The organism is Pedobacter sp. NO84, assembly GCF_059703915.1.
In genome coordinates this window covers 1,038,085-1,153,427 of the sequence record NZ_AP046575.1, presented here as the reverse complement: position 1 = coordinate 1,153,427, position 115,343 = coordinate 1,038,085, and the positions used below count along the sequence as shown (strand labels likewise).

General features: G+C 38.1%; 102 protein-coding genes (2 of these 102 only partly in view). 52 read left to right on the top strand and 50 right to left on the bottom strand.

Annotation, left to right across the window (positions count from 1 at the left end):
* The 4 genes from glpK to bioD form a co-directional block, all read left to right on the top strand.
* On the top strand, nucleotides 1-1,373 hold the 3' portion of the coding sequence (glpK, locus tag AC6H0V_RS05130; RefSeq protein ID WP_497562639.1) for a glycerol kinase GlpK. Its footprint begins 118 nt before the window's first position; only the last 1,373 of its 1,491 coding nucleotides appear in the window; its start codon lies off the left edge, out of view; the stop codon is at nucleotides 1,371-1,373.
* A 98-nt stretch (nucleotides 1,374-1,471) separates the two neighbouring features.
* The gene (locus tag AC6H0V_RS05125) at nucleotides 1,472-2,212 is read left to right on the top strand and encodes an MIP/aquaporin family protein (RefSeq protein WP_497562638.1); all 741 of its coding nucleotides are present in this window, start codon (nucleotides 1,472-1,474) and stop codon (nucleotides 2,210-2,212) included.
* Nucleotides 2,213-2,527: 315 nt separating this feature from the next.
* Nucleotides 2,528-3,652 carry an aminotransferase class I/II-fold pyridoxal phosphate-dependent enzyme gene (locus tag AC6H0V_RS05120; protein WP_497562637.1) on the top strand — a complete coding sequence of 375 codons (1,125 nt, stop codon included), beginning with the start codon at nucleotides 2,528-2,530 and terminating at the stop codon, nucleotides 3,650-3,652.
* On the top strand, nucleotides 3,652-4,266 hold the full coding sequence (bioD, locus tag AC6H0V_RS05115; RefSeq protein WP_497562636.1) for a dethiobiotin synthase: 615 nt from the start codon (nucleotides 3,652-3,654) through the stop codon (nucleotides 4,264-4,266). Before AC6H0V_RS05120 ends, bioD begins: the two co-directional genes overlap by 1 nt.
* A 103-nt stretch (nucleotides 4,267-4,369) precedes the next feature.
* On the opposite strand, the gene rplT is transcribed toward bioD, so the two are convergent.
* The 8 genes from rplT to AC6H0V_RS05075 all read right to left on the bottom strand — a co-directional run bounded on the left by rplT (nucleotide 4,370) and on the right by AC6H0V_RS05075 (nucleotide 13,033).
* Nucleotides 4,370-4,714: a 50S ribosomal protein L20 gene (gene rplT / locus AC6H0V_RS05110; protein WP_055131818.1), complete on the bottom strand. Its 345-nt coding sequence runs from the start codon at nucleotides 4,712-4,714 to the stop codon at nucleotides 4,370-4,372.
* Nucleotides 4,715-4,783: 69 nt separating this feature from the next.
* Nucleotides 4,784-4,984: a 50S ribosomal protein L35 gene (rpmI, locus tag AC6H0V_RS05105; RefSeq protein WP_136839930.1), complete on the bottom strand. Its 201-nt coding sequence runs from the start codon at nucleotides 4,982-4,984 to the stop codon at nucleotides 4,784-4,786.
* Nucleotides 4,985-5,010: 26 nt separating this feature from the next.
* The gene (infC, locus tag AC6H0V_RS05100; protein WP_055131820.1) at nucleotides 5,011-5,580 is read right to left on the bottom strand and encodes a translation initiation factor IF-3; all 570 of its coding nucleotides are present in this window, start codon (nucleotides 5,578-5,580) and stop codon (nucleotides 5,011-5,013) included.
* Between the two features lie 13 nt (nucleotides 5,581-5,593).
* Complete coding sequence (gene thrS / locus AC6H0V_RS05095; RefSeq protein WP_497562635.1) at nucleotides 5,594-7,519, bottom strand: threonine--tRNA ligase; 1,926 nt, start codon at nucleotides 7,517-7,519, stop codon at nucleotides 5,594-5,596.
* Between the two features lie 172 nt (nucleotides 7,520-7,691).
* Nucleotides 7,692-8,624 (bottom strand): hypothetical protein, encoded by a 933-nt coding sequence (locus tag AC6H0V_RS05090; RefSeq protein ID WP_497562634.1) that lies wholly within the window; start codon nucleotides 8,622-8,624, stop codon nucleotides 7,692-7,694.
* Between the two features lie 165 nt (nucleotides 8,625-8,789).
* The gene (locus AC6H0V_RS05085; RefSeq protein ID WP_497562633.1) at nucleotides 8,790-9,518 is read right to left on the bottom strand and encodes a (Fe-S)-binding protein; all 729 of its coding nucleotides are present in this window, start codon (nucleotides 9,516-9,518) and stop codon (nucleotides 8,790-8,792) included.
* 58 nt (nucleotides 9,519-9,576) lie between these two features.
* Complete coding sequence (locus tag AC6H0V_RS05080) at nucleotides 9,577-10,905, bottom strand: MFS transporter (protein ID WP_497562632.1); 1,329 nt, start codon at nucleotides 10,903-10,905, stop codon at nucleotides 9,577-9,579.
* Nucleotides 10,906-11,137: 232 nt separating this feature from the next.
* Nucleotides 11,138-13,033, bottom strand: a complete 1,896-nt coding sequence (locus tag AC6H0V_RS05075) for a RecQ family ATP-dependent DNA helicase (RefSeq protein ID WP_497562631.1) — start codon at nucleotides 13,031-13,033, stop codon at nucleotides 11,138-11,140.
* Between the two features lie 75 nt (nucleotides 13,034-13,108).
* Here AC6H0V_RS05075 and AC6H0V_RS05070 point away from each other — a divergent pair, with 75 nt between their 5' ends.
* Together AC6H0V_RS05070 and AC6H0V_RS05065 are read left to right on the top strand one after the other, a co-directional pair.
* Nucleotides 13,109-16,360 carry an amidohydrolase family protein gene (locus AC6H0V_RS05070; protein ID WP_497562630.1) on the top strand — a complete coding sequence of 1,084 codons (3,252 nt, stop codon included), beginning with the start codon at nucleotides 13,109-13,111 and terminating at the stop codon, nucleotides 16,358-16,360.
* A 203-nt stretch (nucleotides 16,361-16,563) separates the two neighbouring features.
* Nucleotides 16,564-17,040, top strand: a complete 477-nt coding sequence (locus AC6H0V_RS05065) for an SRPBCC family protein (protein WP_497562629.1) — start codon at nucleotides 16,564-16,566, stop codon at nucleotides 17,038-17,040.
* Between the two features lie 350 nt (nucleotides 17,041-17,390).
* Here AC6H0V_RS05065 and AC6H0V_RS05060 read toward each other — a convergent pair whose 3' ends face one another.
* On the bottom strand, nucleotides 17,391-18,581 hold the full coding sequence (locus tag AC6H0V_RS05060) for a BaiN/RdsA family NAD(P)/FAD-dependent oxidoreductase (RefSeq protein ID WP_497562628.1): 1,191 nt from the start codon (nucleotides 18,579-18,581) through the stop codon (nucleotides 17,391-17,393).
* A gap of 56 nt (nucleotides 18,582-18,637) precedes the next feature.
* Here AC6H0V_RS05060 and AC6H0V_RS05055 point away from each other — a divergent pair, with 56 nt between their 5' ends.
* A complete protein-coding gene (locus AC6H0V_RS05055) occupies nucleotides 18,638-19,777 on the top strand; it encodes a 5-(carboxyamino)imidazole ribonucleotide synthase (RefSeq protein WP_497562627.1) in 1,140 nt (379 codons plus the stop codon).
* A 136-nt stretch (nucleotides 19,778-19,913) separates the two neighbouring features.
* Nucleotides 19,914-20,408, top strand: coding sequence for a 5-(carboxyamino)imidazole ribonucleotide mutase (gene purE, locus AC6H0V_RS05050; protein WP_497562626.1), 495 nt, complete (start codon nucleotides 19,914-19,916; stop codon nucleotides 20,406-20,408).
* 55 nt (nucleotides 20,409-20,463) lie between these two features.
* On the opposite strand, the gene AC6H0V_RS05045 is transcribed toward purE, so the two are convergent.
* A complete protein-coding gene (locus AC6H0V_RS05045) occupies nucleotides 20,464-21,027 on the bottom strand; it encodes a YqgE/AlgH family protein (RefSeq protein ID WP_497562625.1) in 564 nt (187 codons plus the stop codon).
* A 129-nt stretch (nucleotides 21,028-21,156) separates the two neighbouring features.
* Here AC6H0V_RS05045 and pdxH point away from each other — a divergent pair, with 129 nt between their 5' ends.
* The 4 genes from pdxH (at nucleotide 21,157) to AC6H0V_RS05025 (ending at nucleotide 25,266) form a co-directional block, all read left to right on the top strand.
* A complete protein-coding gene (gene pdxH, locus AC6H0V_RS05040) occupies nucleotides 21,157-21,807 on the top strand; it encodes a pyridoxamine 5'-phosphate oxidase (RefSeq protein ID WP_497562624.1) in 651 nt (216 codons plus the stop codon).
* A 58-nt stretch (nucleotides 21,808-21,865) separates the two neighbouring features.
* Nucleotides 21,866-22,756 (top strand): 3-hydroxyacyl-CoA dehydrogenase family protein, encoded by an 891-nt coding sequence (locus tag AC6H0V_RS05035; RefSeq protein ID WP_497562623.1) that lies wholly within the window; start codon nucleotides 21,866-21,868, stop codon nucleotides 22,754-22,756.
* Nucleotides 22,757-23,029: 273 nt separating this feature from the next.
* Nucleotides 23,030-24,052, top strand: a complete 1,023-nt coding sequence (gene ruvB, locus AC6H0V_RS05030) for a Holliday junction branch migration DNA helicase RuvB (protein ID WP_497562622.1) — start codon at nucleotides 23,030-23,032, stop codon at nucleotides 24,050-24,052.
* A 41-nt stretch (nucleotides 24,053-24,093) separates the two neighbouring features.
* Nucleotides 24,094-25,266 carry a redoxin domain-containing protein gene (locus AC6H0V_RS05025; RefSeq protein WP_497562621.1) on the top strand — a complete coding sequence of 391 codons (1,173 nt, stop codon included), beginning with the start codon at nucleotides 24,094-24,096 and terminating at the stop codon, nucleotides 25,264-25,266.
* On the opposite strand, the gene AC6H0V_RS05020 is transcribed toward AC6H0V_RS05025, so the two are convergent.
* Nucleotides 25,263-25,487 (bottom strand): hypothetical protein, encoded by a 225-nt coding sequence (locus AC6H0V_RS05020; RefSeq protein ID WP_497562620.1) that lies wholly within the window; start codon nucleotides 25,485-25,487, stop codon nucleotides 25,263-25,265. The two genes, AC6H0V_RS05025 and AC6H0V_RS05020, sit on opposite strands and share 4 nt — an antisense overlap.
* 81 nt (nucleotides 25,488-25,568) lie before the next feature.
* Between AC6H0V_RS05020 and queG the strand changes: the two genes are divergently transcribed.
* Both queG and AC6H0V_RS05010 read left to right on the top strand, forming a co-directional pair.
* Nucleotides 25,569-26,516: a tRNA epoxyqueuosine(34) reductase QueG gene (gene queG / locus AC6H0V_RS05015; protein ID WP_497562619.1), complete on the top strand. Its 948-nt coding sequence runs from the start codon at nucleotides 25,569-25,571 to the stop codon at nucleotides 26,514-26,516.
* A complete protein-coding gene (locus tag AC6H0V_RS05010) occupies nucleotides 26,513-27,439 on the top strand; it encodes a hypothetical protein (protein ID WP_497562618.1) in 927 nt (308 codons plus the stop codon). Before queG ends, AC6H0V_RS05010 begins: the two co-directional genes overlap by 4 nt.
* Before the next feature lie 25 nt (nucleotides 27,440-27,464).
* On the opposite strand, the gene AC6H0V_RS05005 is transcribed toward AC6H0V_RS05010, so the two are convergent.
* The 3 genes from AC6H0V_RS05005 to AC6H0V_RS04995 form a co-directional block, all read right to left on the bottom strand.
* Nucleotides 27,465-29,357 (bottom strand): M1 family metallopeptidase, encoded by a 1,893-nt coding sequence (locus tag AC6H0V_RS05005; RefSeq protein WP_497562617.1) that lies wholly within the window; start codon nucleotides 29,355-29,357, stop codon nucleotides 27,465-27,467.
* Nucleotides 29,358-29,566: 209 nt separating this feature from the next.
* Nucleotides 29,567-29,968 carry a GxxExxY protein gene (locus AC6H0V_RS05000; protein ID WP_497562616.1) on the bottom strand — a complete coding sequence of 134 codons (402 nt, stop codon included), beginning with the start codon at nucleotides 29,966-29,968 and terminating at the stop codon, nucleotides 29,567-29,569.
* Between the two features lie 35 nt (nucleotides 29,969-30,003).
* Entirely contained in the window at nucleotides 30,004-30,948 is a 945-nt protein-coding gene (locus AC6H0V_RS04995; RefSeq protein WP_497562615.1) for an exonuclease domain-containing protein, read from the bottom strand.
* 255 nt (nucleotides 30,949-31,203) lie between these two features.
* On the opposite strand from AC6H0V_RS04995, the gene AC6H0V_RS04990 reads away from it, so the two are divergent.
* A complete protein-coding gene (locus AC6H0V_RS04990; RefSeq protein ID WP_497562614.1) occupies nucleotides 31,204-33,180 on the top strand; it encodes a DUF3858 domain-containing protein in 1,977 nt (658 codons plus the stop codon).
* Nucleotides 33,181-33,182: 2 nt separating this feature from the next.
* Nucleotides 33,183-35,087, top strand: a complete 1,905-nt coding sequence (locus AC6H0V_RS04985; protein ID WP_497562613.1) for a DUF3857 domain-containing protein — start codon at nucleotides 33,183-33,185, stop codon at nucleotides 35,085-35,087.
* A gap of 192 nt (nucleotides 35,088-35,279) precedes the next feature.
* Here AC6H0V_RS04985 and AC6H0V_RS04980 read toward each other — a convergent pair whose 3' ends face one another.
* The 5 genes from AC6H0V_RS04980 to mutS all read right to left on the bottom strand — a co-directional run bounded on the left by AC6H0V_RS04980 (nucleotide 35,280) and on the right by mutS (nucleotide 40,314).
* Nucleotides 35,280-35,891: a thioredoxin family protein gene (locus AC6H0V_RS04980; protein WP_497562612.1), complete on the bottom strand. Its 612-nt coding sequence runs from the start codon at nucleotides 35,889-35,891 to the stop codon at nucleotides 35,280-35,282.
* A gap of 2 nt (nucleotides 35,892-35,893) precedes the next feature.
* Entirely contained in the window at nucleotides 35,894-36,370 is a 477-nt protein-coding gene (locus tag AC6H0V_RS04975) for a TlpA family protein disulfide reductase (protein ID WP_497562611.1), read from the bottom strand.
* A 127-nt stretch (nucleotides 36,371-36,497) separates the two neighbouring features.
* Nucleotides 36,498-37,052, bottom strand: a complete 555-nt coding sequence (locus AC6H0V_RS04970; RefSeq protein WP_497562610.1) for a redoxin domain-containing protein — start codon at nucleotides 37,050-37,052, stop codon at nucleotides 36,498-36,500.
* Between the two features lies 1 nt (nucleotide 37,053).
* Nucleotides 37,054-37,545, bottom strand: coding sequence for a C40 family peptidase (locus AC6H0V_RS04965; protein WP_497562609.1), 492 nt, complete (start codon nucleotides 37,543-37,545; stop codon nucleotides 37,054-37,056).
* Nucleotides 37,546-37,704: 159 nt separating this feature from the next.
* Nucleotides 37,705-40,314: a DNA mismatch repair protein MutS gene (gene mutS, locus AC6H0V_RS04960; RefSeq protein WP_497562608.1), complete on the bottom strand. Its 2,610-nt coding sequence runs from the start codon at nucleotides 40,312-40,314 to the stop codon at nucleotides 37,705-37,707.
* Nucleotides 40,315-40,536: 222 nt separating this feature from the next.
* Here mutS and AC6H0V_RS04955 point away from each other — a divergent pair, with 222 nt between their 5' ends.
* Nucleotides 40,537-42,171, top strand: coding sequence for an arylsulfatase (locus AC6H0V_RS04955; protein ID WP_497562607.1), 1,635 nt, complete (start codon nucleotides 40,537-40,539; stop codon nucleotides 42,169-42,171).
* A 388-nt stretch (nucleotides 42,172-42,559) separates the two neighbouring features.
* Here AC6H0V_RS04955 and AC6H0V_RS04950 read toward each other — a convergent pair whose 3' ends face one another.
* The 4 genes from AC6H0V_RS04950 to AC6H0V_RS04935 all read right to left on the bottom strand — a co-directional run bounded on the left by AC6H0V_RS04950 (nucleotide 42,560) and on the right by AC6H0V_RS04935 (nucleotide 45,868).
* Nucleotides 42,560-43,285: a menaquinone biosynthetic enzyme MqnA/MqnD family protein gene (locus AC6H0V_RS04950; RefSeq protein WP_497562606.1), complete on the bottom strand. Its 726-nt coding sequence runs from the start codon at nucleotides 43,283-43,285 to the stop codon at nucleotides 42,560-42,562.
* 74 nt (nucleotides 43,286-43,359) lie between these two features.
* Nucleotides 43,360-43,983, bottom strand: coding sequence for a histidine phosphatase family protein (locus AC6H0V_RS04945; protein WP_497563362.1), 624 nt, complete (start codon nucleotides 43,981-43,983; stop codon nucleotides 43,360-43,362).
* Nucleotides 43,984-44,053: 70 nt separating this feature from the next.
* A complete protein-coding gene (gene mqnE / locus AC6H0V_RS04940) occupies nucleotides 44,054-45,292 on the bottom strand; it encodes an aminofutalosine synthase MqnE (RefSeq protein ID WP_497562605.1) in 1,239 nt (412 codons plus the stop codon).
* A gap of 81 nt (nucleotides 45,293-45,373) precedes the next feature.
* Nucleotides 45,374-45,868 carry a hypothetical protein gene (locus AC6H0V_RS04935; RefSeq protein WP_497562604.1) on the bottom strand — a complete coding sequence of 165 codons (495 nt, stop codon included), beginning with the start codon at nucleotides 45,866-45,868 and terminating at the stop codon, nucleotides 45,374-45,376.
* Between the two features lie 107 nt (nucleotides 45,869-45,975).
* Between AC6H0V_RS04935 and AC6H0V_RS04930 the strand changes: the two genes are divergently transcribed.
* Nucleotides 45,976-47,091 carry a trans-sulfuration enzyme family protein gene (locus AC6H0V_RS04930; RefSeq protein ID WP_497562603.1) on the top strand — a complete coding sequence of 372 codons (1,116 nt, stop codon included), beginning with the start codon at nucleotides 45,976-45,978 and terminating at the stop codon, nucleotides 47,089-47,091.
* Nucleotides 47,092-47,104: 13 nt separating this feature from the next.
* Entirely contained in the window at nucleotides 47,105-48,526 is a 1,422-nt protein-coding gene (locus AC6H0V_RS04925) for an alpha-L-fucosidase (RefSeq protein WP_497562602.1), read from the top strand.
* Nucleotides 48,527-48,558: 32 nt separating this feature from the next.
* Here AC6H0V_RS04925 and AC6H0V_RS04920 read toward each other — a convergent pair whose 3' ends face one another.
* The gene (locus AC6H0V_RS04920) at nucleotides 48,559-49,026 is read right to left on the bottom strand and encodes a YMGG-like glycine zipper-containing protein (RefSeq protein WP_497562601.1); all 468 of its coding nucleotides are present in this window, start codon (nucleotides 49,024-49,026) and stop codon (nucleotides 48,559-48,561) included.
* A gap of 373 nt (nucleotides 49,027-49,399) precedes the next feature.
* Between AC6H0V_RS04920 and AC6H0V_RS04915 the strand changes: the two genes are divergently transcribed.
* Nucleotides 49,400-49,561: a hypothetical protein gene (locus tag AC6H0V_RS04915; RefSeq protein WP_497562600.1), complete on the top strand. Its 162-nt coding sequence runs from the start codon at nucleotides 49,400-49,402 to the stop codon at nucleotides 49,559-49,561.
* Nucleotides 49,562-49,905: 344 nt separating this feature from the next.
* Nucleotides 49,906-51,294, top strand: coding sequence for an MBL fold metallo-hydrolase (locus AC6H0V_RS04910; protein ID WP_497562599.1), 1,389 nt, complete (start codon nucleotides 49,906-49,908; stop codon nucleotides 51,292-51,294).
* Nucleotides 51,295-51,693: 399 nt separating this feature from the next.
* On the opposite strand, the gene AC6H0V_RS04905 is transcribed toward AC6H0V_RS04910, so the two are convergent.
* A complete protein-coding gene (locus AC6H0V_RS04905; protein WP_497562598.1) occupies nucleotides 51,694-52,029 on the bottom strand; it encodes a hypothetical protein in 336 nt (111 codons plus the stop codon).
* Between the two features lie 167 nt (nucleotides 52,030-52,196).
* Nucleotides 52,197-52,886 carry a DUF4397 domain-containing protein gene (locus AC6H0V_RS04900; RefSeq protein ID WP_497562597.1) on the bottom strand — a complete coding sequence of 230 codons (690 nt, stop codon included), beginning with the start codon at nucleotides 52,884-52,886 and terminating at the stop codon, nucleotides 52,197-52,199.
* 322 nt (nucleotides 52,887-53,208) lie between these two features.
* Between AC6H0V_RS04900 and AC6H0V_RS04895 the strand changes: the two genes are divergently transcribed.
* Genes AC6H0V_RS04895 through AC6H0V_RS04865 form a run of 7 tightly spaced genes read left to right on the top strand, consistent with a single transcriptional unit; the run spans nucleotide 53,209 to nucleotide 63,728 of the window.
* Nucleotides 53,209-54,012, top strand: coding sequence for a PorV/PorQ family protein (locus AC6H0V_RS04895; protein WP_497562596.1), 804 nt, complete (start codon nucleotides 53,209-53,211; stop codon nucleotides 54,010-54,012).
* On the top strand, nucleotides 54,002-56,038 hold the full coding sequence (locus AC6H0V_RS04890) for a ComEA family DNA-binding protein (protein ID WP_497562595.1): 2,037 nt from the start codon (nucleotides 54,002-54,004) through the stop codon (nucleotides 56,036-56,038). Before AC6H0V_RS04895 ends, AC6H0V_RS04890 begins: the two co-directional genes overlap by 11 nt.
* A 3-nt stretch (nucleotides 56,039-56,041) precedes the next feature.
* The gene (locus tag AC6H0V_RS04885; RefSeq protein ID WP_497562594.1) at nucleotides 56,042-58,129 is read left to right on the top strand and encodes a ComEC/Rec2 family competence protein; all 2,088 of its coding nucleotides are present in this window, start codon (nucleotides 56,042-56,044) and stop codon (nucleotides 58,127-58,129) included.
* Nucleotides 58,130-58,134: 5 nt separating this feature from the next.
* Nucleotides 58,135-58,914: an enoyl-CoA hydratase/isomerase family protein gene (locus AC6H0V_RS04880; protein WP_497562593.1), complete on the top strand. Its 780-nt coding sequence runs from the start codon at nucleotides 58,135-58,137 to the stop codon at nucleotides 58,912-58,914.
* A gap of 21 nt (nucleotides 58,915-58,935) precedes the next feature.
* Complete coding sequence (locus AC6H0V_RS04875) at nucleotides 58,936-59,616, top strand: hypothetical protein (protein ID WP_497562592.1); 681 nt, start codon at nucleotides 58,936-58,938, stop codon at nucleotides 59,614-59,616.
* A gap of 59 nt (nucleotides 59,617-59,675) precedes the next feature.
* Nucleotides 59,676-61,544 carry an LTA synthase family protein gene (locus tag AC6H0V_RS04870; protein ID WP_497562591.1) on the top strand — a complete coding sequence of 623 codons (1,869 nt, stop codon included), beginning with the start codon at nucleotides 59,676-59,678 and terminating at the stop codon, nucleotides 61,542-61,544.
* A 9-nt stretch (nucleotides 61,545-61,553) separates the two neighbouring features.
* On the top strand, nucleotides 61,554-63,728 hold the full coding sequence (locus AC6H0V_RS04865; RefSeq protein WP_497562590.1) for a S9 family peptidase: 2,175 nt from the start codon (nucleotides 61,554-61,556) through the stop codon (nucleotides 63,726-63,728).
* A 120-nt stretch (nucleotides 63,729-63,848) separates the two neighbouring features.
* Here the strand turns inward: AC6H0V_RS04865 and AC6H0V_RS04860 are convergent, their stop codons facing one another.
* Nucleotides 63,849-64,562 (bottom strand): DUF3307 domain-containing protein, encoded by a 714-nt coding sequence (locus AC6H0V_RS04860; RefSeq protein ID WP_497562589.1) that lies wholly within the window; start codon nucleotides 64,560-64,562, stop codon nucleotides 63,849-63,851.
* Nucleotides 64,543-65,172, bottom strand: coding sequence for a SatD family protein (locus tag AC6H0V_RS04855; protein ID WP_497562588.1), 630 nt, complete (start codon nucleotides 65,170-65,172; stop codon nucleotides 64,543-64,545). Before AC6H0V_RS04855 ends, AC6H0V_RS04860 begins: the two co-directional genes overlap by 20 nt.
* 125 nt (nucleotides 65,173-65,297) lie before the next feature.
* On the opposite strand from AC6H0V_RS04855, the gene AC6H0V_RS04850 reads away from it, so the two are divergent.
* From AC6H0V_RS04850 to pdeM, 4 genes are all read left to right on the top strand, one after another.
* Nucleotides 65,298-66,317, top strand: coding sequence for a ligase-associated DNA damage response exonuclease (locus AC6H0V_RS04850; RefSeq protein WP_497562587.1), 1,020 nt, complete (start codon nucleotides 65,298-65,300; stop codon nucleotides 66,315-66,317).
* Complete coding sequence (locus AC6H0V_RS04845; protein WP_497562586.1) at nucleotides 66,314-67,903, top strand: ATP-dependent DNA ligase; 1,590 nt, start codon at nucleotides 66,314-66,316, stop codon at nucleotides 67,901-67,903. Before AC6H0V_RS04850 ends, AC6H0V_RS04845 begins: the two co-directional genes overlap by 4 nt.
* Nucleotides 67,900-70,380 (top strand): ligase-associated DNA damage response DEXH box helicase, encoded by a 2,481-nt coding sequence (locus tag AC6H0V_RS04840; protein WP_497562585.1) that lies wholly within the window; start codon nucleotides 67,900-67,902, stop codon nucleotides 70,378-70,380. Before AC6H0V_RS04845 ends, AC6H0V_RS04840 begins: the two co-directional genes overlap by 4 nt.
* A 132-nt stretch (nucleotides 70,381-70,512) precedes the next feature.
* Nucleotides 70,513-71,151 carry a ligase-associated DNA damage response endonuclease PdeM gene (gene pdeM / locus AC6H0V_RS04835; protein ID WP_497562584.1) on the top strand — a complete coding sequence of 213 codons (639 nt, stop codon included), beginning with the start codon at nucleotides 70,513-70,515 and terminating at the stop codon, nucleotides 71,149-71,151.
* On the opposite strand, the gene trxA is transcribed toward pdeM, so the two are convergent.
* Genes trxA through AC6H0V_RS04805 form a run of 6 tightly spaced genes read right to left on the bottom strand, consistent with a single transcriptional unit; the run spans nucleotide 71,148 to nucleotide 75,722 of the window.
* On the bottom strand, nucleotides 71,148-71,444 hold the full coding sequence (gene trxA / locus AC6H0V_RS04830) for a thioredoxin (RefSeq protein ID WP_497562583.1): 297 nt from the start codon (nucleotides 71,442-71,444) through the stop codon (nucleotides 71,148-71,150). The two genes, pdeM and trxA, sit on opposite strands and share 4 nt — an antisense overlap.
* A 53-nt stretch (nucleotides 71,445-71,497) precedes the next feature.
* The gene (locus AC6H0V_RS04825) at nucleotides 71,498-72,124 is read right to left on the bottom strand and encodes a hypothetical protein (RefSeq protein ID WP_497562582.1); all 627 of its coding nucleotides are present in this window, start codon (nucleotides 72,122-72,124) and stop codon (nucleotides 71,498-71,500) included.
* A complete protein-coding gene (gene bioA, locus AC6H0V_RS04820; protein ID WP_497562581.1) occupies nucleotides 72,124-73,392 on the bottom strand; it encodes an adenosylmethionine--8-amino-7-oxononanoate transaminase in 1,269 nt (422 codons plus the stop codon). Before bioA ends, AC6H0V_RS04825 begins: the two co-directional genes overlap by 1 nt.
* Entirely contained in the window at nucleotides 73,389-74,270 is an 882-nt protein-coding gene (locus AC6H0V_RS04815; RefSeq protein WP_497562580.1) for a CPBP family intramembrane glutamic endopeptidase, read from the bottom strand. Before AC6H0V_RS04815 ends, bioA begins: the two co-directional genes overlap by 4 nt.
* A 4-nt stretch (nucleotides 74,271-74,274) precedes the next feature.
* Complete coding sequence (locus AC6H0V_RS04810; RefSeq protein WP_497562579.1) at nucleotides 74,275-74,709, bottom strand: NUDIX domain-containing protein; 435 nt, start codon at nucleotides 74,707-74,709, stop codon at nucleotides 74,275-74,277.
* A complete protein-coding gene (locus AC6H0V_RS04805) occupies nucleotides 74,706-75,722 on the bottom strand; it encodes a cation diffusion facilitator family transporter (protein WP_497562578.1) in 1,017 nt (338 codons plus the stop codon). Before AC6H0V_RS04805 ends, AC6H0V_RS04810 begins: the two co-directional genes overlap by 4 nt.
* 76 nt (nucleotides 75,723-75,798) lie before the next feature.
* Between AC6H0V_RS04805 and AC6H0V_RS04800 the strand changes: the two genes are divergently transcribed.
* Nucleotides 75,799-76,998 carry a pyridoxal phosphate-dependent aminotransferase gene (locus tag AC6H0V_RS04800; RefSeq protein ID WP_497562577.1) on the top strand — a complete coding sequence of 400 codons (1,200 nt, stop codon included), beginning with the start codon at nucleotides 75,799-75,801 and terminating at the stop codon, nucleotides 76,996-76,998.
* Between the two features lie 257 nt (nucleotides 76,999-77,255).
* Here the strand turns inward: AC6H0V_RS04800 and AC6H0V_RS04795 are convergent, their stop codons facing one another.
* Complete coding sequence (locus AC6H0V_RS04795; RefSeq protein WP_497563361.1) at nucleotides 77,256-78,500, bottom strand: ABC transporter permease; 1,245 nt, start codon at nucleotides 78,498-78,500, stop codon at nucleotides 77,256-77,258.
* Nucleotides 78,501-78,886: 386 nt separating this feature from the next.
* Here AC6H0V_RS04795 and queA point away from each other — a divergent pair, with 386 nt between their 5' ends.
* Nucleotides 78,887-79,936, top strand: a complete 1,050-nt coding sequence (gene queA / locus AC6H0V_RS04790; RefSeq protein ID WP_497562576.1) for a tRNA preQ1(34) S-adenosylmethionine ribosyltransferase-isomerase QueA — start codon at nucleotides 78,887-78,889, stop codon at nucleotides 79,934-79,936.
* Between the two features lie 61 nt (nucleotides 79,937-79,997).
* The gene (locus tag AC6H0V_RS04785) at nucleotides 79,998-80,660 is read left to right on the top strand and encodes a 2-C-methyl-D-erythritol 4-phosphate cytidylyltransferase (protein ID WP_497562575.1); all 663 of its coding nucleotides are present in this window, start codon (nucleotides 79,998-80,000) and stop codon (nucleotides 80,658-80,660) included.
* Between the two features lie 64 nt (nucleotides 80,661-80,724).
* Here AC6H0V_RS04785 and AC6H0V_RS04780 read toward each other — a convergent pair whose 3' ends face one another.
* The 6 genes from AC6H0V_RS04780 to AC6H0V_RS04755 form a co-directional block, all read right to left on the bottom strand.
* Entirely contained in the window at nucleotides 80,725-80,877 is a 153-nt protein-coding gene (locus AC6H0V_RS04780; protein ID WP_497562574.1) for a lmo0937 family membrane protein, read from the bottom strand.
* A 211-nt stretch (nucleotides 80,878-81,088) separates the two neighbouring features.
* Nucleotides 81,089-81,310 (bottom strand): DUF2795 domain-containing protein, encoded by a 222-nt coding sequence (locus AC6H0V_RS04775; protein ID WP_008240955.1) that lies wholly within the window; start codon nucleotides 81,308-81,310, stop codon nucleotides 81,089-81,091.
* An 84-nt stretch (nucleotides 81,311-81,394) separates the two neighbouring features.
* Complete coding sequence (locus tag AC6H0V_RS04770; RefSeq protein WP_497562573.1) at nucleotides 81,395-81,943, bottom strand: cob(I)yrinic acid a,c-diamide adenosyltransferase; 549 nt, start codon at nucleotides 81,941-81,943, stop codon at nucleotides 81,395-81,397.
* 70 nt (nucleotides 81,944-82,013) lie between these two features.
* Nucleotides 82,014-82,754 carry an ABC transporter ATP-binding protein gene (locus AC6H0V_RS04765; protein ID WP_497562572.1) on the bottom strand — a complete coding sequence of 247 codons (741 nt, stop codon included), beginning with the start codon at nucleotides 82,752-82,754 and terminating at the stop codon, nucleotides 82,014-82,016.
* A 77-nt stretch (nucleotides 82,755-82,831) separates the two neighbouring features.
* A complete protein-coding gene (gatC, locus tag AC6H0V_RS04760) occupies nucleotides 82,832-83,176 on the bottom strand; it encodes an Asp-tRNA(Asn)/Glu-tRNA(Gln) amidotransferase subunit GatC (protein WP_497562571.1) in 345 nt (114 codons plus the stop codon).
* A 58-nt stretch (nucleotides 83,177-83,234) separates the two neighbouring features.
* The gene (locus tag AC6H0V_RS04755) at nucleotides 83,235-83,837 is read right to left on the bottom strand and encodes a lysophospholipid acyltransferase family protein (protein WP_497562570.1); all 603 of its coding nucleotides are present in this window, start codon (nucleotides 83,835-83,837) and stop codon (nucleotides 83,235-83,237) included.
* Nucleotides 83,838-84,062: 225 nt separating this feature from the next.
* Here AC6H0V_RS04755 and trpS point away from each other — a divergent pair, with 225 nt between their 5' ends.
* From trpS to AC6H0V_RS04735, 4 genes are all read left to right on the top strand, one after another.
* The gene (trpS, locus tag AC6H0V_RS04750) at nucleotides 84,063-85,064 is read left to right on the top strand and encodes a tryptophan--tRNA ligase (RefSeq protein ID WP_497562569.1); all 1,002 of its coding nucleotides are present in this window, start codon (nucleotides 84,063-84,065) and stop codon (nucleotides 85,062-85,064) included.
* Nucleotides 85,065-85,142: 78 nt separating this feature from the next.
* Nucleotides 85,143-85,757 (top strand): deoxynucleoside kinase, encoded by a 615-nt coding sequence (locus tag AC6H0V_RS04745; protein WP_497562568.1) that lies wholly within the window; start codon nucleotides 85,143-85,145, stop codon nucleotides 85,755-85,757.
* A gap of 155 nt (nucleotides 85,758-85,912) precedes the next feature.
* Nucleotides 85,913-86,641, top strand: a complete 729-nt coding sequence (gene kdsB / locus AC6H0V_RS04740; RefSeq protein ID WP_497562567.1) for a 3-deoxy-manno-octulosonate cytidylyltransferase — start codon at nucleotides 85,913-85,915, stop codon at nucleotides 86,639-86,641.
* 35 nt (nucleotides 86,642-86,676) lie between these two features.
* Nucleotides 86,677-87,204, top strand: a complete 528-nt coding sequence (locus tag AC6H0V_RS04735; RefSeq protein WP_497562566.1) for a hypothetical protein — start codon at nucleotides 86,677-86,679, stop codon at nucleotides 87,202-87,204.
* Here the strand turns inward: AC6H0V_RS04735 and AC6H0V_RS04730 are convergent.
* Nucleotides 87,201-90,080: a helix-turn-helix and ligand-binding sensor domain-containing protein gene (locus tag AC6H0V_RS04730; protein WP_497562565.1), complete on the bottom strand. Its 2,880-nt coding sequence runs from the start codon at nucleotides 90,078-90,080 to the stop codon at nucleotides 87,201-87,203. The two genes, AC6H0V_RS04735 and AC6H0V_RS04730, sit on opposite strands and share 4 nt — an antisense overlap.
* A gap of 273 nt (nucleotides 90,081-90,353) precedes the next feature.
* Here AC6H0V_RS04730 and AC6H0V_RS04725 point away from each other — a divergent pair, with 273 nt between their 5' ends.
* The 10 genes from AC6H0V_RS04725 to AC6H0V_RS04680 all read left to right on the top strand — a co-directional run bounded on the left by AC6H0V_RS04725 (nucleotide 90,354) and on the right by AC6H0V_RS04680 (nucleotide 107,527).
* The gene (locus AC6H0V_RS04725; RefSeq protein ID WP_497562564.1) at nucleotides 90,354-93,458 is read left to right on the top strand and encodes a SusC/RagA family TonB-linked outer membrane protein; all 3,105 of its coding nucleotides are present in this window, start codon (nucleotides 90,354-90,356) and stop codon (nucleotides 93,456-93,458) included.
* Nucleotides 93,459-93,466: 8 nt separating this feature from the next.
* Nucleotides 93,467-94,978 (top strand): RagB/SusD family nutrient uptake outer membrane protein, encoded by a 1,512-nt coding sequence (locus tag AC6H0V_RS04720; RefSeq protein ID WP_497562563.1) that lies wholly within the window; start codon nucleotides 93,467-93,469, stop codon nucleotides 94,976-94,978.
* Nucleotides 94,979-94,989: 11 nt separating this feature from the next.
* On the top strand, nucleotides 94,990-96,411 hold the full coding sequence (locus AC6H0V_RS04715; protein WP_497562562.1) for a PKD domain-containing protein: 1,422 nt from the start codon (nucleotides 94,990-94,992) through the stop codon (nucleotides 96,409-96,411).
* A 50-nt stretch (nucleotides 96,412-96,461) separates the two neighbouring features.
* Nucleotides 96,462-97,340: a glycoside hydrolase family 16 protein gene (locus AC6H0V_RS04710; RefSeq protein WP_497562561.1), complete on the top strand. Its 879-nt coding sequence runs from the start codon at nucleotides 96,462-96,464 to the stop codon at nucleotides 97,338-97,340.
* A gap of 219 nt (nucleotides 97,341-97,559) precedes the next feature.
* Nucleotides 97,560-97,982 carry a four helix bundle protein gene (locus tag AC6H0V_RS04705; protein ID WP_497562560.1) on the top strand — a complete coding sequence of 141 codons (423 nt, stop codon included), beginning with the start codon at nucleotides 97,560-97,562 and terminating at the stop codon, nucleotides 97,980-97,982.
* A 260-nt stretch (nucleotides 97,983-98,242) separates the two neighbouring features.
* Nucleotides 98,243-99,862, top strand: coding sequence for a CTP synthase (gene pyrG, locus AC6H0V_RS04700; protein ID WP_497562559.1), 1,620 nt, complete (start codon nucleotides 98,243-98,245; stop codon nucleotides 99,860-99,862).
* A gap of 95 nt (nucleotides 99,863-99,957) precedes the next feature.
* The gene (gene yidC / locus AC6H0V_RS04695) at nucleotides 99,958-101,769 is read left to right on the top strand and encodes a membrane protein insertase YidC (protein WP_497562558.1); all 1,812 of its coding nucleotides are present in this window, start codon (nucleotides 99,958-99,960) and stop codon (nucleotides 101,767-101,769) included.
* Between the two features lie 272 nt (nucleotides 101,770-102,041).
* Nucleotides 102,042-104,918, top strand: a complete 2,877-nt coding sequence (locus AC6H0V_RS04690) for a S9 family peptidase (RefSeq protein WP_497562557.1) — start codon at nucleotides 102,042-102,044, stop codon at nucleotides 104,916-104,918.
* The gene (locus AC6H0V_RS04685) at nucleotides 104,905-106,092 is read left to right on the top strand and encodes a M14 family zinc carboxypeptidase (RefSeq protein ID WP_497562556.1); all 1,188 of its coding nucleotides are present in this window, start codon (nucleotides 104,905-104,907) and stop codon (nucleotides 106,090-106,092) included. The genes AC6H0V_RS04690 and AC6H0V_RS04685 overlap by 14 nt, the downstream gene beginning before the upstream one ends.
* A gap of 34 nt (nucleotides 106,093-106,126) precedes the next feature.
* Entirely contained in the window at nucleotides 106,127-107,527 is a 1,401-nt protein-coding gene (locus AC6H0V_RS04680; protein ID WP_497562555.1) for a nucleoside recognition domain-containing protein, read from the top strand.
* Between the two features lie 155 nt (nucleotides 107,528-107,682).
* Here AC6H0V_RS04680 and AC6H0V_RS04675 read toward each other — a convergent pair whose 3' ends face one another.
* The 3 genes from AC6H0V_RS04675 to AC6H0V_RS04665 form a co-directional block, all read right to left on the bottom strand.
* A complete protein-coding gene (locus AC6H0V_RS04675) occupies nucleotides 107,683-107,931 on the bottom strand; it encodes a hypothetical protein (protein WP_497562554.1) in 249 nt (82 codons plus the stop codon).
* A 223-nt stretch (nucleotides 107,932-108,154) separates the two neighbouring features.
* Complete coding sequence (locus tag AC6H0V_RS04670) at nucleotides 108,155-109,141, bottom strand: LLM class flavin-dependent oxidoreductase (RefSeq protein ID WP_497562553.1); 987 nt, start codon at nucleotides 109,139-109,141, stop codon at nucleotides 108,155-108,157.
* A 207-nt stretch (nucleotides 109,142-109,348) separates the two neighbouring features.
* The gene (locus tag AC6H0V_RS04665; protein ID WP_497562552.1) at nucleotides 109,349-109,555 is read right to left on the bottom strand and encodes a hypothetical protein; all 207 of its coding nucleotides are present in this window, start codon (nucleotides 109,553-109,555) and stop codon (nucleotides 109,349-109,351) included.
* Between the two features lie 104 nt (nucleotides 109,556-109,659).
* On the opposite strand from AC6H0V_RS04665, the gene AC6H0V_RS04660 reads away from it, so the two are divergent.
* Nucleotides 109,660-110,025 carry a hypothetical protein gene (locus AC6H0V_RS04660; RefSeq protein ID WP_497562551.1) on the top strand — a complete coding sequence of 122 codons (366 nt, stop codon included), beginning with the start codon at nucleotides 109,660-109,662 and terminating at the stop codon, nucleotides 110,023-110,025.
* Between the two features lie 43 nt (nucleotides 110,026-110,068).
* On the opposite strand, the gene AC6H0V_RS04655 is transcribed toward AC6H0V_RS04660, so the two are convergent.
* From AC6H0V_RS04655 to AC6H0V_RS04645, 3 genes are all read right to left on the bottom strand, one after another.
* Nucleotides 110,069-111,217: a serine hydrolase domain-containing protein gene (locus AC6H0V_RS04655; protein WP_497562550.1), complete on the bottom strand. Its 1,149-nt coding sequence runs from the start codon at nucleotides 111,215-111,217 to the stop codon at nucleotides 110,069-110,071.
* A gap of 266 nt (nucleotides 111,218-111,483) precedes the next feature.
* On the bottom strand, nucleotides 111,484-111,675 hold the full coding sequence (locus AC6H0V_RS04650; RefSeq protein WP_497562549.1) for a hypothetical protein: 192 nt from the start codon (nucleotides 111,673-111,675) through the stop codon (nucleotides 111,484-111,486).
* Between the two features lie 169 nt (nucleotides 111,676-111,844).
* Nucleotides 111,845-112,384, bottom strand: a complete 540-nt coding sequence (locus AC6H0V_RS04645; RefSeq protein ID WP_497562548.1) for a hypothetical protein — start codon at nucleotides 112,382-112,384, stop codon at nucleotides 111,845-111,847.
* 238 nt (nucleotides 112,385-112,622) lie between these two features.
* On the opposite strand from AC6H0V_RS04645, the gene AC6H0V_RS04640 reads away from it, so the two are divergent.
* The gene (locus AC6H0V_RS04640) at nucleotides 112,623-113,360 is read left to right on the top strand and encodes a DUF72 domain-containing protein (RefSeq protein WP_497562547.1); all 738 of its coding nucleotides are present in this window, start codon (nucleotides 112,623-112,625) and stop codon (nucleotides 113,358-113,360) included.
* 27 nt (nucleotides 113,361-113,387) lie between these two features.
* Here AC6H0V_RS04640 and AC6H0V_RS04635 read toward each other — a convergent pair whose 3' ends face one another.
* Nucleotides 113,388-113,663: a hypothetical protein gene (locus tag AC6H0V_RS04635; RefSeq protein ID WP_497562546.1), complete on the bottom strand. Its 276-nt coding sequence runs from the start codon at nucleotides 113,661-113,663 to the stop codon at nucleotides 113,388-113,390.
* Between the two features lie 144 nt (nucleotides 113,664-113,807).
* Here AC6H0V_RS04635 and AC6H0V_RS04630 point away from each other — a divergent pair, with 144 nt between their 5' ends.
* Nucleotides 113,808-114,395 (top strand): DUF4142 domain-containing protein, encoded by a 588-nt coding sequence (locus tag AC6H0V_RS04630; RefSeq protein ID WP_497562545.1) that lies wholly within the window; start codon nucleotides 113,808-113,810, stop codon nucleotides 114,393-114,395.
* 244 nt (nucleotides 114,396-114,639) lie between these two features.
* On the opposite strand, the gene AC6H0V_RS04625 is transcribed toward AC6H0V_RS04630, so the two are convergent.
* On the bottom strand, nucleotides 114,640-115,343 hold the 3' portion of the coding sequence (locus AC6H0V_RS04625; RefSeq protein WP_497562544.1) for an FAD/NAD(P)-binding protein. It continues 1,012 nt past the right edge of the window; the window shows 704 of its 1,716 coding nt (coding positions 1,013-1,716); its start codon lies off the right edge, out of view — the gene reads right to left on this strand; the stop codon is at nucleotides 114,640-114,642.

Here is a 115,343-nt window from a genome sequence, read left to right as displayed (position 1 = left end):
ATGCAGGCTGGGTTGAGCATGAACCTCTAGAAATTTGGTCTACACAACTTGCAGTTGCAACAGAAGCTATTGTAAAAGCTGGCCTCACAGCAATTGATATCAAGGCGATCGGCATCACCAATCAGCGAGAAACCACTGTAGTTTGGGATAGGGAAACCGGAAATCCAATCTATAATGCCATTGTTTGGCAAGATAGAAGAACATCCAGCTATTGCGATGAGATCAGGAACCAGGGATTATCAAAAAATATCCAAGACAAAACAGGTTTGATCATCGATGCCTATTTCTCGGCTACCAAAGCAAAATGGATTTTAGAAAACGTTGAAGGTGCTAAAGAAAAAGCAGCGGCGGGAAAATTGGCATTTGGAACAATAGATTCCTGGTTAATCTGGAAATTAACAAATGGTGCAACCCACGTTACCGATGTGAGCAATGCGTCAAGGACCATGATGTACAATATCCACACCTTATCTTGGGATGAAGAATTGTTAACTCTTTTTGGCATTCCTAAAAATATGTTGCCAGAAGTGAAATCATCTAGCGAAGTTTATGGAGAAACAGCAGGCAATATTTTAGCTGCTAAAATTCCAATTGCAGGGATTGCAGGAGATCAACAATCTGCTTTATTTGGTCAGATGTGTACCGAACCCGGTATGGTTAAAAATACTTACGGTACGGGCTGTTTCATGCTAATGAACATTGGTAAAATACCTAAAATATCTGCTAACAACTTGTTAACCACCATTGCATGGAAAATTAACGGGGAGGTTAACTATGCGCTAGAGGGAAGCATCTTTATCGGCGGAGCAGTGGTGCAATGGCTAAGAGACGAACTGGGTATGATTTCTAAATCGGCCGACGTAGAAACACTTGCAGCGAAAGTAAGCGATACACAAGGTGTATATATTGTTCCTGCATTTGCAGGATTGGGGGCCCCCCATTGGGATCAACACGCCCGTGGCACAATTACAGGCCTCACCAGAGGAACGAATAAATCACATATTGCAAGAGCAGCTTTAGAAAGCATTGCCTATCAAACCATGGATGTGCTAAAAGCTATGGAAGCAGATGCCGGAGTTGGCATAGCCGAATTAAGAGTAGATGGTGGGGCAACGGCCAACAATTTGCTGATGCAGTTTCAGGCAGATGTATTAAAGTGTAAAGTTATCAGACCTGAAGTAACCGAAGTTACGGCCATTGGGGCCGCCTATTTAGCCGGACTAGCCACTGGATTTTGGGATAGCATAGAACAGATCAGATCTCAATGGAAAGTGAATAAAACTTTTGTAGCAGCAGCAGACATAGACAATACCGAGCGCGTTAAAGGCTGGAATAGAGCAGTGAAAGCAGCTAGAGTGAACGCTGAGCAATAATCAGTTTTCAGTTGGCAGTTGGCAGTTTGGAATTTGGAGCATTTCAACAATTCAACATTTCAACAATTAAACAATTAACCAAATTAACCTCTTAACATATGAATGCTTATTTAGCAGAATTTATTGGCACAGCACTAATGATCTTACTAGGAAATGGTGTTGTTGCAAATGTAGTACTTAAAGGCACCAAAGGAAATAATAGCGGCTGGATAGTGATAACAACAGCATGGGCCTTGGCCGTATTTGTTGGCGTTGTGGTAGCCGGTCCGTATAGTGGTGCGCACCTAAACCCTATTGTTAGCATAGGACTAGCAATTGCTCATAAATTTGATTGGGCATTAATACCGGGTTATGCAGCCAGTCAGATTGCAGGTGCAATGACAGGTTCTTTTTTGGTTTGGCTGATCTATAAAGACCATTTTGATGCAACTGATGATCAAGGTCTAAAGGCAGCACCTTTTGCTACAGCTCCTGCAATTCGGAACAACTTGTCGAACTTGCTCTCAGAAATTATTGGCACTTTTGTTTTAATATTCGTTATTTTCCATTTTACTGATGCAAGTATGGGCACAAAAGAAGAACCCACCCCAATGGGATTGGGCTCGCTCGGAGCTATACCAGTTGCATTTCTGGTATGGGTTATTGGCTTGGCCTTAGGCGGAACTACGGGTTATGCCATCAATCCAGCGAGAGATTTTGGACCAAGGGTTGTCCACTTCCTAATCCCTATGAAAGGAAAAGGAAGCAGTAATTGGGATTATGCTTGGGTACCCATCGTTGGACCGCTAATTGGATCTTCTCTTGCAGCACTCTTATTTTTGGCACTGAGCGCAAAATAACTCATACTAAATTTCTCGTTCAGGTAAGCATTAATGGGCCCTCGGTTAGAATACGGACAATTTGGGAACCTATAAGGTTAAAATAACCTACCTGGTTTACACAAATGCTATTTAACCTCGTAGGTTCTGTAGAACCTACGAGGTTGTTACGAGGTTTGTTACTAATGATCTCCCCTTGCAGCACTTAAATTTGTGGCCTTTAGCACAAAATAAGTTTGATCACCCTAAGATAAACTTTGACAATCTTTAAAAGATTGTCAAAGTTAAGGTTGTCCAAGTTAGGATACTCGGGAGGCATTCTTTATTTTTGGGCAGATGAATAAGGCAGCGCATTTTCTTCAACACCAGCTATCCCTAAGAACCGAAAATGGATTAGTAAGAAAATTAACTTCTTCCGCTTTTCCTTTCGATTTTTGCTCAAATGATTATTTGGGTTATGCCAGATCCTCGGTCTTAAAAGAATTGCTTAACGAGCAATTAGCACAAGTCGCAGATTTCAAAACTGGTTCAACAGGTTCTAGACTTTTAACTGGGAACCACCCTTATACCTTAGCAACAGAACATTTTATCGCCAATTTCCATGAAGCACAGGCTGGATTGATATTTAATTCGGGTTACGACGCGAATATTGGATTGCTATCTTCCATCCCTCAGCGTGGCGATACCATAATTACAGACGAACTTATTCATGCCAGTTTAATTGATGGTGCGCGGTTAAGTTATGCAGAGCGATACAAGTTTAAGCATAACGATTTAACTGATCTAGAAAATAAATTAAAATTAGCTAAAGGTTTAATATATGTAGTCGTAGAAAGTGTGTACTCTATGGATGGAGACCTAGCACCCTTAACTGCAATTTCTCATTTATGTAAGTTGTATGGAGCGAATCTAATAGTGGATGAAGCACATGCAACCGGAGTTCTTGGAGCCAATGGAAAAGGGTTAGTGGTAGATCTCGACTTACAAAATGAGGTTTTCGCAAGAGTTGTAACCTTTGGAAAGGCCATTGGTGTACAGGGTGCAATTGTTCTTGGGAGCGAAACTTTGAGAACTTACCTTATTAATTTTGCGCGTTCTTTTATTTATACCACTGCCGCACCTTTGCACGACATTGTGGCGGTTAATTGTAGCTATCAATTATTGGCCAAAGGCGATGAAATACAGCAGCTTAGCAACAAGATTAGGTTGTATAATCAATTGGTGAAAGAACTAACATTACCCACAATTACCAGTATCAGTGCGATTCAAACTATTTTATTTAACAGTAATGAAGGCGCCAAACAAGCTTCGGCGAAACTTCAGCACCATGGATTTGACGTTAGGGCTATTTTAAGTCCAACAGTGCCCCTTGGTAAGGAGCGATTAAGAATTTGTTTACATGCTTACAACAGTGATAAAGAAATTACAGATTTAGTTGATCATCTAAAAACTATCATATAATGCAAGAAATGTATTTTATTACAGGAATTGGTACTGATATTGGAAAAACCATGGTGAGCGCCATATTAACTGAGAAGTTAAATGCAGATTATTGGAAACCCATCCAAGCTGGGGATTTAACCAACAGTGATAGTTTGAAAGTAACCAATCTGATTAGCAACACTGCATCAAAAATCCATCCTGAAACTTATCGATTAACCCATCCCCTTTCTCCTCACCTTTCTGCAAAAATGGATGGAGTTGAGATAGATCTCGAAAGTTTGAAGTTGCCACAAACAACCAATACGCTAATTGTTGAGGGGGCTGGCGGATTAATGGTCCCGATTAATGACACCCAACTGGTGTTGGATCTGATCAAATTCTTGGGTATCCCTGTAATTATTGTGTCTCAAAACTATTTAGGAAGTATTAATCATACGTTATTAACGATTAATACACTCAAACATCATTCTATACCTATTAAAGGAATAATTTTTAGTGGGCTGGCTAACAAGGCAAGTGAAGATTTTATTCTAAATTATACACAAATCGCCTGTCTGGGGAAAATACCTTTGATTGCAGAAATCAACAAGCAAACGATTAAAGAGGCCGGACAAAATCTGCTCATCCGATGAGTCATCGGATGAGCAGGCTTTGAAACAAAAAAGGGGAAACATTACTGCTTCCCCTTTTTTCGTAGTCATCCGATGACTTAAGTCATCGGATGACTAGGATATTTTATTTTACTGCATCAATAATTGCTTTGAAAGCATCTTTATGGTTCATAGCTAAATCTGCTAAAACTTTACGGTTTAAACCGATATTTTTTGCTGCTAATTTACCAATTAATTGAGAGTAAGATACACCGTGTTCACGTGCTCCTGCGTTGATACGTTGGATCCACAAACCGCGGAATTCTCTTTTCTTAACTTTACGATCGCGGTAAGCATATTGCAAACCTTTTTCAACCGTGTTTTTAGCAATGGTAAAAACCTTGCTTCTTGATCCCCAATAGCCTTTGGCCATATTTAGGACTTTTTTCCTTCTGCGTCTAGCAGCTACTGCGTTTACCGAACGTGGCATAGTGTGTTGTTTTTGATAAGCGGTGTTGCGTTAGCAATCTTGAAACCGAGTACCTGGTTAAAAATTTAATTATTTACCGATTGCAAGCATACGTTTAACGTTGCCCATATCAGCTGCACTTACCAGACTAGTCTGGCCTAAGTTACGCTTACGTTTTGTGCTCATTTTTGTTAAAATGTGGCTTTTGTATGCGTTCTTTCTTGAGATTTTACCTGTTCCAGTAAGCGAAAAACGCTTTTTAGCACTGGAATTGGTTTTCATTTTTGGCATAACCCTGTTTTAATTTATATAATTTATTACTTCTTTGCTACTTTTGGTGCTAGGGTTAAGAACATACGCTTACCCTCTAATTTAGGCAACAATTCTACCTTCCCTATATCCTCTAATGCCTGAGCGAACTTTAAGAGTAAGATTTCACCCTGTTCTTTGTAAACTATGGCCCTACCTTTAAAGTGTACATAGGCTCTCACCTTTTCCCCATTTTCAAGGAAACTAACAGCATGCTTTAACTTAAACTGAAAATCGTGATCGTTGGTATTTGGTCCGAAACGAATTTCTTTAATAACGGTCTGTTTTGCATTGGCCTTGATCTCTTTTTGCTTTTTCTTTTGTTCGTAAACAAATTTGCTGTAATCAATGATCCTACAAACAGGAGGAACTGCATTTGGAGAAATTTCTACTAAATCTAACTCCAGTTCATCAGCAAGTGCCAAAGCTTTAGCCAAAGGATAAATCCCAGGTTCAACATTATCGCCAGCTAATCTCACTTCTTGGGCTCTGATATACTGATTAATATTATGTTCTGCTTCTTTTTTCTTAAAAGGAGGACGTGGTCCCCTATTAAATCCTGGTCTTCCTAATGCCAAATGTAATTTCTGTTTAAACTGTTATTTCTTTAATTATTAATGCACTAAATTCTGCTAATGTCATTGTTCCTAAATCTCCTTCACCGTGTTTGCGAACTGAAACCTTGGCTTCTTCCGCTTCTTTTTCACCGATAATGAGCATATAAGGTAGTTTTTTAACCTCGGCATCTCTGATTTTCCTCCCAATCTTCTCATCCCGAAAGTCTATCAGCCCGCGAATATCGGAATTATTTAGTTCATCTGAAACTTTTTTTGCATATTCTTCATACTTTTCTGAGATTGGAAGAATAATATATTGCTCGGGCGAAAGCCATAATGGGAAGTTACCAGCGCAATGTTCAATCAGCACCGCTACAAAACGCTCTAAAGAACCAAATGGGGCACGATGGATCATCACCGGACGATGCTTTAAATTATCGCTTCCGGTATATTCCAATTCAAAACGTTCGGGCAAGTTATAATCAACCTGGATGGTTCCCAATTGCCATTTCCTTCCAAGGGCATCTTTTACCATAAAATCAAGCTTCGGACCATAAAAAGCCGCTTCTCCCAACTCAACAACTGTGGGCAAGCCCATCTCTTCGGCAGCTTCAATGATTGCGGATTCTGCTAGCTTCCAATTTTCGTCGGATCCGATATATTTTGCTTTATTTTCTGGATCACGGAGTGAAATCTGAGCAATGTACTGGTCAAAACCCAAAGATTTAAAGACATACAGCACCAGTTCGATCACCTTTTTAAATTCCTCTTTCACCTGATCTGGCCTACAAAATAAATGCGCATCATCTTGAGTAAAGCCTCGAACACGGGTTAATCCATGTAGTTCGCCACTTTGTTCGTAGCGATAAACCGTACCAAACTCCGCAAAGCGAACTGGTAGGTCTTTATATGATCGAGGTTTGAACTTATACATTTCACAATGATGGGGACAGTTCATCGGTTTTAGGAAAAACTCCTCTCCCTCTTGAGGCGTTTTTATAGGCTGGAAACTGTCTTTTCCATATTTTTCGTAGTGACCAGAGGTTACATATAAATTCTTGCTTCCAATATGAGGAGTAATCACCTGCTCATAGCCAGATTTAACCTGAGCTTTAGTTAAAAACTGCACAAGACGTTCTCTCAAAGCAGTGCCCTTAGGCAACCACATCGGTAAGCCTGCACCAACTTTATCAGAAAACATAAACAATTCCAATTCCTTCCCCAATTTCCTGTGGTCGCGTTTCTTTGCTTCCTCAATCATTAATAGGTACTCTGTTAGTTCGCTTGCTTTCGGAAAAGTTACCCCATAAATACGGGTCAGCTGTTTTTTGGTCTCATCCCCTCTCCAATAAGCCCCCGCTACATTCATCAGTTTTACTGCTTTCACAAAACCGGTATGCGGAATATGGGGACCGCGGCATAGATCCGTAAATCCACCCTGGGTATAAAAGGTAATCTTACCATCCTCCAAACCTTCTAAGAGATCAAGTTTATACTCATCCCCTTTTTCGGTAAAGTAGGTAATCGCATCGGCTTTAGAAACGCTTTTTCTTCCAAAAACCTCTTTTTGTTTTGCAAGTTCGAGCATTTTAGTTTCGATCGCCTTGAAATCATCAGAAGAAAACTCCCTATCCCCAAAATCCACATCGTAATAAAATCCGGTTTCAATGGCAGGGCCGATGCCAAATTTTGTACCTGGATAAAGTGATTCAAGCGCTTCGGCCATCAAGTGGGCTGATGAGTGCCAGAATGTTGCTTTACCAGCAGTATCATTCCAGGTTAATAATTTTAAGGTCGAATCGGTTTCGATTGGTCTTGCAGAATCCCAGATTTCTCCATTGATTTCTGCTGCTAAAATGTTTCTTGCTAGGCCCTCAGAAATAGATAAGGCAATTTGATAGGCAGTTGTGCCCTGTTCGTACTGACGAACAGACCCGTCAGGTAAAGTAATGTTAATCATCTACAACTATGATTTAAAAATTGAAAAATTAGAATAGTCGATCACATACAAAGTGATCTTGGAATGCAAAGATAGGATTTTTTCTAGACTTACGAAGTCTTAAGAATTCGTAAACCCAAAAAAAAAGTTCCGATTTTCATCAGAACTTTTTATAATTATTTAGCGAAGAAAACTAGTTAATGATTACCCTAGTTGGAGCACCACCTTGTTGTCTGCCGCCGCCTTGGAATCTTTTCGCCATAGCATCCATTTTAACTTTTAATTGTTCTGGAGTTATAGGAAGTGCTTTTTTAGGTGCGATTACGTCCTTAGCGCTTACATTTCTATATTCGATACTCTTAGCCGTCGTGGTGCTACCTTTATTTTCGAGTGCTAAAACCGTTCCTTCTGTCCACATATTTGGCGTAGGAGAAAAGTTAAACCCTAATTCATTGGTGTACCAAACTGCTGTTTCATCCACAATATTTTTATCTTCTCCTAAAACTTTTGCTTTTCGGATCAATTTTATAATTGCTTTATTACACGTAAAGTTCAATATTTTTTTGGTTTCATCGGTTTTAACCACTTCCATTGTTGGAGGATCTGGAGAAAATACCACCGCACTTACAGTAGTTGTTGTTGTACCACCTTGGGTAGTTGTAGTTGCTCCATTATTATTACCGCCCTGTCTGTTACCCAAATTAAAATTTACAGGAGGGGTTACATCTAATTTACGAGGGATGATATAAGTGGTATCCATTAAATCAAACACTTCTGATAATTTCTGGTCGGCAAACGTATAATAATACTCTTTTTGTCCGCCCATTCCGCCCATCATACGCATCATACGGTTCATACCTCCACCGCCTCCGCCGCCGTTACTATCTTCAGCTTCTTCTACAGGCATATAACTTGCATTGGTAGCATTAAACAAAAGCTCGAAATTGGATTTTATTGCTTTAGGCAAACGTGCTTTCATTTCATCAGTAAGCTGCATACCATTGGCAGATGCCATTGCTACAAAATCTAATGTGGTTTCAAATTGGATTGCTCCGGATTTTTTTTGAGCCTGAGTAGTTAAGCTTAACGAGATTAAACCAACAAAGGCAATAAGAATTCTTTTCATTAGGATAAGTTATAATTAATGCTGCAAATTTATTGTAGTTTTTTAACATGAAGTGTTAAAAAAGGTTAATTTCTTTGTAACTTTTTCTCTAGATAGAGATTAGATCTGGTCCATAGACAATAGCTATAGACCATGGACCATGGACTATCGACTATGGACTATTGACTAGTAATCCAGCCATCCATTTGCCAGCACATCAGCAATATGCATGGTTTTAATTGGAATCTGGTTTTTTTGGATATAACCATCTAAATGCATTAGGCAGGATAAATCGGTAGAAATAATGTAATCTGCTTCCATTTCAAGCGCATTATTTACTTTTTGTTCGGCCATCGCTGATGAAATCGCATCAAATTTAACGGCAAATGTACCCCCAAACCCACAGCACATATCAGTATCTTTCATTTCAACCATCTCCAGTCCATGCACTTTAGCTAATAATAATCGTGGTTCTTCCTTGATTTTACATTCACGTAATCCACTACAAGAATCATGGTAAACTGCCTTTCCTTCTAGCTCTGCACCAAAATAGTCCTTCTTTAAGATATTGATCAGAAAATCGGAAAGCTCAAAAATGCTCCCCTGCATTGTTCTACATTTATTATGTACAATGGTATTGGTAAACAGATCGTTAAACCCATTTTTTACCATTCCAACGCAAGAAGCGGATGGGGCTACAATATAATCGCTATCTGAAAAATCATTCAGGAATTTATTACCGATTTCTTTTGCTTGTTCCCAATACCCCGCATTGTAGGCTGGTTGGCCACAGCAGGTTTGTTTGGTGTTATAACTTACTTCACAGCCGGCTTTTTCGAGTAGTTTTATGGTATTAAAGGCAGTTTCAGGATATAATTGATCTACAAAACAGGGAACAAATAATTCTATTTTCATTAATGGGTGTTTAGTTAGTGAAAGCGTTTAACCGATTATCTCGTTACGCCATCCCTTATTACTTCGTTACTGCAACTGATTTAGGCTGCACTTTTTTGATGGACAGCAAAAATAGTAATCCTACAACAAAAAATAGCGTTAAAGCGATTACAGAATTTCTCATTCCTAATTTTTCATCAATAAATCCGAAGGTAAACATTCCGAAAACGAGCGCAACTTTCTCTGCCACATCGTAAAAACTAAAAAAGGATGTATGATCAGGGCTTTCTTGGGGTAAAAATTTAGAATAGGTAGAGCGTGAGAGCGATTGGATTCCTCCCATTATCAATCCTATAACTGCAGCAAGCGCATAAAATTCATATTCGGTATGGATAAAATAAGCTGCAATGCATGAACCGATCCAAATGATCACTACTCCGATCAACACATTTACGTTTCCATACTTTTTAGAAGACAGATAAGACATCAGCATTGCTCCAGGAATGGCAACCAACTGTAAAATCAATATCGTAGCAATTAATTTAGAGGTAGGCAGATGCAATTCTTTTTCTCCGAAAATAGTGGCCATTAACATTACCGTCTGCACACCCATTGAGTAGAAGAAAAAAGCAAAAAGAAAACGCTTAAGATAGGCCGCTTCTTTAACTTGGAGCCAAACCTTATTAAGTTCTCTAAACCCGCTTGTTAGCACGTTCTTATCGCCACCTTTAAAATTCGGACTTCCTTTTGGTAGGTATTTAAATGGAATTTGTGCAAAAACGATCCACCATACACCAACCATTACAAAGGAGATTTTTGCGGGGGTATAACCGTCTGTAATACCGAACCATTCTGGTTTAAATACAACAACGAAACATAACAACTGCAGGATAATGCTACCTATATAACCATAGGTAAAGCCTTTTGCACTTACTTTATCTTGCTGATCTACGGTAGCAATTTCGGGCAAGTAAGAATTATAAAAAACCAAACTTCCCCAAAAACCAATGGCCGCTATAATGAAAATTGGAACGCCCAGGTTGATATTTGCAACATCAGTTACCGGATCTTTCTTGAAAAAATAAAGTGCACAACAGGCTAACGAACCAATATAGGTGAACATTTTCATGAAAATTTTCTTATTTCCACGGGTATCCGCAATGGCCGAAAGTATTGGCGATAAAAAGGCGATCACCAAAAATGCAACTGCCATTGCATAGCTATATAGTGCCGAATTCACAAATTTGCGCCCAAAGAAAATCACATAATCTGTTGTGGAATCATCTTTATCAGATGTAATAATGGTATAATAAGCAGGAAAGATGGTCGAGGTGATTACTAAATTATATACCGAATTAGCCCAATCAAAAAAGGCCCAAGACCTGATAATTTTTTTATCGTTTTTCATAGATGATTACACAGATTTTAAGGTGATTACACAGATTGCAAGGGATTACACAGATTGATGATTGAAATGGTTAATTTTGTTAAAGATAATATTTTTATGAATAGTTAAGCGTGTTGCGTTAGGCGCAATGCACGCTAATCGCAAAACGCTTGTCGCCTAGCTTAAGAGGGAATATCTTTATGGATAGTTGGGCGTCTTATGTTAGGCGTACTGCACGCTTATCGCTTAGCGCTCAGCTTAAGTAGTATTTCTTTCCATCTGTTTTAATCTTAAGTGCATCTAATAGTTCACGGATTCGATCTATTTTTTCGTTCTCAGTGCCTGAATTTATTTTGGCCATTAATTCATTTAGCGGATGAGGTTGGCTTTGGAGTATGGTAACAATTTCAAAATCTATCTTATCCTTCAGCTGTGCTTTGTCTTCTAATTTTCTTTCAGCGAGGCATATATCACAAAAGCCACATTTATCTGCATTAATTTCTCCAAAATAGTGCAATAGTTGCTTGCTTCTGCACAGTGGTGTTGATGCATAGGACAGCACTGCTTTTACTTGATCTATCTGGATTTGCTGGCGTAACTTGATATATTTAGCATCTATGTCTAAATGTGTTTGATGTGCCCTTGGTAAAATAAACTGTAGTTGCGGCTCATCACTCTGTGGAAGGTAAGATAAGATTTCTAGCTGTTGTAAACGATTTAAATAATCAACTACTGTGGTGTAAGAAACCTTTAACCTATTGGAAAGATCTGATTCCTTAATCTTGATATATCCATCAAATGCACCTCCATAAGAACGTTGAATTGTTTTTATGATAGGATCATAGGCAGAGTTTTCTATTTGGAAACGGTACACTTCCTCGTGATCTGCGACAAACATGAGCCGCGATTGAAGAAAAACATTTTCTGATAAAGCAATATATCCATCATGTTCCAGAAATTTAAGTGCGGCAAGTGTTTTAACTACGCCCATATTAAATTTCTTGCAAAAATCTGCCAAGTCGAACGCAAAGCTTAAACCTTCTCCCGCGCCAAATGCCAATTGAAAATAGCTGCCTAAATAATGGTATGTTTTTTTTATTTCGGAAAGCGTTGGATAGCTTTCGGCATACTTCGCATTCAAGATCAATTGATCTGATTTATTCGCTAAAAGGATCCCAAAGGCCCGTTTTTCATCCCTACCCGCCCTGCCCGCTTCCTGGTAGTACGCCTCTAAACTTTCAGGAAGATCTAAATGGATTACAAAACGTACATTGGGCTTATCGATTCCCATTCCAAAAGCATTGGTAGCCACCATGATTCGGATGAGATCGTTTTTCCAATCCTCCTGTTTCTTAAAACGTAAATCTTTTTCTATGCCCGCGTGATAAAAGTCGGCGGCAATACCATTTCGTTGTAAAAAATGGGCCACTTCTGCAGTTTCCCTCCTATTTCTTACATACACCAATCCACACCCATTAACGTTTTTAGCTACTTCCAACAGCTTTTTGAGCTTATCTTCCAAGTCAAAGACAACGTAGCTTAAATTTTTTCTGGCGAAACTTTTTACAAATACCTGTGGGTTCTTAAGCTCCAATTTTTGTAAAATATCTTCCCTTACAAAGGGTGTGGCTGTAGCAGTTAAGGCCAATATGTTCACCTTTGGAAGAATTAATCTTAGTTCTTTGATCTTTAGATAGGGTGGCCTAAAATCATAACCCCATTGCGAAATACAATGTGCTTCGTCTATTGCGATGAGATTTACATTCATGTACGAAATACGTTCCCTAACAATTTCAGACAATAATCTTTCAGGTGATAAATAAAGGAATTTAATGTTGCCGTAAATGCAGTTGTCTAAAAGTATGTCTATTTCTCGCTTGCCCATCCCCGCATAAATAGCAACCGCCTCAATCCCTTTTGCTTTTAAATTTTCTACCTGATCTTTCATCAGGGCAATTAGCGGAGAAACCACAATGCAAATGCCTTCCCTGGCCATTGCAGGAACCTGAAAACAAATGGATTTCCCTCCGCCGGTTGGCAACAAAGCCAATGTATCATTTCCGTTTATAACAGATTGGATAATCTCGTCCTGTAATGGTCGAAAGTTGTCAAAACCCCAGTATTTTTTTAATATCTCCGTTTCCGTCATAAAAAGATGTCTGTCAAAACTATAAAAACGGACTGATATTATTAAATTGCCAGCTAATTATTCTCAACCAAAAAGATGAAGAAATTTTCTTTGATTATTAGCTCTTTATTTCTGCTACTTTCTGCAGGGGCGCAAGATAAAAAAGAGGCCACAAAGTGGGATGTAGAAAAATATAGAGGCCAGACCAAAACCTTTACCATCACTACTAATGAAGGTACTTGGATGGATTTAGATGTAAGTGCAGATGGCACTGAAATTGTATTTGATCTTTTGGGCGATATCTATAAAATGCCAATTACCGGTGGTCAGGCTAAACTATTAACCGGAGGTAATGCATGGGATGTTCAGCCAAGGTTTAGTCCAAATGGAAAGTATATTTCTTATACAAGCGATAAAAGCGGGGGCGACAATATCTGGATCATGGACCGGGATGGAAATAACAAAAAGCAGATAACGAAAGAATCTTTTCGCTTGCTAAACAATGCCGTTTGGATGCCAAATAGTGAATACCTAGTTGCAAGAAAACATTTTACAGGTTCTCGGTCTTTAGGTGCAGGCGAAATGTGGATGTATAGTATTTATGGTGGTGATGGAGTTCAATTAACCAAGAGGAAAAATGATCAACAAGATGCGGGTGAGCCTAATGTTTCTCCAGATGGAAAATTTTTATATTTCAGTGAAGACGTTTCTCCTGGTCCGAATTTCGAATACAGCAAAGATCCAAATGGAATGATCTATGCGATTAGGCAATTGGATCTTACAACAGGAAGGTTAACCAATTTAATTGCAGAGCAAGGGGGTGCGGCACGACCACAGATATCTCCAGATGGGAAGTTAATGGCTTTTGTAAAGCGGGTTCGACTAAAATCAACATTGTTTATCCAAAACATAAAAACTGGAGAAGAGTGGCCTTTATATGACGATCTCTCTCACGATCAACAAGAAACATGGGCAATCTTTGGGGTTTATCCCAATTTTGCATGGACCCCTGATTCGAAAAAAATCATTTTTTATGCAAAAGGTAAAATCAAACAAATAGATCTAGGAAGCCAAAATGTAAGTGAAATACCTTTTGAGGTAAACAGCCAGCAAACTGTTCAACAAGCTCTCCACTTCGAAAACGAAGTTTTTAATCCAGAATTTACCGTCAAAATGATTAGGCAGCTCACCACATCGCCGGATGGCAAAATGGTAGTATTTAATGCGGCCGGCTATTTGTATAAAAAGGAAATGCCTAACGGGGTTCCTGAACGGGTAACCAATGGTATCGATTTTGAATTTGAGCCTAAATTTAGTCCCGACGGTAAGTTTATAGTTTATACCACGTGGAGTGATGAATTTAAAGGGGCAATTAAACGAACAGAGCTAAAAACAGGCAAAACCATTACGTTAACTGATGAGAAAGGTTTTTACTATTCACCATCCTACTCAAATAAAGGAGATAAAATTGCATTCAGAAAAGGCAGTGGCAATGAAACACTGGGCTTAACCTACGGTAAAAACACTGGCATTTTCATCATATCTGCCAATGGAGGAGCAAAGAACTTGGTGAGCGAAAATGGTATTAAGCCAATTTTTAGTCCAGATGATAAATTGATCTATTTCCAGGGTTTCGATTCTGGGAAAAAAGCGTTCAAGAGCATAGATCTAAATGGCGGCAATGAGCGTACACTATATACCTCACAATATGCCACCCAGTTTGCGCCCAGCCCAGATGGAAAATGGATGGCATTTACCGAACTTTTTAACGCCTACATCACCCCAATGGTTACCACCGGAAGCGCTCTAGATCTTTCGGCAACCAATAAATCTATTCCCTTAGCACGAGTTACGAAAGATGCCGGAACATTTTTACACTGGAGCGTAGATAGTAAAAAACTATTATGGACACTGGGAGAGCAATATTATAACAGAGAAATTAAAAATACATTTAATTTTATTGAAGGGGCACCAGCCACTTTACCAGAGCTCGATACCGCCGGAATCGCGATAGGTTTAAAACTAAAAACTGACGTACCAACTGGTATTTTAGCCCTAAAAGGAGCCCGAATAATTACCATGAAGGGTGATGAAGTAATTGAAGAAGGGACTATCCTATTAGAAAACAATAAAATTGTTGCCATTGGCAAAGTGGCGGACGTGGCTATTCCGGCAAATGCAAAAATTATTGAGGTAAATGGAAAAACCATTATGCCGGGAATGGTTGATGTGCATGCTCATTTACGGACAAGTCCGGATGGCATTAGTCCGCAACAAGATTGGTCGTACCTTGCTAATTTATCCTTTGGAGTTACTACCTCTCATGATCCATCCAGTAACACTGAAATGGTTTTTAGTCAGAGCGAAATGTTAAAGGCAGGCAGAATGATCGGTCCACGTGTATATTCTACAGGTTCGATATTATATGGTGCTGATGGCGATTTTAAAGTAGTGATTAATAGTTTGGAGGATGCGATAGCCAATTTGAAGCGCTTAAAAGCGGTGGGTGCATTTTCTGTAAAATCTTACAATCAACCACGTAGGGAGCAGCGACAACAAATATTGGAGGCGGCCAGGTTATTAAAAATGGAAGTTGTACCCGAAGGTGGATCAACATTTTTTACTAACATGAACATGGTAACTGATGGGCATACCGGAATTGAACATAGCATTCCCGTAACTCCTGTTTACAAAGATGTGGTTTCCCTTTGGAGCAATACCCAGGTAGGCTATACTCCTACCCTTATCGTAGCTTATGGTGGCCAATGGGGCGAAAATTACTGGTATGACCGTACCAATGTTTGGGAAAATGAACGATTGATGAGCTTTACACCTAGATCTATTATAGATGGGCGCTCGAGGAGAAGAACTACTTCTGAGTACGGAGACTATAACCATATCGATGTCTCGAAATCGGTAAAGCAGATTGCAGATGGAGGAACAAAAATTAACCTGGGTGCACACGGTCAGATCCAAGGTTTAGGCGCACATTGGGAATTATGGATGTTTGTTCAGGGCGGCGCAACCCCGATGCAGGCCATTAGATATGCTACCATTAATGGAGCGTCGTATTTAGGGATGGATAAAGAGATTGGTTCTTTAGAAGTTGGAAAACTAGCCGATTTAGTAGTAATGGATGCCAATCCTTTAGAGGATATCAGAAATTCGGAAAAAATCAAATATGTGATGGTAAACGGAAGGTTATACGATAGCTTAACGATGAACGAAACAGGAAGCAGGGAAAAAGTGAGATCAAAACTATGGTTCGAGCTCGATAAAGGATCAGCTTATTCTATTCCTTACAAGGCTTCTGAAACATGGATTTTTACGGTACCGAATTGTGATTAGAGAGATTTGAGATGGGAGACAGATCATTAGTTAACAGTTAACAGTTTTTAGTTAGCCATTGTTTAGGTTTGTCAAGCTGGGGCTTGTCGAAGGGCGTAATTTGGTCTTCGACAGGCTAGTGCGCAAAATCTCCCTTGGCGATGCAATCGCCGCTCTCATGCATCCTCGTTACAAACGAGGACGAGTTAAGATATTCAAATGAAATGACTAAAATAACTCTTCAAACCCAAATAAACGCTCCCATCACCTTGGTGTTCGATTGTGCCCGAAGCATTGATATCCATCAGTTATCCACTGCAAATACTAATGAGAAAGCAATTGCCGGAAGAATGAGTGGCCTTTGCGAACTAGGTGATGAGGTGACATGGAGAGCTAAACATTTTGGTATTTATCAAGAATTAAGTTCCAGGATCACCAAATTTAAAGCACCCTTTCATTTTCAGGATTGCATGATCAAAGGTGCTTTTACCTTTATAAAACACGACCATTATTTTGAAGAACGAGATGGCCTAACTTTCATGAAGGATATTTTTGAATATGGAGTACCCTACGGAATTATAGGGAAGTGCTTTGATAAACTTATCCTCAAAAAATACATGACAGATTTGTTAACGGAGAGAAACAGAGTGATAAAAGAGGAAAGTGAGTTGGAAGATGTGAGATTTGAGAGAGATCATTAGTTAACAAATTTTAGTTAGCAGTTTTTAGTTAGCCCCTGTAGGTTTGTCAAGCTGGGGCTTGTTAAAGGGCGTAATTTGGTCTTCGACAGGCTAGTGAAACAAATCTCTCCCTTGGCGATACAATCGCCGCTCTCGTTCATCCTCGTTACAAACGAGGACGAGTTAGGGGCTCAACCTATTATGTAAGCAATTTATAGCAATTTAGCTGCCCTTAGATGTCTAAGATGGTGAAAAAATAGGGTGTTAGGCGTTAGGTAGATTTAACTTGCGTGTGCTGTAGGTTTTCGAGAGCCTCAAACTGTCAACTTCGAAAGTGCTTTAAGGTTCTAAGGTGGTAAAAAAGTTACCCTCTAGATGTTCTGTGCAATAACAAACCCACTTGCCCATGCCCATTGAAAATTATAACCACCAAGCCAGCCCGTAACGTCCATGCATTCGCCGCCAAAATACAGACCTTGAATTTTTTTACATTCCAAGGTTTTTGAAGAAACTTCATTGGTGTCTATCCCTCCCCGCATTACTTCGGCTTTATCATACCCTTTATCACCTGCTGGTTTAACTTTAAACTGATGTATCGTCTGATTGATTACTTCCATATCAGCTTTGCTTAAATCGGCTACAGTTTTAGTTAAAGGCAAAAATTTCCCTAGAGCATCTGTAAATTTCTTGGCATAATACCGGTTCAATAAAGTTGATAATAGTAATTTCCCATTAGTTAGACGTTCATCATTGATCAAACTTACGATGTTATCATTGGGTAACAGATTGATATTTATAACTTCTCCTCTTCTCCAATAGGATGAAATTTGAAGGATTGCAGGACCGCTCAATCCCCAATGGGTGAAGAGAATATTTTCTTCAAAAGAAATTTCGGCATTGCTTACTTCACAAAATACCGAGTTTCCAGAAAGTTGGGCATACCATTCCTCATCCTTTCCTGTAATGGTTAGTGGCACCAATGCGGGGGCTGTTTCTATGATGCTGAGTTGGTTGTTCCTGGCAAATCGAAGGGCAAAATCAGTTGCGCCCATCTTAGGGATGGGTAATCCACCACTTGCAACAACCAATTTCGGGGCGGTAATATCTTTTACTTTTTCGCCATTGGTGTAAACGACAGTAAAACCTTTTTCGTTAAGGTTAACAGTTGTTACCTCTGCATTGCATCTAATTTCTTGACCCATCTCTGCACAGAGTGAAACGAATACTTCTACTACATCCTTTGCACTTTTCGTTTCAGGGAAGAGCTGTCCCAAGGTTTTTTCCTTTCCAACTATCCCGTACGTTTCGAAAAAATTAATTGTATCCTCAACGGTCCACTGCGTAAAAGCTGATTTTAGAAAATGCGGATTGGCAGAGATAAATTGATCCTCGGTAGTTAACTCATTGGTAAAATTGCATCTTCCGCCGCCAGAAATCAATATTTTTGCGCCGGGCTTGGTATTTTTTTCGAGTACGACAACCCTTTTTCCTAGAAACCCTGCCTGCACTGCACACATCAGTCCACATGCTCCACCTCCAATAATTATCGCATCAACCTCCATCAAATTGGTTTATATTATTATTTTTGTGCAAAATAAGCATAAATTTATATTCGATAATGGCAAAACAAATCAGCGAGTTAAAATTAGGGATTTTAGGTGGGGGACAGCTCGGCAGAATGCTTATTCAAGAAGCAATCAACTATAACCTAATCACCTATGTTTTAGATCCAGATCCGGATGCGCCTTGTAAAAACATTGCTAATAAATTCGAATGCGGTTCTATTACAGATTTTGATACGGTTTATAACTTTGGCAAAAAAGCTGATATCATCACCATAGAGATAGAAAAAGTTAATGTTGAGGCATTAGAACAGTTAGAAAAAGAAGGTAAAATGGTATTCCCACAATCGCGGGTTATCCGTTTAATTCAGGATAAGGGAATCCAAAAGCAGTTTTTTAAGGAAAATGATATCCCAACTGCACCTTTCCAATTGGTTAATCATGCTTCAGATTTGAGCAATGGTCAATTTGCTTTTCCCTATATTTTAAAACAACGAAAAGATGGGTACGATGGTAAGGGAGTAATGAAAATAAATAGCCACGCTGATATCTCAAATGCATTTTCTAGTCCCTCTTTAATTGAGGAATTAATAAATTTTGATAAAGAAATTGCGGTTATAGTTTCGAGAAATTCAAATGGCGATAGTAAAACTTTCCCAATGGTTGAAATGGAATTTAACGCTGAAGCAAATCTTGTTGAATTTTTGATTTCACCTTCAACCTACCCTGAAGATGTCCAGAAAAAAGCTGAAGAGATTGCCCTAAAAATAGCCTCAGCCTTAAATATTACGGGAATTTTAGCCGTAGAGATGTTCGTAACAAAAAACGGGGAGATTTTGGTAAATGAGCTAGCTCCTCGCCCGCATAATAGCGGGCACCAAACCATAGAAGGTAACTATGTATCTCAGTTCGACCAACATTTACGCTCTATTTTTAATTTGCCATTAGGCGATACACGTTCAATTACCAATGCTGTGATGATCAATTTATTGGGAGAAAAAGGGCATGACGGTTTAGCTAAATATGATGGGCTAGAAAAAATAATGGCTATTGATGGGGTTTACGTACATTTATACGGTAAAAAATATACCAAGCCCTTCCGTAAGATGGGACATATCACCATCGTAGATCAAAATAGAGACCATGCCATTGAAAAGGCCAGATTTATACAACGAGAATTGAGAGTGGTGAGTTGAGTGGGAGTCCGAAGTGCGAGAGTCCATTGCTTAACGAAAACCAACGATTAACCAGTTAAACAAATTAACCATAAATTGGTGAAATCATCATAATCGGTGTAATCATCAGCAAAGCGAATTTTAAGATACAGATCAAATGAGTTCAATTAAAGTAGGTATCATCATGGGCAGCAAATCTGATTTAACGATCATGAATGATGCTGCTGAAGTGTTAAAAGAATTTAATATTCAATTCGAAATGACTGTGGTTTCTGCTCATCGTACGCCCGAAAGAATGTTCAGCTATGCCAAAGATGCGGCGCAAAGAGGATTGAAGGTAATTATAGCCGGGGCTGGCGGCGCTGCACATTTACCTGGAATGGTGGCATCCATTACCACACTCCCCGTAATAGGCGTTCCGGTTAAATCCTCAAATTCAATAGATGGATGGGATTCGATTTTATCCATCCTGCAAATGCCAAATGGCATCCCGGTAGCTACTGTAGCCTTAAACGCAGCAAAAAATGCGGGCTTGCTAGCCGTCCAGATCTTGGCAACGGCCGATGAGGCTCTAGTGCAAAAGATGCAGGCCTATAAAGATGAGCTACGTAAGAAAGTTGATGAAAGTGCAGAGGAGATGAATCGGAAGTGATGAGTTGAGAGTGGGGAGTTGGGAGTAACCCAAGCTCGAGCCCCCAAACTCCAAACTAATTGAGACTCGGATCGCTCGGGAAATTACTCACATGCGCATATTTCGGACCAAGGTTAATAATCACTGCTCTCCATAGTTCCTCCTCATCATGAGAAAAAACGATATCCTGTTGGTATTTATTAGAAACAATCCAGGTATTTGCATTAATTTCTTCAGTTAATTGCTCTTCTCCCCAACCAGAATAACCTAAAAAGAATTTTACTTCATCTTCTGCAATGCTATTGTTGTTTACCAAAAGCTTGAGCGTTTCGAAATTACCTCCCCAATAAATCCCATTTGCAATTTCCTCCCCGCTATTTAACCTATCGTAACAGCGGTGGATGAAATGAATAGTGTCTACTTCTACAGGGCCACCAATAAATATTGGATAATTCGCTTCCCAGAGATCTGGAACCAAATCTTTGAGCAAAAACTGGCTGGGCTGATTTAAAATAAACCCCAATGTCCCCTCTTCACCATGCTCGGCCATGAGAACAACCGAACGCCTAAAGTTAGGATCACTTAAAAAAGGTTCCGATATGAGTAGATTTCCTGCAGAAGGGGCAATTTTATTTAACATTTTTGCAAAATTTAATTAAAAGTTGTGCCCAAGGCATCCCTTTGGGAGAAGTTACAAGTTAGAAAGTTAAGCTAACATTTAAACATTAAACTTTACAACCTTTCAACTACTTTACACTATTTTTGTGTGATGGAATTAACAAAAGAAATGCTACAAAGTTTGCGACAAGATTATCGTTCTGCGCAATTAGACGATAATGATATCGTTAAAAATCCAATTAAGCAATTCGAAAAATGGTTTGGAGATGCTGTTGAAGCCCAACTCTACGAACCAAACGTAATGACTTTGGCTACAGCGGATAGAAGTGGCAAACCCAATGCCCGAATAGTTCTTTTAAAAGGTTTTGATGAAAATGGATTTAGCTTTTATACCAATTATTTAAGTCAGAAAGGTAAGGAACTAAAGAAAAACCCGCAAGCCTGTTTGGTTTTATTTTGGGCAGAATTAGAGCGACAAGTGAGAATTGAGGGAAAAGTAGAAAAATTGGATAAGGAAAACTCAGAGCAATACTTCCATTCAAGGCCAAAAGGAAGCCAAATTAGTGCCATTGTATCTCCTCAAAGCCAAGTGATAGCAGATAGATCAACATTAGCTATCAAAGCGGAAGAGTTAGCGCTCACATATCAAGATAAAACCATTCCTAAACCAGCACATTGGGGCGGATATATTGTTAAACCTACATCTATAGAATTTTGGCAAGGCCGACCAGATCGTCTGCACGACCGCATTAAATACGATTTAATTAACGGAAAGTGGCAAACTAGTAGATTGGCGCCTTAATTAAATAAAACTTACGAAGTTTTTTAAACTTCGTAAGTTAACTTCGTAAGTTTATCAAATGAAAAACATAGCAATTATTGGTTCGGGAACAATGGGAAATGGTATAGCACATACATTTGCCCAATTTGGTTATCAAGTAAATCTAATTGATGTAAATCTCGATGCACTTGGAAGGGCCATTGCGGTGATCACCAAGAATTTAGATAGGCAGATTACCAAAGGCGCCCTAACTGAAGAAGAAAAACAACAGACCTTAGCTAATATTACCACATTAACCAATTTGGAGACGGGTGTTGCAGAGGCAGATTTGATTGTAGAAGCAGCCACAGAAAATATCGCGCTTAAACTGAAGATATTCAAAGACCTAGACCAATTTGCAAAGCCTGATGCAATCTTGGCCAGTAACACCTCTTCAATCTCCATTACACAAATAGCATCAGTAACTAACCGTGGATCGCAAGTAATAGGAATGCATTTTATGAATCCGGTACCAATAATGAAATTGGTAGAGGTAATAAGAGGATATGCTACAAGCGATAAGACTACAGCGCTGATCATGGATCTTTCCAAAAAGCTTGGAAAATTACCAGTAGAAGTGAACGACTATCCGGGTTTTGTAGCCAATAGAATTTTGATGCCCATGATAAATGAGGCAATCTATACTCTTTTTGAAGGCGTAGCGGGTGTAAATGAGATTGACACGGTAATGAAATTTGGAATGGCACACCCTATGGGACCCTTACAATTGGCAGATTTTATCGGTCTAGATGTTTGCTTGGCGATTTTAAATGTTCTATATCAGGGATTTGGAAATCCAAAATACGCACCTTGTCCTTTACTGGTAAATATGGTAATGGCAGGTAAAAATGGTATAAAAACGGGTGAAGGGTTTTACAATTACACTAACGGCACGAAGGATGCTCCGGTGGCTGCAAAGTTCATAAGTTAACTTCTTTAACAAATAGTACCCACAGATTAAAAATGGTTGATGTCAACTAATCCTCTTAAAATCTGCCAATTAATTGTCTATCCTTGCCGTTAAAACTAATCCTGCACCAACAAAAAAGATAGCTACAGGCTAAAATGATCGTGGACCTGCCAATCCTCTAAAATCTGTGGCTAGATTAATTGTTGAATACTTTAGTTTAATGTGTTAACTTTTAAACTTATTTTTGAATTGCCCAACGCTATATGCGTAGCACTATTCGCCAAACGCCCAAGCATGAACGAAAACCTAGACCCATCTTCTGATAACCTAAATTCTACCGAACGTGATATCGAAAAGGTTTTACGTCCACAAGAATTTGAAGATTTTACTGGTCAGGATAAAATCCTTGAGAATCTAAAGATCTTTGTTAAGGCCGCAAAACTTCGGGGTGAAGCATTAGATCATGTTTTACTGCATGGACCGCCGGGATTAGGTAAAACCACTCTTTCCTATATTATTGCTAATGAAATGGGCGTTAATATTAAGGTTACTTCTGGCCCGGTATTGGACAAACCTGGCGATTTAGCCGGCTTATTAACCAACTTAGAGACTGGAGATATTCTTTTTATCGACGAAATCCATCGCTTAAGTCCACTTGTAGAAGAATATCTCTACTCGGCTATGGAAGATTTTAAGATTGATATTATGCTCGAAAGTGGTCCAAATGCCCGTTCAGTGCAAATTAGCCTCAACCCTTTTACCTTAGTTGGCGCTACTACCCGATCGGGATTATTGACCGCTCCTTTAAGGGCACGTTTTGGGATCAATTCTCGTTTAGCCTATTACGATGCGAAAATTTTAACCACCATCGTTCTACGTTCATCAGAAATTTTAAAAACTCCCATAAGCGATGAAGGAGCCTACGAAATTGCACGCAGAAGCCGTGGGACACCCCGGATAGCCAATGCTCTTTTACGCCGCACAAGGGATTTTGCGCAGATTAAGGGAACCGGAAATATCGATACCGAGATTGCCCGTTACGCATTAACGGCCTTAAATGTAGACGAACACGGATTGGACGAAATGGATAATAAAATACTATTGGCCATTATTGATAAATTTAAAGGTGGGCCTGTAGGATTAAAAACCATTGCTACTGCCGTGGGAGAAGACGACGGTACCATTGAAGAAGTTTATGAGCCTTTTCTAATCCAAGAAGGTTATCTTATGCGTACAGCACGTGGCAGGGAAGTTACCGAAGCAGCCTATAAACATTTAAATAGAATAAAATTAGGACAAACCGGAAAATTGTTTTAAATTCAAACTAACTACTTAGTTATGACTTTAAACCTCTGGCGATGAAAGTCCTCTCGATTCTTCTTTTATTCTGCATATCCTTGGGTGGCGATTCCAAACCGCCCCAATCAAAAGGTTATACGATTACAGGAAATATTAAAAATTTGTCGGCAAAATGGGTCTTTATGCGGATTGGAAAACGAGACCCTAAAGATAACCATCCTTATTGGCCAAAGATTGATTCGGCGAAGGTTATTGATGGCAAATTTATTTTACATAAAGATACTACCCTTCTTGATCCAGCCTGGTCTTCAAATATTTCATACATTGACACGATTAGTCATAAAGCAACGGGGTTAAAATTTTTCAATCCAGTTACTGGCAAACAACATCTCGATTTTATTTTAGAAAACACGGAAACTTTAATAGAAGGTGATGTAAATAACAAAAGAGGACTATCAATAACCGGATCTAAAGAAACTGACTTTTTATTCAGGTATGGTCTTATATCCCCTACCTATATCCATGAATTAAATCCGAAAATCGATTCGTTAAAAAAAGCCCATAATACAATCGCATTAAACGAGGCCATAAAAAATAAAACAGAGCAAGCTGTTAAATTTAAAGCTAATTTTAGAAGAATTATTATCGAAAACCCTTCCATTCATCTTGGTTTAATAAATCTATACCAGAATAGTAAAGTATTTACACCTACAGAACTGGAAGAACTTGTTAAGCTGTTTGACCCTAAATTGTTAAAAACCGGATACGGTAAAAACATGCTTAACTACATCCAACAAAGCAAATTAATCTTACCCACTCAACCTTTTCCATACTTTAGTTATAATAATCGCCTCCAAAAGAAAATAGAATTAACCAATATCAAAGGGGCAAAAGGAACAATTGTGGTTTTTTGGGCGAGCTGGTGTGTCCCCTGTCGTGAAGAAATTCCTGATCTTAAAAATTTATACACCAAATATCACGCGAAGGGAATTAATATAGTGAGCATTTCAATAGATCATAATATCAACGATTGGAAAAAAGCATTAACACAAGAAAAAATGCCTTGGCCTAATTTATCAAATCTACCAGGAGACTATAAAGAAATTTCTGCCAAGTTTAATATAAGTGGCATACCCTCTATATTCCTTTTAGATAAGTACAATAAAATTATACTCGCCAATGTTGACTTCTCTCGTGTTGAAGAGAAAGTTAAAACGCTGCTTAATAATTAATGCGTTGATGTATTATTTCTAAAGTAAACAAAGTAAACAATCAATAAAATAATAACCAAAATTGGGATTATCCATTTCAGCGCTTGCCCTGCTCCCTTATTATCCGGTTCATTTACGGTTGGTGCCGGACCCGGATTATCAGCATGTGCTTCATAATTTTTTTCTACAGGTGGTGTAGGTTTATTGGGGTCTTCAATATGATTTGGATCGTTACTTGCCATGGTGTTGAGGATTAATTAATGTTTCTGTAGTAACAAATAATGCATTAAAAGGTTTTTAAACAAAAGCCTATCTTTGCTTCAATGATCAACAATGCCGCCAAATACAGTCAACTCATTAAGGCCGAAGCTATGCGTCTCGGTTTTATGGCTTGTGGGATTGCAAAGGCAGAATTTTTATCAGAAGAGGCTCCTAGATTAGAAAATTGGCTTAAAAATAACCATCATGGCGAAATGGCCTATATGGAAAATCATTTTGACAAACGTCTTGATCCTCGCTTATTAGTAGATGATGCTAAATCTGTAGTTTCTTTAACCTTAAACTATTTTACCGACGATAAACAGGTGGATCAAAATGCCCCAAAAATCTCTAAATATGCCTATGGGATGGACTATCATTCTGTAATTAAAGAGAAGTTAAAAGCCTTGCTAGCGTTTATTAGCGATGAAATCGGCGAAGTGGCGGGGCGATGTTTTGTAGATTCTGCACCAGTTATGGATAAAGCTTGGGCCCAAAAATCTGGCTTGGGATGGCGTGGTAAAAATTCAAACCTGATCAGCAAAGAAGCAGGCTCTTTTTTCTTTTTGGCAGAGCTGATTATAGATCTTGAACTCCAATATGACCTTCCTTTTGCTGCCGATCATTGTGGTTCGTGTACCCGTTGCATCGATGCTTGCCCAACAAATGCGATCATGACACCCTATGTAGTGGATGGCAGCAAATGCATCTCCTACCTTACCATAGAGCTTAAGAACGAAATTCCTAATGAATTTAAAGGGAGGATGGAAAATTGGATGTTTGGATGTGACATTTGTCAGGATGTTTGCCCCTGGAACCGTTTTGCCACACCACATCAAGAGCCGGCATTTAACCCTGCTGATTTATTGCTGCAATTAAACCATAAAGAAATAACTGAAATGACCGACGAAGTCTTTAAACAGGTTTTTAAAGGGTCTGCAGTAAAACGAACCAAGTTTAACGGATTGAAGAGAAATGTGGAATTTTTAAAGGAAGGAAGGTTGGAAGCTTGAAAAGTTGTGCCAAAGGTATCCCTTTGGGAGAAGTTGTGCCAAAGGCATCCCGCTGGGAGAAGATTATAAACTTGTTGGTGTTTATCCTCATCATAGGAATCTTAGGTAGAGAAAGTTGTTTTGCACAAGAGTTAAAACTAAAATCTCGTAAAGCCGATGCTTTAGGCGGTAGAGCATTTGCTCAGAGCATCATCGATAGCAGCTTAACTTTAGAAGAAAGAGAAAATATTATTTTTAAAGAAATTAAAAGTGGTAATGTTCCAGGTTTTTTAAGAAAGCTAAAGGAAGTTAAACAAACTTCTATTCGCAATGCTGACACACTAACAGTTAGCTTTTATGTATTGCCAGATTATTTTTGCATTGGCGGCGATACTGATTTCTTTTATGTGCCCATGACACCGATATTGGCGCAAAGAGTGGCTGAATTAACCAAATCTAGCTTACCTACAAAGAAAATGGTGGATATGATCTACCTAAATGCCACGATCAAACTGCAACCAAAACCTATCCCACCAACAAAAGCCATGATCACCGTTCCCATTTTCCTAGCCCATAGCGATTCCGTAAACATACAGTTGCTCCCATATAGGCTTGAACACCTTCATGGCGCACTTACTGCCGGGAACAAAAAAGACATTATCATTAGTAATAAGATCTATACCGAAAAAACTTCAAAGGTTGTAATCTATGGATGGCATAAGATAGACGGAAAAGCTATCCAACCGGTTTACAACAAACACACTAATTTGTGGGCAGATTATAGTCATGGGATAAGGTTGGTACAACAAAAAATCTACATCAATGGTAAGAAAACAACGTTAAAGAAAACGTTACAAAGTGAAATTTATAGCTCCATTTTAAGTGATGAAGGAATGATTGAAAAACCGTTTTACCCAATAACGGGGTATCAATTATCCAACTAAATCTATTTGCTGCCGGCTATTTGATTTATTTAACTATAAATGTATTATCACTCTTATTCTTATCAGGCACATGGCTACTTCCCATTACCACCTTGCTTATTTGTTTAGTGGTTTTAAGTGTTGAAGTAAAGAGTCTTTCTCCACTTTCCCAAGCGCCTATAGTATGATGAACCTTTTCTGTTGAACCATCGTTATACGTAACGGTCAAATCAATTGGCATGGGTTTATTGCTTTTGTTTTCTATTTGAATGGTATATCCCCCATCAATTTTATCCACTGCTTTTATAGCCATATCCGTTACACCTTCCTCAAAAAACCAACGTTTCCAAAACCAATCCATGTTTTTGCCGGCGCCAGTATTCATGCTATAAAAGAAATCATAAGGCATCGGATGTTTACCATTCCACAGGGTGATATAATTATGTAATGCCTTGTTAAACAGTTCATCACCTAAATAATCTTTTACAAATAGATATCCAAATCCAGGCTTAGGATATGCATTAGTAAACGCTCCAGAACCTGTTAATGCATAGGTTAAGGTTACAATTGGGGTATCATCTTTGGTGCCCGAAGAACGTTCTGTAGGGGCAACACCATAATCATCAACTATGCTAGGATCTATCATCGGAGAAATCAACCACTCACCTATCGTTGCCCATCCCTCATCCATCCAACTGTATTTTGTTTCGTTAATACCCATATAAAAAGGAAACATGGTATGGAAAATCTCATGATCAGTAAGCGTAATGGAATCAAATTTCGTACTTGTAGGATTATCATTTACCATCATCGGGTACTCCATCTGATCTAAACCATCAAAAACCGTTTCGTGGCTATACGGGAAGGGCCATTTAGGAAAAACATAGCTCATATAATAAACGGTCTGACGAGCAAAATCAATTACCTCATAAAAATCTTTATGCTTTGAATTAAAAACGGCATCTACTCTGGTTCTTCTTTTGGTAAGTGAGTCGACCACCAAACTTGATGATTTCCACAGGTAGTGATTGCTCGTGGCAAAGGTAAAATCAACCACATTTTTTGCTTCAAATTTAAAGGTATTGAATGCTTTTTGAGCAGTAACACTATTTTGAGCTAGGGTTACGCTATCAATTACGTCAATAATTTCATCGTTATTATTCGCTAATTGCAATTTTTTGTACACTTCCTTGTTCAGTACCTCAGATCCGTTCAATAAATCGCCCGTGGCCCAAACGCAATAATTTTTAGGAACGGTTATCGCAGCTTTGAAATTGCAAAAATCATTATAGAATTCACCTATTCCATCATATGGTAATTTATTCCATCCATCTATGTCATCATAAACTGCGATTCTGGGGAAAGAATAAGCAATAAAATGAGCGCCTTCGTCTACTTCGCCAGTGCGCCTGTGTGAACCCTTATTTAAAATATAGTGATATGTAAATTTAAACTTGATCGATTTACCGGGAGCCAAAAGAGGAATAGTTATGTGCATGTTCGTCCCCTCAACTTCTAAGTGATTTACACCAATCTGGTTATTATTTAGCAAAGCGGAAGTAATCTGTAAACCATCTCCCTGATCAGCTTCTTTTATCCTAGCTTTAACCGTTTTATTTCCTTTTTGATAAAGATTAGGATATAATTTAAACCAGATCTCTTTTAATGTATCCGGACTATTATTTTCATAATCTATTTGAACCGTTCCCTGCACTTCTCGAGTGGTAGGATTAAAACTTAATTTCAGGTCATAGTCTGCAGTATTTTGCCAATACTTCGCCCCAGGCTCCCCATTCACATTTCGAGTTCCCTTTTGATACGCTTGTTGGAAAACCGGTTCTACAGGAAGTTGAGCAATTCCATCAAATGCAATTGAGAGTAGAGCCACAGAAACGCACAGATGAATGCCCCTAACTTTTTTAAAAAATTTAATTACCATCAACATTTTTTTATTTATAACTAATTTAACTACGGATACACACTAATATTTCTTTAACTATCATAAGATTTTAACCCCAGATGAACACAGATACTTTGACTCCTTTATTACCTTTCTAACCACAGATACACACAGATGAACACAGATACTTTCGCCCAATATTACCTTTTTAACAACATGTATACGCACATGAGCAGATATGGGCAAGACTAGTACCCATTCAATATTCTTTTAATTTCAACCCTTGGGTTTCCGAAGTTAATTAACAACCCACATCTTTTATTGCAGGCAACCAGGTAATTCATTAACTGTGCTTGGTGTATCTCGTTAAGTTGTTTTACAGCTTTTACCTCCACTATTACTGTATTTTCAACCATCAGATCAACAAAGTATTCGCCAACAATTTGTTCATCATAAAATACGAACAGAGGTTGTTGCTTCATTACTAATAAATCATGCTTAACAAGTTCTAAAAACAAGGCATTTTCGTATACTTTCTCCAAAAATCCAGATCCAAGAGTATTTGAAACTATGTAGGCGGCGCCAATAATTTTCTCGGTAATTAAATTTAGTTCTTCAAGTACCATTCTTATCGTCAGATCTGTGTTCATCCTTTTTATCTGTGGTAACTTCTTTTTCTGTGGAGCTACTTCCCAAACTTCATCTTCAACTGCTCTAGCATATCTTGGTTAATAGGAGTAGCAGGTTTTTGGTCTTGAGGTTTTTGAGGTGCATGATCTTGTTTGGGCGGTTGGCTTTGTTGTCTTGCCAATTTTTGATCTTCTTTCTTTTTGCTCCATCGAGCCCAAATTTCGTCTAATTTTTTCTTGGTGTACAACGGAAAATCACCCTGCTTCATCCACGAGTAATAACTTGGCTCGGCATCAAAAACCTGCTCAACAGTCCTCCCTTTATGCTTTCCGAAATTAATTACTTCCTCGCCATCTTCGTTATACACCATTCGTCCTGCAAAATCTACCACCCTATTCATATTGGTAAATTGATGGAGTAGTTCAATATCATTTTGCACAGGCTTAGATCTATTTCCTTGTTTATCTTCAAATTCGGTGTCTTTGTACTTATCTAATTGCGAAAGAAATACTTCATACGTTGCCCTAATATCAGCTTCTGCTGAGTGGGCGTTGATAATGTCTTTTTCGCAATAAAATTTATAGGCCGCCTTCAACGTGCGCTGCTCCATTTGGTGGAAGATATTCTGTACATCAACAAACTTTCTGTCGCTCATATCAAAATCTATCCCAACTCTTAAAAATTCTTCCAGAAGCATCGGAATATCAAATTTGTTAGAATTGTATCCTGCCAAATCAGCATCTCCAATAAATTCGGCTATTTCTTTGGCGGCCATCTTAAAGGTCTGCTCATCCTTTACGTCAGAATCATAAATCCCATGAATTAAGGAAGTAACCAAAGGAATGGGGATTTCTGGGTTTATTCTTTTGGCTAAAATCTGCTCAGTTCCATCGGGCATTGCCTTTAAAATGGCTATTTCTACAATTCTATCTGCACCAACATTGATTCCGGTAGCCTCAAGATCGAAGAAAGCCAGAGGACGTTTTAAGTTTAATTTCATAGTAAGATTTTAAGATTTAGGATGATTTTTTAAATTATAGAATTTTACTACTGTTAGTCATTTATCTCAAAAAATCTATTTTTAAGATAAATCTTTTTCTAATCAAGCAATGAAATCCTAAAATCTTATAATCCTAGTCAAATGTGCTAAAAAGGTTTCATTTGTGATATAGAATTGGATAAAATTTTAATTGCAATTTATTTCGAAATCTAAATATGTACGATTAAATTGCTGAAGAAAACCAAATCAGCCCTCATGAAGAAAATCCTTTTAGTGTTTATACTTCACTTTATCGCGTTATGCACTTATGCCCAGAATTTTACCTTTGGTGAAATTACAAATAGTGATTATTATTTCGACAGAAAAAATATAGATAGCAGTGCAAACGCAGTGGTTTTAAAAGAATTTGGTACAGCAAGATTGCAACTGGATGAAGCGATTGGCAGATTGGTAGTGATTTTTGATTATCATGTAAAAATTAAGATCTACAATAAAGACGGCTTTAAAAATGCAAACATTGTAATCCCAACCTATAAGGATGAAGATATGGAAGAATTTATAGATGATGTCCGTGCTTCGACCTTTAATTTGGTTGATGGTAAAGTAGTGGAAACTCCCATGGACAAAAAGGCCCTATTTAAAGAAAATAGATCTAAAAATACCTACCTCACCAAATTTACCCTTCCAAATATAAAAGAGGGATCAGTAATAGAATACAGTTACCATTTAACCTCCCCGCTGATTTTCAACTTTAAAACTTGGGAATTTCAAGATGATATCCCAAAAGTAAATAGCGAATTTGTTGCTTTCATTCCTGGAAACTACAATTACAATGTAATTCTAAGAGGCTTTTATAAGTTAAGCGATCAAAAATCAGAATTAGATAAAGAGTGTATAAGATTATCCGGTGTGCCTATCGATTGTTCTAAAATGACCTATATCATGAAAAATATTCCTGCCTTTGTTGAGGAAAGCTTCATGACAGCACCAAGTAATTTTAAATCGGCCATTTATTTCGAACTTTCTGATGTTCAATTACTAAACGGAAGCAAACAAGCATATACAAAATCATGGAAAGATGTTGATTTCGAATTGATTTCCAATAAAGGTATAGGCGGACAAATGAAACGAAAAGATGTATTTAAAGCACTTATACCCACTATATTGGAAGGAACTACCGACGAGTTAAGTAAGGCGAAAGCGGTTTATAATTACATTAATAAACAATTAAAATGGAATAATTATTACGGATTTAGGACCGATGATAACCTGAAAACAATATTAGAAGCAAGAACAGGTAATGTAGCAGATATCAATCTTAATCTGATTGCGGCTTTGTCTGCAGCAGAGCTGGATGTTGAAGCTGTACTGATCTCAACCCGAGAAAATGGTATTGTAAATAAGATTTATCCTGTGATTACAGAATTTAATTACATTGTTGCTAAAGTTAACATTGGCGATAAAAGTTATCTATTAGACGCAACCGATCCCTTACTACCATTTGGGCTTTTACCTCTAAGGTGTATCAACGATCAAGGAAGGGTGCTAAACCTAAAGAAACCCTCTTACTGGATTGATCTAAAAGCCGCGCAAAAAAGCGTAACCAGTTATGTACTTAACGGAACCTTAACTACTGATGGTAAAATAAAAGGCACAATTAGCACCACTACACTCGGTTATGCAGCTTTTAATAAGAGAAAAGATATTAAAAAATATTCCAGTGCAGAAGAGTATGTAGAAAAGCTGGACGAACAAATGCCTAAAATTAGCATTTCTAAACAGCAGATCTTAAATGTTGATAGTGTAGACAAGCCACTGATCGAGATATATGATATAGAATTTGAAGGTTATGATACCGCAACAGATAAAGAGCAATTATTTATTAATCCATTTTTTGTAAATCGAATTACAAAAAATCCTTTTAATTTGAACGATAGAACTTATCCCATAGATTTAGGCGCAACATTAGATGAACGAATCGTCATTAACATTAGCTTACCCAATACATATACGCTAAAAGAAAAACCGAAAGATATGGCGATGGCTTTACCAGGCAATGGCGGGCGCTATTTGCTGCAAACCAATGTTAACGAAAACGTAATTTCCGTAAGTCAGATTTTGCAGCTTAACAAAGCTATATATCCAGCCGATGAATATCTAAGTCTTAAAGAATTTTATAGTAAGATTATTCAAAATCAAAAAACCGATGTCCTACTAAAAAAGGCTGATTAAAAATGAAATATCCACTACTATTTTCAATTTTCTTTTTAAGTGCGCTAGCGGGTTTTGCCCAAGACAACTATGATGCGAGCCTAATTCCATCCCCCCTGCTTAGCCGGGCCAATGCTACCATCAGAAATGAGGAAACGATTGTTGATATGCAAGCGCCCAACGAAGTTAACTATACAGTAAATAAAGCCATTACAATTTTAAATAAGAACGGCGAAAGCAGTGCCGGTTTAGTTTTATTTTATGATAAAAATACCATTATAAAAGGTATTAAAGGTGAGATTTATAACGAATTTGGAAAACTGACGGGTAAGTTTTCACAAAGTGATTTTAGGGATGAAAGTGCTGTTCAAGGATTTTCTTTGTTTGAAGATAGCAGGGTAAAACATTATTTTCCTGCAGCAAATACCTTTCCTTATACGGTTGTTTACCATTACGAAATAAAATTTAAGCAAAATCTTATTATTCCAGACTGGACCCCTAAACCAGCAAGCGATGTTTCTGTTGAAAAGAGCAGTTACATCTTCATTTGTAAGCCAACCGACGAGTTTAGGATCAATGCAAAGAACTATCTGGGAGGTCCGAAAGATAATTCTAATGAAAAACAGAAAATTTTGTTTTGGAAAGTGAATAATTTAACTGGTATTAAGCCTGAACCATTTAGTCCGAATCAGGAAACTTATTTAACTAACATTAAAGTTGCACCCAAAAATTTCAGCTATTTTAATTACAAAGGAAGTTATACCAACTGGGAGGAATTGGGCAAATGGACGTACGACAATCTGTTAAAGGGAAGAAATACGGTCTCTCCGGCAACAGTACAAATGATGAAAGATTTGGTTAAGAATGAGCCTACCGACAAGGAAAAGGCAAAAAAGATCTACACTTATCTTCAGGATAAAACCAGATACATTAGTGTGCAAATAGGAATTGGAGGTTTTCAGCCTGTTGCTGCGGCAGATGTAGACCGACTTGGCTATGGCGATTGCAAGGCTTTGGTAAACTACATGCAAAGCCTCCTAAATTGTGTGGGCATCGAATCCTATTATTGTGTGGTAGAGGCCGGATTAGAAAAGGTAAGCCTCGACCCTAGTTACGCAAGTATGAACCAAGGTAACCACATCATATTATGTCTTCCGTTAAAGGGCGACACCACCTGGGTAGAATGTACAAGTCAGACTATTCCCTTTGGTTTTTTGGGCGACTTTACAGATGATCGTTATGTATTAGCTTGTACTTCTACTGGGGGTAAACTCCTAAAAACACCCAAACTAAGCGCTCAAGAAAATTTACAGGTAAGAAATGCAGTGCTTACCTTGTCAAAAGATGGAAATATTACCGGAACGGTAAATACGGTTTTTAAAGGAGCTCAATATGATAACAATGAAAGAATGGTTGCTAAACCTCTTACAGAGCAGCAACGACTGTTAAAAGCTACTTATGATATTGATAACATTAACTTTGATCAGATATCATATCTTCAAAAGAAAAGTGAAAAGCCTGAATTGACAGAAAATTTAGCGATTACTATAAGAAATTATGGCTCCATAAATAACGATCGCTTGTTTCTGCTGGTAAATGCGTTTAACATTAAAGAAACTATACCGGAGGTGAAAAATAGAATGATGCCTGTATATATCAACCGTGGATATAAAGACGTAGATACCATTGTATATCAATTGCCAGAAAACGCAATCCCATTAACAGAAATAAGCGATAAACACTTTAGTAATGAGTTTGGCGAATACGAATCTAAAATCAAGTTTATAAACCAACAGTTAATTTATGTGAGAAAACTCATTCTGAATGAAGGAACCTTTCCAGCCTCAAGCTATGCCACATTTTCGCAATTTATCGCTCAGGTAAATACGTCAGATCATTTTAAGGTTGTGCTTAGCTTAAAAAAATAATACCCAATGCAATTCCAATAATCATAATCAGATACATCAGTATTTCTGTAGATGCAAAGCGTTTGTATTTGGTCCAAAAGGACGAGTTCTTTTGATTAAGCATACATATTAGCAATGGTTCATTAGTATCATTGGTTCATTTGTGGCGATCGCTATGTATCCTGCCTAATGACTAATGAGCTAATGAACTAATTATTTAGTTCCCTCTTTTTTCCATTTCACACTACAGCCAATGGCTTTCACATTAGTAATGCTAGGTCTTTTTCCTTGGAGCAATAAATCAACAGCATTAACTACATATGGCGTTGTATCCGTTCCACTTTCTTCTTGATCATTATCTATTGCCCCTATGTAGGCAATTTCATTTCCCTTAGCAGTTTTCTGGATCACAAAAGTAGTAGGTGTTTTAGTGGCACCATATTTTTTGGTATATACTTGATCCGGATCTTCAAGATAAGCATAACTAAATTTTTCATTTTTGGCATAAGATTGCATTTTTGCATAACTATCGCCAGGGGAAGCGACAGGATCATTGGTATTAATGGCAACAACCGGATATCCTTTAGATGAATAACTTTGGTTTAACCTCTCGATTCTATCCTGATAGGCCTGAGCGACAGGACAGGTATTGCAGGTAAAAACCACGATATATCCTTTCGCATCCTTATAATCAGCAAGCGATACAGTAGCTCCATTTACATTCTTTAGACTGAAATCGCCAACTATATCTCCAACTTGATATCCAGTTTGTGCTTTTGCCATGATGCCTAGCATCAAGAAGCAAGCGAATAAAAAATTTTTCATGATCAATTAATTAGTGTTTCTATTGTTCTTATAAGTTCTTTATAGGTAAATTCCTTTTCGTAAAATGTTCGGATATTTTTATTCGTATTAATAAAAAGCGTGGCTGGAATGGCACCCGACCAACTTTTGTCCACCTTTTCTATAAACGCTTGTTGATCCGTCTCGTTAATCACAAATACTTCGCTTTTAATTTTATTCTTTTTAACAAACGGAATAACCGCTGTCTGTAATTTTGATTTAAAATCAAGGCTTATCAATAGTACCTTTACGGGATGGGCTAACTGTGCCTGACCCAATTTCTCAAAATTTGGAAGTTCTGCTACACACGGCCCACACCACGTTGCCCAAAAATTAACAACATACGTGGTATCCTTGCCTTTTAACATCCTATTTGTTAACTCACTTAAAGTTAGTGATTTAACTTGAGCCTGTGCACAAAAAAATGTAACAATTAAGAGTGACGTGAGCAGGTATTTCATGTTTGAGTTCAGGGTATTGAGTTGGGGGTTTGGAGTTAGTTCTCACAATTAACCAGTTAAACAATTAACCAATTAAACAGTTAACCAATTGTACAATTAAACAGTTAACCAAAGGCAAATAGTTAACTCATATCAATTTGTTCACTATTTCCTCCACAAATTTCCGTTTAGGCACTTTCTTATAATCTTGCTCATCGTCAATCCTCCCTACATATTTAATAAGGTAACCATTTGATTTTTTTTGTAAAACCACTGCAGTTGGTGTAGTTTTGATGCCCAACAACCATGTGTATTTGAAATGATCATCAGAAAGATAGGGAAACTGGAAATTTTTCGCCTTCGCTAATTTTTTCATTTCTGGCAACGCATCCAGCGGATATTTAACCGGGTCATCACCATAAGGCCCGATGGCAACCAGAGGAAAGCCTTTATTCTTATATTTTTGATTTAAAGCAACAATCCGCGGTTCGTACGCAATACAATGATCGCAAGTGGGGGTCATAAATACTAGAATAAAACCCTTTGCTCCTTTTTGGGCGTTCAGATCATACATGGTGCCCGATGTGCTTAATAAGGAAAGACTTGGCATAACCTGACCAACTTCAAGGGCCTTGATCTGCGCATAAGCTGCTCCGTTCAAACAAACACCAACTACAAGAAAAAAAATTAGTTTACGTATCATATTATTTTAGGGTTCCTGTTTTTACAATTGCTTGTTGATAAACAGGTAATTTTAGGTCGTCAACTACAACTCCTCGTGTGGTTGATGCGTGTACAAAAAAATCGTTATTCAAGTAAACGCCAACATGGTCTACTTCATTGCCTCCAAAAGAGAAAAATATAAGATCTCCCTCCTCTAAATTATTTATATTCTTCTTTTTAACGGCTTCAGCCTGATCTTTTGATCGTCTGGGCAAGGTAAACCCGTAAATATTTTTTTCTAACAAAAGCGCAAACCCTGAGCAATCAATCCCGCTTTTATCCAAACCTCCCAGTTTATACTTCACCCCTGTCCAATCTGCGATAAACTTATAAAGATCCCTGCTTTTTAATGCCGCCATCGCATCAGCCGCTCTAGCCGCTTTCGTATCCGCCTTAACAGGATATTTTCTTGTACCGCAAGAAACGAGCATCAATACAGCTAAAAGTAGCAATAAGAGGGATCTGAATTTCATTGATCTATTGGTTATTTTGAAGTATTGTTAAATTGTTGTATCATTAAATTGTTATTATGGCCGAAGGATTATCTTCGAGTTAGCCTTCAGAGCTTCAATCAACGCATTACACCAAACTCTACGCTTCCCGATTAGCGCCAAATGCTTGTCGCTTTACGCCTAGGTCTTTATCAACCGTTGTATTTCATCTAACTTAAGCAAAGCCTCTACGGGAGTTAATACATTTACATCTAAGTTATTTAATGTATCCCTAATCTTCACCAAAACAGGATCATCAACAGCAAACATCTGGAGCTGATATGCCTGATTCTGTACTTTTTTAATGCTATCCTTAATGCTTTGTCCTTCCGTTCTGTCTATCTCTAGTCTTTTTAGGATCTCATTTGCCCTATTGATCAGTTTAGAGGGCATACCCGCCATTTTTGCTACATGGATCCCAAAACTATGTTCGCTTCCCCCAGGCACCAGTTTACGCAAGAAAATTACCTTATTCGACATTTCTTTAATTGTAACATTGAAGTTTTTAATTCTTACCATAGTATTTTCCAATTCATTTAACTCATGGTAATGCGTAGCAAATAATGTCTTAGGTCTGGCCGTAGGGTGTTCGTGCAAAAATTCGGCAATAGACCAGGCAATAGAGATACCATCGTAAGTGCTGGTTCCCCTACCAATTTCATCCAATAAAATTAAGCTTCGATCAGAAATATTATTTAGGATACTGGCGGTTTCATTCATTTCTACCATGAATGTACTTTCGCCAGACGACAAATTATCAGACGCTCCTACCCGGGTAAAAATTTTATCGATTATACCAATATTTACCTCCTTAGCAGGAACGAAGCAACCCATTTGCGCCATCAATACAATTAAAGCGGTTTGTCTTAAGATTGCAGATTTACCCGACATGTTGGGTCCAGTAATGATAATGATCTGTTGGGTATCGTTATCCAAAAATACATCGTTTGTAATGTATTCCTGACCAATGGGCAATTTCTTCTCAATTACAGGATGGCGCCCCCCTTTGATATCCAATTCCTTTTTATTGTTCAAAATCGGTTTTACATAGTGATTTTTAACGGCCAGTTGTGCAAAACATAACAACACATCTAACTGAGCTATTAAAAAAGCATTGAGTTGGATAGGCTTGATAAAATGCGATACTTGATGCATCAATTCATTGTACAACCGCACTTCGATGGCATGTATTTTTTCTTCGGCGCCCAAAATCTGTTCTTCGTATTCTTTCAGTTCAGGCGTAATGTATCGCTCTGCGTTTACCAGTGTTTGTTTTCTGATCCAGCTTTCGGGCACCTTATCTTTATGGGTGTGCGTAACTTCAAGATAATAGCCAAAAACGTTATTAAATGAGATCCTTAGCGAAGGAATACCGGTATTTAAGGCCTCTCTTTTCTGAATTTCGACCAAATATTCTTTCCCGCCAAAGGCGATTTTACGTAGGCGATCCAATTCTTCATCTATCCCATCGGCAATTACATTTCCTTTAACCAATAACGCGGGCGGATCAGGTTGCAGTTCTCGTTCTAGTTTATCTTTAATGCTTTGGCATGGATCTAATCGCGAAGCCAGCGCCGTTAAAAATGGATTTTGTGTGGCTTCTGCCAACCTTTTAACTTCTTCGATATGGATTAGTGCCCTTTTCAGTTGAAGCAGTTCTCTTGGACCAGCTTTTTGTAAACCAACCTTCGAAATAAGCCTCTCTAAATCGCCTATTGGCTTTATGTGTGTTAAAAATTCTCTTACAAGTTCATCGTGAGCCACCAGGTATTCTACCATGCCCAAGCGTTCCTGAATAGGTTTAAGCTCTTTGAGAGGCATGATGATCCATTTGTGCAGCATCCTTGCCCCCATGGGCGTGCTGGTTTCATCCAACACATCAAAAAGGGTTACCCCATTGTCATTTGCAGTACTTACCAGTTCGAGGTTACGAATGGTAAATCGATCCAGCCACATAAAACGATCTTCTTCTAGACGCGATATGGAGGAAATATGCTGCAAATTGCGGTGTTCGGTTTCGCCCAAATAATAGAGAACTACTCCAGCAGCTACGATACCTGTTGTTAGTTTATCCACACCAAAACCTTTGAGCGAGTTTACCTCAAAGTGCTTGGTTAATATTTCATCGGCGTAATCACTTGTAAATGCCCAATCATCAAGCGGATAGGTATAAAATTTATCGCCAAAGAGCGAGAGGAATTCATGTCGTTTACTTTTTTGAAAAACAACTTCAGTGGGTCTAAAACCTTGTAAAAGTTTATCAATATATTCAGGATTTCCTTGAGCTAATAAAAATTCACCGGTAGAAATATCGCAGAAAGCCACACCTAAATTCTGTTTATCAAAAAAAACGGCAGCTAAATAATTGTTCGATTTCTGGTTTAAAATATTATCGTTATAAGCAACTCCTGGCGTAACCAATTCGGTAACACCCCTTTTTACAATATTCTTGGTTAATTTAGGGTCTTCTAACTGATCGCAAATGGCCACTCGTTGTCCGGCACGTACCAATTTCGAGAGATAATTTTCTAGAGAATGATGTGGAAAACCGGCCAATTCTAAGGCTCCATTCGGTCCAGTACCCCTTCGGGTTAAAACAATCCCTAAAATCTGAGCTGTTTTTATTGCGTCTTCGCCAAAAGTTTCGTAAAAATCACCTACCCTAAACAACAACAACGCACCAGGATATTTCGCCTTAATGGTATTATACTGGGTCATTAATGGAGTTTCTTTTGCTGCAGCTTTGGCCAAAATTTTTTAAATTACTAAGGTGTAAATATAGTATCTTGATGGGCTTGTTCGAAGTTTTTGTTGAAAATTAAAAAGATTGTGGAGAGGTTTTTTAGGATTTTTAATCGTGAAGATAAAATTGCCGCGCTCAACGATAAGCGTCTAGAGTTTAGCGAAAAAACGCCAAACCTAAGACTCTCAATTCTTTTTTATAAATTTATTTTTCAAGATCGATTTTAACCCATGATGCAAAACAAACAATCATTTTATTTAAGGCAAATTACACTCTTAATCGCCTTAATCGGATACAGCGTGGCCTCGATGGCCCAAGTAAAGCCTAATATTGTGTTCATTATGGCCGATGACATGGGTTATTCAGATATTGGTGCCTATGGTTCCGAAATCTCGACTCCAAACATAGATAAGTTGGCCAAGAAAGGTGTAAAATTTAATCAGTTTTATAATACAGCGAGGTGTTGTCCAACGCGGGCATCCTTGCTCACAGGACTGTACCCGCACAATACGGGTTTAGGTTACATGACCGGCTTCAATCAAAAGGCGCCGGGTTACCAAGGAGAGATAAGCACCAATTGTGTAACTATTCCCGAAGTTCTAAAAACAGCGGGCTATAAATCTTATATGGCCGGAAAATGGCACGTGAGTATAAATACCAAAAACAACGGACCGAAAAACAACTGGCCTTTACAGCGGGGATTTGATCGATATTTTGGGACCATCCCAGGATCTGGAAGCTTCTTTACACCGAAAGGCTTAGCGGCGGGAAATACGATAATTAAGGCACCTGAGAATTTTTACTTAACCGATGCAATCTCAGATTCGGCCTCAAAATACATCAATGAACATCAGTTAAAATCAAAAAAAGATCCGTTTTTCATGTATGTAGCGTATACCGCACCCCACTGGCCCCTACATGCCAAGCCCGCCGACATTCAAAAATATATGAAGATGTACGAGAAAGGTTGGGACCAATTACGTGTAGAGCGCTATAACAGAATGCTCAAAATGGGAATTTTAGCCCCTACAACCAAATTAACTAAGCGAACGGATACTGTACCTGCCTGGAAAGATGTACCACCATCAGAAAAGGCATTATGGATAAAACGAATGGCTATTTATGCAGCTCAAATAGATTGCATGGACCAAGGAATTGGAAGGATTATAGTTGCACTTGAAAAGAATGATCTGATCAAAAATACCTTGGTAATTTTTATGTCAGACAATGGTGGCTGTGCCGAAACCATTAGCAACACCGATAAAACCATCGAAAAATTGGGCACGGTAGAAAGCTATGAAAGTTATCGTACCAATTGGGCTAATTTAAGCAACACACCTTTTAAACTGTACAAATGTAGGGTACATGAAGGTGGTATTTCTGCTCCATTTATCGCATCGTGGCCTGGAAAATTAGCACCCAACGGTACCATGGTTAAAACTCCTGCTCATATTATCGATCTGATGCCCACATTTGTGCAGCTGGCTGGTGCGGTTTATCCAAAATCGTATCATGGTAAATCAATCCACGCGATGCAGGGTGTAAACATTATGCCCCTCCTCACCGGAAAAACCATTGCCAAACGTACCTTGTATTGGGAGCATGAGGCCAATTGCGCAATCTTAACACCTGATGGATGGAAACTGGTTTCAAAAAGTAATAACAAAGCACCTTTTGCCGGAGTTTGGGAGTTGTACAATCTCAATAATGATCGTTCTGAAACCGTAAATCTAGCGTCAAAATTCCCAGCTAAAGTGAAATTAATGGCAGCCGATTGGACCAATTGGGCCAATAAAAACAACGTTTTCCCATTAGACGGAACCGACCTTTGGGAAAGGGGAAGGTTGATGGATAGGGAGTTGTGAGTTTACAGTTGGCAGTTTACAGTTCTCAGTTCGTATGGCCGAAAGCTTGTCGCCCCAAGCTTGTCCAAGGGTTTAACCGGTCTTCGACTACGCTCAGACTGACAAATTGGGACAACTAAGGTGTCTTAGGTGGTGAAGTTTGCAGTTGGCAAGGCCGAAAGCTTATCGCCCTAAGCTTGTCGAAGGGCTTAACCTATCTTCGACTACGCTCAGACTGACAAATTGGGACAACTAAGGTGTCTTAGGTGGTGAAGTTTGCAGTTGGTAAAGGCCGAAAGCTTCTCCAACTGAACCTGTCGAAAGGCTTAACCTGTCTTCGACTACGCTCAGACTAACAATCTTTGGGTAACTCAGGTGTCTGGTGTCTTAGGTGGTGAATTAAATAAAGCTAAAGTTTATCGATATAGCCTAAAAACAACGTTAACGCCCTCCTCTTATCATCTGTTAGCTCGAAATCCAGCTTATTCAACAAGTAATCTTCCAAATCGAAATGCGGATGGCGCGGTAAGGTTTTTAGCAGCTCTTTTCTATGATCAAGACCAAACTTCAGCGCTGCGTCGAACTCGGCGATAAATGATTGAGAAATGGCTTTATTGGCTACCCATGCTGCATAAACAAAAGGTAATCCTGTAAATTTCATCCACTCTGTACCCATATCGTAAGCATAGGCAAAATCAGCTTTGCGGCCAAAAGTACGATCTCCGATTAGTACCATAGCATCTCCTTCGTCATCAGGGTCAGTTAGAAATTCTACTTCCACCTTAAAATGGAATTTGAGCAATACTTTGGCCAGGTTATTTGATGTCCTGGATTGAGGGTCGAGTTTCACTGTCTTGATTTTATCAGCCGGGACATTGCTAAAAATAAAGACCGAATTAACGGCGCCAACAGATCCGATGCAATAAGAACCAATGATATTGGCATTCGGAACCAGTGGAATCGCCGCCACGGGAATTAAACCAATATCTATTTGATTATTAATTAATTCATTAGCGCATGCTGAAGGAATAGCTAAGCTTAAATCAATCTTATCTCTAACATCATTATTTTCGATTCCGTAAATAAACGGTTTGGTATTGGTATAGGAAACGGCGGCAATCTTAATCTTGTTCACGGTATATAGGTAAGATATAAAAGGGAAGACGGAAGATGGGAGGTCAAATTCCATCTGCCATTTTCCATCTTACATTATTTCAGGTCTTTTAAGTGGTCAGTATGGTTAAAATCGATGATGCTAAACTGACCATCATCATCTAAATTCATTTTATAAAGTGTAGTATTTTGGTGCGGAAAGTCGACCATCTCTGAGAGTGGTTTTTTTATCAACAAACACAATAATAAACGCATAGCTCTTCCGTGCATGCATATTAAAATACATTTTTCATTCGTATTACCTTTAATGATGTGAAGGGCTTCTTGTAACCTGAACATTACATCATTGGGGCTTTCACCCCCCTCAAATTTAGCTTCGTAATTACCTTCTTGCCATTTTTCAACGACCTCCTTGAAGGCAGTTCTTGCTTCTTCGGTGTTAGGTTTCCCTTCCCAAATCCCCCACGCTAGCTCGTCTAAGCCTTCGAGCTGTTCCCAAGGCAAACCATCATCGATAAATTGTTGTACGGTTTGATGCGTGCGTTTTAACGTTGAAGTATAAACCTTGTCGAATTTAATAGTTTTATAGTGATTATAAAATGCCAAGGCTTGAGCCCTACCCGTGTCGTTAAGATCACTATTTATACCGCGTCCTTGCACAATTCCCAAGCGATTTAGTTCTGTTTCGCCGTGGCGGATGAGGTAGATTTCTTTCATAATTTAGTATAGCGTAGGGCGTATTGCGTATTGAGATGGGTTGAATTACGGACTCTCGGACTTTCCGACTCTCCTAATTGATTACAGGCAATTTATAATATTGTGGTTTTACATCCTCCTCAAAAACAACGTCTGTATAATCTGTTACCACGTGATATAAGGTATCTCTTTCTATAGGTTTTCTGCCAACATGTTTGATCAGATTTACCAGTTCTTTAGTACTCATAGCTGGATTCTGCTCTTCGGCCCCTGCCATTGAATAAATTTTTGTGGTATCGTCTAAAGTTCCATCAATATCATCTACTCCAAAATTTAACGACATCTGCGCGGTTTCCCTGCTAATCATTGCCCAATATGCCTTAATATGGTCAAAGTTATCCAGATAAATCCTTGAAATCGCATAATTCCTCAAGTCTTCGATTACCGAAACTTCGGGAACAGCGCTCATTTGATTATGCTGGTTTCTAAATTTAAGCGGGATAAACGTTTGAAATCCTCCTGTTTTATCTTGGAGTTGACGTAAACGTTCCATATGATCAATCCTATGCTCAAATTTTTCGATATGTCCATATAACATGGTAGCGTTAGATCTCATGCCTAGTTTATGCCATTCTTCGTGTATTGCCAACCATTGATCTGCAGTACACTTATCTTTTGCAATAATTTCGCGTATTTCAGGATGAAAAATTTCAGCCCCTCCTCCCGGGATGGATTCTAACCCAGCTTCTTTCATCAGTTTCATCCCTGTTGGATAATCAATTTTTGCCTTCTTAAAGATATAATGATATTCTACCGGAGTTAATGCTTTTACATGCAGCCCTGGGCGGTGAAGTTTAATGGCAGTAAATAAAGCAGCATAAAAGGCAACATCATATTGTGGCAATACACCACCTACGATGTGAACTTCGGTAACAGGCTCATCGTCATATTTTTTAACAATAGACAACATTTCGTCCATAGTTAATGCCCAACCTTCTTCTTTTTGTTTGATAAGGCGCGAATAAGAACAGAATTTACAATCGTAAACACATAAATTAGTAGGCTCTAGATGGAAGTTTCTGTTAAAATAAGTGAGGTCTCCATGTTTCCTTTCCCTAATATGATTAGCTAAAACGCCTAAATAGCCTAATTCTGCATGCTCATATAAATATACTCCTTCCTCAAAAGTGATCCTTTCATTGTCCTGAACTTTTTGGGCAATAACTTTTAATGGATTTGAAAGATTAGGATTATGAAGTAAAATAGCTAAAGACTGCACGGCAATTTTTTTAATATTTAGCAAAAGTACAATAATGCCCTTATTGAAAATCATTTTCTTGTAAAAACTAGAAAAGCCCCTCTTAAAAAGGAGCTTTCTACAATTAGCCAATTCACTAATTAGCTAATTAGCTAATTATTTACCAGCTTTCGTGAAATTAAGCACTACATAAGCAGTCTTACCACCAAATGCCACAGGCGATTTAATTACCATCGTACTTCCATCGCTCGATGCTAATTCTAAAACATAACCTTCGGTTACACTTTTAGCTTTTTCGCCTTCGAACAATTTCTTAAACTGGAAAGTACCATTGGTTGAATTTACCGACCAAAAAATATTTTGAGTTTTTGCTGCACATAGATCACTCCCTGGCAAGCTATAACTTCCATTGCCACTATTTGTTAAACTCCATGTACTATTTACGAAACACTTATAAGAACTTTCTCCCAAGAATGATTTTACGGATATATCTGGGATACCTTCGAAAGTTACATCAGTTAGTGTCCAGTTTCCTGATACATCACCTCTTTTTGCTGCTACAGCACCAGATGAAGTAGTTTTAGGCGAGCAGCTTTGTAACACTATAAGTGCACTACAGATTAACGCTACTATAAAAAATATTCTTTTCATATATTTGTTTTTTGATATCTAATTACATAAATCTTGCCAAAACTTATTTTTTAGATAGATTAAATATAGATTTGTGTATAAAAATTAATCTAATTCTCGAGCCACAGATGAAACCAGAAACTACTGCTATCCATGCCCAAAATCTTGTAAAAAGCGCAACTGGGGATGTTACGATGCCGATTAGCCTATCCACAACGTTTTTAAGGGCCGAAGATGGTGGTTATCCCGGCGGGCATATGTATAGCAGGGTAAGCAATCCAAACCGTGCTGCGCTTGAAAATGTGATCACAAAACTCGAATTCGGCGTAGAAACCTGTGTGTTCTCTTCTGGAAATACCGCTGGTATGTCTGTTTTTCAGGCATTAAAACCGGGTGATCACATTATTGCACCAGATGATATGTATTGGGGTTTAAAGAAACAATTATTAACTATTTTTGATGGCATTCTAACTTTCGACTTCATTGATTTAACTAATCTCGCATCGATAGAAAGTTATGTTAATGCTTCCACTGTGTTAATCTGGGCAGAAACCCCTTCAAATCCTTTATTAAAAGTTACCGATATTGAAGAATTAGCCAAAATCAGCAAGAAACATCAACTCCTATTAGTAGTTGATAGTACATTTGCCTCGCCTGTATTGCAAAATCCGATCTTACTAGGGGCAGATATTGTAATGCATTCTAGTACAAAATATATCGGAGGCCATAGCGATGTGCTGGGAGGATCACTAACTACGGCAAAATTAAGCGACTTTTGGGAAAGGATAAAAAATGTACAACAGACCGGAGGAGCAGTACCCTCGCCATTTGATTGTTTTTTATTACTGAGAAGTATAAAAACTTTGGCTTACCGGATGCGCGGGCATTGTGATAATGCCCTGAAATTAGCGCAATATCTAGTAGAACACCCTCAGGTTGAAGCCGTTTTCTTCCCGGGACTACCATCACATCCACAGCATGAAATTGCCAAGAAACAAATGAAAAATTTTGGTGGTATGCTATCTGTACTAATAAAAGGGAGCGCTACAGAAGCGAGAAAAGTGGTGAACTCAGTTAAAATCTTTACGCAAGCAACGAGTTTGGGTGGTGTTGAAAGCTTGATAGAGCACCGCGCATCTGTTGAAGGTCCTGACACTAAAACCCCTCAAAATTTAATCCGGATCTCTGTTGGATTGGAGCATATAGACGATTTGATCGCCGATTTAGATCAAGCGCTTAATTAGTTTACAATTGATTATGGTAAGGAAATTACTCATTGTCTTATGCGTGTTTAACTTTTTTGGTGAAATAGGTGTAAATGCACAACAAAAAAGCGCAGTTAAAACGCTTCAGCAAAGGCAACAAGATTTTATAGATCTGCGTTTTGGCATGTTTATTCATTACAACATCCCAACCTATATGGATCAGGATTGGGCAGACCCTGAGGCCAGTCCCGCATTATTTAACCCAAAAAAATTGGATTGTAAACAGTGGGCTGATGCTGCACTATCAGCAAATATGAGCTACGGGTGTTTAACTACCAAGCATCATAGTGGTTTCGCCATTTGGAATACCAAAACAACCAGTTACAATGTAATGAACAGCCCTTTGAAAAGGGATGTAGTAAAAGAATATACCGATGCTTTTAGGGCAAAAGGACTAAAAGTGATGCTCTATTATTCTATTTTGGATACACACCATAAACTAAGGCCAAATAGCATTACGCCTAATCATATCAAAATGGTTAAAGCTCAAATTACTGAACTACTAAGCAATTACGGTGAGATTGATGCATTGATTATCGATGGTTGGGATGCGCCATGGTCAAGAATTTCTTATGATGATATCCCATTTGAAGATATTTATTTGTTGGTTAAATCTTTGCAGCCTAATTGTTTATTGATGGATTTAAATGCAGCAAAATATCCATCAGAAGCATTGTATTATACAGATATTAAATCTTATGAGCAAAATGCAGGTCAACATATTGCAAAAGATCAAAATAAATTACCTGCTTTATCGTGCTTACCCTTACAGGCAACCTGGTTTTGGAAAACCTATTCGCCAAATGAAACATTAAAAAATGCAGAGAAGTTAGTTTATGACAACCTCATCCCCATGAACAAAGCATTATGTAATTTTATATTAAATGTAGCACCTAACCGAGATGGACTAATTGATGAGAATGCGCTTGCTTCGTTAAAGGAAATTGGGAGATTATGGAGAAACGCAGGCCCTTTAGACAAATTATCGGCTACCGATGCTCCGATTATTTCCAGTAATCTGGCTAAAAAACAGGTCAGTAATTCGAGTTGGAGCGATGATATGGATATTATGGACTTTGCAAATGATGATAATTTTAGCACATCATGGGTTTCTAATGCGACTGTGAAAAATCCTTGGTATGAAATTACCTTTAAGAAGCCCACTTCTTTTAATATGATTGTTATTGCCCAGAAATTAGCAACTATCAATACTTATAGGTTAGAATTTTTTAGCAATGGAAGTTGGAGGCCACTATTTAATGGTAATAACAAGGACAAGATTAAAATCCACCGTTTTCCGCAAGTTATAGGAGAGAAAGTTAGGATTTCTATTTTAGGATATACCAAGCCTCCGCAGATTAGTGAATTTGAAGTGTATAACGAAAAGCATAAAAAAAACGCCCAGACTAACTAAAGTCTAGGCGTTTTTATTATATATAGATGGGATTAATTTTTTGGTTGAACTCTTCCACTTTTTTTATCCCTGTCCCTACCAATTACATATCCGGCACCAGCACCTGCTAAGCCACCGATAATTGCGCCTCTACCGTCTTTTTTATCGATAAGTACGCCACCTAATGCACCAACACCAGCACCGATAGCAGTACCTTTTGCTGCACTACTCCATCCTTTTTTCTTTGCTGCGGTAGTTGTACCACCAGATGAACTGGTTGAAGAACCACTAGAAGAATACGTTGATGAAGAACTGCGTCTAACTGCAGCTAATTCTGCCTGATGTTTTTGTTCTACTAGTTGTTGTTGTCTTACCACTTCTGCTCTTTTGAAACTGTCTAATTTTAAACTGTCTTTAACAGCAGCTACTGCTTGTTGTTTTGCCAATGTATCTTCTTTGGCACCGTTGCTACATGAAGCTAACACTGTAGCTAATGCAACTATTGCGAATATCTTTTTCATTTCTGTTAATTTTAATTTAATTATATCTAGTATATTGTAAAAATGATGCCAAGATTAATAAATGTTGAAAAAAAATTTAATTGATCCCTTTGGTTATTTCTACTAATGACATAACAACTATAAAGGGATTTAGTTTTTCGCTTAACATTCTGTATCTTTGCACAACGGATATCAATATACTTTTCTCTTTAAGGATACCTACTAAAAAATTCGATTTTTTAGCATCCAATCCATAACAGGCACCGTAACCGTGTAGGATAAATATAACGTCTTGATCTAACCATTCTTAAGTTAGAGATCAACAAAAGGTAAACTAGGGAATAGCAGTTTTTAATTAATATAATTTACTATGGCAAAATCGCAAGCTACCTTCATGAAAAAACAGTTAGAAAAAAATAGACAAAAAAAGAAGGAAGATAAACTAGAACGCAAGCAAGAACGTCAACAAAACTCTACAGGTGGAGATTTGGAAAGCATGATGGCTTACGTTAACGAATTTGGAGAGATTGTTTCTACACCTCCAGAAAAGAAATAATTAGCTAATTAACTATTTGGCCGCAGATGCGCAGATTTTGTTTATTCAATTAATCTGAGCATCTGCGGCTTTCTTATGCAAATCGCAACTTCACATAGTACCACTGCCCTGGGTAAATTAGCCCCGATCGAAGCGGAAATCTTTTATCACATAGATGTGGGTTAAGTTAAAAGATTGCAGCGCAGAGCGGGATTGTCTCCCCATCCTCCTACTGCCTTGGCGCTTCTGATAAATAAATTTCAACAAGTAATCTAAGCATCTGTGGCTATCCAATCGCCTATCGCTTTTCGCCAAACGCTATACTTTTTATATCTTGCCCTAAATAGCGAAGGAATAATCTATACATGAAACTAACGATCTGGGGAGCTGCTCAACAAGTTACTGGCAGCATGCACTTACTACAAACAAACAACTATTCCATTCTGATAGATTGCGGTCTGGATTACGAAAAAGGAACTTACCAAGAAGAAAACCAATACTTTCCGTTTAATCCAGCCAGCATTGATCTGGTTATTCTAACCCATGCCCATATAGATCATTCGGGAAATCTGCCAACTTTGGTACGGATGGGTTTCGAAGGTCAGATTTTGTGTACTGCTGCTACTGCCGATCTTACTGAACTCCTATTACTCGATTCTGTAAATATTTTTCTTAGTAAGCAAAATAAAAGTCGAAAAGGCAAACGCGGCCACAGCGGACCGCAACCCCTTTATTTGCAAAAGCATGTGATGGAAACTGTTGATCGCTTCGTAACCATAGGATTTAATAAACCCTTTCGGATTAATGGAAATATCGAACTCCTGTTTATTCCCGTAGGGCACTTATTAGGAGCGGCAGCTGTGGTGTTGAGCATTTCTGAAGATGGGAACAACAAAAAAATTGCATTTACTGGTGATATTGGAAGGAAAAACTACCCTGTACTTACTGATCCTCAACCTTTGCCCCAAGTAGATTATTTGGTTTGCGAATCAACTTATGGTGGAAGGCTTCATAGTACGGGAACCACGATCCAAGAAAAATTAATCGAAGCCATTACCGCAACGTGCATTAAAAGTCCTGGGCGACTAATCATCCCTGCATTTAGCATTGGTAGAACCCAATCCCTTGTATTTACCTTAAATCAGATTTTTAGTACCGGCCTGCTTCCACCCGTGCAGATCTTTGTAGACAGTCCACTCGCTAATTACGCAACAGCAGCCTACCGCAAGCACCATGAGTTGGTGAGTGATGAGGCTAAAGATTTTTATCGGGCCAAGGGCGATGAATTTGAGTTCGAAAACCTGGCGTATGTTCACGATCGCAAAGAGAGTCTGGCGGTAAGCAATTATCTAGAGCCTTGCATTATCATCTCATCAGCAGGAATGTTGGAAGGCGGCAGGATACAAGACCACCTTTATTATAACATTCAAAATTACTATTGCACCATTTTATTTATTGGATATTGTGCTAAAGGAACATTGGGAGATAGACTTTTGCGTGGCGATCCGATTATCCGTTTACGTAACCGCGATTTAATGGTGTATGCTGCTATCCAAAAAACCGACCTATTAAGTGGGCACGGAGACCATAATGATCTCCTCGAAACCGTTAAGCAGCAAGATGTTAAGCGCCTTAAGGCCGTGTTTTTAGTACATGGAGAAATAAAATCCATGTTGGCATTGGCCGATGGACTCACCGCTGAAGGATATAACGTAACTATTCCGCAAAAAGGTGAAGAGATTGAGCTGAATTAGTTTTCAGTTTGGAGTTAACAACTTACAGGTTTCAATTATTATATTGTGTTAGCCTGAGAAAAAGCGTAGCTGTTAAAAAAAACCGCAAAGGAAGTTTTTATTGGGTAGTGAAAAAGCTTAGCTGTTCTTAGATGTCGTACCTGCCTGCCGGCAGGCAGGGATGGTAAAAAAATTAACGCTCCAATGGATTCCCTTTGGACAACGACGCAAAGGCAGTTTATAACTTAGGTTTCTGAGGTGCTCTTAGGTGGTGAAAACGTTAACGCAGAGAGCGCAAAGGATTCGCAAAGAACGCAAGGGAAGTTTTTACTTGGGTGCCCTTAGGTGGTGAAAAAATTAACGCAACTTCTTCCCGATAGCTATCGGGATGTTTTAAACACTAAATGAGTTGGTTAAAACCTAAACCGAGTAAACATAAAACTTAGCATCCCGAATGGGTTGACCTTTAATCGATAAGCTCTCACCTTTAAAATCTCTAGTAGGTTTAATTATAAAAGGTTCGTCTGATTTGGAAAGTTCATCAAAGGCAATTTTGAGGCGATCTATGTGTGTATCAGCATTTACTTTCCACTTTTTATCCTGATACCAGAAATAAGCAAACACGTTTCTGGTACCTCCTTTTAATTTTCCATCCAATCTGATCTGACCAATATTGGCCTTTTTTAATGGTTCTACAGCTTTTTTATAAAAAGTTTTGAAGTCTTTGAATTCGGGAATGGTTCTTGGCTCGCTCATTATTTTAATTTTGTGCAATTTACGACTAAGATTACAACGATTGGCAGGAATTTAGGATTTGTTGTATCTTGAAAATAATTGAGTAATTAATCCCACGTAAAAAGGCATTCCTTTAGTTGGAATGCCTTGGTATGGATTATGATAAGCTGGTAATGGTTCTTTCCTAATTAGTTTTGCTGAACCACGTGAATATTAACACTACTAGTACTTGCGGCATCAAACCAAACGGTATATATTTTTCCAGCTTGCAGTTGAACTCCGGGAATTATCCCAACTACAGCCGATCCGGTTACGGTAACTGCTATATCCTGGTTTGCATCTACTGTATTATAGGCCGAAACATATCCATACGCTAAACCTGTAGTTATAGCGGTTGACGTAGCACTTACCGAAGCATTGACGGTGTTATTTAAGGCAGCACCCAAGTTTACGAACCTGATTCTGATTTTGCCACTTGCCGGAACGGTGGTATCGTCCTGGAAACCGGTAATCTGACCGTTACCACCAGATCCAGTAGGAAAATAAAAAGCCGTATAAGAAGCATTCGTAATAAGGCCAACATTTGATGAAGCAGTAACTGTTGTTGAACCTGTATTTTTGAGTGAAATGATCGTGTTCCCTGCATCAACCGTTAAATAACCACTATATAAGCCATAAGCCACAGATGAAGTCGTTTTTTTTGTTTCGCCCTGGTAAAGATCTTGGGCAATAGACCCCGACACCGCGTTTACAATCCGAATATTTGCATTACCAAGAACGATTGGCTCTTCATCATTTTTTTTGCATGATGAGAATAATATCGATCCAATACATAGCATGGCAATTATAATCGACAATCTTTTGTTAAATGTTTTCATGTGTTTTAGTTTAGTGGACAAGAATAAGCATCAAATATTAAGCCAAATACGTTGATTATGAGCCGAATGGTTTTGAGTATGCAAAGCGATTAAATGATTAATAAATATAAAAAAAATGTAGGGTATTTAATTAAATACGAATTAAAGATAAGATAGTTGTCTGATAGGAAAATTCTTTTGACGATAGAGGATTAATACCCCATTTAACAATATTAACTATTAAGAATAATTGTCTGTATTTTTTCCAATTATAAAATTTAGTTCTGTATAAAATTAGTTTTATTATATAATATTTTGTTTTTATATTGGCTTACCTAAGTCTATGAAAAAACAAATAATGATGACAGTGGTGCTCCAGTTCAGCATCACTGTCTGTCTTGGCCAGCATTTTGGCCCAAGATTAACCGCAATGGGCATGAACAGTGCTGCAGTAACAGATCAGTGGAGTCTCACGGGAAATCCGGCAGGAATAACTTCCATCAAATTGCCCACATTATCGCTAAGCTACCAAAAGTACCTAGCTGTAGATGACCTGAGCAACCAAGCCGGAGCATTTACTATTCCTGTTGGCCATAATACCTTTGGTATTTATTTTACTCGACATGGGACTACTCAATACAATGAGATTAACACCGGTATGGCGTTAGCCAAAAAATTTGGGGATGGATTTAGTTTAGCACTTAAAATAAATTATCACCAAATAAAAATAAGTAATTATGGCGCTACTACGGGTTTTTCTGTTGATGCAGGGACAGTTTATTTGTTAAATCAACAATTAACCGTCGGCCTATATTTTACCAATCCCACACTGGAGCAATATGGCAGCAAGCTCGTGCAAAACTCCATTCCTACGGCTATTTATGTAGGTATGTCCTATCTGATAAGCAACAAAGTTTTAATCGCCACCACTATAAGCAAGTGCATTGGATTTTCAGTTGATATGGGGCTTGGAATAGAGTATAAACCCGTCCAAGTCCTCAGCTTAAGGTCGGGTTTAACAGTAAAGCCATTTAAGCACTATGCTGGATTCGGGATCAATTATCAAAATCTTTTTGTGGACGTGGCGGTAGAGAGCGACCAATTTATCGCCTATAAACCCCAAATAGGAATTTCATATGCGTTTTAGTTGTTTATTTTTGATTTTGCTGTTTCATCTTACAGCTAAATCGCAGACCTATCCAGCAAATTTCATTAAAGATCTGATAGAAGGCCTAGCTGAAAATTTACCGGAAGATTATGATCTTTCAGAATTGGAGGATAAATTTATCTTTCTGAGTACGCATCCCATAAATCTAAATCATACCAATGCAGAAGAATTAAAAAACTTATTGTTGCTTTCACCAATTCAAATTAACCATTTACTCACCCATTTAAGAGAAAATGGCAAGCTAATCGACATTTTGGAACTACAAAGCATAGCTGATTTTGACCTTGAAACGATCCAAAAAATTTTACCTTTTGTAACCATAAATCAAAGTGATTTAGTAGATCAGATTACCTATCGCAATTTATCCAGTTTAGGAAACAATGATATCGTAGTTCGTTTTGGAAGAGTTCTAGAAAAGCAAAAGGGTTTTGAAAATCTATCAGGAAGCAAATACCTAGGTACAGAAGAACGATTGTTGTTTAGATATAAATACAATTTTTCGAACCGAATCTCAGCATCGCTTATTTTTGAAAAGGATGCGGGCGAGAAACCCGTCGGAGGTACTAAACAATTTATCGTTGATTTTCAATCTATCCACCTTGCCCTTTATAATACGGGAAGACTTAAAAAATTACTTATTGGCGATTATACCCTGCAATTTGGTCAGGGATTAACATTATGGTCTGGTTTCGCATTTGGTAAAGCTCCTGAGGTTGCGAGTAGTGTAAAAAAGGATGTAGGATTAAAAGCCTACACATCTGCTAATGAATATTCGTTTTTTAGAGGAGGTGCCGCAACAATTAATCTTATAAAAAATATTGATTTAACTCCATTTGTTTCATTCAGGAAATTGGATGCAAGTTTAAGCGTTAACCCTACCGGAGATGAGGTGCTAACAACCATCAATGAAACGGGGCTTCACCGGACTGCAACAGAGATCAAAAACAAAAACAGCGTAGCGCACCACTTATTTGGTGGCGTTTTAACTTATCAAAACAATAGCTCGAATATTGGCGCTATTGCCTTCCATAGCGGTTTCAGTAAAGCATTTATAACGGGCCCAGAAGTATACAGAGCTTATTACTTTGTTGGCAAAGAGTTAACAAACATGGGTATATTTTATAACCATACCTATAAGAATGTGTTCGTTTTTGGAGAAGTCGGCAAAAGTTTTCATGGCGGAATTGCTTACTTAAATGGGGCATTAATTAGTTTATCTCCTAGCGTTTCTGCCCTATTGTTACACCGAAACTATCAGAAAAATTACCACAATTTCTATAATCAGGCAATTGCAGAAGCAAGTGAGGCCGTGAATGAAAACGGTTTTCACGCTGGGCTTAACATAAATCTATTAAAAAAGCTTTCTCTTTCCATGTACGCTGATTATTTTAAATTCCCTTGGTTAAAATTCAGGATTGATGCGCCCTCAAACGGATCCGAATTATTGGGACAATTAACCTATACTCCTTCTAAAACTTTAAAAGCATTTATAAGGTATAAGTCAGGGCTAAAACAACAGAACACAGGTCTACCAACTCCTATCAATTATTTAGAAACTGTTAAAAAAGAAATCTATAGGGCAGAAATAAGCTGGCAGCTAAACACCTCTTTTAGCTTTCAAAATAGATTAGAATTGTGTCAATTTAAAAAGGGAGAGGTAACACCCGAATTGGGCTATCTATGTTATCAAGATATTGGATATTCGCCTCCATTCTCCAAAATTAGCGCTAATTTCCGGATTGCTTATTTCAATATTCCCTCTTTCGAAAGTAGAATTTACGCCTATGAAGACGATGTGTTGTACAACTTCAGTTTAGGGATGTACAATGGTAAGGGGTTAAGGTCATACTTAAATCTTAAATATAAACTTGCTAAACATTTGGATGTATGGGCAAGGTATGCAGTGTCTTATTATCCAAAAACTGCGACGGTTGGTACTGGATTAGATGAAATTGAAGGCACTAATAAGAATGATGTTAAATTACAGTTTCGGTATCAATTTTAAAGGATGAATTATAAGTCTGAGCTTGTTTTCGTGAGAATTTTAGTGCCGTTACTCATAGGCATTTATGTGGCTTATGTTTTTCAAAGACCGAGCTTTATTAGCTTTTTTTTGCTCATTACTATAGCCCTTTTTTGTAGCTTATTAATTATAAATGTCTGTTATAAAAATTTAAAGGCATACAATTTTAAGGAGATTACAGGCCCTTTGTGCTTTGCTTGTTGGTGCTCATTTGGTAGTTTAATATGCCTCATCAACATCCAACTATTTGGCACAGCATATTATGCAAAGAAATCCCCCACCTGTTTAAAGATCTGGATTAGCAATGAGCCACAATTGAACCATGGTATATTAAGATTTGAAGCAAGCGTGATCACTGCGTTTACACCTCATAAACCAGAAAAGGCAACAGGGAAACTTTTAATTTCATTAAAATTAGACTCTTCAAATCCACTTAAATTAAATTATGGGGATGAACTCATTATTATAGCCAGGTATTCTCCAATTGAACCCGTGTATAACCCTGCGGAATTTGATTTTAAGGCTTGGCTCGCCACTAAAAACATCTACCATCAGGCTTTCATCGATCAGGATCAGCTGATACTCTTAAATACCCATCAGGGAAATCCGATAATTAAATATGCATTAGCTGTGAGAAAAAGGCAGGTAGAAATCTACAGACAACTAATCCATAATGATGAAGCGTTTGCGGTGGCAAGTACCTTAGTATTGGGTTATAGAGCAGATCTGAGCAAAGAAACCTTATCCGCTTATAGCAAAACAGGAACAATACATGCGCTCTCAGTTTCGGGAATGCATGTTGGTATCATTTATATCTTTTTAAACTGGGCTTTATTTTTTTTGAACAGCAATACGGTATTGAAAATTATAAAGCTCTTTGTGATTTCGGCATTGATATGGTATTATTCTTTACTTACAGGCTTCTCGCCTTCGGTGCTCCGATCAGCCGTAATGCTTACTGTTTATATTTTAGCAAAATCATTTAACAGAACGAGCAATAGTTATAATATTTTAGCCTTTACCGCATTTTGTCTTTTGGTTTATAATCCATTTTTAGCATGGGATGTCGGTTTCCAGTTGTCTTTTTTAGCAGTTTTTGGACTCATCTATCTTCAGCCCAAAATCTACCATTGGTTTTATTTCAAAAACAAAGTAATGGATAAATTATGGGCAACTATTGCGTTGAGTTTAGCTGCACAGCTCACTACCTTTCCACTTAGCATCTATTATTTTCATCAGTTTCCGCTGTATTTCATTTTCAGCAATTTATTTATCCTTCTTCCATTAACTGCAATGATGTATTTAGGAATTGGCATCCTCCTGCTTAGACTTTATTTTTTGGCGCCGATCTTCGAATGGATTATCACTTTTACTAACAAGGGGTTGAAATGGATCGCCAATCTCCCCTTTTCTGGAATTGATACCATCTGGATAGACAAATGGCAACTCGTTTTACTCAGCTTATTTCTTGTAACCTTGGTTTTAGCACTTATAAACTATAAAAAAAGATTTTTAATTACAGCGATTATTATACTAACAGTTTATCAAGCCTACGCAGGATACCATAAAATAATAATGTTTAACCAAAGAAAAATAATCTGTTTTAGTTTACAGAAGAATTATGCGGTTGCGTTTATTGATGGACTACACTCCATTTTAGTAACCGACTTAAGAGATACTGATAAAAATTATGAGTTTTTTGTTAAGCCTGCCTTAGACCAGTTACAAATCAGGAAAATTGAGTTTATAGATTGGAAAACGGATACTATGTCTAAGTCATTTATTAAAACCGAGCATCAAATATGCTTTTATAAGGTTCAGATTTTACTTTTGGACCAATCTTTTAATTATAAAAAAATTGCAATGCGCCCGAAATTTAACCTGGTTTGGCTGCATCAAAATCCACGACAGCACATTAAGGAACTAAAAGAGCAACTTTTGTTTCCAACGTTATTGATTGATGCCGCTAGCAAAGATTATCGAATTACGAAATATGAGGATGAAGCAAATAAAATTGGGCTAAAATATTACACTTTAAAGAAAAATAAGGCATATTTGGTGGACCTTAATTAAATGATATGGCACAGGATCTGGTTTTATATACAGTTGCAGACAGAATTGCCACAATTACCCTAAATCGGGTAGATAAACGTAATGCCTTGAACCCTGACTTGGTTGCCCAGCTCATTGCTAATTTGCTGAAGGCAGAAGAAGATGATGCCGTGAAGGTAGTAGTTTTGAAGGCAAATGGCAGTGTTTTTAGTGCAGGCGCAGATTTGGCCTATTTGCAACAATTGCAGCAAAACTCGTACGAAGAGAATTTAGCCGATTCAAATCAATTAAAGAAACTTTTTACAACTATCTGCTATTTGCCAAAGGTTGTAATTGCTCAAGTAGAGGGGCACGCTATCGCTGGTGGTTGTGGTTTAGCAACGGTATGTGATATTATTTTTGCTACTCCAGAATCAAATTTTGGCTATACGGAAGTTAAGCTAGGGTTTGTACCAGCATTGGTATCGTGTTTTTTAATGCGTAAAACGAGTGAAACTATTGCTAAAAGAGTTTTATTAACAGGAGAATTATTTTCGGCTACTGAGGCTCTAAAATATAACATGATTACTTTTGTAACAAATAAGGAGGAAATTGCTCAAAGGGTAAATGAATTTGCTATAGATTTGTGCAACAACACTTCCGCAAATGCGTTAATGGTAACAAAACAACTTATTAATCAGACCACCTATCCATGGTTAGAAAAAAGTTTGGATATGGCGGTTCAGATCAATGCAAGAGTAAGAGAAAGTGAGGATTTCAAAAAAGGAGTTTCTTCATTTCTTAACAAGGAAAAAACTAAATGGTAAACTATACTAATATCTATAATTATGTTTAAATCAATCAAAACTGGTGTAATAGCCGCAATTTTAATCAGTACCGCTATTATCGCCCAAGCACAAAAGAAAATAGCTGAAGGAATAATCACTTATAAGATGGTTTATAGTCCTGACGCTGGGCAAGAGCAAACCGCTGCCATGCTACCTACCGAAGCAAAAGCAAGTTTTAATTCAGAACTTAGTAAGTTTACAATGCAAAATGGGCCAGCTACACTTACTTTTATCATGAACTACCATACCGAAACCGGCGTAATGCTATTAGATGTGCCTATCGCCCAATGGCAGTATGCAATTAAACAAACAAAAGAAGATGTTGAAAAAGCAAAGGCAAGCTCTCCAAAGTTTAGCGATTTTAAAGCTACTGGTGAGAAAAAAATGATTGGCGATTACAATGCAGAAAAATATACGTACAAAGATGATAAAGGAAACGCCTATGAACTTTGGACAACTACCGACGTAGAGTTACCTGCTGGATATTATGGCGAACAATTTAAAGATGTTAAAGGAACCCTTTTAGTGTATACTCATTTTATCAATGGTGTAAAAACGGTATCCACCTTAAAATCTGTTAGCGAATCTAAAGTTGGAGAGCTAACAACTGATCTTCCTAAAGGTTATGAATATAAAACTATGGAAGAAATTCAGGCAATGCGTCCGGGCGGAGGCGAGTAGTAACGCTCAGCACTTCACTTAAACAGGCTTTTATTCGTGGCTTTTTATTAAATTGCGCCATGTTTAAAAGCCTGATTTTTTTTGTCCGCTTTTTTTTATTTTGGCTTCTATTCTTTGCCATAGACCGGTTTATCTTTCTTTTCATTTTCCATAAAAAACTAAGGGGAATTCCAACTGGCGAGAAAATTCTTACCTTTTATCATTCCTTGCGATTGGATGTGTCGATGGCGGCCTACCTTGCGGTAATCCCTTTGTTCATCTTTATTTATCATTATTTCTTTTCGAAAAAATCCGTAGTTAGTTTTAAATGGGTCTCCATTTATTCGAAAGTTCTGGTGGTGCTATTCAGCCTGCTCGCCATTATCAATTTTAACACCTATCGGGAGTGGGGCAATAAAGTTAGTGTTAAAGTGCTCGATTTTTTAGTTGAAGCTCCTGGAGAAGCGTTGGCATCAAGTGCCTCATCTCCACTTTTTCTGTCTTTTTCGGTATTCGTTATTTTAATCGCAATTGGATTTTACCTGGAATTTTTAATAGCTAAAAGAAATGTAGAATTTGTTAAAACTCCATTTTGGTTAAAAGCAACTGTCGCCTCCCTATTGATCGTTGTTAATTTTCTGGGCATTAGAGGCGGTTTAGATGTTGCCCCAAATAGCCAAAGCATGGCTTATTTTTCAAAAAACCAATTACTTAACCAAGCATCATTAAATACAGAGTGGAATTTCGTGTCCAGTATTTTGGCAGCATCAAAAACCAATAAAAATCCATATCTGTATTTCGAAGATAAAGATGCTGCAGAAAAAATTTCAACTCTTTTTAAAAATAAGACAGACACCACGCTTTCCATTTTAAAAACGCAACGCCCAAATGTGGTTATTTTTATATTGGAGAGTTTTACTGCTGATCTAACCAAAACATTAGGAAATGAAGATGGGATCACTCCTGGTTTTGATAGCCTAATTAACGATGGAGTACTTTTTGATCAGATCTATGCTGCAGGAAATAGAACCGATAAGGGATTGATTGCCGTCTTAACCGGCTTCCCTACCCTAGGAACAGGAAGTCTCGTAAAATGGCCAGAAAAAATGCAAAAGCTCCCAGGAATCAGTCAAAAATTCGCTCAACAAGGGTATCGAACTTCATTTTTTTATGGGGGCGAATCAGAGTTTGATAATTATAAGGCTTTTATTTTGAGCCACGGGTACCAAAAATTAGTGGATAAGAACAATTTTGAAAAAAAGGACATGAACTCTAAATGGGGGGCATATGATGGGCTGGTTTTTAATAAACAGCTTGATGACCTTAATCAAACTAAACAGCCATTTTTCTCAACGATATTATCTTTAACCAATCATGAGCCTTTTGAATTACCTACACAACCTAAATTTGGAAATGCAGATATCATTCAGAAATTTAAAAGTACGGCCTACTATACCGATTCTTGCATTAAGGCCTATTTAACCGATGCAAGAAAGCAATCTTGGTATAAAAATACACTTTTTGTTTTTGTCGCAGACCACGGGCATCTCTATCCAAAAAATAAAAATGAGATATTTCAGCCCCAACGCTATCATATTCCGCTGCTTTTTTATGGTGACGTGATTAAAGATGAATATAAAGGTGTTAAATTTAATCAAACTGGAAGTCAGCAAGATGTTGCGGCTACCTTATTAACGCAATTGAAGATTCCCTGCAAAGATTTCGTTTGGAGCAAAAATTTGCTTAATCCCACCATTAATCACTTTGCTTTTTTTACTTGGGATAATGGGTTGGGCTTTATCAATGATAAACATTGTGTTACATTTGATAATATTGGCAAAAATATTTTGTACAATAGCAATCCAAAAGATAGTGTTCTAACAAATATTAACTTGAACTTGGGCCAATCTTACCTTCAAACTGCTTATCAAACATTTATAAAACTATAATAAACCTTAATGAAAATCACCAATTTATTTATCACATTAGCCAGTGTACTCCTACTTGGTAGTACAAACGTTAATGCACAAGGAAGAGGCGGTATCAACTGGACCAAAGACGGAAACAGTTATTACCAAAACGTTGGCGGAGAAATTGTTACGATTACTTTGCCAAAGAGCGAACGCAAAACCGTTATTGGAAGGGACCTGCTTACCCCAGCTAATTCTTCAAGTCCGATAGCAGTTCGGAGCTTTCAATTAACAGATGATGGCACAAAGGCATTAATCTATACCAATACCAAAAGGGTTTGGCGCCAGGATAGCCGGGGAGATTATTGGGTTGCTGATATCACCAACAATAAATTAACACAGATCGGAAAGGGCAAGCCAGCTTCATCACTCATGTTTGCTAAATTTTCTCCTGATGGATCTAAAGTTGCCTATGTAAGCGAACACAATATATACGTAGAAGATTTGGCAAGCGGTGCGATCAAAGCATTAACTACCAATGGTACTGCCAGAATGATCAATGGAACTTTTGATTGGGTATATGAGGAAGAATTTAACTGTTTAGATGGTTTTAGATGGAGTCCTGATGGACAATCCATCGCCTATTGGCAAATTGATGCTACTAAAATCAAGAATTTTTTAATGATGAACAATACTGATTCAATCTATTCTTTTAATGTATTGGTCGAATATCCTAAAGTTGGTCAAGATCCTTCTGCTTGCAAATTAGGTATTGTATCTGTAGAAACGGCTAAAACGAATTGGTTAGCTGTTCCTGGCGATAATGTGCAACATTATATTCCCCGAATGGAATGGATTCCGAATAGTAATGAGGTTATTTTGCAGCAATTAAATCGCGAGCAAAACGAAAGCAAAGTGTTTATTGCCAATGCCGGAACGGGAAGCATCACCGAAATCTATAAAGAAAACGATAAAGCTTGGATCGATGCCACTGATGGTTGGGTTTGGTTAAATGGCAATAAAGAATTTGTTTGGCAAACAGAAAAAGATGGCTATACTCATTTATATCGCATTAGCAGAGATGGCAAAAAAGAAACATTAATTACAAAAGGCAATTATGATGTGATAAGCGTTAATCTTATCGACGAGAAAAACAACATGGTTTATTTCATGGCTTCTCCCAATAATGCCACTCAAAAATATTTGTATAAAACCAAGCTAGATGGAAAAGGGAAACTGGAAATGGTTACACCTTCTATTTTACCGGGCACACACAGTTATTCCATCTCGCCCAATGGCTTGTTTGCACGTCATAGTTACAACAGCGCTGTAATAGCTCCAGTAACAGAATGGATGAATTTTACTACCAATAATCCATTAACCATGGAGGGTAGTATAACCAGTCAGATAGCTAAACAACCCCCTATTAAAAATAAAGTGGAGTTTTTTAAGGTAACTACCGAAGATGGCATAGAAATGGATGGGTGGATGAAAAAACCAGACAATTTCGATCCTAGTAAAAAATATCCGGTTGTATTTTATGTATATGGCGAACCAGCTTCACAAACCGCTGCTGATGTGTGGGGTGCGGGTAGAAATGGTCTTTATGCCGGCGACATGGCTAAAGATGGTTATATCTACATTTCAATGGATAACCGTGGCGCACCAGTACCAAAGGGCGCAGCATGGAGAAAAGCCATTTATAAGAACATAGGTATTATTAACATCAGGGATCAGGCAATGGCTACTAAAAAGCTATTGGCCACTTATTCTTTTATGGATAAAGATCGCGTGGCGGTACATGGTTGGAGCGGAGGAGGCTCTTCTACATTAAACCTTTTGTTTCAATATCCAGAAATCTATAAAACAGGTATAGCGGTTGCAGCAGTAGCCAATCAGTTAACGTACGACAATATTTACCAGGAACGGTACATGGGCACTCCTTTTCCTAGCACAGAAGCTTACGTTAAGGGCTCTCCTATTACCTATGCAAAAAATCTTCAAGGTAATTTATTGTATATACATGGCACTGGCGACGATAATGTCCATTATCAAAATGCCGAAATGTTAATCAATGAATTGGTTAAAAACAGGAAAGTATTTCAGTTAATGAGCTATCCCAACCGTACACATGGCATTTTCGAAGGCGAAGGTACCAGCCAGCACCTCTCATTAACCTTTACTAAATTTTTAAAAGAAAATTGCCCGCCAGGTGCAAGGTAATTAGCAGATGATTAAACTTACGAAGTTTCTATCGCTCTAAGCTTAGCAAACTTCGTAAGTTTAGTTTAAAGTTCTTAAGGTTGGCAGTATAGCCAACCTTTTTTGTGCAACCACCCTTAGCTAAACCAAGCTCATCACACCTAAGGATACAATTAACGCCACACCAAAACTCAGCAAGGTTCCGATAAGTACATATTCGGTTAGTTTAAGATCATGTGCTTCTTTTAAATCTCCAAACCTAAAAATAGATTTCGCGGCCAGCAAGAACCCTACAGCTTCAAAATGATGGGTACAGATAAAAAGATAGATGAGCAACCTTTCTAGAATCCCAATAAATTTACCAGCATCTTGGAGGGAATGTGTAATCTTTGAGCCTCCTTTTTCTTGGGGTATCCACTTGGTAATGATTATTCTTATAAACACTGCAGCCGGCGAGGTTACTACTAAGGCGCCCACAAAAAGGAGCCAAAATCTGCTCATTTGCAGGAAATCGAAATTAAAGGCTATCCGATAATAATAATTCCAACAGGCTACAATTACGATAAGGTGTAAAAATTGATCTACAAAAAACCAAATCCTTTTTGTTTTTTCTCTTTGAAAGATCAACTTAATGGCATCGATTACCCCATGTAATAAACCCACAAGCAAAGCGATTCTCCACACCTCAAATGAAAAGAACACCAAGAAAATTAAGGCGATGTGGAGTGTAATATGGAGGTATAATTTCCCCGATCTTAATTTCTTTTTTTCCTTGTCTACTACCCAGGCATTAGGTTGAAGAAAAAAATCCCCTAACATATGGGCTAATAAAAGTTTAAGCAGTACGATTTCCATTGCTCTTGGTTAATTTCATGATTTGAATTCTATATTTATTTTCAAGCTCCAATATTTCGTTGAAATGGGCTCTTTTTAAGGCTTCACTTACGGATGATTGACTTCTTCCAGATATTTTGGCTATTTTATTTTGCTTGGTATCTTGGTTTTCGATGGCATATTTAACCATTTCTGCTGAAATTTGCCCCCAACTGTCCATCGCAATTAAAGCTAATCGAATAGATAAATTAATATCATCATCAAACTTTGGCCATGGCGTTTTGATCGCCATATTCACTTTGTTTACTTTTAAGGTATCAAAAGCAGCGCCAGAATTGATAAATGCTTCGCCATTTGCTTCTGTTACCCGTTCTGATTCGATACTTTTCTTCCCTATCCCAATACCAATCCGAACATCAGCTTTCTTTATGGTTTTAATACAGGCTTTAATATAAATGGCATGTATCAAGGCGTTTTGGGCGCTTAATTCAATTTGAAAACTATCGCCACGGAAAATTTCCCATTTCGTTTTTTTGCCGAATAAAGACTCTAATGCGCCTTTAAGCGTATTGATCCAATCGTCTGGCAAGGTTCTGGAGTTGATTATATCTCCTGTAATTACAGCTATCATTTTACTAATATCGGCTATTTACCCGATATTTCCAATTATCGGCTATTTACCCGATATTTTAATTTATCGGCTATTTACCCGATAATAATTTAAAAACTTATTTATCCTTTATTGGTTATTATCGCATGGCACTCATCAAATTCACAAATAAGGGTATTTATTGCAAGCAGGGCAACTTCTATATTGATCCCTGGCATCCAGTAGATTATGCTGTAACCACCCATGGGCATGCAGACCACGTGAAATGGGGCAATAAACATTATTTATGCCATGAATTAACCAAACCCATCCTAAAACAACGCTATGATTTGGACCAAAATGTAGAAACACTTCCCTACAACAAGCAAATCGATATAAATGGGGTTAAATTAAGTTTATTTCCCGCAGGGCATGTAATCGGTTCCTCACAGATCAGATTAGAATACAAAGGAGAAATCTGCGTTGTATCTGGCGATTATAAAATAGAGTATGATGGGATCAGCACAGCTTTTGAACCCATCAAATGCCATACGTTTGTCTCAGAGAGTACCTTTGGCCTACCCATCTACAATTGGCAGCCTCAGGAACTTATTTTCGATCAGATCAAAAATTGGGTAGCTGACAATCACAGTAAACAAAAAACAAGCATTTTAGTGGCCTATAGCTTAGGAAAGGCCCAACGATTGATTAAAAACCTTGAAGGAGCAGCACCAATTTATGTACACAATTCTATCGCCAACCTCAACGAGGCTTTTATCAAAGCTGGAGTAAACCTCCCCGATACCATAAGAATTACTCCAGAAACTAAGAAGGATGAACTTCAAAAGGGAATAGTAATTATCCCTCCAGCATTGGCCGATGGAAGATGGGTAAAAAGCCTTCAACAGCCCGCTGTAGGAGTTTGCTCGGGCTGGATGATGGTAAGAGCAGGAAGAAGATGGCGCAGTGCGGATGCGGGCTTCGCGTTGAGTGACCATGCTGATTGGCCTGGATTATTATCAGCCATTAAAGATACAAGTGCCGAAAAAGTATATGTAACGCATGGTTCTACGGCAGTGTTTTCTAAATATTTAAATGAAATCGGAATCGCGGCCGAAGAAGTAACCACTAAATATGGCGCCGAAGACGATGACGAAACCTTAACCAAACCAGAACAAGCCTCTTGAAACGTTTTTCGCAATTGATCCAAGAGCTTGAGCTCAGCAATAAAACCAACGACAAAATTGCCGCATTGGTAGCTTATCTTACAGAAGCTGATGATCTTGACAAACCCTATGTAATTGCAATGTTTACTGGCAAACGACCAAAAAGACCTGTAAATACAGCTTTAATAAAACAATGGGCAATAGAGTTGAGCGGGATCCCCGAATGGCTTTTTTCCGAAAGCTACCATAGCGTTGGCGATTTGAGCGAAACCATAGCTCTGGTCTTACCCCCCGCCGAACATGCTGTTGATAAACCGCTGCACCAATGGATTACAGAATTATCTCAATTACATGGCGAAACAGATGAGGTTAAAAAAGCCTATATTTTAAATGCATGGAACAGCCTTAATACCCAAGAACGCTTTATCTTTAACAAGCTCATCTCGGGTAATTTCAGAATTGGTGTTTCTAATAAAATGCTGGTCAATGCCATTGCCAAACAAGGTGATGAAGATAGTAGTAAGATCATGCATAGTATCATGGGTAAATGGATGCCTAATGAAATCACTTATCAACAGCTTATTGCAGGTGCGCACGTAAACACCGATAACTCTTGGCCATACCCCTTTTGCCTAGCGTATGCCCTTGATACTGAACCCGAAAGCCTAGGAGAAACAACTACATGGCAGGCCGAGTGGAAATGGGATGGAATACGCGGACAGATTGTAAAACGAAATAGCGAACTGTTTATCTGGTCGCGGGGCGAAGAATTGGTAACCGACCAATTTCCGGAACTTCATTTTTTGAAAGATGAACTGCCGGATGGAACTGTTTTGGATGGAGAAATACTTTCGGTTAAAGATGGTAAAGTTCAATCATTTAGTACCTTACAACAAAGACTGAACAGAAAAACAATTAATAAAGCACAGTTAAATGATGCTCCTATTGGTTTCTTTACCTATGATGTATTGGAACATAATGGCGTTGATATAAGACAAGAACCACTTGAAAACAGAAGGAAAATTTTGGTTAACCTCATCGATAAATTAAGCACCAAAGAAATCGTATTGCTCTCTCCTGTAATCCAGTTCCAAAGCTGGGAGGAATTGGCTACACTAAGACAAAGCGCTAGAGAACTAAATAGTGAAGGTATAATGCTCAAAAAATTGGATTCTATTTTTCATACTGGGCGTAAACGTGGCGATTGGTGGAAATGGAAAATCAATCCTTACACCGTAGATACCGTGATGATTTATGCGCAAAAAGGAAGTGGCCGAAGAGCAAATTTCTATACCGATTATACTTTTGCGGTTAGAGATGGTGATCAATTAATAACGATCGCAAAAGCGTATTCGGGTTTAACAGATAAAGAAATAAAAGAAGTAAATTCATTCGTGAATAAAAATGCGATCGAAAAATTTGGGCCCGTACGTACCGTAAAACCAGAATTGGTTTTCGAAATTGCATTTGAGGGCATCGCCGAAAGCAAAAGGCACAAAGCAGGATTAGCCCTACGGTTTCCACGTATCGCCCGATGGCGAAAGGATAAGAAAGCCGATGAAATTAATACGTTAGATGATCTTAAACAATTGCTGCATTCTACATGATTACTCTCACCAAAAGCAAGGGCTATCAAAAAGTGATCGAATGGCTAAAAAAAGATCAAAAAAAACCTTTTAAGTTTCAGGAAGAAGCCTGGCAATATTATGCCAATGGCTATAGTGGATTGGTTAATGCACCCACTGGATTTGGGAAAACCTTTTCTTTGTTTTTGGCTGTGGTAATCGAAGGGATCAATTTAGCAGAAATAAAAGATAAGAAAAAGGCTCAAGATCGCCTTCAGTTGATCTGGATTACCCCACTGCGCTCACTTGCCAAAGATATTGCCAGGGCTATGCGAGAGGTACTAACAGAATTAGAGCTCGATTGGCATGTGGCAGTTCGGAATGGAGATACCTCGCAGGCAGAAAAACTGCAACAAAAAAAATCAATGCCCGAGATATTATTGATTACTCCCGAAAGCATGCATCTTCTATTAGCACAAAAAGGGTCATCAACACTGTTCAAGAGCCTAAAATGCATCGTTGCTGATGAATGGCACGAACTGTTGGGCAGCAAACGGGGAGTGCTGGTAGAATTGGCAATCTCAAGGATAAAGGGCCTCCAAAAAATAGCACAGCAGCAACACCTTAGGGTTTGGGGCATCTCTGCAACAATTGGCAATATTGAAGAAGCACTGGATGTAATTGAACCCGATTTAAATGCCAAAAGAATTATCATCAAGGCCAAACTCAATAAGAAAATACAAATAAAATCTATCTTACCCGATGGCATTGAAACATTGCCTTGGGCCGGTCATTTAGGTTTAAAATTGGCCTACAAACTATTGCCCATCATAGAAAAGAGCAAAACCACCCTGATTTTTATCAATACTCGAGGCCAATCCGAAATGTGGTATCAGCATTTGCTTAATCTGGAGCCCAGCTTAGCAGGAAGAATCGCAATTCACCACGGGTCAATAGATTTCGAGCTTCGTAATTGGATTGAGGACGCACTCCATACGGGATTGTTAAAAGCAGTTATCGCTACTTCATCTTTGGATCTTGGCGTAGATTTTAAACCCGTAGATACCGTGGTACAGGTTGGATCGCCGAAAGGGGTTGCACGTTTTTTACAACGCGCCGGAAGATCTGGCCACTCCCCAGGTGAAACATCCAAAATATACTTCCTCCCTACACATGCGCTCGAACTGGTGGAGGCAGCTGCCATTAAAGAGGCCGCAAAAGACAATAATATAGAAAGTAGAGAGCCAGTGATCATGGTTTTTGATACGTTGGTCCAATACCTCGTAACCCTTGCCATAGGAGATGGGTTCGACGATGAGATGATTTATAATGAAGTGAAGCAGACCCACGCATTTAAGCTGTTACTGCCCGAAGAATGGCAATGGATGATGCAATTTATTACTTCTGGAGGGGATAGTTTAAGCGCCTATCAAGAATTTAAAAAAGTAGCTAAAGACGAAGAAGACGGGCTGTGGAAAGTAAAAAACAGGCAAATTGCCATGAGACATCGTCTGCATATCGGTACAATAGTGAGTGATGCCATGCTAAAAGTAAAATTTCTTACCGGCGGATATATTGGAATGATTGAAGAATACTTTGTATCTAAACTAAATGCCGGAGATAGCTTCACGCTCGCGGGAAGAATTTTAGAGTTTGTGCACATTAAAGATATGACGGTTATTGTAAGAAAAAGCAAACAAAAAAGAGCAGTGTCTCCTAGTTGGCTGGGCGGAAGATTGCCGCTATCTTCAAACCTGGGTGCCGTGCTGAGAAAAAAATACAATGAGGTGCTCAACAAAACGCATCAAGAAGAAGAACTGGATGTGGTGTATCCCTTATTTTTGGTGCAGCAAGAGCGTTCGCATGTACCTCGAAATGACGAATTGCTAATAGAAATGATTAATAATAAAGAGGGCTTTCATCTTTTTGCCTATCCCTTCGAGGGGAGATTGGTCCACGAGATTTTAGCTGCTCTCATCGCCTATCGGCTAAGTAAATTGGTACCCATAACTTTTTCTCTGGCCATGAACGATTATGGCTTCGAACTGCTTAGTGATATCGAAATCCCAATGGATGATGCCATTGCCTATGAAGTCTTCTCTCCCGAAAATTTAACCGCAGACATTAAACTGAGCATCAATTCGACCGAAATGGCAAGAAGAAAGTTTAGGGATATTGCCTGTATCTCCGGATTAGTTTTTCAGGGTTACCCTGGAAAATATGTTGCTAATAAACATCTGCAATCTTCAGCTGGATTATTTTTCAACGTTTTTAGCGATTTTGATAAACATAATCTACTTTTGCGCCAAGCATACGATGAAGTTTTTTACCATCAACTGGAAGAACCTAGATTAGCTGCTGCGCTACAACGAATTCAACAAAGTACGATCGTAATTACACACCCTAAAAGATTTACACCGCTATCCTTTCCTATAAAAGTGGATAGTTTAAGGGCAAACATGAGTTCCGAAGAACTAGAACAACGGATAGAACGGATGAAAGTGGAGGTGTTTAAGTAGTAGAGAGTTTGGAGCTGGGAGTTGGGAGTTGAGACAATTTACTAATTCAACAATTAACCAGATCAACAATTTAACAATAACCGGTTCAACAGTTCAACAATTAACCACCTCCCAAACAGCTACAAATAGAAAATGACGATCACGATTAGAGGCGAAGAATTAGTTTTAGACAAAGAAAGGGCAATATATTTACCGCAACAACAGCTTTTGGCCATTAGCGACCTACATTTAGGTAAATCGGCGCATTTCCGCAAAGCTGGATTACAAGTGCCGTCTACATTAGCACAAAGTGATTTGCAGCGATTAACCTTTCTAGTGGAAAGATATCAACCTAAAACCTTGCTTATCAATGGCGATATGTTTCACCATGATGTAAATACAGATGTAGATGACTTTGAAAATTGGAAAAAACAATACCCGAATTTAAAGTTGGTGCTGGTGAAAGGAAATCATGATAAATTGGCCATTGCGCAATACCAAAAATTGGGTATCGAAATTCACGAACCCAGTTATTGCACCCCTCAATTCTGCTTTATTCACGATACCGTTAAATGCACAGAAGAAAACCTTTATCCTATTAGTGGGCATGTACATCCCGGAATTACCATAGTTGGTAAAGCGAAGCAAAGCTTAAAATTTCCATGTTTTTACTTTGGGAAAGACTATGCTGTAATGCCCGCCTTTAGTGTATTTACAGGATTATTTATGGTGAAACCTAAAACACAAGAACAGGTTTACGCAGTTACACCCAGCAAAGTAATTAAGGTTTAACTATTGCTTTCTATAACTTGTTTAAGTTGTGCTGCCTGTACCACCCCACTCTGGCGCCAGATCTGCTTTCCATTTTTAAATAAAATGAGCGTAGGAACACCTTGAATGTTGTAGGCTGTGGCTGCATTCCTGTTTTTATCAATATCAACTTTAATGATTGCCGCTTTTTCTCCTATCTGGCTTTTCACCTGATCTAAGATTGGCATCATCATCTTACATGGTCCGCACCATTCGGCGAAAAAATCAACCAAAACAGGTTTGTCACTATTTATAAGTTCTGAGAATTTTGACATTGTACTGAGTTTAACTTAAAAACAATAAACTTTATGTGAAGTTTGAAAATTAGCTAATTAGCTAATCTGCGCTTCGCTAATTCTTCTTGTAAGCTTAACATCCAATCATTAAACATCGCCTCCTCTATCTTTACAATCTCTATCGCATGTTTTTCCCAATCAGCATCAAACTCGCGGAGCTGATTTAACATTTCTTCTAAATGTCCTTCCTCTTCTAAAATAATTGATTTTACTGTTACTTTACTTCCTAATGCGCTCAGTACATCTTGATAGACAGGATAAAGTTCATCAGCTCTTACTTCTATGGCATAGGTTACAAATAGATATGCTGCAAATTTAAGCCCGGACCCTCCTAAATTAAAGTGATCTTTTAAGTATCTGCACACCCTTACATCTAGCGTATTTAAATAAAAACGGGTATGACTTGGCACTAAGAGCTCTTCATTTGTATACGTTTTACATACATTTTCATCAAGCTTTGCCAATTGTTTTTTAAGGTAGTAGGCATGACGATGTTCTTCTGCAGCATGCTTTAAAATTAACAACGTAACTTCTTCCTTATGCTCGGATGCCGAAATTTTTCGGGCGCCTGCATTTTCCATAAAAGAAAGCGTATTTAACCATTTGGAATGCAAGGCATTATCGCTAATTATTTTTTCTAGAATGGGAGCTAATTGCATTATATTTCGTCTAAAGCCTGTTTGATAGTTGCGTAAATGTACATCAAATCTTCATCTGAAATTACATATGGAGGTAAGATATAAACGATATTGCCTAATGGTCTGAGCACAATTCCTTTATCTAAAAAATAATTATAAAGCTCATCCCTCAAGCCATTTAAATAAGAGGTTTCATTATCTGTTTGCCACTCTATCGCGATAATGGTACCCGTTTGTCGTACTGTTTTAACCTTTGGATGATTTTTAATCTGCTCGAAAAATTGGGCATGTTTTTTTTCAATCCTCTTAATATTTTTAAGGGTTCCCTCATCCAATAATAGATCTAAACTAGCCAATGAAGCTGCACATGCCACTGGATTTGCCGTGAAGGAATGTCCATGATAAAGTGTCTTTAATTTATCATCGCTCAAAAAAGCATTAAAAATCTGATCATTACAGCTCGTAACTCCAAGTGGCATGGTGCCCCCTGTAAGTCCTTTGCTTAAACAAAAGATATCTGGATGGTAGCTTAACTGTTCGCAAGCAAAATACGTTCCCGTACGACCGAAACCCGTCATTACCTCATCAGCAATGGTTAAAATATTATTTTCAGCACAACAGGATAGCAATTGATCCAAGTATTTAGCCTCATACATTTGCATCCCTCCAGCACCTAATATGAGAGGTTCGAAAATAAAACAAGCGAGGCTGGCTTGGAGATCTGAGATGTGAGATATGAGATGTGAGATATTATCTGCAATAGGCAAATCGATAAACTCTACATCAAATAGCATTTCGGTGAATGGATTGGTAAAAATACTTCTCCCACTCACAGACATGGCTCCAAAAGTATCACCATGGTAGGCATCCTTAAATGCTAACACCTTTTTTTTACTGGTGCTACCACTATTGTTCCAATATTGGAGGCACATTTTTAAAGCCACTTCTACCGCTGTAGATCCATTATCGCTGAAAAAAATCTTTTCTTGTTTTCCTGGCAGTAAGGGCAATAATCGCTCTGCTAAAGTTACCGCAGGTTCGTGCGTAAACCCGGCAAAAATTACGTGTTCAAGAGTTTTTAATTGTTGGGCAACCTGTTGGGCAATATGTGGATGTGCATGTCCGTGAATATTTACCCACCACGAAGACACTGCATCAATATATTTTTTATTATCCTCATCAAATAAATACACGCCCTCGCCTCTAACTATTGGGATTGGATTTTGGGCATTTTTCATCTGAGTATAAGGATGCCAGATTACTTGTTTATCGCGCTTAATTAAACTCATACTAGTGCCTTTTCTTCCTCTCCACCCATTGGTTCAGCCACAACAACAGGTTTTATTTGATAACGAATTAATAAAAACAGGATTAAAATCAAAAGCGCAATTGTGCAATAAATAGAACTTTCAATCCCAAAATTACCTCCTGAAAGATAGGTATTACCGAGAGGATGGGCAACCAAAATACCAGGTGGATCTGTTCCGCTTACCTTATATCCCAACAACACACCCTGTGTAAAATTCCATCCAAAATGGATCCCGACCGCCCAATAAATGTTTCTTTTAAGTAAAATGAGCATCGAGAAGAGTGCCCCTGCCAACGCAATATTTATCATTGCTACCCATGTAAACCCAGGATTTGCCATATGTGCAGCGCCAAAGAGCACACTCGTTAGTACTATTGCCGCAAACGTGGGATACCTTTCTCCGAATACCATTAAGGGAAATGAACGAAAAGTAAATTCTTCAAAGACAGCAACTAAAATGTAGAACAATAGGTATCCCAAAACCAACATTATATTGCTGTGCCCCCAAGTAAAAGACACATTTCCAGCAAGAAGAGCTATTCCTCCACACAACAACATAATCGCTGCCCCGATCAACGTACCTTTTCCAAATGCTGAAAGTATTTTTTTTCTAACGATAAAAACGGTTTCAAAATCATACTGCTTAAAAACCCTAAAAATCATCAACAACGCGCTTAGAACAATTAATACTACAATGGCTTCTGAAAGGATGTCGAAAGCTAGAGGATGGAGTTTGCTTTCATTAATTACACCAAGCTCTGTTAATAATCCGAATGGAATAGCGCATAAAAGGAGAAAAATGATAAATAACAATACCTTAAGAAATGGCATTGAATAAAAGAGCAATTTCTTTAACATGATATTAAATGGAATTTTTTAGAAGTCTAACCACGGTTTGATCTGTTTTAAAAGTAACATCCGTTTCTGATAGCTCGTTTATCTTAACCCATCTAAACGACTGGTTAGAATTAGGATCAAAATCAAAGACCCTTGTTTTAAATGGTAATTGCAGTGTATTTACTGCTTTAACCAAGTAGTAGATGCTAATCACCTGACTTTCGTTAAAGGAAGATTTTTCATAAAAATCGGTGGTGTAGAAATGTCCGGTTACTTCAACTTCGGCATCACATTCTTCCATAAACTCCCTTTTAAGTGCGTCGATCAAACCTTCGCCCAATTCTAGTCCACCCCCAGGAAATTTTGTAAAGTTCTGCTCATACTCATATTCATCGCTTAACAACACTTCATTCTGTGCATTTATCAACAAACCGTAAACTCTCACGTTAAAGTAACTCATTGGCTAAAGTGTTTTTGATTTTTGGTAGCATTTTCCATCGTCCATCTGATCTCGCCTTTAAAATCTTCTTGCCTAACCGGGCAATTTGGCATTTTACAATAGTTACAACATGCGGGCAAGCAGGGATCGGCATGGATAAAGAGTTCTGTGCGATAAGCACTTGCTCCGTTTATGAGATGATCGATATTTGAGATTTCCTGATGCACCGTTGTTAAATCGAAATAGTAGGGCAAGGTTACATGACAATCGATATGGAGTTCGGTGCCATATTGTTGGGCCCTTAAATTATGTACATCTATCCAGCTAGGCGCTCTGTTTTCTTGTAGGATCCGAACAATATCATACACTAGTTCGATGTTACTCTCGTCCATTAATCCACCCACTGATTTTCTGGTTAACTTATAGCCGTTATAGATTATATAGATGCCAAGGGCGATAGAGATTGCCGTATCAAGCCACAAAATCTGGGTAAGCTGAATTAAAATAATTCCTATCACTAGGCCCCCACTACTCACAGCATCCGTTAATAAATGCTTTCCATCCGCTTCCAATGTTAAGGAACGATTCTTTTTCCCGGTATTGATCAAATAAAATCCCACCAATAGATTAACCAGTCCGGTAGCTCCAATAATGATGGCACCATCATATAACTGTTTAATTTCTTTGGGGTAAACCAGGTCGTATCCCGCTTTTAAAATAATAATGATGCCTGCAATTCCAATCAGCACACCTTCTACAAACGCCGAAAAAAATTCCACTTTTCCGTGCCCGTACGGATGGTTCTCATCTTTTGGCAAGGTTGATAAGTAAATACTATAAAAAGCAAATGAACTGGCCAAAACATTTACTATACTCTCGGCAGCATCGGTTAAGATAGCATTAGAATTGGTTAAAAAATAAGCTGCAAACTTTGCCAGCATCAAAATGACGCTTACACAGAGTGAGATAAGAATAGCTTTTTTTGTAGGTTGCAAATTTTGATATTTTGATTGGCAAAAGTACAGTTTCGACATGAAATTATACGAAAATTATCTTTTTTTAGTAGCTAATCGTCTATGATTTTTATATTTGCGCATTCACATAAAATTTATGACGTTTTTATCCCGAAGAATTAATAGCTTGTCTGAATCTGCGACTCTTAAAATGACTAAGCTTGGTAGAGAATTAGCAGCAAAAGGTGTTAACATAATCAGTTTAAGCATTGGAGAACCAGATTTTAATACTCCTGAACACGTAAAAGATGCGGCCAAAAAGGCATTAGACGAAAATTATACCCATTATTCGCCAGTTCCGGGCTATCCAGAACTGCGCAAAGCCATCAGCAATAAGTTAAAGACCGAAAATAATCTTGATTATGATATTTCGCAGATCGTTGTTTCTACGGGTGCGAAACAATCTTTGTCTAACGTAATTCTTACTTTGATCAATCCTGGGGAAGAGGTGATCATCCCTACTCCATATTGGGTTTCTTATTCAGAAATGGTTGTTCTTGCCGAAGGAAAATCTGTGTTTATCGATACCGATTTAGCAAGCAACTTTAAAATTACACCCGAGCAGTTAGAAGCAGCTATTACGCCAAAATCAAAGCTTTTTATGTTCTCTTCTCCTTGTAATCCTACTGGATCAGTATATAGCAAAGAAGAACTGGCCGCTCTTGTAAAAGTTTTCGAAAGGTATCCGAACATCTTCATCTTATCGGATGAAATTTATGAGCATATCAATTTTATTGATAAACATGAGTCTATCGCCCAATTTGAGAGCATTAAAGACCGTGTAATTATTGTAAATGGTTTCTCTAAAGCATTTGCAATGACAGGATGGAGATTGGGATACATTGCTGCAAGCAAAGAAATCGCAGCCGCAAATGACAAAATGCAAGGGCAAACCACCTCTGGAACTTGTTCTATTGCCCAACGTGCCGGAATTGTGGCTTATGAACAAGGTTTAGAAACGGTACTCGAAATGAAAAAAGCCTTTGCTAGGCGCCGATTATTGGTTTACGATTTATTAAATGATATCCCAGGGGTGAAAACCAATTTACCTGATGGTGCGTTTTACTTCTTCCCAGAAATAAGTTCATTCTTTGGTAAGAAAGATGCGGAGGGAAATGTAATAAAAGATTCTTCCGACTTAGCGTTGTATCTATTAAACGTTGGTCATGTTGCGACCGTAGGAGGCGATTCATTTGGCAATAACAATTATATCCGCCTTTCTTATGCAGCCTCAGATGAAAATTTAGTGGAAGCGTTAAGAAGAATTAAGGAGGCCCTTGCTAAGTTAACCAATTAGTCTTGCAGGGATTCCTTTGGCACAGTTTTCAGTTGGGAGTTTTCACATGGGAGTTGGCTCGCAAAACAAAAAAGAGGATCAGTGGTCCTCTTTTTTGTTTGGTTATAAATAGTAAAATATAAGTCTTATACAATGCGCTGAGTAAAGTTCACTAACTTTAGATGCTCAAATTTTTCCGACTTCCGACTTCCGACTTCCGACTTCCGACTTCCGACTTCCGACTTCCGACTTCCGACTTCCGACTTCAAACTCCCAACTCAACTCCTTATCGCCTCTACCGGATCTAATCGTGAAGCTTTATAAGCAGGCCAGAAGCCAGCAATTACGCCGATAATAACAGACACGCTAATTCCCAGAAGGATATTGCTAAAATTGAGCACTATATCCACATCTGCCGCCAAGGAGACGACCAGTGTGCCAATATAGACCAATCCTAGTCCTAACAAGCCTCCCAACAAGCATAAAACAATCGATTCGAAAATAAACTGGAAAAGGATAAAATAATTTTTGGCACCCAATGATTTTTGTATCCCAATAATATTAGTCCTTTCATTTACAGAAACAAACATGATGTTTGCTGTTCCAAATCCACCTACCAAAATTGAAAACCCTCCCAGGATCCAACCTGCAATTTTTACCGCCTGGAACATAATGTCAAGCTGATTAGACAGCATAGTAGTTTTATTTAACGAAAAATCATCTTCCTGTCCGGGTCTTAATCTACGGATAGACCGCATCTGGCCCTTTAACTCCGCTTCAACCTCTTCCAAACTGATGTTTTCTTTACCTCTTACTGTAACAAATGGATCGTACCTTTCACTATTGATATCGAAAATACTTTTCGCCAGATTAAGCGGAATGAGCACATTTTTATCTTGCGACATGCCCATCATGTCATCTCCTTCTTTTTTAAACACTCCAACAACCGTCATCCTTCTGCCCATTACTTTAATTTGTTTACCGATTGGATCTTCGCCATCAAATAAACCTTCGCTCACTGCCGCGCCTAATATACAAATCGGTGCGCCCGACCTGCTTTCACTTTCGGTAAAATATCTTCCTTCCTGAAATTCGAGGTCCCAGGTTTTATCATATTCGAAGGTGGCAGCATTTAAGCTAATGCCTTCTACACTATTGCTCCTATATTTTATGGTTCTTCCGTTAGCCCCTACTTGATAACACACACCAACAGCCATATCCATGCGGTCTTTTAGCGCATCATAATCTCTAATAGAAGGTTCAGGTCTATTCACATATTTCCACCAAGGAAAATTATCACTAAAGATCCATGGCCATTTTTGTACAAATAATGTATTGGATCCCAGTTTGTCAACGCTGCTCTGGATCTTGCTGCGCATCGTATCAACGCCGGTAAACACAGCAATGATGATAAAAATACCAATGGTAATGCCCAATAGGGAAAGTGCCGTCCTTAATTTATTTTGGCGTAGTGCGTCCCAAGCAAATCTGAAGCTTTCGCCTATTAGTCTAAAAATCATCATCATAACGTTTAGACCAAAAATAGCCAAAAAGGTTACAGGTAGGGTTAAATTGTGTAAAAAAATATGAACATGCGTTAAGCGTAGAGCGATAAGCGTAGAGCAATGAGCGTAGAGCGATGAGCGTAGAGCGATGAGCGTAGAGCGATGAGCGTAGAGCGATGAGCGTAGAGCGATGAGCGTAGAGCGATGAGCGTTAAGCGATAAGCGTAGAGCGACAAGCGTAGATCGACAAGCGTAGAGCGATAAGCGGAATTTCTTTCTTTTTATCGATAACAAGACTTTAGACTTTACGCTTTTATCTTTCAGTTCAATTTAAGCTTAAAGTAATTATAATAAACAGAATTAAATTTCGTAAATTTGCGCCCTAATTTACTACATCAAAAAACATGAAGTTATCTCAATTTAAGTTTAATTTACCTGAATCGCTCCTAGCGAATACTCCTGCCGAAAACAGAGACGAAGCCCGTTTAATGGTTTTGCACAAAGATAGTGGCAAGATTGAGCACAAAATTTTTAAGGACGTTCTAGGTTATTTTGATGATAAGGATGTAATGATCCTAAACAATACGAAAGTTTTCCCTGCTCGTTTATACGGTAACAAAGAAAAAACAGGCGCAACCATTGAAGTATTTTTACTTCGTGAACTTAACAAAGAATTGCGCCTATGGGATGTTTTGGTTGATCCAGCCCGTAAAATCCGCGTTGGAAACAAATTATATTTTGGAGATGATGATCTTTTAGTTGCAGAAGTAGTTGATAATACTACATCTCGTGGACGCACCATTCGTTTCCTTTTTGATGGTACCGACGAAGAATTTAGAAAAAACGTAGAAATTCTAGGAGAAACACCCCTTCCAAAATATATCAAACGTAAAGCTACCGCTCAGGATAAAGAACGGTATCAAACTATTTTCGCAAAGCATGAAGGTGCGGTTGCAGCCCCAACTGCCGGTTTGCACTTTAGCAGAGAGTTGATGAAAAGATTGGAACTAAAAGGTGTTGAATTTGCCGAAGTTACTTTACATGTGGGTTTAGGTACCTTTAGACCAGTTGAAGTAGAGGATTTAACCAAGCATAAAATGGATTCGGAGCAATTTATTATCGAGCAGCCAGCTGTTGATACGGTAAATAAGGCTCTCGAAGATAAAAGAAAAATCTGTGCCGTGGGTACTACTTCCATGCGTGCGATCGAATCAGCGGTTTCATCTGGCAAAAAATTAAAACCTGCGAACGATTGGACAAGTAAATTCATTTTCCCTCCTTATGATTTTAGTATAGCCAATTGCATGATTACTAATTTCCATACCCCAGAATCAACTTTGTTAATGATGGTAAGTGCATTTGGTGGTTACGAAAATGTAATGAATGCGTATCAAGTTGCATTAAAAGAAAAGTATCGCTTTTATAGCTATGGCGATGCAATGCTGATAATATAGTTACGCGTTTAGCGTTTGGCGATAAGCGCCGCTAAACGCCAAACGCTAAACGCAAGACCTTATGAAGTATTACGCAATAATTGTTGGTGGTGGCTCTGGTAAAAGAATGCAGAATGCGATTGCCAAACAATTTTTATTGCTAAAAAACAAGCCCGTGCTGATGCACACCCTATCGGCATTTTACACTTCTCCCTTTAAGCCTGAAATTATTTTAGTGCTGCATCCCGATCTCCATCGGTATTGGGAAGAATTATGCCTTAAATACGATTATACTGTTCCTCATGTGCTCACCAATGGCGGCGAACAAAGGTTTCACTCTGTGCGAAACGGATTAATGGCCATTAAAGGAGAAGGAATTGTAGCTATTCATGATGCGGTTAGGCCGCTGGTAAGTGCAGCATTGATCGCTAAAACCTATGAATTTGCCGAAGAAAATGGAAATGCAATAGCATGTATCAAACCTAGCGATTCGATCAGAAAGGTTAAAAATAACAAGAGCAAGATTGTTAACAGAGACAAATTGGTATTGATCCAAACCCCACAGACCTTCGAAATTAGTCAGTTAAGAACGGCCTACCAACAACATTACAAACCGAAATTTACGGATGATGCAAGCGTGGTAGAGAAAGCTGGATTTAAAATCAATTTAGTTGAAGGAGAAAGAAATAATCTAAAAATAACATTTCCTGAAGACCTAGAATTAGCTAATTTGCTAATTAGATAATTAGCAAATAAATTAAAGAGCCTCGTTCAACTTGAACAAGGCTCTTATAAGGTTAAGTTATTTTCTAGGCTGCTCCCCTGATAACTCTTAATAGAACAGCAACAATTGCAATTACTAATAATACGTGAATAACGCCTCCTGTGTAATAACCACCGAGGAAGCTAATTGCCCAAATGATTACTAGAATAACTGCGATTACATAAAGTAGATTTCCCATGACTTTGAATTTTAGGTTAAGTTTATTTTTTGTTATGAATTTTGATTTCGATAACTTAACAACTATAATCCTAAAATTGTTCTGAAAAATAAAAAGACAGGTGTAAAAAATCCAAAAAGCCAATTTAAACTGCTCATCCGATCACTCATCCGATGAGCACAGTAAATAAAAAAGCCTCAATCTTCATTGGGGCTTTTAAAACTTTTCTGATCTAATATTCATCTTCGTTGAAGAAGAAATCATCTTTAGTTGGGTAATCAGGCCAAATTTCTTCAATGGTTTCATAAGGTTCACCATCATCTTCTAAAGCTTGTAAATTTTCAATCACCTCAACGGGTGCACCAGAACGAATACCGTAATCTATTAATTCGTCTTTTGTAGCAGGCCATGGAGCGTCTTCCAAATGCGATGCGAGTTCTAATGTCCAATACATATTCTTATTATTAATTATTCTAAATTCTGAAAGCGCAAAAGTATGTTAAAAAAAATGAGCAAAACAAATATTTTTTTCCACCATTTAAATTCGGGGGATCCAAATGTTTTCTTGCGTTTTCGCATCAACATTCAGTTTCCTTGCCAAAACAAATAAATAATCGCTTAACCTGTTCAAATAAATTGTAATATTGCTGTCAACAAAACTCTCAGCCGCCAGTTGAACTGTTAATCTTTCGGCCCTTCTACAGACACAACGTGCTAAATGACAGTAAGATACTGTGGTATTTCCACCAGGAAGGATGAAGTGTTTTAAAGTTGGTAAAACTTCATTCATAGTATCCATTTCATTTTCTAAAAGAGTAATATCACTAGCCAAAAGATCGGGGATTTTCATTTTAAAACGTTCAGGGTCAGCAGCTAATGATGACCCAATTGTGAATAACCTATCTTGAATTTCTTTTAGTACCTGCTGATTATACCCATCAATATCCTGGCACATGATCAGACCTATATAAGAATTTAGCTCATCAACAGTGCCGTAAGCCTCAATGCGTAGATGATATTTCGGTACACGCGTACCTCCAATTAGTGAGGTCTGACCTTGATCGCCGGTTTTTGTGTATATTTTCATAGCCTGGGGCGGGGAGCGTAGAGCGTTTGGCGGGGAGCGTTAGTTTAACGTTGCCGCTTATCGCCATGCGCTATGCTTCCTTGTTTTCTAAATCAGTTAACTTAGGAGAAACTGTCTTGATATCTTCGTTAGCATAATCTTTTTCGATTAAGCCATCTCGCATTCTCACAATTCTATGTGCATGCTGAGCTATATCCTCTTCGTGTGTTACCAAAATAATCGTATTTCCTTTGCTATGGATTTCTTCTAGAAGTCCCATTATCTCAATTGAAGTTTTGGTATCCAAATTTCCTGTAGGCTCATCAGCCAATATAATAGAAGGATTATTGATCAATGCTCTAGCCACTGCCACACGTTGGCGCTGACCACCAGAAAGTTCGTTCGGTTTGTGGGTAATACGATTGCCTAATCCTACATTTTCTAACGCTTTGGTAGCACGTTCAGAACGTTCTCTTTTTCCGGCGCCGGCATAAATTAAGGGTAAAGCCACATTATCTAGCGAAGTTGAACGTGGTAAAAGGTTAAAAGTTTGGAAAACAAAGCCGATCTCCTTGTTACGGACTTCGGCTAGTTCGTTTTCAGACATGTGACTAACATCTGTGCCATTTAGGATATAATCGCCTTTACTCGGTGTATCTAAACAGCCTAGGATATTCATTAATGTAGATTTTCCTGAACCCGAAGGGCCCATTAAAGCAACAAACTCTCCTTTATTAATGGTTAGGCTAACAGATTTTAAGGCGTGGATTACTTCTGTTCCAATTACATATTTACGACCAATATCTTTAATGCTAATGAGTGATTGCTTCATTGTTTTTTCTTTTTTAGACCTATCTTACCTAATTATTGTTACACCGTAAGTTAATTTCAATTTTTCATACCTATTTATCAGTTATCAAGCCGATTGGTTTTATCACTATTTTTTTCTGTGGGCGCAGCCATGGCAGTTTCTATAATTTTGGGCACTAAGAAGAAACTTTCGTTATGTAGAGCCGCATTTTTTAATCCGTCAGCAACACTAATCTCCTGCTTAACGCTATCTTCTCGCCACACATTTACTTCTTCATTCATGTAAACCAAAGGCTTTACACCTGTTGTATCGAGCTCATTAAGTTTTTCCATAAAAGTAAGAATCTTATTCATCTCTACAGTCAATGCATCAACTTCGTTATCATGTATGGCTATCCTCGCCAAATCGGCAACTTTATGTACTGTTTGTTTGTCAATTTTCATCTTTTGTATTTTTTCGCTCAACATCTATGCATTCAGGCTATTCAATCGGCCTGCCTGGTCACTGTGGATGTAACTTACTATTAATTTTCTTAAATACTTCTTCCTTTAATGTATCAGCGCTATCTTCGCCCAAAGTTAAAGTAGAAATCGGTTCGTGCACAAAAATATCTCCAACACCTGGTCTGGTACCATATTTCATGCCATTATCCCACATCAACTTCCAAGCATTGATGATACTAACCGGAACAATCGGAATATTTTTCTCAATCGCTAAGCGAAATGGCCCATTTTTAAACTCTTGTAAAACGGGTGGATAGCTTTCATCAATTCTTCCTTCTGGAAAGATAATCAAGCTCATCCCCTTTTCTAAATTTTCACCAGCTTTTTTAAATGCCCTAAAGGCAGAGATTTTACTTTCACGGGATACCGCAATATCTATCGTTCTAAAAAAGATCCCCAATACTGGATTTTTCATCAATTCTTCCTTTCCCATAAAATGATATCGCCCTTTCGCTAAAAGACAAAAAATAATAATATCCAGATTAGAGGTATGATTTGCACAATAGATAAAGGTTTGTTTAGGATCCAACTTCTTCTCGAATTTAAAACTAAAGAAGATACCCACTAAAGCACTAGCTAAAAACGAGTGAATAGCCCTCATTCTATTTAAGAATAAATAAGATCGGGGATTTTTGCTAGCGAAGTAATAGAATGGCCAAAATAGAATGAAGAAAAACAGGATACAAAATAGGCAATAGACGAAATGGATCTTCTTGAGCAGTTTAATCATCATCGTAAAAATACAATATTCTATAGAAAGGAACAATAATTAGCTAATTATCAAATTAGCTAATTAGCTAATTGTTTTTTTTCATAATTTCGACCCATGATCAAAGAAACGGTTGTAAGCGGAATCCGCTCTACAGGAAACCTACACATTGGAAATTATTATGGCGCGGTAAAGAGCTTTGTGCAGATGCAGCACGAATACAATTGTTATTTTTTTATAGCCGATCTGCATTCTCTTACCACACATCCTACTCCGGCAGATTTACATGGCCATGTGAAACAGGTATTGGTTGAGTATTTGGCATGCGGCATCGATCCAGAAGAAACTACCATTTATATCCAATCTGATGTACCAGAAATTGCGGAACTCTATTTGTACTTAAATATGAATGCCTACAAGGGCGAGTTGGAACGCAGCACTTCATTTAAAGATAAAGTGAGGAGCAATCCCGATAATGTGAATGCCGGGTTATTGACCTACCCTGTATTAATGGCTGCAGACATCTTGATCCATAAAGCGGTTAAGGTTCCGGTAGGGAAAGATCAGGAACAACATTTAGAAATGGCACGTACGTTTGGCAATAGGTTCAATCGGCTTTATGATAATGATTATTTTCCTGAGCCTTTTGCTTTTACCTATGATAAAAATTTAGTTAAGGTTCCGGGATTGGATGGAAAAGGGAAAATGGGAAAATCTGAAGGAGAAGGAAATGCGGTTTACTTGTCGGATACCCCAGAAATTATTCGCAAAAAAGTGTCGAGAGCGGTTACCGACAGCGGGCCAAGCGAAGAAAATCAGGCAAAGCCAGAGGCGATACAGAATTTATTTGAGTTGATGAGAATTGTATCTTCAGCTGATACTTTAGCTCATTTTGAACATCAGTACAATACTATGAACATTCGTTACGGCGATTTCAAAAAGCAATTGGCCGAAGATATGATCATTACCACAGCTCCAATGCGTGAGCGGATCAATGAAATTGCGGCCGACACCTCCTATCTTCGCCAGGTGGCGAAACATGGCGCACTTAAAGCAAGGGAAAGCGCACAAAAAACAATTCGTGAAGTAAGAGAATTGATAGGATTTAAAAGTTTTTAATTACATTGCGTTAGGCGATTAGCGTCGAGCGTTACCCTAACGCCTAACGCCTAACGCAAGACGCAGAACTCACAAAATATGCACATAGCAATAGTTGGAAATATAGGCGCAGGAAAAACTACTTTAACAGGTTTACTGGCAAAAAATTACGGATGGGAAGCTTTATATGAAGCGGTTGACAATAATCCTTATCTCGAAGACTTTTATAGCGACATGAAGCGCTGGAGTTTTAACCTACAGATCTACTTTCTAAATAGTCGTTTCCAACAAATAGTAGAAATTGATAGTCATAAACGTAATGTGATCCAAGATCGTACCATTTATGAAGATGCACATATCTTTGCAGAAAACCTGCACGAAATGGGCTTGATGACTTCTAGGGATCATGATAACTATAAAGCAATATTTGGGAATATCACCTCGTTTATTAAACCACCAGATTTATTGGTCTATCTAAGAGCTTCTGTACCCACTTTGGTTAATAACATCCAACGTCGGGGTCGCGAGTACGAAGCCAGTATTAGAATTGATTATTTATCAAAGCTGAACGAAAAATATGAGGCATGGATTAAAGGCTATAATTTGGGTAAATTGTTAATTTTAGATAAGGATAGATTAGATTTTACGAATAATCCCGAAGATTTGGGCGCAGTAATCCAGTCGATTGAAGCTGAGATTAATGGCTTGTTCTAGTCAAGCGATAGGCGTTTAGCGAAAAGCGGTGGATCTCCAAAACTAAAGACATTAAATTACTTAACATGTCAGTCTGAGCGTAGTCGAAGACATCAATAAGTGGTGAACTATCCTTCGACTACGCTCAGGATGACAATAATTTTATAAAATTCTCAATGAAAAGCCTTGGCATTATTCCCGCTCGCTACGCTTCTACCCGCTTTCCGGCTAAGCCATTAGTTGATATTGCGGGTAAAACAATGATTCAACGGGTTTATGAGCAGGCAAAAAAGTGTGATTTAGATCATGTGGTAGTAGCCACTGATGATGAAAGGATTGCTAGGGTGGTACGAAGTTTTGGTGGCGAAGTGGTGATGACCGATACCAAACACCAAAGTGGTACAGATCGCTGTGCTGAAGTAGCATCGGCATTGCCTGATTACGAAATCGTTATAAATATACAGGGTGATGAGCCTTTTATAGATCCTCAGCAGATTTCGCTGGTAAAATCATGCTTTACCGATAAAAGCATCAGATTGGCTACACTGATTAAAGAAATTAACACAGACGATGAATTGTTTAATACAAATATTCCCAAGGTGGTAATTAATAGTAATCAACAAGCCATTTATTTTAGCAGGCACCCCATCCCCTACATCCGCAATGCGCAAAAACAAGAAGAATGGGTAAGCATGCATCAATTTTATAAGCATATTGGCATTTATGGGTACACCCGCGAAACCTTGTTAGAAATAACCACCCTATCCCCGTCATCCTTAGAGCTTGCCGAAAGTTTGGAACAGCTCCGTTGGTTAGAAAACGGGTATCAAATTCAAACAAAAGTAACCGGATTGGAAACCATCGCCATCGATACCCCAGAAGATTTAAAGAAAATTATTTTTTAGGATATTTTTTTATCTTCGAGGTAAATAAATCCTAAATGAAACTTCGCCATCTCCTATTACTCTTTGCTCTTTCGGTTTTCGTTGCTTGTAACTCATCAAGCAATAAAGTTGCACCACTACCTGAGAAAACAATCACCCATTCTTTTACGGATACGTTGCATTTAGATACTTTTAAAGTCGTTTTGAAGGGGAAAGATTCGAAAGACATGAGCTTGTTATTCACTATTCATAATTACAAAGGTCAACAAATTTACAAAGAGGAAATAAGGGCAGAAAAATTGCTTAAGAGTTATCTGGCAAGCGAGGATTTGAAAAAGGAAAACGACAAGATCAAATTTTTAAACGACGAAATTAATTTCTTTTTTGAAGAAGAGCATTTTTTAGTTCCTGCAATAACAGCAGAAGAAAAACCTGATAAAAATACCCCTGATAAAGGTTTCTATGAAGAATTAAAGCAAAACCAATTGAACGGTTTTTCGTATAGCTTAGGTAAGGACACCCAAATTTATATCGCCTGGTCTATCAAAGAGCAAAAGGTTAAGGTTTATTACAAGTGCTGTTAACCATTGCTTAATAAAAAATCAAATAAATTTACATCCGGGTTTAATCTTAATTTTTTGCGGAGGCGATAGCGGCTTACTTCTACGGCACGAGGGGTTATATTTAACAGCTGTGCAATTTCTTTAGACGACAGGTTCAGTTTTAAATAGGCACAAAGCTTCAGGTCGCTCGGACTTAAATTTGGGTATTTAATTTTGAGATGACTGAGAAAGTTAGCATGCACATGGTCAAAATGAATGGCAAATTGGTCCCAATCATTATCCAGCTTCTTAGCTTCGTTTAATAATCGGATTACTTTTTTTAAATCGTCTGCAGTGTCCTTACTGGAAGTTTGTTGCACCAAAGGTAAAAGTTCATCCCCAATCTTTGAAAGTAATTTCCCTCTTTGCACCAGGTGCATGGTTGCCGTGGCCAATTCTTTGTTCTTAAATTCTACATCTGCCTCTAATTGCTTCTTTTCTAGTTTGATGATCTGTTGCTCATTACGTTCGATCTCTAATTGGTGCTTCTGCCTTAATTTTGTCTGTTGCTTTTTGTGCTCCTTATCCTGGAACTTGATCAATTGATAAATCAGAAAAGCAAAAAAGATAAAATAGATGAAAATGGCCAAATTACTCCTGTACCATGCAGGTTTAATGGTAAAACTATAACTGATAGGCTTAGATTCATTGCCCAGATTATTCCTCGCTTTTACCCTGAACGTATAGTTTCCCTGGGCCAAATTGGTATAATCTTTTTCACTCTTACTGTTCCAATCAGACCAATCTTCATCATAACCTTTTAGCTGGTAACTAAATTCTATGTTCTCCCTTTGTTCAAACAGGGTTGATGCATATTCAAAATGCAAGGAATTGTATTCGTACGAAAGTTTCACCGGGTTATTGTTGCTCTTGGAGAAATAACCACCGAACAAAATACTATCTTTTTTACCTGATAATCTAATTTGCCCTAACAGCACATTGGGCTGATAGATATTGGCCGCATATTTTTTATAATCGATATGAATGAGGCCTTTATTGGCCCCAATAAATATATTACGGTCGTTGTAGGGATAAATATTCTCAAAACCTGCTACAATTTTTGAGGTTAATTCTGGCAGCTCAACGATAGAAAAATCATCTTTTCCTGATTTCTTTTTAAAATCAACTACCCCAACTTTTTTATTTGCTACAAACCAAATGTTACCTTGCTGGTCTTGATTAAGGTACTGAATAGAGAGTTGTTTAAAAATCGGCTTAAAAAAACTACTTGGATAAAATTTCTTTTTAGCATTATTATACTCATATATCCCATTGTAGGTTGCTGCAACAATTCTATTTTTAACCGAAAAGATGTAGTTGTATAAGGTTAAAGGTAGTCCGTCTGCCTTGGTTAGCAGGGTGGTTCTAATTATTTTAAGTCGATCGGGCGATAGGTCTAATTTATAGATCCCACGATAAGGGTGCGATGCCCACACACAATTTAGCTTTTGGTCTACAACAATAAACCGCAATGGCTCATTTAATGCAGATAAAACTCCCTTGGCCTTAAATACATTATCCTTATAGTTAATCAACTGTAGCCCCGTATATGTGCCAGCTACGATGTTGTTAGGCAGGCTATCGCGGGCCAGTCCAGCATAAAGCCAGGTCCCTAATCCCGTATACAATGGTTTTGCTGTAAAGTTGTCAATTACAGAAGCACCGTCTTCATTGGCCAAAAGCAAATGCTTATTAATTTCAGACAGGCCCCAGGTTTGTCCTTTAGAATTGCTTACTTCTGTAAATTTCCCTGGAGAGTTACTCAGGTCGTCTTGGGTAATTTGTAATGGTGCTGCAAAAACACCATTAGAAGTTCCAACGTATAACTTATTTCCAAAAATCCAGCTGGCATAGCTAGACACCTGCTTATTCCTGTCGGGATAGATGTGTTTGATTGCACTATTAAAAGCGATAAATCCAATCCCATCATCTAGGCCGAGCCACAAATTTTGATGCTGATCTAGTAAAACGCTTCTAATGTTACTATTATTCAGACCCTCTGCATAAGAAAATTGCCTTACAATATTCCCTTTTTTATCTACGATTAACAATGCAGAAGAGGTGGTGCCAAAAGCATACAGATGTGCATTGATCTGAATGGCCCCATTAATTCTTTCGTTGCAGAATATCCGGTCGTTAATTGTCTTTTTCTCAATTAATTTTTCGCCATGCAAAAGGAACAGACCATCTCTTAATGTCGTAATTAGTAACGTATCAGCACTATAGGGAAGAATGGAAGTAATCACCAAATTTTGGATTCTTTTATCCTTACACTTTATCACCCATTGGTTATTCCTTAAAACTTTAATTCCCATATTAAATTCTTGGGCAAGAACTTCCTGGTTTACAAAGCCTAGGTATACCCAAGATAACACACTAGGATATACTTCCATCCGATTATTTTTTAACCTAAAGATCTTATTTACAGTTCTAAAATAAACTTCATTGCCTTGGATGGCTATATCCCAAACATCCGGAAACTGCTTTTCATTTTTTGGAATACTACCTTTAAGTGAATGATAAATTAACACCCCATTCTGATCTGGATAGAAATAACCAATCTCGTCTTGCCCACCAATAAATATCCTTCCAATACGGTCTATTTTAACAGATCGAACTATTGTTTTATTGGGAGTTGGGTAGAGTTTCCAATAGGTTCCATTAAATGTTAATAAACCTTCGTTATTAGCGAAGTATAAAATTCCATTGTTGTCTTGTGCAATGCCCCAATTTTGTGTTCCGCCCTTGTAATCTAAACTGGTGTAGCTACTCACCTGCGGCAAACCAATTGGATCCTGGGCTTTGAGTAAAAAGCCATGCAAAAGCGAAAGCAATAAGAGCAATATCAATGATCTCATCTTGTTCAAGACAGTATAATATAATTGGTTAGCGTAATTAACAAATATTGTTTATTGAAGATAACAAATTTATCAATGTTGTAGTACAATATTGCGTATTCAAGTTGATTTTGAAGAAAAAAGTTGTTCTTGTATGGGTATTGTAGTGGGTAGATTTTTCATTATTACCCTATCACCCAATTATATTTGTTGTAACATGTTTGTGATTATCCCTGGCAAAGCCTAAAAACTTACAAACAGAATTAACCAAAATATAAACTTAATTTATTTGTTATGAAAGGAAAATTTACGTTCGTTATTTTGCTGTTTTCCCTATTTTTTTCGCTGAGTGTTATGGCTCAGGAAATTGATGTTTCGGGAAAGGTAACATCCAAAAGCGATGGCCTGCCCTTACCTGGGGTAACGGTAAAAGTTCAAGGGACAACTACCACGGTAGCTACCACTGCTACGGGAGATTTTAGGATACGCATTCCTAAACTAGGCTCCATTCTGGTTTTTTCCCAAATTGGAATGACCACCTTAACTGTTGCGGTTAACAGTACCGACCCAATCAATGTATCACTTGTTGATGATAGAAGCGATTTAGAACAAGTTGTTGTAGTGGGATATGGTACACAAAAGAAAAGTGTGGTTACCGGAGCCATTTCACAGGTTAAGGCTGCAGATTTAGAAAACATGCCCGTAACACGTATCGAACAATCGTTACAGGGCAGAACTGCCGGCTTAACCATTACCACAAGCTCTGGACAACCTGGCGATGGAGCAACCCTTCGCATTCGAGGTACCACATCTATCAATAATAGCGAAGCCTTATATATTGTTGATGGGGTTCAGGTTGGAGGTGGGATCGATTACTTAAACCAAGCTGATATCGAATCTATAGAGGTACTGAAAGATGCAGCCTCTGCTGCTATCTACGGTGCTCGGGCAGCCAATGGTGTTATAATCGTAACTACTAAAAAAGGTACCAGAAATGGTAAACTAAATGTAAATTACAATATATACCTAGGTAGCCAAGAGCCATCCAGAAAGCTAGATCTTTTAAATGCTACACAATATGCTACACTTTATAATGAAGCAGAGTTTGCTAAAACACCCACATTAACTACACCACGGTTTCCAAACCCTTCTCAATATGGAGTTGGAACAGATTGGCAATCAGCCGTTTTTAACAACAGTGCAAACATCCAAAACCATGAGCTTAGCTTGAATGGAGGTAACGATAAATCTACTTATTACAGTTCTTTTGGCTACTTTGATCAGGATGGTATCGTTGCTACAGACAATTCGAAATATAAAAGATTTACTGCCCGTTTCAATTCTGAACATCAATTGGCACGTGCAATTAAATTTGGCCAAACCATTGGCTATACACGTACAAATTCTGTTGGCGTGGGTACCAACTCAGAGTTCGGATCACCATTGGGAAGAGCCATAAACATTGATCCAATCACTCCAATAGTTGAAACCGATCCATTAAAATACAACGCAGCCCCTTATAGCACTAATCCCGTGGTGAGAAATGCGTCAGGACTGCCCTATGGAATCTCTCAATATGCACAATCAGAAATCCTAAATCCAATTGCTGCTTTAGCAGTTGCACAGGGAAATGGCTGGTCTGACAAAGTTGTTGGGAATGCATACATTGAGGCGGAGATTATCAAAGGACTTAAGATCAGATCTCAAGGAGGAGTTGATTTAGCTTTTTGGGGAAGCGAAGGGTTTACTCCTATCTATTTTCTAAACTCAATTAACCAAACCACGATCACTTCTTATAATAGAAACTCGAACCGAGGGCTATTTTGGTCGGTCGAAAATACGGTTAGCTACAATAAAGCTATTCAAAAACACAATTTAACTGTATTATTGGGTTATTCTGCTCAGAAAAATAGAGGTCAAACGCAAGGAGGATCAAAAGATGGTATTCCTGTTACGAATCTAAAAGATGCATCCCTACAGTTTCCAGTTGCACGAATTAATGATGTGTTTTATGGTGGCGAATACCTGAATACCCTAAACTCATTATTTGCCCGCTTAACCTATAATTACAATGAAAAATATCTATTTACAGGAATTGTAAGACGTGATGGTTCATCTCGCTTCGGACCAAACAACAAATATGGGTACTTCCCATCGGGATCTGCAGGATGGATTGCCAGTAGAGAAGATTTCTTCCCTCAAAATAAAGTAGTTACTTTCTTAAAGTTTAGAGGATCTTATGGAGTAACGGGTAACGATAACATTGGGGATTTCAGGTATTTATCTACTGTTAGTGGCGGAAGAAACTATACGTTGGGCACATCAGCGGGATTAAACAACGGTGTTAGTCCTGATGCGTTGTCAAATCCAGATCTGAGATGGGAAGAAACATCTTCTACAGACATAGGAATGGATGTTACCTTTTTTAATAACCTAACCCTAACCGCGGATTGGTATAAGAAAAAGACCAAAGGAATGCTATTACAGATCGCAGTACCAAGTTATGTGGGCAATACTGGTCCGATCGGAAATATTGCAGATCTGAGCAATACCGGTTTCGAACTTGAACTAGGTTACAACAAAAGAATTGGCAACTTCTCTTTCAGGGTAGCTGCCAATGGGTCGTTTGTTAAGAACAATATCGACTTTTTAGGAGAAGACAAACAATTCTTAGGAGGCCAAACCGTTACGCCACAGGCACTTGAAGTAACCCGCACCATGATTGGGCATGCCATAGGTTCATTCTATGGATTTAGAAGCGATGGTTTATTTCAAACCCAAGCCGATATCAATAATTATAAAAATGCAAGTGGCAATCCTATCCAACCTGCTGCTAAACCGGGCGACATTAAATTCTTGGATTTAAATGGGGATGGAGTAATTAGTCAGGATGATAGAGAAATTATCGGCGATCCTACCCCAGACTTCACCTATGGTTTTACTTTAAATGCAGGTTACAAAGGATTTGACATGGTATTATTGGGTCAGGGAATTGCAGGAAATCAGATTTTTAATGCCTTAAGAAGGTTTGATCTACCTAGTGCAAATTACACTACCGACATCTTAAACAGGTGGACCGGCGCCGGAACAAGTAATACTATACCAAGATTAACATTAGACGATACCAATAATAATTATAGCAGAGTATCGAGTATGTTCTTGGAAGATGGTTCATACTTCAGGGTAAAAGTGCTACAAATTGGTTATACACTTCCTTTAAAATGGGTTAATAGAGCCGGCTTAAACAAGGTAAGATTTTACTTGATGGCAAATAATTTATTAACCTTAACTAAATACAAGGGCTACGACCCAGAAATAGGTGGTGGAAGTTATGGTGTCGACCGTGGGTTTTATCCGCAGGCAAGAACCTATTTTGCAGGTTTAAATATTGGTTTTTAAAAAATAGCATGATGAAATATAAATATATACTATGTACGATCGCAATAGTTGCGATGATGCAAGCTTTTGTATCCTGTAAAAAGGACTATCTGGAGCTAACGCCAAAAGGTACTGCATTAGAAGATAATTTCTATAAAAATGAAACTGAGGTAATGCAGGGCGTGATTGCTGTTTACGATGTAATGCAATGGGGCACAACGGGTGGGTATACCATGAAAATGCCTTTGTTAAGTGCTGCTTCAGACGATTGCTGGGCAGGCGGTAGTAATGCTCAGGATCAACCTGGATGGGTTGCCTTCGATAATTTTAACATGGATTCGAGGGTTGGCCCACAGTCTGGCCTATGGTCTAAGAACTTTACCGGCATAAACCGAGCAAATTTAATCTTAGATAAGATAGAAAAATCAACAACCTTAAGTGCCCCTTTTAAAACTAGGGTTACCGCAGAAGCAAAATTCTTAAGGGCTTATTTTTACTTTGATCTGGTTCGTTTCTTCGGACGCGTACCGTTAATCACTAAAGTATTGGCCACGAGTGAGCTATACACGCAAACACAAGCAACCCCAGCAGCAATTTACGCACAGATAGAAAAAGACCTAAGGGAGGCTTATCCTGGATTGCCACCTACCATTGCCGCTGGCGAAAAGGGTAGGATTTCTATGGGTGCTGCAAAAGCCCAATTGGCTAAAGTATTGCTCTATCAAAATGACAATGCAAAATTGGCAGAAGCAATCACCTTGTTTGAAGACGTGAATAAGGTTGGTAATGCTTATGGATATGCTTTACTTCCTAATTATGCTGATATATTTAGTCCAGCAAACAAATTTAACGCAGAAGCAATTTTGGAAATTCCACATTCTAATAATGCTGCATGGTCTGATTGGGGCTGGATTAATGGTGGCGAAGGAAACGTTGGTACCCAGTTTATTGGTATGGATAGCTACAATGGTGACACCTATTCGAGCGGATGGGGCTTTTGCCCAGTTACCTTGGATCTGGTAAACGTATTAAAAACTGATCCACGTTTTGCGGCGTCTGTAATTGATGGTGCGGCACTAAAAGCTTTAGGCGCAACTTATAATGCTCGTTATCAGAACACCGATTATTTTATTAAGAAATACGCGCCATTAAAAGCATTTCGCTCAGCGAGTGGTGTTGCCGAACAAAATTGGCCAATTGATGAAATTGAGATAAGACTGGCCGATACCTATCTCATGCAGGCGGAAGCCTTGGTTAAAGCGGGATCCAATCCTACTAGAGCTAAAGAGTTATTGGATGCAGTAAGAGCGCGGGTTGGACTGGCCTCTATCCCAGCAACGTTGGATAATATTTATGCTGAGCGAAGATTGGAACTGGCTACTGAAGGTCATCGTTTCTTTGATTTGGTAAGAACAGGTAGAGCTTCAGCAGTTTTAGGTCCTGTTGGATTTAAAACAGGAAAAAGTGAGTATCTGCCTATACCACAATCAGAAATTGATGTTACTAAAGGAGGTATTTCACAAAATCCAGGTTATAATTAATCATTAAAAAAATGAAAACAATTAAAAATAGCATGAAAACATTAACCTGGATTGGGTTGTGTTCGGTAGTATTTCTACTGGGTTCTTGTAAAAAGAGCGAAACTACAGGGGAATTGGGAACCCCTCCTAACGCCAGTGAACTGGTTATCGTAGCTACCCCTACTGCTGCAAATCCGAACATCATAGATTTTAAAAGTTTATATAATGGTATTAATGCCAATTGGGATTTTGGAAACGGTACTACCGCAAACGGAAATGAAGCCCAATCTGGCTATCCTTTAGCGGGCACCTATACCGTTAAATTAACCGTTTTGGCTGCAGGTGGATCGGTATCCACCACTAAAACGATCACTATTGCAAATACCAATACCTCAATGCTGAGCGATCCTGCCTATACCCTACTTTCTGGCGGACTAACCGTGCCTGCGGGTAAAACCTGGGTGATCGATCAAACCCAGCCGGGACATTTGGGCGTGGGACCTATCACCTCTGGTGGACCAGATTGGTACCAAGCCGGGCCCAATGAAAAAAATGGAACTGGTTTCTATGATGATGAGATGACCTTTCAAATGAGTTCAACTGGTTTAAAATATACCTATGCCAATAATGGAACTACATTTGCCAATGCATCAAACGCTCCTGGAATTGGGGGCCCAGTGGGAAGTAATGACCCAACAGTTAATTACACCCCTCCCACAAATTTAACCTGGGTAGTTTCTAGTACTGGAGGCAAAAAGTACCTAAACATAGGTAATAATGGATTTATTTCGTATTACTTAGGCGTTTCGCAGTACGAGATCTTGAATTTAACAGCAGACGAAATGTGGCTAAGATCTGGTGATAAATCAAATGCGGGGAATGCATGGTACCTTAAGCTGATCAGGAAAGGATATGTTAGACCAGTGGTTCCACCAACATTAAAACCTATTCAAGCAGCTAATATTACAGACGATTTCCAAAGTACCGCAACAGTTACGTGGACAGCCGAAAACATGGATTATATCAGGTCTTATGATAATCCTTCAAAATTCCCTATCAATACTTCGGCAAAGGTAGGATACTACGAAAAAAGAACGGGCTCTGATGGGCAGTATGGAAACTTAAATGTAACCATGCCTTATCGTTTTGACCTGACCACTAAAAACAAGGTTAGGTTAAAAGTATTTTTCCCTGGAGCAAACGACTTTACTAAAGTAGCTGCACAGGTTTCTGTGAAGTTGCAAAACTCTTTACTTGGAGGAAACGCCTGGACCACTCAACTTGAAGTGATCAAGCCAATTACTGTAGCCCAATATGATAAATGGGTACAGTTAGAATTTGACTTTTCAGGCTGGTCTACACAAACTTTATATGACAAAATTGTGGTTCAGTTAGGCGGAGAAGGCCATCCAAACCCCGGTATTTTCTATATTGACGATTTCGAATTCAAATAAAATGCAATTACTGCCTGGTTAATTGCCAGGCAGTATTAAATTTAATTCCCATGATATTTAAAAAAATTAAAAAAGGATACTTTCTAATTGCGATCTCAGTTGGTTCTATCTTATCGTGCCAGTCCTGCTCCTCAAAAAAACAGGAAGAACCTATCATTACTCCTCCAGCACCAGTTGTGGTTGAAGACAAACATTGGAGTTTTGAAAGTACACCCACTTGGGCCGAAGAATTTGATTATACGGGTTTACCCTTAAGTTCAAAATGGGACTATGATCTAGGAGGATCAGGATGGGGCAATAACGAAAAACAATATTACACCAATGTACTTGCGAATGCCAGCGTAGCTGATGGAAAATTAGCCATCACCGCAAAAAAAGAGAGCATGGGTGGTATGGCCTATACATCGGCCCGTTTGGTAACTCGTAATAAGCTCGACTTCCTGTACGGCAGAATCGAAATAAATGCCAAATTACCCACAGGTAAAGGTACTTGGCCTGCAATTTGGATGTTACCAACAGACCGTGCCTATGGAGATTGGCCAAAATCTGGTGAAATAGATATTATGGAACATGTAGGCTACGATCAGAATAATGTGCACTTTACAACCCATACCGAAGCTTATTATTTTAAGATCAATACCCAAAAAACAAGTACCAAAATGATCCCAGATGCAAGTACTGCTTTCCACAAGTACCGCATGGATTGGACACCCTACGCTGTGAGGGGATATTATGACGATGTACTCGTATTTGAATTTGCTAACGAAGGTAACGGATACAAAGTTTGGCCATTTGATAAACGGTTTCATTTATTGCTTAATTTGGCCGTTGGCGGCGATTGGGGTGGTGCACAAGGAATTGATGATACTATTTTCCCTCAGAAGATGGAAGTCGATTATGTGAGATATTATAAAATGATCGAAAAATAAGTAATATAAAGTCAACTAACCTTAAATTAACCCTTTAATGCCCTGGCAGTGCTGGGGCATTTTTTTCGCTTAGCGGATGATATCCTAATTTCATGCCTGTAAGTTTAGCTCTTGGTCATGGTCAATGGTCCATAGTCAAGTGCTTGGATTCATAGTGAATATCACATAAAATATCGTTGTCATAGTCATTATTTAACTAGAAATTTAAAGCAATCAAAATTGCGGTTAATTTTCAACAGGGATGCTAAAACTGAAAATCTCATTGCTATATTCTTTGAAAAATATGTAATGGCATTTAAATTTGAAAAGTTAGAAGTTTGGAAAATCTCGTTAAAACTATCCAATGAGATTGATTTATTAGCAAAGGGATTTCCAAAAATTGAGTTGTTTAGTTTGACAACTCAAATTAAAAAAGCTGCAGATTCAGTTAATCTCAATATAGCTGAGGGATGTATGGGACAATCAAATGCAGAATTTTCTAGGTTTTTAATTTATGCAGGGCGTTCTGGTTTGGAGGTTGTAAGCTGTTTATTTATGGCTTTAGATAGAGTGTATATTTCTGATTTGAGATTTAGAGAATTGTACAATTCTTATGAGCATCTCTGTAAGATGATCTCAAAATTAAAGAACTCGTTGAAATAGTTAAGTTCCTCCTTTTCCATAAGACCTCGCTCTATTAATAAAAGCCATAACGATATGTTAAACTTTTTTTGGCATCTGTCTCCTTCAATTCCTTATTTTCCGTAACACCCTATGCATCACATCTATCGTCTATCGTCTATCGACCATGGTCTAATAATTTATAAATTTACGTTCATACATGAGATTTTTGTGTAGCTTTGTACCCCGTACAAAAGCAATTAAAAAGGCATAAACCTATTTAATTTCACAAACTCACAAACATGACTAAGTATATTTTTGTTACGGGCGGTGTTACTTCCTCACTAGGTAAGGGCATCATTTCCGCTTCATTAGCCAAACTTTTACAATCAAGAGGATATCGGGTAACCATCCAAAAATTTGATCCTTATATCAATATTGATCCGGGGACTTTAAATCCGTATGAGCACGGCGAATGCTACGTTACAGAAGACGGCGCCGAAACCGATTTAGACCTAGGTCACTACGAGCGTTTTCTTAATACCCCTACTTCTCAAGCCAATAACATCACCACTGGTCGTATTTATCAAAACGTAATAAATAAAGAGCGACAAGGCGATTATCTAGGTAAAACCGTTCAGGTGGTACCACACATTACCGACGAAATTAAGCGCAACATGCGTATTTTGGGTGATTCTGGTAACTATGATATCGTAATTACCGAACTAGGTGGAACTGTAGGCGATATTGAATCTTTACCTTTTATCGAAGCTGTTCGTCAGTTTAAATGGGAAGAAGGCCCAACCAATGCTATTGTTATCCACTTAACACTTATTCCGTTTCTTGCGGCAGCTGGCGAGCTAAAAACCAAACCTACACAGCATTCGGTAAAAGCGTTATTAGAATATGGCATCCAGCCTGATATTTTGGTTTGTAGAACTGAGCATCACATTAGTATGGATATCCGTAAGAAAATTGCCTTGTTCTGTAATGTAAATGTAAATGCAGTAATCGAATCCATTGATGCTTCATCAATCTATAGCGTGCCATTGTTAATGATGAAGGAGCAATTGGACAAAACCGTACTGAGCAAACTAAAATTACCTTCTAAGAATGAGCCCGATATGGAAAGCTGGAAAGATTTCTTGGGACGATTAAAAAACCCAACTGCCGATGTTAAAATCGGATTAGTGGGCAAGTATGTAGAACTTCCCGATGCTTATAAATCAATAACAGAAGCATTTATTCATGCGGGTGCAAAAAATGAGTGTAAAGTTAGAGTAGAATATATTCCCTCAGAAAGTATTTATCCAGACAATGTAAAAGAAAAATTGGGTCATTTACAGGGAGTTTTGGTTGCTCCAGGGTTTGGAAGCAGAGGAATTGAAGGAAAAATTGAAGCCATAAAATATGTAAGAACGCAAGAAATTCCCTTTTTTGGTATCTGCTTAGGAATGCAATGTGCAGTAATCGAATATGGAAGAAATGTATTGGGACTTAAAAATGCAAATACTTCAGAAATAGATGAAAATGCCGAACATCAAGTAATAAATATGATGGAAGAGCAAAAGAATATCACCCTTAAAGGTGGAACTATGCGCTTGGGAGCCTATCCTTGTGATATTAAAAAAGGAACAAAAGCCTTCGCTGCTTACGGAAAACAGCACATTACCGAAAGACATAGACACCGCTACGAATTTAATAACAGTTATTTAAAGCAATTTGAAGATGCTGGGATGATCGCATCAGGTATTAATCCAGAGAGTAATTTAGTAGAGATTATTGAGCTAAAAAACCATCCTTTTTTCGTTGGTGGACAATTTCACCCAGAATTAAAGTCAACAGTTGCAAATCCTCACCCACTTTTTGTTAAATTTGTCGCCGCTGCAATGGAGCGTGCCAAAAAGAAACAACTTGTTTAACAAAAGCAAATCACCCTTTTTGATTACAGTGGCACCACCAGCCGCTAAAACAACATAATGATAGATGAAATTAATACAAAGTTTAAAATAATATAATGGATAGAAATACTTTCACAGGTCTGTTCCTGATCATGGTAATATTAGGAGCGGCATTCTTTTTTATGCCTAAGCCAGATCCGGCCGAAATGAAAAAGCAGCAGGCCTTAATTACCGCCGACTCTCTAAAGAAAGCAAACGCTGGAAAACCTGTAACTACAGCGCAATCAACCACAGTAAATACTCCAAAACAACCTGATTCTATTGCATTACAAGGCCCGTTTGGAGGCAATATCAATGGAACAGCTACAACATCAGTGTTAGAAAATGATAACCTAAAATTAACATTCACTAATCTTGGAGGTAGAATTTTATCGGTTCAAGTCAAAAAAGAACATACCTACTATGGAAAGCCAGTGATCTTATTTGATGGGTATGACAATAAATTTGGCCTAAATCTAATTATTGATGGAAGAACCATAAATACCAATACGCTTTATTTTACGGCCACACAAACCGCATCTAGGCTATCTATGCGTGCAAATTATAGTGCTGACAAATACATCGAGTTTGTTTACGACCTTCAACCAACAGGAAATAATGTTGGATTTAATATTAACCTAAATGGTTTAAATCAGGTTGTACAAGGAAACACCATTACCTTAAATTGGGAAACCACCTTGTTACAGCACGAAAAAACGGCCAAAAAAGAGCAAGAACATGCCGCACCCTACTATAAATACGTAGAAAAAAATCCCGACCATTTAGGCATGGGAGGTGATAAAAAAGAAGACCTAAAAGATGGGAAAGTAGAATGGTTTTCATTTAAACAACAATTTTTCTCAGCAGTACTCGTTCCTCAGATCCCTTTTGAGAAAGGTAATCTAGAAGTTAAGGTCTTAACGGATACTGGAAAAGTAAAATGGTACGGTGCAAATATGCAACTACCCTATAACCAACTTGCTGCGCAAAGCTATGCCATGAAATTTTATTTCGGCAACAACAAATTCGATAACTTAAAAGCACAAGGTCAAGGAATAGAGAAACAGGTTGATATGGGTTATTTCCCGTTAAAATACATCAACCGTTTTATTGTGTTACCGGTATTCCAGTTCTTGGAAGGATTTGGTTGGGGATACGGATTAATCATCTTGGTATTAACGATTTTGTTAAAAGTTGCCATGTCGCCACTAACCTATAAATCTTATATCTCTATGGCCAAGATGAGAATCTTGAAACCCGAAATGGATGAGATTAAGGCGAAGGTAGGTGATGATAACCAACAACTTTTGCAACAAGAATATTTAAAACTCTATAAACAGGTTGGGGTAAACCCACTCGGGGGATGTTTGCCCATGCTATTGCAGTTACCTTTTGTAATGGCGTTCTTCTTCTTCTTCCCTAACCTATTCGAACTAAGAGGCGAGAGTTTCCTGTGGATGAGAGATCTTTCTACGTATGATGATTTCATTAAGTTTGGGTTCACCATTCCAATGATAGGTGATCACTTAAGTTTGATGTGTATACTAATGACCATATCGACATTAATCTATACCTATTTTAATAATCAGATTTCAGGAGCTACTGGGCAAATGAAATACATAGGATACATAATGCCCATCATTTTCTTAGGAGTATTAAATAGTTATCCGGCAGGATTAAATTATTATTATTTCTTGGCTAACATGTTAACTTTCTTGCAACAGTATTTGATTAGGAGAATGGTTAATGATGATAAGATTCATGCTATTTTGCAAGAAAACAAGGCAAAACCTGCTAGTGAAAAGAAAAAATCGAAGTTTCAATCACGTTTAGACGATTACATGCGTACACAAGCTCAGGCTAAAACGCAAGAAAAGAAAGGTAAGTAGAGCGTTTGGCGATAAGCGTTAAGCGTTATACAAGAAAGCCGCGGATGTGCAGATTAACTGCAAACTGCGGCTTTTTTAATGTGATATTGTATGATTGTGGTATGGCTAATGAACCTCGCCATACAATTTAATCTCTAAGAGAGCCCTTTGGGCCAATCAGCCAATACAACAATTTTAATACACATCATTGAATTGTCCATAAATTTTACAATTTTTAGGCCTCGATACCGCCAAAGCTCAAAAACTATTTTTAAATCAATCTATATATTCTGATGAAAAAAAAATTAACCTTTCTTTTTTTATTATTTGCAACTGTAGCATACGCTCAAAAAAAACCGTTGGATCATACTGTTTATGACACTTGGGAAGCTGTAGGAGCAAAACAACTATCAAATGATGGCCTTTGGGCAGCTTACCAAGTAAACCAGCAAGAAGGTGATGCAAATTTATACTTCCAAAATAGTGTCACGGCTCAGAAAATTAAGATCTCAAGGGGATCGCCTATAACTGGGCCATTATCTGGGGCAAACGGAATGTTTCTGTTTAGTGCCGATTCTAAATTTGCCGTCTTCGCCATTAAACCATGGTTTAAAGACACCAGATTAGCAAAAATTAAGAAGAAAAAACCAGAAGAAATGCCAAAGGATTCATTGGGGATAGCTAATTTAACAACTTTAGCCATTACTAAAATTCCAAGAGTAAAGTCTTTTAAATTTCCAGAAACTGGGATGCCAATTTTAGCATATAATCTAGAGAAGGCCCCTGATACAAGTAAAAGGATAAGGCCCGGTGCTCCTGGTACAGAAAATAAAAATGATGGTGATTATTTAGCAGACGACGACCTTCCTGGAAGTGCATCAAAAGAAGGGTCAGATCTTGTTGTGAAGAATTTAGCAACAGGCGTAGAACGTACCTATAAATATGTGATCGACTATGCGTTTAGCAAAGACGGCAAACAACTCGTGTTTGCGTGTACGGGCTCAAAAAAAGAAAAGTCAGCTCCACAGGGCGTGTTCCTGTTAAATACTGAAACCGCTGTACTTAAAACCCTGGTTAAAGGCAGAGGAAATTTCAAGGGTTTCACTTTCGCAGAAGATAGCGAACGCTTGGCATTTTTGGGCGAAACAAGTCCTGAAAAACAAGAAATTAAAGACTTTAATCTTTATTATAACTCTATAACTTTAGATACCGCACAGGTTTTGGTAGACAAAGATATGATAGGCATGCCCGAAAAATTTAGTGTTAGTGGCGACGGCAGGGTTTCATTTAGTAAAGATGGAAGCCGATTATTTTTCGGCATTGCCCCGATCAAAAAACCTAAAGATACCACCTTGGTAGATTTCGAAAATGCAAAACTTGACATTTGGGGGTATAAAGACGATTATTTGCAGCCAATGCAGTTGAAAAATGCTGATCGTGAACTTAAGAGAAGCTATTTAACCACCATTGATATCTATAGCGCAGACCCTAAAATTGTGCCCTTAACAGACTTAAAACTGCCTGAAGCGAGTATCGTAAATGAAGGAAATGCAGGATATGTATTAGCTTCAACAGATTATGGTAACCGTATCCCATCCCAATGGACGGGGGGCGCTATTCGCGATTATTATTTGGTTGATGTAAAAAATGGAACACGTAAGAAAATTATAGAAAGTTTAGATGGTAATGCTTCTGCATCGCCCGATGGCACTTACATTTTATATTACGATAAGAAAACCATGGTTTGGAAAACTTATCAGGTTGCTACCGGAAAAATCACGGTTTTAAATACCGGCATGACCGTTAAATTCTACGATGAAGAAAATGATGTGCCTGACGAACCAAATAGCTATGGCTTTGGCGGGTGGACCGAAGAGGATAAAGCAGTACTGTTATATGATCGCTATGATATTTGGCAATTTTCTCCAGATGGAAAATCGGCACCAAAAAACCTTACAAATGGATTTGGAAGGACTAACGGTATTACGTTCCGGGTAGAACGCACCAATCCCGATTTTAGATTTTTTACCAAAAAAGATGTACTCTGGTTAGATGCGTTTAACAATAACACGAAAGAAACTGGATTTTATCGTAAAGCGATTAACGATAACAAAGCCCCAGAATTAGTGGTAATGGCTCCGTTTAAATATTCGAATTTAATCAAAGCCAAAAATACAGAGGATTATATCTTTGATAAAGGCAATTATGTAAATTCTCCAGATGTTTATATCTCGAAAGACTTGAAAATTGCTACAAAATTAAGTAGTACCAATCCCCAACAAGCTAATTACAACTGGGGGACCGCAGAATTGGTGAAATGGACTACGCCAAAAGGATACAAATCCGACGGTATTTTGTACAAACCAGAGAATTTTGATCCTACCAAAAAATACCCAATGATAGTTTATTTCTACGAGAAATTATCAGAAGGACTTTACAGCTATAACGCCCCTGCTCCTACACCATCACGTTTAAATATTCCATTTTTTGTGAGCAATGGATATTTGGTTTTCGCACCTGATATTAGCTACGAAACCGGTCACCCCGGTAAATCTGCAGAAGAGTTTATCAATTCTGGTGTCGAAAACTTAAAGAAAAATGCATGGGTTGATGGAACAAAAATCGGAATCCAGGGACAAAGTTGGGGAGGTTATCAAGTTGCACATCTTATTACGGCAACAAACATGTATGCTGCAGCTTGGGCGGGTGCTCCGGTAGTAAATATGACCTCTGCCTATGGTGGAATTCGTTGGGAAAGTGGAATGAACAGACAGTTTCAATATGAAAAGACACAAAGCAGAATTGGTGCTACCTTATGGGAAAAACCAGAGTTGTATATCGAAAACTCGCCATTATTTAACCTGCCAAAAGTAACTACGCCCGTAGTAATCATGAGTAATGATGCAGATGGAGCGGTGCCATGGTACCAAGGAATTGAAATGTTTACTGGGCTAAAACGATTGGGCAAACCGGTTTGGCTGTTAAACTACAATAACGAGGCGCATAATTTAGTGCTCCGTCAGAATAAAAAAGACATTCAAATTCGTGAACAACAGTTTTTTGACTATTATCTAAAAGGGGCAAAAGCACCGGTTTGGATGGTTGGTGGTATTCCAGCAACCGAAAAAGGAAGGACATGGGGATTTGAATTAACGGATGAGAAACCTTAAAAAAGACTTTCTAGGTTTAAGAAACTTCGAAAGTTTGCTCCAAGATCACCATAATTTTAAAGAGAGCCGGTTGAAAGACCGCTTTTTTAAACATCAGGATATCCTCTCCCTTTTAAAAGGTTTATCAGCGGATTTTGAGATCAAGGAAATTGGGAGTTCTGTAAATGGTCTTAGCATTAACCTGATAAAATGGGGCAAAGGCAAAACCAAAGTATTTCTTTGGAGCCAAATGCACGGGGATGAGGCCACTGGAACCATGGCACTCTTCGATTTGTTTAATTTTTTGCAAAGTGAAAACTCAACTGTAAAACTGTTAACTGACAACTGTCAACTGTTTATCATCCCCATGGTAAATCCTGATGGAGCAGCCGTATTTACTAGAAGAAATAGTCAACAGATTGATATTAATAGAGATTATCTTCAATTGGCAACCCCAGAAGCACGAATTTTAAAGCAATGCAGAGAGGATATCAATCCAGACTTTGGATTTAACCTTCATGACCAAATTACCTTATGGAGTGTTACCGGAAGCTTAAAACCTGCTACTTTATCTTTCTTAGCGCCTTCGGCCGATGAAAAACTGAGCATTACCGAAACCCGAAAAAAAGCGATGTTGGTAATTGCTGATATGTTTAAGCAGATGGATAAAATTTTGCCCCACCATATCGGATTGTTCAAAGATGAATATGAACCCAGGGCATTTGGCGATAATTTTCAGGCTGCCGGAACATCAACTATTTTAATCGAAGCAGGAGGATACTCGAATGATTTTGAAAAACAGGAGATTAGAAAGCTATATTTTGGAGCAATGTTATCAGGTTTAATTTCAATAGCAACTAAAACCTATAATGAACAAGACTTAACGCAATATTTTAAAATTCCTCAGAATAGCAAGCAGATCTTTCATATTCTGATTGATAACCTATTGTTAAATGGGATTACAGTAAGCGTTGGTATAAATTATGATGAATTTCCATTGACTGATGGAACAGGCACATTTAAAACGTACCATATCGAAGATGTTGGCGATCTGAGTTTCTGTGAGGCATATGATAAATATGATGCCACCTCTGCCCTGCTCACAGGAGAAATCGTGGTTTTTAAAAATGCGCATTTCGAGTTGGAGATAGATGGAAAGTTGATTTTATCATTTAACAATGGAGAATTACTTTAAAAAAATACTACATTCAAATAAAAAATAAAAGAAAATGGCATTAAGTAGGATTTGGAGTGCATTTATAATCGTCGCTATTTTGGTGGCTACCTATCAAATGTTAGTTTCAGATAATGGTAAAGGCATGTACAGCCGCATGGTTGTAGGCAAACAAGGTGATACTTCTCATACCACAATAATCGACAGTACTAAACTGGCCCCCACTATAATTACTGCCATTTCAAAAAATAAAATATATAAATCAAGTGAAATTAGTTACGCCAAAAATTCAAAAAACGAATACATTTCTTATCATGAACAAGGTAGTGATGGGGTTATAGCAACCTGTTGGAACGCAGTTGATCTTTGCTTAAAACTGATTGGGGTTTTGGCCCTATTTATTGGGTTAATGAGTATCGCCGAAAAAGCTGGAGGAATTAGGCTACTCTCTCGCATTGTTGGTCCATTTTTCTCTAAACTTTTTCCTGAAATTCCAAAGGGACATCCTTCTATGGGCCATATGATCATGAATTTTTCTGCCAATTTATTGGGACTAGATAATGCTGCAACACCATTCGGACTAAAAGCAATGGAGAGTTTACAAGAACTAAACCCCAACAAAGAAACTGCAAGTAATTCGCAGATTATGTTTTTATGTCTTCATGCAGCTGGGTTAAATCTTATTCCGGTAAGTGTGATCGCAATTAGAGCAACAGCAAATGCTACAGATCCAACTGATGTGTTTATTCCATGCCTAATCGTGACGTTTGTTGGTACGATTGCGGCGATGCTAATTGTTTCATTTAAACAAAAGATTAATCTGCTCCAACCTGTTATTTTGGGCTGGATTTTAGGTATATCAATAATAATAGCACTCTTGGTGGTGTATATTACTTCATTAAATACTGATGGAATTAAATTATTCTCAGGTCAGTTAAGTAATGGATTGATATTATTGGTGATTCTATTAATAGTTTTAGGAGGCATTTATAAAAAAATAGACATTTTTGATGCCTTTGTAGAAGGAGCTAAAAATGGGTTCGAAACGGCTGTTAAAATTATCCCATATTTAGTTGGGATGCTTGTTGCCATTAGCATGTTACGTACAAGCGGAACATTTGACGTAGTAATTATGGGAATCAAGCAATTCTTTGTGATGCTGGGTGCCGATACCCGTTTTGTAGATGCATTGCCTACTGCATTAGTGAGGCCTTTAAGTGGAGGCGCCGCACGTGGGATGATGGTAGACGCGATGACAACCTATGGTCCTGATTCTTTTGCCAGTAAACTATCAGGTGTCTTCCAAGGGGCAGCTGATACTACTTTTTACGTTATTGCAGTTTATTTTGGCTCTGTAAGCGTAAAAAATACCAGATATGCTATTGGCGCCATGCTGTTGGCCGATTTGGTAGGTGTGTGTACTGCTATTGGTTTGGCTTACCTATTCTTTGGGTAAAAGGATTGCACAGATATAAATGATTACACAGATTATTAAAGATTACACAGATTTTGGAGCCAAGCTTTCGAATGGCGCAAATGTAAATCCTTCTAAAGAAAAATTATATATATTGTTAAGCGAAATTAAGCAACTCCCAACTCTAAACTCCCGACTCAAGCGTAATTTGCTTCCTGTGGAACAGCTATTTTGCCGATAATCTGATCTAAAACCGTGGGATCTAAATTTGTAAATTTTGATGAGTACCATTTTTCAGACTTATCATCTAACCAGATGCAGAACGAATGGCAATCTTCTAATATTACGGCGTAGGTTAAATGAAATTCATCGTGAATTCGCATACAGAACCCGTTAAAGGTCTTTCCTTTAACATCAAATTGGAGGTCTAAATAATCGTTCAACATGGTTTTAGGTTTTAGGGTTATATCATAACAAAATGATTACTCCTTTGTTTGCTTAAAATCAAAAAACGTAGAGAGTAGGGTTGTAATTTTCACCTGATAAATTTCATCTAATGAGCATTCTAAATTTGTTGGTCTGAGCCTAGTCGAAGACTTGTTATGCCTTTGAATACCCTCGGGGTGACAGCTGTGGGAAGCCCTTCAAGTATTTGCGGATAGGCCTTGCTTATTGCATAATTTCTGAAAACAATCGATAAGAATGCAACCTTGCGTCATGATCATAAATATGTGAGGTTGCCATAATCTCATTAATTTGCGTTTGATCGATAAACGAACTAAGCTGATCTTTTAATTTTGCCCGTCCTCCGATAAAAGCGATGGCCAGCATTTGGTTAACTGCCTCTTCCTCCATCCTATCCCAAATTTGATCCATACTTGGGATTGGTGGCTGCAATAATCTACGTTTGCCGGTAACAATACCCATAAATAATTGCTTAAGAGATGTTGCTAATTGTTCGGCTTCTTTATCTGTATCTGCAGCAACAACGTTAACGCATGCCATTACATACGGCTTTGCAAGGGTTGCTGATGGGCGAAAATTTTGTCGATAAATTTGAATTGCCTCCATGAAATAGGTCGGCGCGAAGTGACTGGCGAAAGCATAAGGCAATCCGTAAGAAGCAGCCAAATGTGCGCTGTCTGTGCTTGAACCCAAAATCCATATGGGCACCTCTGTTCCTTCGCCTGGAATGGCCCTTACTTTGCTCTCGCTATTGGCATGGGATAAGTATCGTTGCAGTTTGAGCACATCTTGTGGAAAGTTGTGTGGCGCTGAAAACCGTTCCCCTCTAATTTCCATCGCAGTTAACTGGTCTGTCCCAGGTGCTCTGCCCAACCCTAAATCGATCCGATTTGGGTATAGGGTTGCCAAGGTTCCAAATTGTTCTGCTACAATTAAAGGAGAATGATTTGGCAGCATTATACCTCCAGAACCTACGCGTATGGTTTGAGTATGCCCAGCGATATGCCCAATCAGGACAGATGTTGCCGAGCTGGCCACACTAATCATGTTATGGTGCTCTGCCAACCAATAGCGTTCGTACCCTAATGCCTCTGCATGCTGCGCAAGTGCAACACTATTTTTAAAGGTATCTGCTGGGGTTTTATCTTGAATTACTGTAGCTAAATCTAATACAGAATATGGAATTTTCATGCCTCAAAGATAGACAGAAAATGAGTACAAAGATTTTCGCTTCGCGGATGATTACACAGATTTGATGATTACACCCACGCCTACCGGCAGGCAGGGATTTTAAGTTAACTGGTATGTTTCAAATCATTCACCTTCCACCTCCATCTTCCCTGCCTGTCCGGCAGGCAGGCATCTTCCATCTTCCATCTTCCATTTTACATATTAATCTTAATCTTCTTTTCCCTCAATCAAACTATTTCTTCCTTTCGGGATGTCTTCACTAAAGGGACCATCAGAAGGCAAAGATTGATCTTTAGCAGCATACTTTCCATCGATAATTAGGTTGCTATTATCGTCTGTATCAATTTCTTCGTTGGTTTTTCTCGACACAGGATTGATCTCATCCCCCTCTGGGTTATTATTTTTATTTACCATGATATAGAATTTATAACTATAAGGAGAGTTTAAGCAAAAAGGTTTTAAAAAATTTAACGGTCTGCAAACATTATAGATATCAATACGGTTTAGTTGATATGGAGATGATTTTCATTTTAGCTGTTCCTGTAGCATGTATTGCTTGGACAATTACCAAGGAAGAAGTTTTTAAAGAGATCCGAGAATTTTGCATTGGCAAATCTGTTAACTGCAAAAAAATCTATGAACGGAAGTTCTTTTACCTATTTACCTGCGAATACTGTTTCAGTCATTACGTAACCGTTCTGATCTTATTAATGACCAAATACACCTTGATCTATCCCGGTTGGCGAGGTTACATCTTAGCTGGATTTTCTATAGTTTGGATAGCCAATGTTTACATGAGTTTGTATAATCTGATCAGAATTGATCTTAAAAAACTTAAAATCACTGCCAAAAAAGAAGAAGAAGAGCTAAACGGTAAGTCCTAAGTCGGTAGTCGGATTAACTAAAAGTTACCACTACCAATAGATATTACTTTATAAAAGCGTTATACAAGGAATTTGCGGATTCCTTTAAGGCCGCACAAAAAGTATCTTTATAAACGGGATTACAACCATTTGTGATTACAACGAATCCGAATTTTTCTTTAGGATCGAAGAACATTACGCTGTATAGGCCATAAGCTGAACCAGTATGCCCAACCATGGTTTTACCTGGAATGAGCTGGTCGGAGATCCTAAGGGCCAAGCCATAATTTTCTTCATCAGAAAGTTTGGTCTGCATCGTTTTTGAGCTTTTTTTAGAAATGATCCTTCCCTTTTCATACTTTCCGTAATTCATATGCATGGTCATATACTTGGCTAAATCTGTAGCAGAAATTTTCATTCCGCCGGTTGGCGAAAAAATAGGTGTGCTGTAACCCATGGTATAATTTTTTATTTCTTCAGAACGTGGATTATAGGCAGCAAGCGCGGCGGTAAAATTTTGTGTCTTGGCATCATATTCATACAAGGTTGCAAAGCGGTTTTTGTCTAAGGAATCAACGCAATATCCCGCGTAGAGTCCTAATGGATCTAAAATATGGTGCTTAACATACTGATCAAAACGTTCGCCAGAGATCTTTTCTATAATCGTCCCCACCATGTTAAAATTTAGATTACAATATTGGTATCCCGCACCTGGGGCATAATCATTATAACATTTGGCCCAATTTGGGTTTTTATCAGGGTTAATTACATCTAGGTAAAAATATCCTTCGCTATCGTTAATGCTCGATGTATGGGAGAGTACCATTTTTAGGGTGATTATCGCATCCGGAAATTTAGGGTTACGTACTTTAAAGCCTACCAAGTTACTGAAATCATCACTTAACGATAGCTTTTTGGCTTCTACCAATTGCATTATTGAGGTTGAAGAAAATGATTTTGAAATAGAAGCAATTCTAAATAGCGTTTCATCGGTAAGTGGTGTGTTGGTTTCTATGTTTTTTAATCCAAACGAATGAGTATATACTATTTTTCCTTCCTTAACCACTGCAACAGCTAATCCAACAACACTGCGCAGTTTCATTATTTCTTGGATTTCGGCTTCTGCCTTTTCGGCTTGCGCAAAGCAACTTAAGGAAATAGAAAAAAGGAATAATAGGATTAGTCCTGACTTAAAAGTGTTTAAATTATGCATTGGAATTTATTGAATGTACACATGAAGACATAAAATAGCCCTGATTTATGGCAATCATTAAATGTCGCGATTAAAAGAGTAACATCAAAAATTATTCGAACAATTAAAACGTGCCTACAAATTGTACATTTAATGGCCTTGACGGCGGTAAGTACGGAAATGGAAAATGAATTTTGAGCCCTAGCGGAGGATACAAGGCAAAAAGACTAAAGCATTGATTAAGCAAAGTTTTATCTGCTTTTAGCTTTAGTCTTTTTGCTTTCATCTTATTGTCTGGTGCTGTCTACAGGAACGGTAGTAGATGAGGTATCTACAACATTGGTGTCGACCGTAGATGAGGTTGTTATCGTAGTGTCAACCATAGCAGAATCAGTAGTTCCGTCATCATTTTTATTGGACCCACATCCTGCAAAAGCAAAACCTGCAATGGCGAGGATAGTTAATAATTTAATTTTCATTCTTTTTGGATTAAGTATATAATTTAGTTTCTTTTAGGTATTAAATAGTTTCTATGCTAAAAGGTTTTATCTTTTATGAGGTTTATAGTGGGAACATCTGGAATAGTATCTTGGCATAAACAAAAAATCCCATAGCGATTACTATGGGATTCGATTTATCTACCTTAAACTAAAAAGCCGATCCACCAGTTTTCTCGTCTTGGTCTAGGCCATCTTCGTCGTCATCAAATTGGCTTGTTTCATCATCTTCAGAAAGTTCATCTTCTTGATCGAAGTTTGACGATTGACCATAATTTGAAGCAGAATCAGCATTGCTTCCGCTCATTTGACCATTCTCGTTAGTGAACCCCCTATCCTGATTGTTTCCTACTCCGGATTCACTTGAGTTATTACCTTGTTGGCCAAATTGGCTGCCGCTCTGTTGAGAGTTAGACTGTTGACCCTGTGAAGCCTGGCTATCTTGTTGGTTCTGCCAATCGCTTCCTTGAGATTGTTGTCCACCTTGATTTTGTTGATTTTGCTGGCCTTGCTGGTTTTGCCAATCGCTTCCTTGGGATTGTTGTCCACCTTGATTTTGTTGGTTTTGCCAATCGACGCCCTCTTGGTTAGAGGTGTTTTGATTTTTTGACTGGTTTTCGCCCATGCCAGATTGATTAGAGCTTTGAGCATTCTGATCTCTTTGCTCTTCGTTTTGATCTTGGTAATTCATAGTAATAGATTTAGTATATAAATAATTGGTTAATATTTGCGCTTAAGGCTGATATCTTAATTTTATTTTTATTATGCTAAACTCCCCTACGTTAGGCATTTGTGCCATAAGCATAAAATGAAAATCGGTTAATTTTGTTTTTAGAAAAATAAAATCACGTATAAACCACAGGAGAAAGTGTAATTATACTTATGTAAAATTTTCTAAAACCCGAAACGAGGTGGGTTGTTTACCGCAAATGAAACAAACGGGAAAAATCTATATAGGAACATCTGGCTGGAAATATAAGCATTGGGATAATGTATTCTATCCTGGAGACCTAAAAAAGGCAGACCAACTTAATTATTATTACAGCATTTTTAATACTGTAGAATTAAATAACTCATTTTATCGGCAACCATCGGCCAGTAATTTCGAGACATGGAAAAATAGTGTACCAGAAGGTTTTATTTTTGCTGTTAAAGGAAATAGATTCTTTACACACCTAAAAAAGTTAAATGTAAATGAAGCCGAATTGTTGCCATTTTTGGATAACGCATCACATCTTGACAATAGATTAGGTCCAATTTTATTTCAGTTACCTCCAAGATGGCAAATCAATATCGCCAGGCTAACACAGTTTCTTGAACGTCTTCCTCGAAATTACCGCTATACGTTCGAATTTAGAGACCATTCCTGGTATACTCAGGAAGTTTTTGATTTACTTAAAAAGTTCAATTGCGCATTTTGTATCTACGAACTGGCAGGGCATTTGTCGCCTCTTAGCATCACGGCAGATTTTGTTTATATTAGGTTACATGGCCCTGGAGACAAATATCAAGGGAGTTATAGCATCGAAAATTTAACAATATGGGCCAACTTTATTAAGGAGCAACAAGAAAATGGCAGAGATGTTTATCTCTATTTTGATAACGATCAAGCGGGTTATGCTGCATTTAATGCCATTACTTTAAAAGAAATGATTGGCCTTAAATAGGTGTAGCAATTTAGCTAAATTTCGATTCTAATTTTCCTCTTCGCTTTTTGGATATGCTACTTTTGGTTGGGTCGAACTGTCTATGGAAGCATTAAATTTAGACCCATCATTTACATCCAAGGGCGCTACAGATGTTTGACCATCGCTCCTATCGTTACCGGCATTTTCTCTGAGCTTGTCTAATTGATCCGTTTGCCTAGCTCCACCGATAATGTCGGATTCTGCATCACGGACAGGAGTTAGAGAAGCGTTTCCATCAAAATCTTTATTCACTGCGTCTTGATCAAGGTTTATATTTTCCATAATAATCGAATTATTTCATCAAAAACAAATGGAAAAGCATTTAGTTGTTGCTATCCTCACTTTATTTCCTACAACCACAGTGTTTAAGGCTAAATAAACATTAACCTTTGTTTTTTGTTATAAGCACAAACAAAAAATAAAATCATGAAAAAATTAGCTTACCTAAGTCTGATTGTTATTTCAGCATTTGCATTCCAAAGCTGTAATAATGAGGCAAAAGATTCGAAAGAAACTGCCGACAGTTTAAATGAAACCAAAGATACTACAACTAACGCTGCTGCTACGGGTGGTGTAGCCGTTGCGGAAGACGACGCTAAATTTGCTACAGAAGCAGCCGTTGGTGGAATGGCAGAAGTAGAATTAGGAAAAATTGCTTTATCAAAATCAACCAATGCCAAAGTAAAAGAGTTTGCAAACATGATGGTTAACGATCATGGAAAAGCCAATGAAGAACTGAAAGCGGTTGCAGCAATGAAAAACGTTACATTACCAACAGCTTTAGATGAAAACCACATGAAGATGGCGAGCGATCTAAAGGCAATGACCGGAAGAGATTTTGACAAAAAATACGTTGACATGATGGTTGATGGCCATAAAAAAACATTAGACCTAATGGAAAAAGAAGCTAAAGACGGCATGGATGCTGATTTAAAAGCTTTTGCTTCCAAAACCGCACCAGTTGTTAAAATGCATTTAGACATGATCCAAAAAATGCAGGATAGCATGAAGTAAGAATATCATCTACCTAAAAAAGCCAATCGCGTTGATTGGCTTTTTTTTTGGGCCAGAACTATATTTATCGATATGTTTTGTGCATTTATCGACACTTAACTTTCATGTGTTTAAAAACTTTCACCTTTGGTACTATCATATAGGGATATGATTACATATTAGGTTTAAGTTAAAGCCACAGGTGGATGCTTGTGGCTTTTGCTTTTAATGGAAGATCTTGTCTTTAACTACGTATCCGGACCAATTAACTATTAAGCAAACTATCTATAATTTGGGCTGAGGATGCCTCGCAGAAGTCCAGTCCAGAATAGTCGGGATTGAAGCCCCCAATATAGGGCACCGCCATCATGTAAATCCTCGCATTGAGCGCTCCATATTGATCCAATACCTGAAAATTATCATTGATGCTAATACCGGGTACTTGAAGAAAATAATCGCCGTTATCGGTTTGTACCACTGCTTTATTGCCCTTTTCCTTTTCGGCCGCTCCCTGTTCCCTTTCCTTAAATTTCAAATAAGCCTTGCTGATAACCTGATCTTTAAGTAAGCTTTTAAAAGGAAAATCCGAATAAGATAAATGGGGTTGACCAACACAATCAACAAATGTTTTATAACGTACGGCGTTACTCTTATTGTCTTCGTCTGTAAAATGATAAATTATTCCGCCATCTTCTTGGGGTTCTACACTACTATCGTCTCCTACTGCAATAATTTCTATTACTCCCGCATCGTGCAGGGCCAGTAATTCGTTACAAGAACTTTGGGGCACAAAAGCGATTACAATGGAGATTAGGGGCATTAATACTTTTTGCATCCGCAGCATATCTTCTGCTGATAAATACTTGGCAGGGTAATTCATCGCGAAGCTCAGCACAGCCAACATTTCTTTCCAGTATACGGATTCTCTTCTTTTAATAGACTGCTCTGCCTCTATAGATTCGGCTTTCA

What these genes read in the sequence shown, in the direction of transcription:
- AC6H0V_RS04880 (WP_497562593.1), top strand. Translation starts at nt 58,135, where the DNA reads ATGGCACAGGATCTGGTTTTATATACAGTTGCAGACAGAATTGCCACA.
- AC6H0V_RS04910 (WP_497562599.1), top strand. Translation starts at nt 49,906, where the DNA reads ATGAAACTAACGATCTGGGGAGCTGCTCAACAAGTTACTGGCAGCATG.
- AC6H0V_RS04685 (WP_497562556.1), top strand. Translation starts at nt 104,905, where the DNA reads ATGAGAAACCTTAAAAAAGACTTTCTAGGTTTAAGAAACTTCGAAAGT.
- AC6H0V_RS04875 (WP_497562592.1), top strand. Translation starts at nt 58,936, where the DNA reads ATGTTTAAATCAATCAAAACTGGTGTAATAGCCGCAATTTTAATCAGT.
- AC6H0V_RS05035 (WP_497562623.1), top strand. Translation starts at nt 21,866, where the DNA reads ATGAAAAACATAGCAATTATTGGTTCGGGAACAATGGGAAATGGTATA.
- mqnE (WP_497562605.1), bottom strand. Translation starts at nt 45,292, where the DNA reads ATGATTTTCAATAAGGGCATTATTGTACTTTTGCTAAATATTAAAAAA.
- AC6H0V_RS04775 (WP_008240955.1), bottom strand. Translation starts at nt 81,310, where the DNA reads ATGTATTGGACATTAGAACTCGCATCGCATTTGGAAGACGCTCCATGG.
- AC6H0V_RS04935 (WP_497562604.1), bottom strand. Translation starts at nt 45,868, where the DNA reads ATGAAAAGAATATTTTTTATAGTAGCGTTAATCTGTAGTGCACTTATA.
- AC6H0V_RS04920 (WP_497562601.1), bottom strand. Translation starts at nt 49,026, where the DNA reads ATGAAAAAGATATTCGCAATAGTTGCATTAGCTACAGTGTTAGCTTCA.
- AC6H0V_RS05005 (WP_497562617.1), bottom strand. Translation starts at nt 29,357, where the DNA reads ATGGTAATTAAATTTTTTAAAAAAGTTAGGGGCATTCATCTGTGCGTT.
- AC6H0V_RS05025 (WP_497562621.1), top strand. Translation starts at nt 24,094, where the DNA reads ATGAAAGTCCTCTCGATTCTTCTTTTATTCTGCATATCCTTGGGTGGC.
- AC6H0V_RS04870 (WP_497562591.1), top strand. Translation starts at nt 59,676, where the DNA reads ATGTTTAAAAGCCTGATTTTTTTTGTCCGCTTTTTTTTATTTTGGCTT.
- AC6H0V_RS05065 (WP_497562629.1), top strand. Translation starts at nt 16,564, where the DNA reads ATGACTAAAATAACTCTTCAAACCCAAATAAACGCTCCCATCACCTTG.
- AC6H0V_RS04860 (WP_497562589.1), bottom strand. Translation starts at nt 64,562, where the DNA reads ATGGAAATCGTACTGCTTAAACTTTTATTAGCCCATATGTTAGGGGAT.
- AC6H0V_RS04795 (WP_497563361.1), bottom strand. Translation starts at nt 78,500, where the DNA reads ATGATGATTTTTAGACTAATAGGCGAAAGCTTCAGATTTGCTTGGGAC.
- AC6H0V_RS04900 (WP_497562597.1), bottom strand. Translation starts at nt 52,886, where the DNA reads ATGAAAACATTTAACAAAAGATTGTCGATTATAATTGCCATGCTATGT.
- AC6H0V_RS04990 (WP_497562614.1), top strand. Translation starts at nt 31,204, where the DNA reads ATGAAGAAAATCCTTTTAGTGTTTATACTTCACTTTATCGCGTTATGC.
- AC6H0V_RS04630 (WP_497562545.1), top strand. Translation starts at nt 113,808, where the DNA reads ATGAAAAAATTAGCTTACCTAAGTCTGATTGTTATTTCAGCATTTGCA.
- pdxH (WP_497562624.1), top strand. Translation starts at nt 21,157, where the DNA reads ATGGAATTAACAAAAGAAATGCTACAAAGTTTGCGACAAGATTATCGT.
- AC6H0V_RS04730 (WP_497562565.1), bottom strand. Translation starts at nt 90,080, where the DNA reads ATGAGATCATTGATATTGCTCTTATTGCTTTCGCTTTTGCATGGCTTT.
- AC6H0V_RS04675 (WP_497562554.1), bottom strand. Translation starts at nt 107,931, where the DNA reads ATGTTGAACGATTATTTAGACCTCCAATTTGATGTTAAAGGAAAGACC.
- AC6H0V_RS05060 (WP_497562628.1), bottom strand. Translation starts at nt 18,581, where the DNA reads ATGGAGGTTGATGCGATAATTATTGGAGGTGGAGCATGTGGACTGATG.
- bioD (WP_497562636.1), top strand. Translation starts at nt 3,652, where the DNA reads ATGCAAGAAATGTATTTTATTACAGGAATTGGTACTGATATTGGAAAA.
- AC6H0V_RS04930 (WP_497562603.1), top strand. Translation starts at nt 45,976, where the DNA reads ATGAAACCAGAAACTACTGCTATCCATGCCCAAAATCTTGTAAAAAGC.
- AC6H0V_RS04650 (WP_497562549.1), bottom strand. Translation starts at nt 111,675, where the DNA reads ATGAAAATTAAATTATTAACTATCCTCGCCATTGCAGGTTTTGCTTTT.
- AC6H0V_RS04985 (WP_497562613.1), top strand. Translation starts at nt 33,183, where the DNA reads ATGAAATATCCACTACTATTTTCAATTTTCTTTTTAAGTGCGCTAGCG.
- ruvB (WP_497562622.1), top strand. Translation starts at nt 23,030, where the DNA reads ATGAACGAAAACCTAGACCCATCTTCTGATAACCTAAATTCTACCGAA.
- AC6H0V_RS05045 (WP_497562625.1), bottom strand. Translation starts at nt 21,027, where the DNA reads ATGTTAAATAAAATTGCCCCTTCTGCAGGAAATCTACTCATATCGGAA.
- AC6H0V_RS04785 (WP_497562575.1), top strand. Translation starts at nt 79,998, where the DNA reads ATGAAGTATTACGCAATAATTGTTGGTGGTGGCTCTGGTAAAAGAATG.
- AC6H0V_RS04780 (WP_497562574.1), bottom strand. Translation starts at nt 80,877, where the DNA reads ATGGGAAATCTACTTTATGTAATCGCAGTTATTCTAGTAATCATTTGG.
- AC6H0V_RS04745 (WP_497562568.1), top strand. Translation starts at nt 85,143, where the DNA reads ATGCACATAGCAATAGTTGGAAATATAGGCGCAGGAAAAACTACTTTA.
- purE (WP_497562626.1), top strand. Translation starts at nt 19,914, where the DNA reads ATGAGTTCAATTAAAGTAGGTATCATCATGGGCAGCAAATCTGATTTA.
- AC6H0V_RS04850 (WP_497562587.1), top strand. Translation starts at nt 65,298, where the DNA reads ATGGCACTCATCAAATTCACAAATAAGGGTATTTATTGCAAGCAGGGC.
- AC6H0V_RS04715 (WP_497562562.1), top strand. Translation starts at nt 94,990, where the DNA reads ATGAAAACAATTAAAAATAGCATGAAAACATTAACCTGGATTGGGTTG.
- AC6H0V_RS05000 (WP_497562616.1), bottom strand. Translation starts at nt 29,968, where the DNA reads ATGAACACAGATCTGACGATAAGAATGGTACTTGAAGAACTAAATTTA.
- queA (WP_497562576.1), top strand. Translation starts at nt 78,887, where the DNA reads ATGAAGTTATCTCAATTTAAGTTTAATTTACCTGAATCGCTCCTAGCG.
- AC6H0V_RS04865 (WP_497562590.1), top strand. Translation starts at nt 61,554, where the DNA reads ATGAAAATCACCAATTTATTTATCACATTAGCCAGTGTACTCCTACTT.
- AC6H0V_RS04965 (WP_497562609.1), bottom strand. Translation starts at nt 37,545, where the DNA reads ATGAAATTCAGATCCCTCTTATTGCTACTTTTAGCTGTATTGATGCTC.
- AC6H0V_RS04710 (WP_497562561.1), top strand. Translation starts at nt 96,462, where the DNA reads ATGATATTTAAAAAAATTAAAAAAGGATACTTTCTAATTGCGATCTCA.
- AC6H0V_RS04765 (WP_497562572.1), bottom strand. Translation starts at nt 82,754, where the DNA reads ATGAAGCAATCACTCATTAGCATTAAAGATATTGGTCGTAAATATGTA.
- AC6H0V_RS05020 (WP_497562620.1), bottom strand. Translation starts at nt 25,487, where the DNA reads ATGGCAAGTAACGATCCAAATCATATTGAAGACCCCAATAAACCTACA.
- AC6H0V_RS04670 (WP_497562553.1), bottom strand. Translation starts at nt 109,141, where the DNA reads ATGAAAATTCCATATTCTGTATTAGATTTAGCTACAGTAATTCAAGAT.
- thrS (WP_497562635.1), bottom strand. Translation starts at nt 7,519, where the DNA reads ATGATTAACATTACTTTACCTGACGGGTCTGTTCGTCAGTACGAACAG.
- AC6H0V_RS04805 (WP_497562578.1), bottom strand. Translation starts at nt 75,722, where the DNA reads ATGTCGAAACTGTACTTTTGCCAATCAAAATATCAAAATTTGCAACCT.
- AC6H0V_RS04975 (WP_497562611.1), bottom strand. Translation starts at nt 36,370, where the DNA reads ATGAAATACCTGCTCACGTCACTCTTAATTGTTACATTTTTTTGTGCA.
- AC6H0V_RS05070 (WP_497562630.1), top strand. Translation starts at nt 13,109, where the DNA reads ATGAAGAAATTTTCTTTGATTATTAGCTCTTTATTTCTGCTACTTTCT.
- queG (WP_497562619.1), top strand. Translation starts at nt 25,569, where the DNA reads ATGATCAACAATGCCGCCAAATACAGTCAACTCATTAAGGCCGAAGCT.
- AC6H0V_RS04885 (WP_497562594.1), top strand. Translation starts at nt 56,042, where the DNA reads ATGAATTATAAGTCTGAGCTTGTTTTCGTGAGAATTTTAGTGCCGTTA.
- gatC (WP_497562571.1), bottom strand. Translation starts at nt 83,176, where the DNA reads ATGAAAATTGACAAACAAACAGTACATAAAGTTGCCGATTTGGCGAGG.
- trxA (WP_497562583.1), bottom strand. Translation starts at nt 71,444, where the DNA reads ATGTCAAAATTCTCAGAACTTATAAATAGTGACAAACCTGTTTTGGTT.
- AC6H0V_RS04635 (WP_497562546.1), bottom strand. Translation starts at nt 113,663, where the DNA reads ATGGAAAATATAAACCTTGATCAAGACGCAGTGAATAAAGATTTTGAT.
- AC6H0V_RS05075 (WP_497562631.1), bottom strand. Translation starts at nt 13,033, where the DNA reads ATGACGGAAACGGAGATATTAAAAAAATACTGGGGTTTTGACAACTTT.
- AC6H0V_RS05055 (WP_497562627.1), top strand. Translation starts at nt 18,638, where the DNA reads ATGGCAAAACAAATCAGCGAGTTAAAATTAGGGATTTTAGGTGGGGGA.
- AC6H0V_RS04995 (WP_497562615.1), bottom strand. Translation starts at nt 30,948, where the DNA reads ATGAAATTAAACTTAAAACGTCCTCTGGCTTTCTTCGATCTTGAGGCT.
- AC6H0V_RS04640 (WP_497562547.1), top strand. Translation starts at nt 112,623, where the DNA reads ATGAAACAAACGGGAAAAATCTATATAGGAACATCTGGCTGGAAATAT.
- AC6H0V_RS04890 (WP_497562595.1), top strand. Translation starts at nt 54,002, where the DNA reads ATGCGTTTTAGTTGTTTATTTTTGATTTTGCTGTTTCATCTTACAGCT.
- AC6H0V_RS05125 (WP_497562638.1), top strand. Translation starts at nt 1,472, where the DNA reads ATGAATGCTTATTTAGCAGAATTTATTGGCACAGCACTAATGATCTTA.
- AC6H0V_RS04915 (WP_497562600.1), top strand. Translation starts at nt 49,400, where the DNA reads ATGAAAAAACAGTTAGAAAAAAATAGACAAAAAAAGAAGGAAGATAAA.
- bioA (WP_497562581.1), bottom strand. Translation starts at nt 73,392, where the DNA reads ATGAGTTTAATTAAGCGCGATAAACAAGTAATCTGGCATCCTTATACT.
- pyrG (WP_497562559.1), top strand. Translation starts at nt 98,243, where the DNA reads ATGACTAAGTATATTTTTGTTACGGGCGGTGTTACTTCCTCACTAGGT.
- trpS (WP_497562569.1), top strand. Translation starts at nt 84,063, where the DNA reads ATGATCAAAGAAACGGTTGTAAGCGGAATCCGCTCTACAGGAAACCTA.
- AC6H0V_RS04840 (WP_497562585.1), top strand. Translation starts at nt 67,900, where the DNA reads ATGATTACTCTCACCAAAAGCAAGGGCTATCAAAAAGTGATCGAATGG.
- AC6H0V_RS04895 (WP_497562596.1), top strand. Translation starts at nt 53,209, where the DNA reads ATGAAAAAACAAATAATGATGACAGTGGTGCTCCAGTTCAGCATCACT.
- AC6H0V_RS04690 (WP_497562557.1), top strand. Translation starts at nt 102,042, where the DNA reads ATGAAAAAAAAATTAACCTTTCTTTTTTTATTATTTGCAACTGTAGCA.
- rpmI (WP_136839930.1), bottom strand. Translation starts at nt 4,984, where the DNA reads ATGCCAAAAATGAAAACCAATTCCAGTGCTAAAAAGCGTTTTTCGCTT.
- AC6H0V_RS04660 (WP_497562551.1), top strand. Translation starts at nt 109,660, where the DNA reads ATGATTTTCATTTTAGCTGTTCCTGTAGCATGTATTGCTTGGACAATT.
- AC6H0V_RS04980 (WP_497562612.1), bottom strand. Translation starts at nt 35,891, where the DNA reads ATGAAAAATTTTTTATTCGCTTGCTTCTTGATGCTAGGCATCATGGCA.
- AC6H0V_RS04970 (WP_497562610.1), bottom strand. Translation starts at nt 37,052, where the DNA reads ATGATACGTAAACTAATTTTTTTTCTTGTAGTTGGTGTTTGTTTGAAC.
- AC6H0V_RS04735 (WP_497562566.1), top strand. Translation starts at nt 86,677, where the DNA reads ATGAAACTTCGCCATCTCCTATTACTCTTTGCTCTTTCGGTTTTCGTT.
- AC6H0V_RS04905 (WP_497562598.1), bottom strand. Translation starts at nt 52,029, where the DNA reads ATGAGCGAGCCAAGAACCATTCCCGAATTCAAAGACTTCAAAACTTTT.
- yidC (WP_497562558.1), top strand. Translation starts at nt 99,958, where the DNA reads ATGGATAGAAATACTTTCACAGGTCTGTTCCTGATCATGGTAATATTA.
- AC6H0V_RS04725 (WP_497562564.1), top strand. Translation starts at nt 90,354, where the DNA reads ATGAAAGGAAAATTTACGTTCGTTATTTTGCTGTTTTCCCTATTTTTT.
- AC6H0V_RS04815 (WP_497562580.1), bottom strand. Translation starts at nt 74,270, where the DNA reads ATGTTAAAGAAATTGCTCTTTTATTCAATGCCATTTCTTAAGGTATTG.
- kdsB (WP_497562567.1), top strand. Translation starts at nt 85,913, where the DNA reads ATGAAAAGCCTTGGCATTATTCCCGCTCGCTACGCTTCTACCCGCTTT.
- AC6H0V_RS05120 (WP_497562637.1), top strand. Translation starts at nt 2,528, where the DNA reads ATGAATAAGGCAGCGCATTTTCTTCAACACCAGCTATCCCTAAGAACC.
- AC6H0V_RS04720 (WP_497562563.1), top strand. Translation starts at nt 93,467, where the DNA reads ATGATGAAATATAAATATATACTATGTACGATCGCAATAGTTGCGATG.
- AC6H0V_RS04955 (WP_497562607.1), top strand. Translation starts at nt 40,537, where the DNA reads ATGATGCAAAACAAACAATCATTTTATTTAAGGCAAATTACACTCTTA.
- AC6H0V_RS04825 (WP_497562582.1), bottom strand. Translation starts at nt 72,124, where the DNA reads ATGCAATTAGCTCCCATTCTAGAAAAAATAATTAGCGATAATGCCTTG.
- pdeM (WP_497562584.1), top strand. Translation starts at nt 70,513, where the DNA reads ATGACGATCACGATTAGAGGCGAAGAATTAGTTTTAGACAAAGAAAGG.
- AC6H0V_RS05090 (WP_497562634.1), bottom strand. Translation starts at nt 8,624, where the DNA reads ATGAAAAGAATTCTTATTGCCTTTGTTGGTTTAATCTCGTTAAGCTTA.
- AC6H0V_RS05085 (WP_497562633.1), bottom strand. Translation starts at nt 9,518, where the DNA reads ATGAAAATAGAATTATTTGTTCCCTGTTTTGTAGATCAATTATATCCT.
- AC6H0V_RS04770 (WP_497562573.1), bottom strand. Translation starts at nt 81,943, where the DNA reads ATGAAAATATACACAAAAACCGGCGATCAAGGTCAGACCTCACTAATT.
- AC6H0V_RS04645 (WP_497562548.1), bottom strand. Translation starts at nt 112,384, where the DNA reads ATGAATTACCAAGATCAAAACGAAGAGCAAAGAGATCAGAATGCTCAA.
- AC6H0V_RS04855 (WP_497562588.1), bottom strand. Translation starts at nt 65,172, where the DNA reads ATGATAGCTGTAATTACAGGAGATATAATCAACTCCAGAACCTTGCCA.
- AC6H0V_RS04925 (WP_497562602.1), top strand. Translation starts at nt 47,105, where the DNA reads ATGGTAAGGAAATTACTCATTGTCTTATGCGTGTTTAACTTTTTTGGT.
- rplT (WP_055131818.1), bottom strand. Translation starts at nt 4,714, where the DNA reads ATGCCACGTTCGGTAAACGCAGTAGCTGCTAGACGCAGAAGGAAAAAA.
- AC6H0V_RS04810 (WP_497562579.1), bottom strand. Translation starts at nt 74,709, where the DNA reads ATGAGTTACTTTAACGTGAGAGTTTACGGTTTGTTGATAAATGCACAG.
- AC6H0V_RS04665 (WP_497562552.1), bottom strand. Translation starts at nt 109,555, where the DNA reads ATGGTAAATAAAAATAATAACCCAGAGGGGGATGAGATCAATCCTGTG.
- AC6H0V_RS04755 (WP_497562570.1), bottom strand. Translation starts at nt 83,837, where the DNA reads ATGAGGGCTATTCACTCGTTTTTAGCTAGTGCTTTAGTGGGTATCTTC.
- AC6H0V_RS05080 (WP_497562632.1), bottom strand. Translation starts at nt 10,905, where the DNA reads ATGAAAAACGATAAAAAAATTATCAGGTCTTGGGCCTTTTTTGATTGG.
- AC6H0V_RS04680 (WP_497562555.1), top strand. Translation starts at nt 106,127, where the DNA reads ATGGCATTAAGTAGGATTTGGAGTGCATTTATAATCGTCGCTATTTTG.
- AC6H0V_RS04655 (WP_497562550.1), bottom strand. Translation starts at nt 111,217, where the DNA reads ATGCATAATTTAAACACTTTTAAGTCAGGACTAATCCTATTATTCCTT.
- AC6H0V_RS04800 (WP_497562577.1), top strand. Translation starts at nt 75,799, where the DNA reads ATGACGTTTTTATCCCGAAGAATTAATAGCTTGTCTGAATCTGCGACT.